The 115343-nt window shown below is 59.1% G+C and carries 100 protein-coding genes (2 of these 100 cut by a window edge); 65 read left to right on the top strand and 35 right to left on the bottom strand.

The features are described from left to right. The 4 genes in view from FGA82_RS03215 to folE2 are tightly spaced (at most 11 nt apart) and all read right to left on the bottom strand, a layout consistent with a single transcriptional unit that may run on beyond the window. Window positions 1-164: the start of a metal ABC transporter substrate-binding protein gene (locus tag FGA82_RS03215; protein WP_141125994.1), read on the bottom strand. It extends 712 nt beyond the left edge of the window; 164 of the gene's 876 nt are visible here — the first part of the coding sequence; its start codon is at window positions 162-164; its stop codon lies beyond the left edge, outside the window. Window positions 165-175: 11 nt separating this feature from the next. Continuing rightward, window positions 176-1042: a metal ABC transporter permease gene (locus FGA82_RS03210; RefSeq protein ID WP_141125993.1), complete on the bottom strand. Its 867-nt coding sequence runs from the start codon at window positions 1040-1042 to the stop codon at window positions 176-178. Then, the gene (locus tag FGA82_RS03205) at window positions 1042-1710 is read right to left on the bottom strand and encodes a metal ABC transporter ATP-binding protein (RefSeq protein ID WP_141125992.1); all 669 of its coding nucleotides are present in this window, start codon (window positions 1708-1710) and stop codon (window positions 1042-1044) included. The genes FGA82_RS03210 and FGA82_RS03205 overlap by 1 nt, the downstream gene beginning before the upstream one ends. After that, window positions 1707-2603 carry a GTP cyclohydrolase FolE2 gene (folE2, locus tag FGA82_RS03200; protein WP_141125991.1) on the bottom strand — a complete coding sequence of 299 codons (897 nt, stop codon included), beginning with the start codon at window positions 2601-2603 and terminating at the stop codon, window positions 1707-1709. The genes FGA82_RS03205 and folE2 overlap by 4 nt, the downstream gene beginning before the upstream one ends. An 85-nt stretch (window positions 2604-2688) precedes the next feature. Here folE2 and FGA82_RS03195 point away from each other — a divergent pair, with 85 nt between their 5' ends. Beyond that, window positions 2689-3891, top strand: a complete 1203-nt coding sequence (locus tag FGA82_RS03195; protein ID WP_141125990.1) for an N-acetylmuramoyl-L-alanine amidase — start codon at window positions 2689-2691, stop codon at window positions 3889-3891. Here the strand turns inward: FGA82_RS03195 and FGA82_RS03190 are convergent. Beyond that, window positions 3888-4265 (bottom strand): glutamine synthetase, encoded by a 378-nt coding sequence (locus tag FGA82_RS03190; protein WP_141125989.1) that lies wholly within the window; start codon window positions 4263-4265, stop codon window positions 3888-3890. The two genes, FGA82_RS03195 and FGA82_RS03190, sit on opposite strands and share 4 nt — an antisense overlap. A gap of 222 nt (window positions 4266-4487) precedes the next feature. Here FGA82_RS03190 and zigA point away from each other — a divergent pair, with 222 nt between their 5' ends. Together zigA and FGA82_RS03180 are read left to right on the top strand one after the other, a co-directional pair. Next, window positions 4488-5693 (top strand): zinc metallochaperone GTPase ZigA, encoded by a 1206-nt coding sequence (gene zigA / locus FGA82_RS03185; protein ID WP_141125988.1) that lies wholly within the window; start codon window positions 4488-4490, stop codon window positions 5691-5693. Next, complete coding sequence (locus FGA82_RS03180) at window positions 5693-6337, top strand: DUF1826 domain-containing protein (RefSeq protein WP_141125987.1); 645 nt, start codon at window positions 5693-5695, stop codon at window positions 6335-6337. Before zigA ends, FGA82_RS03180 begins: the two co-directional genes overlap by 1 nt. Window positions 6338-6341: 4 nt before the next feature. Here the strand turns inward: FGA82_RS03180 and FGA82_RS03175 are convergent, their stop codons facing one another. Then, entirely contained in the window at window positions 6342-6698 is a 357-nt protein-coding gene (locus FGA82_RS03175; protein ID WP_141125986.1) for an NADH:ubiquinone oxidoreductase, read from the bottom strand. Window positions 6699-6728: 30 nt separating this feature from the next. Between FGA82_RS03175 and FGA82_RS03170 the strand changes: the two genes are divergently transcribed. After that, window positions 6729-7694 (top strand): CobW family GTP-binding protein, encoded by a 966-nt coding sequence (locus tag FGA82_RS03170; RefSeq protein WP_141125985.1) that lies wholly within the window; start codon window positions 6729-6731, stop codon window positions 7692-7694. A 78-nt stretch (window positions 7695-7772) separates the two neighbouring features. On the opposite strand, the gene FGA82_RS03165 is transcribed toward FGA82_RS03170, so the two are convergent. Next, the gene (locus tag FGA82_RS03165; RefSeq protein WP_141126115.1) at window positions 7773-8186 is read right to left on the bottom strand and encodes a DUF3301 domain-containing protein; all 414 of its coding nucleotides are present in this window, start codon (window positions 8184-8186) and stop codon (window positions 7773-7775) included. Window positions 8187-8303: 117 nt separating this feature from the next. Between FGA82_RS03165 and pdxY the strand changes: the two genes are divergently transcribed. Next, on the top strand, window positions 8304-9176 hold the full coding sequence (gene pdxY / locus FGA82_RS03160; protein ID WP_007912061.1) for a pyridoxal kinase PdxY: 873 nt from the start codon (window positions 8304-8306) through the stop codon (window positions 9174-9176). A 113-nt stretch (window positions 9177-9289) separates the two neighbouring features. Here the strand turns inward: pdxY and FGA82_RS03155 are convergent, their stop codons facing one another. Beyond that, the gene (locus FGA82_RS03155) at window positions 9290-9772 is read right to left on the bottom strand and encodes an acyl-CoA thioesterase (protein ID WP_041073853.1); all 483 of its coding nucleotides are present in this window, start codon (window positions 9770-9772) and stop codon (window positions 9290-9292) included. A 279-nt stretch (window positions 9773-10051) separates the two neighbouring features. Between FGA82_RS03155 and FGA82_RS03150 the strand changes: the two genes are divergently transcribed. Continuing rightward, the gene (locus tag FGA82_RS03150) at window positions 10052-11815 is read left to right on the top strand and encodes a cation:proton antiporter (protein WP_141125984.1); all 1764 of its coding nucleotides are present in this window, start codon (window positions 10052-10054) and stop codon (window positions 11813-11815) included. 21 nt (window positions 11816-11836) lie between these two features. Here the strand turns inward: FGA82_RS03150 and FGA82_RS03145 are convergent, their stop codons facing one another. From FGA82_RS03145 to uvrD, 3 genes are all read right to left on the bottom strand, one after another. Further along, window positions 11837-12244 carry an SMI1/KNR4 family protein gene (locus FGA82_RS03145; protein ID WP_003187120.1) on the bottom strand — a complete coding sequence of 136 codons (408 nt, stop codon included), beginning with the start codon at window positions 12242-12244 and terminating at the stop codon, window positions 11837-11839. 138 nt (window positions 12245-12382) lie between these two features. Further along, entirely contained in the window at window positions 12383-13258 is an 876-nt protein-coding gene (locus FGA82_RS03140) for a Tim44 domain-containing protein (protein ID WP_141125983.1), read from the bottom strand. Window positions 13259-13553: 295 nt separating this feature from the next. After that, window positions 13554-15737 carry a DNA helicase II gene (uvrD, locus tag FGA82_RS03130; RefSeq protein WP_007912069.1) on the bottom strand — a complete coding sequence of 728 codons (2184 nt, stop codon included), beginning with the start codon at window positions 15735-15737 and terminating at the stop codon, window positions 13554-13556. 257 nt (window positions 15738-15994) lie between these two features. Here uvrD and FGA82_RS03125 point away from each other — a divergent pair, with 257 nt between their 5' ends. The 3 genes from FGA82_RS03125 to FGA82_RS03115 all read left to right on the top strand — a co-directional run bounded on the left by FGA82_RS03125 (window position 15995) and on the right by FGA82_RS03115 (window position 20309). After that, window positions 15995-18865 carry a putative bifunctional diguanylate cyclase/phosphodiesterase gene (locus FGA82_RS03125; protein ID WP_141125981.1) on the top strand — a complete coding sequence of 957 codons (2871 nt, stop codon included), beginning with the start codon at window positions 15995-15997 and terminating at the stop codon, window positions 18863-18865. 127 nt (window positions 18866-18992) lie between these two features. Then, window positions 18993-19859, top strand: a complete 867-nt coding sequence (gene hexR / locus FGA82_RS03120) for a transcriptional regulator HexR (protein ID WP_008078846.1) — start codon at window positions 18993-18995, stop codon at window positions 19857-19859. A 246-nt stretch (window positions 19860-20105) separates the two neighbouring features. Next, window positions 20106-20309, top strand: coding sequence for a PA3496 family putative envelope integrity protein (locus tag FGA82_RS03115; protein WP_141125980.1), 204 nt, complete (start codon window positions 20106-20108; stop codon window positions 20307-20309). Here the strand turns inward: FGA82_RS03115 and FGA82_RS03110 are convergent. Continuing rightward, window positions 20251-21213 carry a LysR family transcriptional regulator gene (locus FGA82_RS03110; RefSeq protein ID WP_141125979.1) on the bottom strand — a complete coding sequence of 321 codons (963 nt, stop codon included), beginning with the start codon at window positions 21211-21213 and terminating at the stop codon, window positions 20251-20253. The genes FGA82_RS03115 and FGA82_RS03110 overlap by 59 nt on opposite strands. A gap of 190 nt (window positions 21214-21403) precedes the next feature. Here FGA82_RS03110 and FGA82_RS03105 point away from each other — a divergent pair, with 190 nt between their 5' ends. Next, the gene (locus tag FGA82_RS03105) at window positions 21404-22819 is read left to right on the top strand and encodes an acetyl-CoA carboxylase biotin carboxylase subunit (protein WP_008078843.1); all 1416 of its coding nucleotides are present in this window, start codon (window positions 21404-21406) and stop codon (window positions 22817-22819) included. 101 nt (window positions 22820-22920) lie between these two features. Then, a complete protein-coding gene (oadA, locus tag FGA82_RS03100; RefSeq protein ID WP_141125978.1) occupies window positions 22921-24729 on the top strand; it encodes a sodium-extruding oxaloacetate decarboxylase subunit alpha in 1809 nt (602 codons plus the stop codon). A gap of 190 nt (window positions 24730-24919) precedes the next feature. Here oadA and FGA82_RS03095 read toward each other — a convergent pair whose 3' ends face one another. Beyond that, a complete protein-coding gene (locus FGA82_RS03095) occupies window positions 24920-26860 on the bottom strand; it encodes an autotransporter outer membrane beta-barrel domain-containing protein (RefSeq protein WP_141125977.1) in 1941 nt (646 codons plus the stop codon). A gap of 535 nt (window positions 26861-27395) precedes the next feature. After that, the gene (locus FGA82_RS03090) at window positions 27396-30353 is read right to left on the bottom strand and encodes an autotransporter outer membrane beta-barrel domain-containing protein (protein ID WP_141125976.1); all 2958 of its coding nucleotides are present in this window, start codon (window positions 30351-30353) and stop codon (window positions 27396-27398) included. A gap of 227 nt (window positions 30354-30580) precedes the next feature. Here FGA82_RS03090 and FGA82_RS03085 point away from each other — a divergent pair, with 227 nt between their 5' ends. Both FGA82_RS03085 and FGA82_RS03080 read left to right on the top strand, forming a co-directional pair. Next, complete coding sequence (locus FGA82_RS03085; protein WP_141125975.1) at window positions 30581-31933, top strand: type II toxin-antitoxin system HipA family toxin; 1353 nt, start codon at window positions 30581-30583, stop codon at window positions 31931-31933. Continuing rightward, complete coding sequence (locus FGA82_RS03080) at window positions 31930-32208, top strand: helix-turn-helix domain-containing protein (RefSeq protein ID WP_141125974.1); 279 nt, start codon at window positions 31930-31932, stop codon at window positions 32206-32208. The genes FGA82_RS03085 and FGA82_RS03080 overlap by 4 nt, the downstream gene beginning before the upstream one ends. 32 nt (window positions 32209-32240) lie before the next feature. Here the strand turns inward: FGA82_RS03080 and FGA82_RS03075 are convergent, their stop codons facing one another. Together FGA82_RS03075 and FGA82_RS03070 are read right to left on the bottom strand one after the other, a co-directional pair. Next, window positions 32241-33077: an amino acid ABC transporter permease gene (locus FGA82_RS03075; RefSeq protein ID WP_141125973.1), complete on the bottom strand. Its 837-nt coding sequence runs from the start codon at window positions 33075-33077 to the stop codon at window positions 32241-32243. Next, the gene (locus FGA82_RS03070) at window positions 33074-33895 is read right to left on the bottom strand and encodes an ABC transporter substrate-binding protein (RefSeq protein WP_141125972.1); all 822 of its coding nucleotides are present in this window, start codon (window positions 33893-33895) and stop codon (window positions 33074-33076) included. The genes FGA82_RS03075 and FGA82_RS03070 overlap by 4 nt, the downstream gene beginning before the upstream one ends. Window positions 33896-34008: 113 nt before the next feature. On the opposite strand from FGA82_RS03070, the gene FGA82_RS03065 reads away from it, so the two are divergent. Next, window positions 34009-34908 carry a homocysteine S-methyltransferase family protein gene (locus FGA82_RS03065; RefSeq protein WP_141125971.1) on the top strand — a complete coding sequence of 300 codons (900 nt, stop codon included), beginning with the start codon at window positions 34009-34011 and terminating at the stop codon, window positions 34906-34908. 87 nt (window positions 34909-34995) lie between these two features. On the opposite strand, the gene FGA82_RS03060 is transcribed toward FGA82_RS03065, so the two are convergent. The 3 genes from FGA82_RS03060 to FGA82_RS03050 are packed head-to-tail and all read right to left on the bottom strand — an operon-like array spanning window position 34996 to window position 36760. Further along, on the bottom strand, window positions 34996-35667 hold the full coding sequence (locus tag FGA82_RS03060) for a GNAT family N-acetyltransferase (protein WP_141125970.1): 672 nt from the start codon (window positions 35665-35667) through the stop codon (window positions 34996-34998). Between the two features lie 12 nt (window positions 35668-35679). Further along, a complete protein-coding gene (locus tag FGA82_RS03055; protein ID WP_141125969.1) occupies window positions 35680-36126 on the bottom strand; it encodes a GNAT family N-acetyltransferase in 447 nt (148 codons plus the stop codon). Window positions 36127-36136: 10 nt separating this feature from the next. Further along, window positions 36137-36760 carry an FMN-binding negative transcriptional regulator gene (locus FGA82_RS03050; protein WP_141125968.1) on the bottom strand — a complete coding sequence of 208 codons (624 nt, stop codon included), beginning with the start codon at window positions 36758-36760 and terminating at the stop codon, window positions 36137-36139. Between the two features lie 92 nt (window positions 36761-36852). Here FGA82_RS03050 and FGA82_RS03045 point away from each other — a divergent pair, with 92 nt between their 5' ends. Further along, on the top strand, window positions 36853-38406 hold the full coding sequence (locus tag FGA82_RS03045; RefSeq protein WP_141125967.1) for a PLP-dependent aminotransferase family protein: 1554 nt from the start codon (window positions 36853-36855) through the stop codon (window positions 38404-38406). Here the strand turns inward: FGA82_RS03045 and FGA82_RS03040 are convergent. The 6 genes from FGA82_RS03040 to aspA all read right to left on the bottom strand — a co-directional run bounded on the left by FGA82_RS03040 (window position 38363) and on the right by aspA (window position 50115). Continuing rightward, the gene (locus FGA82_RS03040) at window positions 38363-42955 is read right to left on the bottom strand and encodes a dermonecrotic toxin domain-containing protein (RefSeq protein WP_141125966.1); all 4593 of its coding nucleotides are present in this window, start codon (window positions 42953-42955) and stop codon (window positions 38363-38365) included. The genes FGA82_RS03045 and FGA82_RS03040 overlap by 44 nt on opposite strands. Window positions 42956-43107: 152 nt before the next feature. After that, window positions 43108-44133: a histone deacetylase family protein gene (locus FGA82_RS03035; RefSeq protein WP_141125965.1), complete on the bottom strand. Its 1026-nt coding sequence runs from the start codon at window positions 44131-44133 to the stop codon at window positions 43108-43110. Window positions 44134-44338: 205 nt separating this feature from the next. Continuing rightward, complete coding sequence (locus FGA82_RS03030; protein WP_141125964.1) at window positions 44339-45331, bottom strand: AraC family transcriptional regulator; 993 nt, start codon at window positions 45329-45331, stop codon at window positions 44339-44341. A gap of 249 nt (window positions 45332-45580) precedes the next feature. Further along, entirely contained in the window at window positions 45581-46585 is a 1005-nt protein-coding gene (locus FGA82_RS03025; protein WP_141125963.1) for an asparaginase, read from the bottom strand. Between the two features lie 171 nt (window positions 46586-46756). Next, window positions 46757-48205, bottom strand: coding sequence for an alanine/glycine:cation symporter family protein (locus FGA82_RS03020; RefSeq protein ID WP_141125962.1), 1449 nt, complete (start codon window positions 48203-48205; stop codon window positions 46757-46759). Between the two features lie 485 nt (window positions 48206-48690). After that, window positions 48691-50115: an aspartate ammonia-lyase gene (aspA, locus tag FGA82_RS03015; RefSeq protein ID WP_064116482.1), complete on the bottom strand. Its 1425-nt coding sequence runs from the start codon at window positions 50113-50115 to the stop codon at window positions 48691-48693. Between the two features lie 180 nt (window positions 50116-50295). Here aspA and FGA82_RS03010 point away from each other — a divergent pair, with 180 nt between their 5' ends. The 5 genes from FGA82_RS03010 to FGA82_RS02985 all read left to right on the top strand — a co-directional run bounded on the left by FGA82_RS03010 (window position 50296) and on the right by FGA82_RS02985 (window position 54065). Further along, window positions 50296-51204 carry a LysR substrate-binding domain-containing protein gene (locus FGA82_RS03010; protein ID WP_007962273.1) on the top strand — a complete coding sequence of 303 codons (909 nt, stop codon included), beginning with the start codon at window positions 50296-50298 and terminating at the stop codon, window positions 51202-51204. A gap of 290 nt (window positions 51205-51494) precedes the next feature. Further along, window positions 51495-51986 carry a 5-(carboxyamino)imidazole ribonucleotide mutase gene (gene purE / locus FGA82_RS03000; protein ID WP_007920220.1) on the top strand — a complete coding sequence of 164 codons (492 nt, stop codon included), beginning with the start codon at window positions 51495-51497 and terminating at the stop codon, window positions 51984-51986. A gap of 10 nt (window positions 51987-51996) precedes the next feature. Beyond that, window positions 51997-53079, top strand: coding sequence for a 5-(carboxyamino)imidazole ribonucleotide synthase (locus FGA82_RS02995; protein ID WP_064116480.1), 1083 nt, complete (start codon window positions 51997-51999; stop codon window positions 53077-53079). A 110-nt stretch (window positions 53080-53189) separates the two neighbouring features. After that, the gene (locus FGA82_RS02990; RefSeq protein WP_007920223.1) at window positions 53190-53435 is read left to right on the top strand and encodes a GlsB/YeaQ/YmgE family stress response membrane protein; all 246 of its coding nucleotides are present in this window, start codon (window positions 53190-53192) and stop codon (window positions 53433-53435) included. Window positions 53436-53528: 93 nt separating this feature from the next. Beyond that, complete coding sequence (locus tag FGA82_RS02985) at window positions 53529-54065, top strand: DUF3299 domain-containing protein (RefSeq protein WP_007920225.1); 537 nt, start codon at window positions 53529-53531, stop codon at window positions 54063-54065. Between the two features lie 123 nt (window positions 54066-54188). On the opposite strand, the gene FGA82_RS02980 is transcribed toward FGA82_RS02985, so the two are convergent. Continuing rightward, the gene (locus FGA82_RS02980; protein ID WP_141125960.1) at window positions 54189-55088 is read right to left on the bottom strand and encodes a D-hexose-6-phosphate mutarotase; all 900 of its coding nucleotides are present in this window, start codon (window positions 55086-55088) and stop codon (window positions 54189-54191) included. A gap of 57 nt (window positions 55089-55145) precedes the next feature. Then, window positions 55146-55550, bottom strand: coding sequence for an acyl-CoA thioesterase (locus FGA82_RS02975; protein WP_003229628.1), 405 nt, complete (start codon window positions 55548-55550; stop codon window positions 55146-55148). Window positions 55551-55926: 376 nt separating this feature from the next. On the opposite strand from FGA82_RS02975, the gene FGA82_RS02970 reads away from it, so the two are divergent. Beyond that, on the top strand, window positions 55927-57225 hold the full coding sequence (locus tag FGA82_RS02970) for an MFS transporter (protein WP_141125959.1): 1299 nt from the start codon (window positions 55927-55929) through the stop codon (window positions 57223-57225). Between the two features lie 16 nt (window positions 57226-57241). On the opposite strand, the gene FGA82_RS02965 is transcribed toward FGA82_RS02970, so the two are convergent. After that, window positions 57242-57733 carry a type II toxin-antitoxin system VapC family toxin gene (locus FGA82_RS02965; RefSeq protein WP_141125958.1) on the bottom strand — a complete coding sequence of 164 codons (492 nt, stop codon included), beginning with the start codon at window positions 57731-57733 and terminating at the stop codon, window positions 57242-57244. Next, window positions 57730-58788 carry a helix-turn-helix domain-containing protein gene (locus FGA82_RS02960; RefSeq protein WP_141125957.1) on the bottom strand — a complete coding sequence of 353 codons (1059 nt, stop codon included), beginning with the start codon at window positions 58786-58788 and terminating at the stop codon, window positions 57730-57732. The genes FGA82_RS02965 and FGA82_RS02960 overlap by 4 nt, the downstream gene beginning before the upstream one ends. A gap of 187 nt (window positions 58789-58975) precedes the next feature. Between FGA82_RS02960 and FGA82_RS02955 the strand changes: the two genes are divergently transcribed. The 7 genes from FGA82_RS02955 (at window position 58976) to FGA82_RS02925 (ending at window position 68152) form a co-directional block, all read left to right on the top strand. Next, window positions 58976-59977, top strand: coding sequence for a phosphate ABC transporter substrate-binding protein PstS (locus FGA82_RS02955; RefSeq protein ID WP_034152107.1), 1002 nt, complete (start codon window positions 58976-58978; stop codon window positions 59975-59977). A gap of 422 nt (window positions 59978-60399) precedes the next feature. Further along, window positions 60400-62433, top strand: a complete 2034-nt coding sequence (locus FGA82_RS02950) for an ABC transporter permease subunit (RefSeq protein WP_171057236.1) — start codon at window positions 60400-60402, stop codon at window positions 62431-62433. A gap of 16 nt (window positions 62434-62449) precedes the next feature. Continuing rightward, window positions 62450-64120, top strand: a complete 1671-nt coding sequence (pstA, locus tag FGA82_RS02945; RefSeq protein ID WP_077575089.1) for a phosphate ABC transporter permease PstA — start codon at window positions 62450-62452, stop codon at window positions 64118-64120. A 93-nt stretch (window positions 64121-64213) separates the two neighbouring features. Continuing rightward, window positions 64214-65047 carry a phosphate ABC transporter ATP-binding protein PstB gene (pstB, locus tag FGA82_RS02940; protein WP_122594465.1) on the top strand — a complete coding sequence of 278 codons (834 nt, stop codon included), beginning with the start codon at window positions 64214-64216 and terminating at the stop codon, window positions 65045-65047. A gap of 125 nt (window positions 65048-65172) precedes the next feature. Then, window positions 65173-65934: a phosphate signaling complex protein PhoU gene (gene phoU, locus FGA82_RS02935; protein WP_007954334.1), complete on the top strand. Its 762-nt coding sequence runs from the start codon at window positions 65173-65175 to the stop codon at window positions 65932-65934. 176 nt (window positions 65935-66110) lie between these two features. Next, window positions 66111-67067: a response regulator gene (locus FGA82_RS02930; RefSeq protein WP_141125955.1), complete on the top strand. Its 957-nt coding sequence runs from the start codon at window positions 66111-66113 to the stop codon at window positions 67065-67067. Window positions 67068-67255: 188 nt separating this feature from the next. After that, window positions 67256-68152 carry a peptidoglycan DD-metalloendopeptidase family protein gene (locus FGA82_RS02925; RefSeq protein WP_141125954.1) on the top strand — a complete coding sequence of 299 codons (897 nt, stop codon included), beginning with the start codon at window positions 67256-67258 and terminating at the stop codon, window positions 68150-68152. A 127-nt stretch (window positions 68153-68279) separates the two neighbouring features. Here the strand turns inward: FGA82_RS02925 and FGA82_RS02920 are convergent, their stop codons facing one another. The 3 genes from FGA82_RS02920 to phoB all read right to left on the bottom strand — a co-directional run bounded on the left by FGA82_RS02920 (window position 68280) and on the right by phoB (window position 71838). Continuing rightward, entirely contained in the window at window positions 68280-69620 is a 1341-nt protein-coding gene (locus FGA82_RS02920; RefSeq protein WP_007920256.1) for a hemolysin family protein, read from the bottom strand. 110 nt (window positions 69621-69730) lie between these two features. Then, complete coding sequence (phoR, locus tag FGA82_RS02915; protein WP_249384214.1) at window positions 69731-71017, bottom strand: phosphate regulon sensor histidine kinase PhoR; 1287 nt, start codon at window positions 71015-71017, stop codon at window positions 69731-69733. Between the two features lie 131 nt (window positions 71018-71148). After that, complete coding sequence (gene phoB, locus FGA82_RS02910; RefSeq protein ID WP_007896474.1) at window positions 71149-71838, bottom strand: phosphate regulon transcriptional regulator PhoB; 690 nt, start codon at window positions 71836-71838, stop codon at window positions 71149-71151. Window positions 71839-71989: 151 nt separating this feature from the next. Between phoB and FGA82_RS02905 the strand changes: the two genes are divergently transcribed. Further along, complete coding sequence (locus FGA82_RS02905; RefSeq protein WP_008078761.1) at window positions 71990-72373, top strand: COG4315 family predicted lipoprotein; 384 nt, start codon at window positions 71990-71992, stop codon at window positions 72371-72373. Window positions 72374-72482: 109 nt separating this feature from the next. On the opposite strand, the gene ubiA is transcribed toward FGA82_RS02905, so the two are convergent. Both ubiA and FGA82_RS02890 read right to left on the bottom strand, forming a co-directional pair. Beyond that, complete coding sequence (gene ubiA / locus FGA82_RS02895; RefSeq protein ID WP_141125952.1) at window positions 72483-73373, bottom strand: 4-hydroxybenzoate octaprenyltransferase; 891 nt, start codon at window positions 73371-73373, stop codon at window positions 72483-72485. After that, a complete protein-coding gene (locus FGA82_RS02890) occupies window positions 73373-73933 on the bottom strand; it encodes a chorismate--pyruvate lyase family protein (RefSeq protein ID WP_141125951.1) in 561 nt (186 codons plus the stop codon). The genes ubiA and FGA82_RS02890 overlap by 1 nt, the downstream gene beginning before the upstream one ends. Before the next feature lie 201 nt (window positions 73934-74134). On the opposite strand from FGA82_RS02890, the gene FGA82_RS02885 reads away from it, so the two are divergent. The 35 genes from FGA82_RS02885 to FGA82_RS32065 all read left to right on the top strand — a co-directional run bounded on the left by FGA82_RS02885 (window position 74135) and on the right by FGA82_RS32065 (window position 114186). After that, complete coding sequence (locus FGA82_RS02885) at window positions 74135-74302, top strand: rubredoxin (protein ID WP_034152097.1); 168 nt, start codon at window positions 74135-74137, stop codon at window positions 74300-74302. A 20-nt stretch (window positions 74303-74322) separates the two neighbouring features. Next, on the top strand, window positions 74323-75471 hold the full coding sequence (locus FGA82_RS02880; RefSeq protein WP_141125950.1) for an NAD(P)/FAD-dependent oxidoreductase: 1149 nt from the start codon (window positions 74323-74325) through the stop codon (window positions 75469-75471). A gap of 190 nt (window positions 75472-75661) precedes the next feature. Then, window positions 75662-75937 (top strand): HU family DNA-binding protein, encoded by a 276-nt coding sequence (locus FGA82_RS02875; RefSeq protein WP_003213368.1) that lies wholly within the window; start codon window positions 75662-75664, stop codon window positions 75935-75937. 639 nt (window positions 75938-76576) lie between these two features. Then, entirely contained in the window at window positions 76577-78139 is a 1563-nt protein-coding gene (tssA, locus tag FGA82_RS02870) for a type VI secretion system protein TssA (protein WP_064116465.1), read from the top strand. 32 nt (window positions 78140-78171) lie between these two features. Continuing rightward, window positions 78172-78675, top strand: a complete 504-nt coding sequence (gene tssB / locus FGA82_RS02865) for a type VI secretion system contractile sheath small subunit (RefSeq protein WP_003229587.1) — start codon at window positions 78172-78174, stop codon at window positions 78673-78675. Between the two features lie 25 nt (window positions 78676-78700). Then, a complete protein-coding gene (gene tssC / locus FGA82_RS02860; protein WP_007920272.1) occupies window positions 78701-80176 on the top strand; it encodes a type VI secretion system contractile sheath large subunit in 1476 nt (491 codons plus the stop codon). A 9-nt stretch (window positions 80177-80185) separates the two neighbouring features. Continuing rightward, entirely contained in the window at window positions 80186-80593 is a 408-nt protein-coding gene (gene tssE / locus FGA82_RS02855; RefSeq protein ID WP_007920274.1) for a type VI secretion system baseplate subunit TssE, read from the top strand. Between the two features lie 11 nt (window positions 80594-80604). Continuing rightward, a complete protein-coding gene (locus FGA82_RS02850; protein ID WP_141125949.1) occupies window positions 80605-81129 on the top strand; it encodes a PAAR domain-containing protein in 525 nt (174 codons plus the stop codon). Window positions 81130-81139: 10 nt separating this feature from the next. Further along, the gene (locus tag FGA82_RS02845) at window positions 81140-82123 is read left to right on the top strand and encodes a DUF6402 family protein (protein ID WP_141125948.1); all 984 of its coding nucleotides are present in this window, start codon (window positions 81140-81142) and stop codon (window positions 82121-82123) included. Then, window positions 82120-82503 (top strand): hypothetical protein, encoded by a 384-nt coding sequence (locus FGA82_RS02840; RefSeq protein ID WP_141125947.1) that lies wholly within the window; start codon window positions 82120-82122, stop codon window positions 82501-82503. The genes FGA82_RS02845 and FGA82_RS02840 overlap by 4 nt, the downstream gene beginning before the upstream one ends. Before the next feature lie 244 nt (window positions 82504-82747). Further along, window positions 82748-84535 (top strand): type VI secretion system baseplate subunit TssF, encoded by a 1788-nt coding sequence (tssF, locus tag FGA82_RS02835; protein WP_007920286.1) that lies wholly within the window; start codon window positions 82748-82750, stop codon window positions 84533-84535. After that, the gene (gene tssG / locus FGA82_RS02830; protein ID WP_141125946.1) at window positions 84499-85506 is read left to right on the top strand and encodes a type VI secretion system baseplate subunit TssG; all 1008 of its coding nucleotides are present in this window, start codon (window positions 84499-84501) and stop codon (window positions 85504-85506) included. Before tssF ends, tssG begins: the two co-directional genes overlap by 37 nt. An 11-nt stretch (window positions 85507-85517) precedes the next feature. Continuing rightward, the gene (tssH, locus tag FGA82_RS02825; protein ID WP_141125945.1) at window positions 85518-88175 is read left to right on the top strand and encodes a type VI secretion system ATPase TssH; all 2658 of its coding nucleotides are present in this window, start codon (window positions 85518-85520) and stop codon (window positions 88173-88175) included. A gap of 10 nt (window positions 88176-88185) precedes the next feature. Further along, a complete protein-coding gene (locus FGA82_RS02820; RefSeq protein WP_122596747.1) occupies window positions 88186-89706 on the top strand; it encodes a sigma-54 interaction domain-containing protein in 1521 nt (506 codons plus the stop codon). Window positions 89707-89799: 93 nt separating this feature from the next. Then, window positions 89800-89940: a hypothetical protein gene (locus FGA82_RS02815; RefSeq protein ID WP_034152084.1), complete on the top strand. Its 141-nt coding sequence runs from the start codon at window positions 89800-89802 to the stop codon at window positions 89938-89940. An 18-nt stretch (window positions 89941-89958) separates the two neighbouring features. Further along, on the top strand, window positions 89959-91155 hold the full coding sequence (gene tagH, locus FGA82_RS02810; protein WP_064116459.1) for a type VI secretion system-associated FHA domain protein TagH: 1197 nt from the start codon (window positions 89959-89961) through the stop codon (window positions 91153-91155). 5 nt (window positions 91156-91160) lie between these two features. Then, window positions 91161-91661: a type VI secretion system lipoprotein TssJ gene (gene tssJ, locus FGA82_RS02805; protein WP_007920299.1), complete on the top strand. Its 501-nt coding sequence runs from the start codon at window positions 91161-91163 to the stop codon at window positions 91659-91661. Window positions 91662-91663: 2 nt separating this feature from the next. Continuing rightward, the gene (tssK, locus tag FGA82_RS02800; RefSeq protein ID WP_007920300.1) at window positions 91664-92995 is read left to right on the top strand and encodes a type VI secretion system baseplate subunit TssK; all 1332 of its coding nucleotides are present in this window, start codon (window positions 91664-91666) and stop codon (window positions 92993-92995) included. A 5-nt stretch (window positions 92996-93000) separates the two neighbouring features. Then, entirely contained in the window at window positions 93001-93876 is an 876-nt protein-coding gene (icmH, locus tag FGA82_RS02795) for a type IVB secretion system protein IcmH/DotU (protein WP_016985783.1), read from the top strand. A 13-nt stretch (window positions 93877-93889) separates the two neighbouring features. Beyond that, window positions 93890-97429 (top strand): type VI secretion system membrane subunit TssM, encoded by a 3540-nt coding sequence (gene tssM, locus FGA82_RS02790; RefSeq protein ID WP_141125944.1) that lies wholly within the window; start codon window positions 93890-93892, stop codon window positions 97427-97429. Further along, on the top strand, window positions 97429-98157 hold the full coding sequence (locus tag FGA82_RS02785; RefSeq protein ID WP_038359322.1) for a PP2C family protein-serine/threonine phosphatase: 729 nt from the start codon (window positions 97429-97431) through the stop codon (window positions 98155-98157). The genes tssM and FGA82_RS02785 overlap by 1 nt, the downstream gene beginning before the upstream one ends. Next, window positions 98154-99155: a serine/threonine-protein kinase gene (locus FGA82_RS02780; protein ID WP_141125943.1), complete on the top strand. Its 1002-nt coding sequence runs from the start codon at window positions 98154-98156 to the stop codon at window positions 99153-99155. Before FGA82_RS02785 ends, FGA82_RS02780 begins: the two co-directional genes overlap by 4 nt. Window positions 99156-99183: 28 nt before the next feature. Beyond that, window positions 99184-101226 (top strand): type VI secretion system tip protein VgrG, encoded by a 2043-nt coding sequence (locus FGA82_RS02775; protein ID WP_141125942.1) that lies wholly within the window; start codon window positions 99184-99186, stop codon window positions 101224-101226. 51 nt (window positions 101227-101277) lie between these two features. After that, window positions 101278-103995 (top strand): hypothetical protein, encoded by a 2718-nt coding sequence (locus FGA82_RS02770; protein WP_141125941.1) that lies wholly within the window; start codon window positions 101278-101280, stop codon window positions 103993-103995. Window positions 103996-104111: 116 nt separating this feature from the next. Further along, window positions 104112-104765, top strand: coding sequence for a hypothetical protein (locus FGA82_RS02765; RefSeq protein WP_141125940.1), 654 nt, complete (start codon window positions 104112-104114; stop codon window positions 104763-104765). A gap of 245 nt (window positions 104766-105010) precedes the next feature. Beyond that, a complete protein-coding gene (locus FGA82_RS32370; protein WP_249384209.1) occupies window positions 105011-105481 on the top strand; it encodes a lysozyme inhibitor LprI family protein in 471 nt (156 codons plus the stop codon). A 321-nt stretch (window positions 105482-105802) separates the two neighbouring features. Beyond that, on the top strand, window positions 105803-107197 hold the full coding sequence (locus FGA82_RS02755; protein WP_141125939.1) for a TIGR01777 family oxidoreductase: 1395 nt from the start codon (window positions 105803-105805) through the stop codon (window positions 107195-107197). A 9-nt stretch (window positions 107198-107206) separates the two neighbouring features. Further along, entirely contained in the window at window positions 107207-109657 is a 2451-nt protein-coding gene (locus FGA82_RS02750; protein WP_141125938.1) for an alpha/beta hydrolase, read from the top strand. Then, entirely contained in the window at window positions 109654-110382 is a 729-nt protein-coding gene (locus FGA82_RS02745; protein WP_141125937.1) for a hypothetical protein, read from the top strand. The genes FGA82_RS02750 and FGA82_RS02745 overlap by 4 nt, the downstream gene beginning before the upstream one ends. 88 nt (window positions 110383-110470) lie before the next feature. After that, complete coding sequence (locus FGA82_RS02740; protein WP_249384213.1) at window positions 110471-110926, top strand: hypothetical protein; 456 nt, start codon at window positions 110471-110473, stop codon at window positions 110924-110926. Between the two features lie 4 nt (window positions 110927-110930). Next, complete coding sequence (locus FGA82_RS02735) at window positions 110931-111302, top strand: hypothetical protein (protein WP_141125935.1); 372 nt, start codon at window positions 110931-110933, stop codon at window positions 111300-111302. A gap of 18 nt (window positions 111303-111320) precedes the next feature. Further along, window positions 111321-112169: a tetratricopeptide repeat protein gene (locus tag FGA82_RS02730; protein WP_141125934.1), complete on the top strand. Its 849-nt coding sequence runs from the start codon at window positions 111321-111323 to the stop codon at window positions 112167-112169. Window positions 112170-112171: 2 nt separating this feature from the next. After that, window positions 112172-113245, top strand: coding sequence for a tetratricopeptide repeat protein (locus FGA82_RS02725; RefSeq protein WP_141125933.1), 1074 nt, complete (start codon window positions 112172-112174; stop codon window positions 113243-113245). A gap of 67 nt (window positions 113246-113312) precedes the next feature. Next, complete coding sequence (locus FGA82_RS02720) at window positions 113313-113744, top strand: hypothetical protein (protein WP_095119799.1); 432 nt, start codon at window positions 113313-113315, stop codon at window positions 113742-113744. A 280-nt stretch (window positions 113745-114024) separates the two neighbouring features. Then, window positions 114025-114186, top strand: coding sequence for a hypothetical protein (locus FGA82_RS32065; RefSeq protein ID WP_171057230.1), 162 nt, complete (start codon window positions 114025-114027; stop codon window positions 114184-114186). Between the two features lie 114 nt (window positions 114187-114300). Here FGA82_RS32065 and FGA82_RS02715 read toward each other — a convergent pair whose 3' ends face one another. Next, complete coding sequence (locus FGA82_RS02715) at window positions 114301-114672, bottom strand: DUF6124 family protein (protein WP_141125932.1); 372 nt, start codon at window positions 114670-114672, stop codon at window positions 114301-114303. 584 nt (window positions 114673-115256) lie between these two features. Here FGA82_RS02715 and FGA82_RS02710 point away from each other — a divergent pair. Beyond that, window positions 115257-115343, top strand: the 5' portion of a protein-coding gene (locus FGA82_RS02710; RefSeq protein ID WP_007920327.1) for a hypothetical protein. 297 nt of this gene lie beyond the right edge of the window; only the first 87 of its 384 coding nucleotides appear in the window; its start codon is at window positions 115257-115259; its stop codon lies off the right edge, out of view.

Raw genomic sequence — 115343 nt, 5'->3', positions numbered from 1 at the left:
GCGTCAGCGTCCGGGCCGACCATGTTGGTGATCTGGATATGCTCGCCACCGACCTGATGCACCATGTCGGCGAGGATGCTGAAGCTGGTGACCACCGGTAATTTTTCCGCCGCCGACAAGGACATCGACAGCATCAGGCTGAGCAACACGAGTAGAGCGCGCATCGGGAAACACCTCATTGGGATGTGAGCAAAGGCGGGCGGCGCAACAAACCGTGAACCGGCCCGAACACCACGGACAGCAGGTAGCCGAGGCCCGCCACCAGCACGATGGCCGGGCCGCTGGGCAGCGAGTAGTAGAACGACAGCAGCAAGCCGAACCACACCGAGAGGCAACCTATGCCGGCCGCGATAGCAATCAGCATCGGCAGACGGCGGCTCCAGAATCGCGAAGCGGCGGCGGGAAGCATCATCAGTCCAACCACCATCAGAGCGCCGATGGCCTGAAAGCCGATCACCAGATTGAGTACGACCAACGTCAGAAAGACGCCGTGGGCGATAGGGCCGAGGCGGCTGACGGTTCTCAAGAACAACGGGTCGAGGGTGTCGAGCAACAGCGGCTTGTAGATCAGTGCCATGGCGATCAGGCTGAATCCCGAAACCCATAACATGCCGGCGAGGGTCGGGCCGTCGACGGCTAACGCCGAGCCGAACAGCAGATGCAACAGGTCAAGGCGTTTGCCGGCGACACCGAGAATCAGTACGCCGCTGGCGAGGGAAATGGGGTAGATAGCAGCGAGACTGGCGTCTTCGCGCAGGCCGGTGCGGCGGGTGATCCAGGCGGCGAGGCCGGCCATGCTAAGGCCGGCCCCAAGACCGCCGAGCGTCAGTGCAGGCAGACTCAGACCGGCGAACCAGAAACCCAATGCAGCGCCGGGAAGAATTCCGTGGGCCACTGCATCACCGATCAGGCTCATCCGTCGCAGGATCAAGAACACGCCGAGCGGCGCGGTGCTGCACGCTAATACAAGACCGCCGAGCAGGGCGCGACGCATGAACACAAATTCGTTGAACGGTTGCCAAAGGTGAGTGACGGCGAGCATCAGGCCACCTGCGTGTGAGGGGTTTGCTGGATCAATTCGTTGCTGGCTCCAAACACGCATTCGCGGTTTTTGATCAGCAAGGTTTGCGGGATGTGCTGGCGTACGGCGGCGAGGTCGTGACACACGACGACCAGTGTTCGACCTTCGCCATGCCAGGTATGAATGTGTTGCCAAAGCAGTTGTTGGCCGAGTTCATCGAGTGCTGCGTGGGGTTCGTCGAGCAGTAGCACGGGCGCGTCGGTCAGGCTCAGCCGAGCGAGCAGGGCGCGTTGCAGTTCGCCACCGGACAGAGCCATGAGGGGACGGTGCTCGAGTCCACTGAGGTGCCAGTTCGCCAGCGCATCTTTCAGGCGCTGGCTTCGTAGTTGGGTCGATAGTCTTCTTCCCCAGAAACCAGCGGCGACCAGTTCTTCGAGGCTGATGGGGAATTGGCGATCCAGATGCTGTTGCTGGGGCAGGAAGGACAATCCGCTGTGACGTGGAACACTCAGGCCGACATTGCCTGCCAATGGTTTCTGCAACCCGGCGATCACTTTCAGCAGGCTGCTTTTGCCACAGCCGTTGGCGCCGATGATCGCCGTCAGGCTGCCGCTGTCGAACTCAAGACTCAGCGGGCTCGTCAGTGGTTGACCGGGTGCGCCCCAACTCAGGGATTGGCAGCGGATCATGCTTGCTCACGCTGCCAGTGGCTTTCGGCGACGGCGTCGTGGGCGTGCAGGCTTTCGGCGTGAATGACTCGCAGATGGAAGGCGCTGACTCCAGGGGTGCGACGCAATGCCAGATTCAGACGGCGCGCTGCGTCTTCACAGAACATCAGGTTCTGGCCGTTAGCGAGGGCGAAGGCTTGTTCGTCCGCGCGTTTTACTGCGGTTTGTACAGCGGTGCCAAGGGCCGCTTCGGCGTCATTGATGATCACGCTCAATGGGAGCTCATCGATGAACTCGTCGAGATGTAGATGCAGTCGCGCGGTGCTGCGCTGGCTGTGAGGCGTTGCGACGATGCCGTGGGTGGAGCCGAGCCAGGCCAGAACGTCTGCGTGATGAAGACTTTTATTGGCGAAGTCGTCGATGAATTGCTGCTGGATCAACTGCCGGGCCAGTGCCGCGGAGCACGGGCAAGTCGAGGAGTAGGGCACTTCTATTTTGAGTTCCACGTGGAACACTTTGTTTTTCAGGCTGGCCAAAATCGTCGCTGGATAGGACTTCCAGCCAGCCAATGGACTGATCAACGCTGGCCTTTTCATCAACAGATCGGTGTGAATATTCAGGTAAGCACGGCTGGATAAACCTTCGTGGCTTTCCAGAAAACGCTTGAGCACCTGGTGCAGAAGAGCGGGTGTCAGGCGCTCCTGTTCGAGCGCTTCCAGAGCCAAATACAGTCGAGACATATGAATGCCGCGCGCCTCGCCGTCATCCAGACTCACTCCGGCGTCAGTCTTGGCACTCAGGTGTTGGCCTTCCAATAAAACAGGTAATGCGATTCCGTGCATGCCCACCCATTCGAGTGGCAAAACTTGGCGAGCGGTCTGCGCGGCGATATCCGGGAGTGAAAGCGAATTCATGTTCGGGGACCATCATGGTGGTTCAATTAGATGTTACATTATAACAATACGAATCACGATGTCTTTTTCATGAACGGGTTTTCATATGCACAGACGTCAGGTGCTCAATCTGATTTTAGCCAGCACTGCTTTCGCTTTGCCCTTCAGTGTGTCAGCTACGCAAATTCGCCAGGCACGACTTTGGCGATCTGAGGACAAAGTGCGGTTGGTGTTCGATTTGAGCGGGCCGGTACGCTACAGGACCTTCACACTCAATGCGCCTGAACGGCTAATCATTGATGTGAGTGGGGCTAGCTTGAGCGGCGATTTCAGTCATTTGGCGCTGGATGGCTCGGTTATACGGTCGATTCGATCCGGGCCTTTTGGTCTGGGTGATACGCGGATTGTTCTCGATCTAAGCAATCCCGTGCTGCTGAACAGTTTCCTTTTGGCGCCGCAAGACGGGCAAAGTCATCGCTTGGTATTGGATTTGGTCAGCGCGAATCCGATGCCAGTAGCCCCAAAGGTTCCACGTGAAACACCGCAGATTAGCGCTCACCCGAAGCGCAACATCATCGTAGTCGTCGATCCGGGGCATGGCGGAAAGGATCCCGGCGCGATCGGCGCCAAGGGCGAGCGGGAAAAAGATGTCGTGCTTTCCATTGCGCAGTTGCTCGCTAAACGCCTGAAAAAAGAGAAGGGCTTTGACGTAAAACTGGTGCGCAATAACGATTTTTTCGTGCCTTTACGCAAGCGTGTGGAGATCGCCAGGCAGCATAAGGCCGACATGTTTATCTCGGTGCATGCCGACGCAGCCCCGCGCCTGACCGCTTCTGGCGCCTCGGTTTATTGTCTGTCTGAAGGTGGTGCGACATCGGCGACTGCGCGCTTTATGGCGCAGCGAGAGAATGGCGCGGACCTGCTCGGTGCGACAAGTCTGCTTAATTTGAAAGATAAAGACCCGATGCTCGCCGGGGTGATCCTCGACATGTCAATGAATGCGACGATCGCCGCCAGTTTGCAGCTCGGCAGCACGGTGCTGAGCAGCCTTGCCGGTATCACCACTCTGCACCAGAAGCGTGTAGAGCAGGCCGGTTTTGCGGTGCTGAAATCGCCAGATGTACCCTCAATCCTGGTGGAAACCGGCTTCATTTCCAATGCGCGCGACAGTCAGCGTCTAGTCACCGCTCGGCATCAGCAAGCCGTGGCAGACGGTTTGTTTAAAGGATTGCAGCGCTACTTTGAAAAGAATCCCCCCGTCGACAGCTACCTGGCTTGGCAGCAAGAGCAGCAAAAGGCGCAGGTCTAACAGCCGGTAATCCGGCTGCAGGTGAACTTCGCGCTGCTACCGCCCGAGCTCGAGAACCGATTGATCGTCGTCCAGCCGACGCGTCGTGTGTAGCCGACCCAGGCTTCGCCGTCAGAGGCGATGCCGGTGAAGAACGTCAGTTGGCCAAAACGGCTATTGGTCTGCGCCCAATAACGCTGGCCAGACTTTTCAAACCCACGCAGATAAAGCGTGCTGCCAACGGTGTTGACGCTATAGGCGTTGCCGTCGGCATCGACGCAGGCCAACAGATTTGCGCTGCGTGTGCAGGTCGCAAGCGCCGGCACCTGAGCCGATGCATTGCCGATCATCAACAATCCAAGGCTCAACAACGAGCATTTCAGCGCAATCTTCATTAAGAATTCCGGAGTGGTATCGACTCCAGCTTCCTGCGGTTTATCGCTCAAGACAAGAGGAGGGCTGGTTTATTCGTGCTGTTATACTATAACATAAATGACGACCGAGCCTGCGCAAGCCGATTTCAAGCGTTTACTTTCAGCGAAAACCATCGCATGAAGCAAAAAAACGCCAAGCGCCAGCAAAGCGCTAATCGGCTGCGATTTAAAGAGGATTATCCAATGTCAGCCGAATTGCCCGTTACCGTACTTTCAGGATTTCTTGGCGCTGGAAAAAGTACACTTTTGAATTACGTACTACGTAATCGCAAGGGTTTGCGTGTAGCCGTCATCGTCAATGATATGAGCGAGATCAATATCGATGGCTGCGAAGTTCAGCGTGATGTCAGCTTAAACCGCGCAGAAGAAAAAATAGTCGAAATGAGTAATGGCTGTATCTGCTGTACGTTACGCGAAGACCTGCTTGAAGAGGTCAGCAAACTCGCCCGTGAGGGCCGCTTCGACTATTTGTTGATCGAGTCCACCGGAATCTCCGAACCACTGCCCGTGGCCGAAACCTTTACCTTCCGCGATGAACATGGCCAGAGCCTCTCTGACATCGCGCGTCTCGACACCATGGTCACTGTAGTCGACGGCTTGAATTTCCTGCCGGACTACCACGCGGCCGAGAGTCTCGCCTCCCGTGGCGAGATTCTCGGCGAAGAAGACGAACGCTCGATCACCGATCTGTTGATCGAACAAATTGAATTCGCCGATGTGCTGTTGATCAGCAAGATCGACCTGATCAGCCAAAGCCAGCGCGAAGAACTGACGGCCATCCTCAAGCGCCTCAACGCTCAGGCCGAAATCATCCCGATGGTGATGGGCGAGGTGCCGCTGGAAAAGATCCTCAATACCGGTCGTTTTGACTTCGAAAGAGCCGCGCAAGCGCCGGGTTGGCTGCAAGAGCTGCGCGGTGAACACGTGCCGGAAACCGACGAGTACGGCATCGCTTCAACGGCGTACCGCGCGCGTCGCCCGTTTCATCCGCAACGCTTCTTCAGCTTCATTGACCGTCCGTGGTTGAACGGCAAGTTGCTTCGCTCCAAAGGCTTCTTCTGGCTCGCGAGCAAGCCCACCGATGCCGGCAGCTGGTCGCAGGCCGGCGGTCTGATGCGCCACGGTTTTGCCGGGCGCTGGTGGCGTTTTGTACCGAAGGATCAGTGGCCACAAGATCAGGAAAGCACCGCAGCCATCATGGAAAACTGGATGCCGAGCGTAGGAGACTGCCGCCAGGAACTGGTGTTCATCGGGCAGAACATCGATTTCCTGCAGCTCTCTGCCGAACTCGATGCTTGTCAGCTCACCGATGAAGAAATGGCGCTCGGTGTCGAAGGCTGGCGATTGTTGCCAGATCCGTTCGGCCCTTGGCACGAAGAGGCCGCCTGATGCTCGCGCTTAAACTGCTGCAGAACCGTACGCGCCACCAACATCAAGGTCCGACGCCGAAAGCACTGGCACGGATTCTGGAAGACGACATCAACCTCGCTGTCTGGCAGCGTCAACTGCCTTTGCACGTCAGCGAGTTTGCCCACTTGCTACTGTCGCTCAACGAGCCTTTGGCGGAATCGCTGTGCCTGGAGTTGCCTGATGAGGACGCGGAGCCTGATCTTGCCGGTCTGGCCGTGGGCTTGCGCGATCTAGAGGGCTACGAAGGCTTTATCTCCGACCTGAAATGGTTAGTCAGCGCCTTTGCCTGCTTGCTCGGTGCGCGGCGAATCGGCCTGCGCCTGCGGGTGCTGGATAAAGCCATGTGCCCGCGCTTCCACGTTGATCATGTGCCGGTGCGGCTGATCACGACCTACGCCGGCGTCGGCAGCCAATGGCTCAAGGAAGGCGCGATGGATCGCGGTCAATTGGGGCAGGCCAACGCCGAATCCCAAGCGCAAATACAGCAACTCAAGAGCGGCGACGTCGCCTTACTGAAAGGCGAGAAATGGCACGGCAATGAAGGCTTCGGTCTGATTCACCGTTCGCCGCAACCGGCCGCAGGCGAGCGTCGTCTGATACTGACCCTCGACTGGCTCGGTTGACGCCTCAAGGCTTGAGCCAGGAACCCTGGCTCTGGCCTTCGCAGTACGGCTTCAGATACGCGGCATCCGTGGCGACGCCGTAATAGTGGATATCCTGGCGATAAGGCATATTGGCGACTTGCGCGTTGCTGCACACGCCAAACGCGCCGCTCGGGCATTGATCGACGTATTGCACCTCGACTTTTTGCCCGGCCAGGGTTGGTTGGCAGAAGCCGTCGTTGAACAGTTTTTCAGGAATATTGCGGTTCTGCTGACAGACTTTGACGTCGAGCCGCTCGCCCTGACTGTGCACCACGCAGGCCTGAGCCCACGCTTCGCTCGACAGCAGCGTCAACAGCAACGACCATCCTATCCAACGCATCTTTTGAATCTCCCAAAAAAGCTCCCGGCCATGTTGCAGAACATTCCTACCCATGTCATTGCTGGCCCTTTGGGTGCCGGCAAGACCAGCCTGATTCGCCAGCTCATGGCTCAGCGGCCGGCCGGCGAGCGCTGGGCGGTGCTGATCAACGAGTTCGGCCAGATCGGCCTCGATGCCGCGCTGCTGACGAGTGATGCCGATGGTATCGCACTGGGCGAAGTGGCCGGGGGCTGCCTGTGTTGCGTCAATGGCGCACCGTTTCAGATTGGTCTCGGGCGTTTGTTGCGTAAGGCCAAGCCCCACCGACTGTTTATCGAGCCGTCCGGACTGGGGCATCCGGCGCAGCTGATTAAACAGTTGAATGAGGCGCCGTGGCTGGGGGTGCTGGCGGTGCAGCCGTGTGTTTTGGTGCTGGATGCTCAGGCGCTTGAAGCGGGGAAAGCCTTGCCGGCAGCGCAACAGGAAGCCTTGGCAACCGCTGGTCTGCTGTTGTTGAACAAGGCTGAAAACCTTGATGACGGGGCCAAGGGAAAAATCGCCAGGCAGTTGCCGCCAGTGCCGTTGGTCTGGACTCGAGAGGCGCAATTAAGCCTGAGTGAACTGCCGGGCCTGGCCGCAAAAGCGGTCAACGGTGTGGATAACCTGGCCGTACCCAAAGCATTAGGTCAAATGCCGACCGTCTGGACTGATCCGACGCTGCCGATTTGCCTGAGTCAGGCGCAGGAGGGGGGCTGGAGCATTGGTTGGCGTTGGCATCCGGGGCAGACGTTCGACAAGCTTCGCATTGCTGACTGGCTAGCCAGCCTCAATTGGCAGCGGGCGAAACTGGTTATCCACAGCTCGGAGGGCTGGGTGTCTGCGAATGCTTTGGATAATGCCGAGTTGATTTGGCAGGTCAGTGAGTGGCGAAAGGATTCGCGGATTGAGCTGATCTTCGTCGATCCGCAAAACATTGAAAAGCTGCAGCAGGGTTTGTCGGGGTGTCGGGACAGTTAGATCAAAAGATCGCAGCCTTCGGCAGCTCCTACATGCGATTCCCTGTAGGAGCTGCCGAAGGCTGCGATCTTTTGATCTTTAAGGCTTCCACTTGGTGTGTTCCTGCCGCCACTGGCTTAACTCGATGACTTCGGCGCGAGGCTTGTGCACCTCAACCACCGGTGGCGTATCGTCGAACGGTGCCGGGTAGGGCGCCAGTTCGATCTGCGCACTGTGCGCGCCGAATTGGGTGATGGTGCCGTTATGCCGGGTTTCGCCGGTCACGGTGAACTCGAAGTTATACACCCGCGCCAGTCGTCGGCGACCGTTGGCGTCCTTGATGAAACCGATCTTCTTCAGGGCAACGTTGCCGTCGAGTAGCTCGACCCGCACGTTCAGACAATGCTGTTTGACCCGCTCCAGGGCGCGTTCGCGCAAGCCATGGTTGTGCCATAGCCACGCGCCGGCAGTGGCGAACAGTATCAGCACGAAGATGTTTTCCAGGGTCAGCATCAACATCGAACTCCAAAAGATAGCGTCAGCTTAACTGCGTCGCCGGTCTGTCGTACAGGCTGCGTTTCGTCGCATACTGCGCGGCTTGAATTTCAATCGTTTTACGGAATGACCCGAATGAAACGTACGCCTCATCTGCTCGCCATTCAGTCCCACGTGGTGTTCGGCCACGCCGGCAACAGCGCCGCGGTTTTTCCGATGCAGCGGGTCGGGGTCAATGTCTGGCCGCTCAACACCGTGCAGTTTTCCAACCACACCCAGTACGGCCAATGGGCCGGCGAAGTGTTGGCGCCGCAGCAGATTCCCGAGCTGGTCGAAGGCATCGCCGCGATTGGCGAACTGGGCAACTGCGATGCGGTGCTGTCCGGATACCTTGGCAGCGCGGCGCAGGGCCGGGCGATTCTCAGCGGCGTCGAGCGCATCAAGTCGGTCAATCCAAAGGCGTTGTATCTGTGTGATCCGGTGATGGGTCACCCCGAGAAGGGCTGCAGCGTGCCGACCGAAGTCAGCGATTTCCTCCTGGAGGAAGCAGCAGCCGTGGCGGACATCATGTGCCCCAACCAGTTGGAGCTGGACAGCTTCTCCGGGCGCAAGCCGCAGTCGTTGTTCGACTGTCTGGCGATGGCGCGAGCCTTGCTGGCGCGCGGGCCGAAAGCGGTGCTGGTCAAGCATCTGGATTATCCGGGCAAACCGGCGGATGGCTTCGAGATGCTGTTAGTCACGGCCGAGGGCAGCTGGCATTTGCGCCGTCCGCTGCTGGCGTTTCCGCGTCAGCCGGTGGGCGTGGGTGATCTGACATCCGGCCTGTTTCTGGCGCGGGTGCTGCTGGGCGACAGTCTGGTGGCAGCGTTTGAATTCACCGCGGCGGCGGTGCATGAGGTGTTGCTGGAGACTCAGGCTTGCGCCAGTTATGAGCTGCAACTGGTGCGGGCGCAGGATCGGATTGCGCACCCGCGGGTGAAGTTCGAGGCTACTGCGATCAGTCTGTAAGACCGTGTTGCCCCATTCGCGAGCAAGCTCGCTCCCACAGGTTGACGCGGTACTTGTGGGAGCGAGCTTGCTCGCGAAGGCTATAGCTCAGACAGCATCAATTCAAAGACTGATCAGGCGTCGCCCTTGATCTCCTGATAGCGCTTTTCCAGCTCCTGACGAATCTGCCGACGTTGCTGCGCCTGCATATAACGACGCTTGTCTTCACTGTTCTGCGGTTGCAGCGGCGGCACGGGTGCCGGTTTGCGCTGATCATCCACCGCCACCATAGTGAAGAAGCAGCTATTGGTGTGGCGCACCGAGCGTTCACGGATGTTTTCCGTGACGACTTTGATGCCGACTTCCATCGATGTGTTGCCGGTGTAGTTGACCGACGCGAGGAAGGTCACCAGTTCGCCGACATGGATCGGCTCGCGGAAAATCACCTGATCCACCGACAGGGTCACCACGTAGCGACCGGCATAACGGCTCGCGCAGGCGTAAGCCACTTCGTCGAGGTATTTGAGCAGGGTGCCGCCGTGGACATTGCCAGAGAAGTTGGCCATGTCGGGGGTCATCAGTACCGTCATCGACAGCTGGGCGTTTCCGGGTTCCATAACGTTCTCACGGATCAAGGCTGGTTGCTGGAAGCACCTCTGCGGGTGCCTGGTCGCTTTTCAAAAGCACCGTTATCGGGACGCCGGGCGACTGGATGCCGTCACGCCGGTATCGATCTGTTTCCATATATTGCACCGCCTTCCAGGCGGAAGTCGCGGTGTTACCCTGCAAAAGCCCGCCTCAAGGGCAATTCCCACACCAAAAGCGGATTTTTACCTAGCTCGCCCAGACTTTTCTGACGTCTGCCTGCGAGCCTTTTCATTCAAGGAGCCCACGCCATGCATGCCATCAGTTTTATTCAGGACCTGGCAGTGATCATGTTGGTCGCAGGTGTGGTGACCGTGTTGTTCCACCGGTTCAAGCAACCAGTGGTGCTTGGCTACATCGTCGCTGGTTTCATCATCGGCCCGCATACGCCGCCGTTCGGCCTGATCCACGACGAAGAAACCATCAAGACTCTCGCCGAACTCGGGGTGATTTTCCTGATGTTCTGCCTTGGCCTCGAGTTCAGCCTGCGCAAGCTGTTCAAGGTCGGCGCCACGGCGTTTATCGCGGCGTTTCTCGAAATCGTCCTGATGATCTGGATCGGCTATGAAATCGGTCGCTGGTTCGACTGGAACACCATGGATTCGCTGTTCCTCGGCGCGATTCTGGCGATCTCCTCGACCACTATCATCGTCAAGGCACTCAATGACCTGAAGATGAAGAACGAGCGTTTCGCGCAGTTGATCTTCGGCGTGCTGATCGTCGAAGACATCCTCGGTATCGGCATCATCGCGCTGCTATCCAGCATCGCAGTGAGCGGCACCGTCAGCTCCGGTGAAGTGTTTTCCACGGTCGGCAAGCTGTCGCTGTTCATGATCGTCGCGTTGGTCATCGGCATCCTGCTGGTGCCGCGACTGCTGGCTTACGTGGCCAAATTCGAAAGCAACGAAATGCTGCTTATCACCGTGCTGGGCCTGTGTTTCGGCTTCTGCCTGCTGGTGGTCAAACTTGAATACAGCATGGTCCTCGGTGCCTTCCTGATCGGCGCGATCATGGCCGAGTCGCGGCAATTGCTGAAGATCGAGCGGCTGATCGAGCCGGTTCGCGACTTGTTCAGCGCAATCTTCTTTGTGGCTATCGGACTGATGCTTGATCCGCTGATTCTGCTGCAATACGCGTGGCCGATTGCAGTGATCACCGTCGCTGTTGTGCTCGGCAAGATGTTGTCCTGCGGCCTCGGGGCCTTTATCGCCGGCAATGACGGACGCACCTCACTGCGCGTCGGGATGGGGCTGTCACAGATTGGCGAATTTTCCTTCATTATCGCCGCGCTGGGGATGACCTTGCAGGTCACCAGTAACTTCCTCTATCCGGTCGCCGTCGCGGTATCGGTGATTACGACGCTACTGACACCGTATCTGATTCGTGCGGCAGATCCGCTGTCGATCAAGCTGTCGGCGGCCGTGCCCAAGCGTCTCGGTCGTGTGCTGGGCATGTACGGCGAATGGCTGCGCAGTATCCAGCCGCAAGGCGAGGGCGCGATGCTTGCTTCAATCATTCGCAAGATCTTGCTGCAGGTCGGCGTCAATCTGGCGCTGGTGATTGCGATCTTTTTCGCCGGCGCGTATTTCGCTGAACGCATCTCGCTGTCGCTGCAAGACTGGATCAGCGATCCAAGCTGGCAGAAGGCGTTGATCTGGGGCGGGGCGTTGCTGGTCTCTCTGCCGTTTTTGATTGCGGCGTATCGCAAGCTCAAGGCGTTGTCGATGCTGCTGGCGGAGATGGGTGTGAAGCCAGAGATGGCCGGGCGTCACACGCAGCGAGTGCGTCGGGTGATCTCCGAAGTGATCCCGATCCTCTCGCTGCTGGTGATTTTCCTGCTGTTGGCAGCCTTGTCGGCCAGTATCTTGCCGACCAACAAGTTGCTGGTACTGATCGCCGTGGTCGCGGCCGCCGTGGCGGCGCTGCTCTGGCGCTGGTTCATCCGCGTGCACACGCGGATGCAGGTGGCGCTGCTGGAAACCCTCGACAACCACAAGGAGTCGTCGGGGCATTGACCTGCCGGGGCGGCTGGCCGATCAGCTTTCCAGCCAGACGTCCCGCGCCCAGTGCCACACCGATTCCCAGGTTTCCTCGGCAATCAATTCCTCTTCGGCCTGCCACAACACCACCGTACCGTCTTCTTCGACGCAGTAGTAGTCGTCGCCGTCCTGACAGATTGGAATCAGGCTGCGATCAACACCGGCATCCCAAGCGTTGGCGGCCACATCCGGCAAGTAGGTGTGGGATTGTGGGTCGGTGACAGTCACCGGCTCGAGGCTGCCGTAGACCACGTCGCTGACGGTCAGCAAAAACTCTCTGAAGACAAACGGAATGTCGATGAACAGCTGTTCTTCGATTTCGACCAGCAGATCTTCGTCAGGCAATTCCAAAGGAACCGGCACGGGTTCGTTGGCTTCACGCAGTTGTTCGATGATTTCTTCCACGTCCGGGATCCTCTTGCTTGAATGGCGCGGTTTATATGGGCCGGTTTATACAGTAGCTCGCTATAGATGCAACCGCGAAATAGAAAACCCCAGCCGAGGCTGGGGTTTTTATTACCGCAAGTTAAGCGTAGTGAGGGATCAGCCGTTCTGGCGGATACCGGCAACCAGCCAAGGCTGGTTCTCGCCCTGCGGACGTTCCATGTTCCAGCTTTCGCTGAACACTTCGCCCTGGTCGAAGCGCGAGGTCTTCGACACACCGTTGAAGGTCAGGGTGGCGATGGTCTTGTCGGCACGGTCATCCACGCCATCCAGTTGCACCTGGAGGTTGTCGATGTAGGTCGACTGGAACGCGTCGCCCAGATCCGCACGCTCACGCTTGAGGAACTCGAGCATTTGCGGGGTCACGAACTCGGCGATCTTGTCCATTTCGTTGGCATCCCAGTGCTGCTGCAGCGCCTGGAAGTGGCTGCGTGCAGCTTCAAGGAAGTTCTGCTCGTTGAACCAGGCCGGCGCGTTGATCACCGGACGGGCGGCAGCAGGTGCAGCCGAACCACCGAAGATCGAACCCATGGCAGCAGGCTTCTGTTCGAACGCTTCACGCTGCATCGGCGCGCCGGCCGGAGCGAATTGCTCCTGCTGCTTGCGTCGACGCGCGGCGATGAACCGGAAGATCACGAACGCGATCACGGCCATGATCAGGATGTCGAAGATCTGCATGCCCTGGAAGCCGCCGCCCATGAACATGGACGCCAGCAGGCCACCGGCGGCGATACCGGCCAGAGGGCCGAGCCATTTCGAAGCACCGCCGGCCTTGGCGGCAGCGCCTGCGGCACCGGCAGCACCTGCGGTCGCAGCAGCGCCGCCGACACCTGGAGAAGAAGGAGCCATCTGGCTGGTCTGGTGCGTCGGCGCAGCGCCGGCGCTTTTGCCACCACCAAAGCGCTTGGCGTTGGCGTCGAGGCTCATCGTCAGGCCGATGCACAACGCCATGGCGATGCTAAGAAAACGTTTCATAAAGGGAATTCCCGTTTGTGGAGACACGCGCGCCATGTTGCACAGCTGAAGTGTTACTGGCTAGCGAGAGAGTGTTTCGGGCTTTTGCCTGACAGGTCGCGTTCAGCTTCGCGAGGCAATAAGAACGTGTACTTTTGGCTGTAGGAAAAGGAGATTGGTTCAGCGGGATTGTTGGTCAGAACATCGAACCCTGTGGGAGCGGGCCTGCTCGCGAAGGCCGCACCGCGATCTATCAGATCAACCGCGGTGATTTCATTCGCGAGCAGGCTCGCTCCCACAGAAAAGCAAATCGGCGTCAGATCGCTTCCAGCTTGGCGTAACCGAGCATCAGCCACTTGCTGCCTTCGCTGAAGTTAACCTGCACCCGCGCCTGCGCGCCGGCGCCCTCGAAGTTGAGGATCACGCCGTCGCCAAAGATCGAATGGCGTACCGCCTGACCGAGGCTGAAACCCGTTTCCGGGATTTCGCTGCCGCTGAACAGATTGCTGCCGCTCATCGACTGATTGCCGCCGAACGGACGGCTGACGCTATTTGACAAACGCACTTCCTGAATAAGACCTTTCGGCACTTCGCGGACGAAACGCGAAACCTTGTTGTAGGTCTCACTGCCGTACAGGCGTCGGGTTTCCGCGTAGGTCATGACCAGATTCTGCATTGCCCGGGTAATGCCCACGTAAGCCAGACGCCGCTCTTCCTCAAGACGCCCCGGTTCTTCCAGGCTCATCTTGTGCGGGAACAGGCCTTCTTCCATGCCCACGAGGAACACGTAAGGGAATTCCAGGCCTTTGGCGCTGTGCAGGGTCATCAGCTGAATGCTGTCTTCGTGTTCGTCAGCCTGAGTGTCGCCAGCCTCCAGCGAAGCGTGGCCGAGGAACGCCGCCAGTGGCGTCAGTTCTTCGTCTTCTTCGGTGTTCTCGAAGTTGCGCGCGGCGCTGACCAGTTCCTCAAGGTTTTCTACCCGAGCCTGGCCTTTCTCGCCTTTTTCCGCTTCGTGGTAGGCAATCAGGCCGGATTGCTCGATGACGGTTTGCGTCATCAAGTGCAGCGGCATCTCCATGCACTTGGCGGCGAGGTTTTCGATCAGTTCGATAAACGCACCTAACGCACCGGCGGCGCGACCGGTCAGGCCTTTGTTGGCGACCAGTTGGCGCATCGCCTCCCACATAGACACATCGCTGTGACGCGCGTGATCGCGGATGGCCTCGACAGTTTTCTCGCCGATGCCACGGGCCGGCACGTTGATGACGCGTTCCAGCGCCGCATCGTTGCCGCGACCTTCGAGCAAACGCAGATACGCCATGGCGTTCTTGATTTCGGCACGCTCGAAGAAGCGCTGACCACCGTAGATACGGTACGGAATACGCTCACGCAGCAAGGCTTCTTCGAGAACGCGCGATTGGGCGTTGGAGCGGTACAGAATCGCGATATCGCTGCGGGCCAAGCCGGTTTTCAGCGCGCTTTCGATGGTTTCGACAACGTAGCGTGCTTCGTCGTGTTCGTTGAACGCGGCATACAGATTGATCGCTTCGCCATCGCCGCCGTCGGTCCACAGCTCTTTGCCGAGGCGCCCGGTGTTGTTGGCGATGAGGGCGTTGGCAGCCTTGAGGATGCCGGCGGTGGAGCGGTAGTTCTGTTCCAGACGAATGGTCACCGAATCCGCGAAGTCGGAAGAGTACTGATGAATGTTTTCGATCTTCGCGCCGCGCCAGCCGTAAATCGACTGGTCATCGTCGCCGACCACCATCAGGCTGTCGCCGCCCTTGCCGAGCAAGCGCAACCAGGCGTACTGCACGGCGTTGGTGTCCTGGAACTCATCCACCAGAATATGCCGGAAGCGCTTCTGATAGTGCGCCAACAGGCCCGGGTGATCGCGCCACAAGTCGAGGGCGCGCAGGAGCAGTTCGGAGAAGTCGATGACGCCGGCACGCTGGCACGCCGCCTCGTAGGCTTCGTAAATGCCGCGCATGGTCGCCAGATACAAATCGCCGCTGGCCTGAATGTGTTGCGGGCGCAGACCTTCGTCTTTCTGGCCGTTGATGAACCACTGCGCCTGACGCGCGGGCCAGCGTTGCTCGTCCAGGCCCAGCTCGCGGATCACCCGTTTGACCAGCCGTTGCTGGTCGTCGCTGTCGAGAATCTGGAAAGTCTGGCTCAAGCCGGCTTCCTGCCAGTGCGCCCGCAGCAAGCGGTGCGCCAGGCCGTGGAAGGTGCCGACCCACATGCCGGCCGGGTTGATACCCAGCAACTGCTCGATGCGATGACGCATCTCGGCAGCGGCCTTGTTGGTGAAGGTCACCGACAGAATGGAGTGGGGCGAGGCGTTTTCGACCTGGATCAACCAGGCGATACGGTGCACCAGCACTCGGGTTTTACCGGAGCCAGCACCGGCCAGGACCAACTGACGGCCAACGGGGGCTGCTACGGCCTGGCGTTGGGCATCGTTGAGGGAGTTCAGCAGAAGGGAGAGGTCATCGCGCATCGGGGCATTCTAGGGTGCGCCGCAGGCCCGGGCAAACCGAGCTTTGCATTAGCCGATGAAACTCCTGTCGATGACGACCGGTCGGTCACTGCCTACAGGCATCGGCCCGCCGCGCTCCAAGGGTTTGGCTGGTGGCAAAGGACGGAAAAGTTTCGCTGAAATTATGATCTGGAGCAGTTTGGCAACGGGATCGGCTTGTGTATGCTCCGTCCACGTTTCGGGCGCACGCCCTCCTTATAAGAACAAGAACGTTGCCCATGACCCTCAGCTCCGAACTGTCGGGCCCCTCTGTGGAACCCCGGGTTATCCGCAAGCACTATGCCGTCGAGATGGCGGTCGAGCGCACGCGTCTGCTGTATCAGGGCTCGTTGTTGCCCACGCTGTTCATGTTGATCAATGGTCTGGTCTGCGCCGGTTTGCTCTGGAGCCCGCAGCGCTATTTCGTGGTCAGCGTCTGGCTGGTGTGGTTGCTGTCGCTGGTGGCGTTGCGGGTGATTCAGGTCGCAGCGTTCGACTCGGCAATCCCTGATCGTCAGGCACAACCGATCTGGCGGCGGATGTTTCTGCTTGGCTCGACCATGACCGGCCTGACCCTGGCCGGCGCCGGCATCGCCCTGGTGCCCGCCGACAATTTCATGCAGCAGGCCTGGGTGTTCGGCCTGATTGGCGCTGCAACCCTGTCGGCCAGCGTTGCCTATGCGGTGAGTCTGCCGGCGTTTCTGTCGTTTACCTTGCCCTGCCTGTTGCCGGCGATCGGTTATCTGTTCTGGGGCGGCGACGAACAGGCGCGCGGTTGGGGCTGGCTCGGCCTTATCCTGCTCGGCTCCCTGAGCGTGGTGGCGTGGCAGGTCAATCGGCTGATTGATCGCGGGTTACTGCGGCGCTTTCAGAATCAGCACTTGATCGAACACATGCAACAGACGCAGTCGCGCAGCGAACAGCTCAATCAGGAACTGGCCAAGGAAATCGAACACCGGCGCTGTGCCGAGGGCAAATTACGCGAAGCTCAGGTCGAACTTGAAGACCGTGTCGCCCTGCGTAGCCGCGAACTGGACGCAGCCAATCAGGCCTTGAGCAAAAGCGAAGCGCGGCTGGCGCTGGCGTTGAAGGCCAGTGAGTTGGGTCTGTGGGACTGGAACCTGCAAACTGACGAAGTCCACCACACGCAGATTCAGGAACTGTTCGGCCTCGCTCCGGAATACGTCACGGCGCTCCTGCGCGACCTCAAGCCACGTCTGCATCCCGACGATGTGCCGACGCTGAAATACGCGTTGATCGAGCATTTGAAGGGGCGCACCGAGGACTACCAGATCGAATACCGCGTGCGTCACAGCGATGGCCATTGGGTCTGGATCGAAGACCGTGGCCGCGCGGTAGAACGCAGCGACAGCGGGCGGGTGATCCGCATGGTCGGCACCCGCCGCGACATCAGCGCCAGTAAAAGCCTCGAAGAGCAGCAACGGCTGGCGGCGACGGTGTTCGAGGCGGCCAGTGAAGGCATCGTGATTCTCGACCCGAACTACGCGCTGATCGCCATCAATCAGGCGTTCAGCCATGTCACCGGTTACGACATCGAGGACATGCTCGGGCGCAACGTCGTCGAGTTGCCATGCAGTCGCGATGCTCGTCGCCATTATGTGGCGATCCGTCATGCACTGGAGCAGCACGGCAGTTGGCAGGGCGAACTGGTCGAAACGCGCAAGAACGGCGAGCTGTATCCGCAGTGGCTGCAACTGAATGCGGTGCGTGATAGTCGAGGAAATGTCAGCCATATCGTCGGCTTCTTCGCCGATCTGTCCGCACGCCGCGAATCCGAAGAGCGCATGCGTTATCTGACCCATTACGACGAACTGACCGGTCTGGCCAATCGCTCGTTGTTCCGTGAGCGCCTTCATGAAGCGCATCAGCGTTCGCGTCAGGGCCGACGCAGTCTGGCGTTGCTGCACATCAATCTCGATCGTTTCAAATTGCTCAACGACAGCTTGGGCCATGAGATTGCCGACCAGCTACTGCAGAAAATGGCGCGCCGATTAGTCAACGCCTTACCGGAAGCGGACACCATCGCCCGTTTGTCCGGTGATGAGTTCGCCGTGCTTTTCGATGCGTACGGCAACCTGTCGAGTCTGGCCCGGGTCGCCACGCGCTTGTCGACCAAGCTGCGTTTACCGCTGACGGTTGAAGGTCATGAACTGGTGGTCAGCGCCTCGATGGGCATCAGCATGCTGCCGGACAATGCCCGGGAGATTTCTGCGCTGGTCAGCCAGTCGAACATGGCCATGCAACACGCCAAACACCTGGGCGGTAACAACTTCCAGTTCTACACCGACAGCCTGCAGGCCAGCACTCTCGAGCGCTTGCAGCTGGAAAACCAGTTGCGCAAAGCCATCGAGGAAAAGCAGCTCAAAGTGTTCTATCAGCCCAAGCTGTGCCTGGAAACCGGACGCTTGAATGCGGCGGAAGCGCTGGTGCGCTGGGATCATCCGACCATGGGCCGAGTACCGCCGGGGGATTTCATCGGGCTGGCCGAGGAAACCGGGCTGATCGGGCCAATCGGCGAATTCGTCCTGCGCCAGGCGTGCTGGCAGGCCTGCGAATGGCAGCGTCAGGGACTGGAGCCGATCCGCGTTTCGGTGAATCTGTCGGTGCATCAATTGCGTCAGGGCAAGCTGGTCAGTCTGGTGCGCCAGGTGCTGGAGGAAACCGGGCTGGCGCCGCACTACCTCGAACTGGAACTGACCGAAAGCCAGTTGCTCGATAGCGTCGAACACATCATCGCGACCTTCCAGCAGTTGCGCGATCTGGGGGTGAAACTGGCCATCGACGACTTCGGCACCGGCTATTCGTCGTTGAGTTACCTCAAGCGCATTCCGGTGGATTACGTGAAGATCGATCAGGCGTTCATACGCGGGTTGGGTGAGGGTAGCGAAGATGCGGCGATAACTCGCGCGATCATTGCCATGGCCCATGGGCTGTCGTTGAAAGTAGTGGCTGAAGGCGTCGAGCGACAGGATCAGCTGGAGTTTTTACGCGCCGAGCGTTGCGATGAAGTGCAGGGCTATCTGATCAGCCGGCCCGTGGAAGCTGCCAGTCTGGCCGGGCTTTTGCGTGAACAGGAAAAACCGTTTTAGGGGCTACATGCACCTCATCGCGCCTGATATGGGGACATCGAGTTACGCATTGAGCAGGCAAAAAGCCAATTCATGTAGTATAACTACAAGCGTGCTACATCCTTGCCCATAAGAAGAGTCCAGCCCCTTGAATCTGCTGCAACACATTGCCCAGTCACGTCACCTGTTACGCAAGTCGGAGCTCAAGGTCGCCGACCACGTGCTGCTTGACCCTGCGGCGGTGATGCACAGTTCCATGGCCGACCTGGCCCACAGCGTCGGCATCAGCGAGCCGACCATCGTGCGCTTCTGTCGCGCCATCGGCTGCTCCGGTTTTCAGGATCTGAAACTCAAGCTGGCGCAAAGCCTGGCCGCCGGTGCGAGCTTCGGCCAGTTTGCGATCCATGAAGACGACTCGGTCGCCGATTACAGCCTGAAGATTTTCGACACCACCTTGCACACCTTGATGGAGGTTCGCGAGAAGCTCGATCCGATCGAGTTGCAGCGTGCGGTGACACTGATGTCGCAGGCGCAGCGGGTCGAGTTCTATGGCTTCGGTGCCTCGGGTGCGGTGGCAGCGGATGCGCAGCACAAGTTCTTTCGCTTGCTGCTGACGGCGGCGGCGTATTCCGATCCGCACATGCAGGCGATGTCGGCGGTGACGTTGAAGCCGACCGATGTGGCGATCTGCATTTCGCAGTCGGGGCGTTCCAAGGATTTGCTGATCACTGCCAATCTGGTGCGTGAGAGCGGCGCTTCGCTGATTACCTTGTGCCCGAGCCAGACGCCCCTAGCCGAATTGTCGACGGTCAATCTGGCAATCGATGTGCATGAAGACACCGAAATCTATACGCCGCTGACCTCGCGCATTGCGCATCTGGTGGTGATTGATGTGCTGGCGATGGGCGTGGCCATGGCGCGCGGGCCGAGCCTGGTTAACCATCTCAAGAGCGTGAAGCGCAGTTTGCGCAGCCTGCGCTTGTCGCCTAAGGCCGCCAAAGCTCTGGATGACTGATGACTCACGTCATCTAAGGTCGTTCCGACCTTAATCGCGAGCAGGCTCGCTCCCACATTTGATCTCGGTATGACACAGAATTTGTGTTCACAGAAGATCCCTTGTGGGAGCGAGCCTGCTCGCGAAGGCGTCCTCAAAAACATCACACCCCTGCGCAAGTTTCATCGCACTGTCATCCCCGCGCAGCCAAACCGTCATCCCCGCCGCCTATCGTGAAACTCCCGTCATCGCCTTGGGAGACTCGAAATGGCTCAGCCTTACGAAGAACGCAACAGCGCCGCGAAAACCCGTCGTCAGCAGGAAGACCAGCGCCGCATGGAATTCCGTCGCGCTATCGAAGATCGCTTCGAACTCCGTCAGCTTCAAGCCGAAATCGGCGACTTTCCCGAGATCACTCATTGGCAGGCGGCACCCGCAGCTTCCCGTCGAAGCGTTCAACCAGCGCGCTGATCTGCACGCGTTCGCTGCGGATAAACGCCAGGAAGGCGTGCGCCACCGGTGACAGGCGCTTGGCCTTGGCTTGCACCAGGCACCAGCTACGCAGCAGCGGCAGTTCTTCGACCGGTAACTCGACGAGTCCGCCGGTCGCCAGCTCCAGGTTCAGGGCGTGGCGCGTCAACAGCGCCAGGCCCAGACCCGCCTGCACGCATTCGCGCTGCGCTTCGGCCGACGCGACTTCCTGAGTCTGGGTGAAGTGCACGCGTTTCTCTTTGAAATACTCTTCGCACGCCAGTCGCGTGCCCGAACCGGGCTCGCGGATCAGCAGCGTATAAGGCTCCAGATCCTGCAAACGCAACGGGCCCATGTGCGCCAACGGATGATCCGGACGCGCCACGGCAACGATCGGATTGTTGAGGAACGGCAAGAACTCCAGGCCCATGTCCTGCGGCACCATCGACATGATCACCAGATCATCGCGGTTGTCCGACAGTCGCCGGATCACTTGGCCACGGTTGACTACCGTCAATTGCAGATTCACTTCCGGGTGCTGGCGCTTGAACGCGGCGAACAGGTGCGGGACGAAGTATTTGGCGCTCGATTCGACCGCCAGTTTCAGCTGACCCTGCAACGAGCCCTGCATGTCCGACAGTTGCATATCGAGGTTTTCCAGGCGTCCGAAGATGTCCCGGCTGGCGCGCTGGAGGGCCTCGGCAGCCTCGGTCATGTAGAGTTTTTTACCGACATAATCGAATAATGGCTGGCCGATAAGCTCTTCGAGCTGACGAATCTGTAGGCTGACGGCCGGTTGTGTGAGGGACATTTCCTCGGCTGCGCGGCTGTAAGAGCGTAAATCACACACTTCGTTGAAGATCTGCAATTGACGTAATGTCATACGCATCAAGGACTTACGCATTTTTCACAGGCTCTGACGGCGGGCTGATGTTTCAACTATAAGTCTTTACTTATGCCTGACCCAATTTTTATTCATTTTTGTTAATCCCTCATGAGCGCTAGTGTGGACCTGCGACTAAATTGAAACATTTGGTCACGCGTCGACCTGGGTCTAGCAGGTCGTGGTGCCACCGGCTCAAGGGAACCTCCAAGTGATAAAAAAGATCCTGATCGCCAACCGTGGTGAGATTGCCGTACGAATCGTGCGAGCCTGCGCCGAAATGGGCATTCGCTCGGTTGCGATTTTTTCCGACGCCGACCGCCATGCGTTGCATGTGAAGCGTGCGGATGAGGCCCACAGCATCGGTGCAGAGCCATTGGCCGGTTACCTCAACCCGCGCAAACTGGTGAACCTGGCGGTAGAAACCGGCTGCGATGCATTGCACCCCGGTTACGGTTTCCTTTCGGAAAATGCCGAACTGGCGGACATCTGTGCTGAGCGCGGTATCAAATTCATCGGCCCGTCGGCAGAAGTCATTCGCCGCATGGGCGACAAGACCGAAGCGCGCCGCAGCATGATCAAGGCCGGCGTACCGGTGACGCCAGGCACCGAAGGCAACGTAGCGGACATTGAAGAGGCCTTGGCCGAGGGCGACCGCATCGGTTACCCGGTGATGCTCAAAGCCACCTCCGGTGGTGGCGGTCGCGGTATTCGTCGCTGCAACAGCCGCGAAGAACTTGAACAGAATTTCCCTCGCGTCATCTCCGAAGCGACCAAGGCCTTCGGTTCGGCCGAAGTGTTCCTGGAAAAATGCATCGTCAATCCCAAGCACATCGAAGCGCAGATCCTCGGCGACAGCTTCGGTAACGTTGTGCACTTGTTCGAGCGTGACTGCTCGATCCAGCGCCGCAACCAGAAACTCATCGAAATCGCCCCGAGTCCGCAACTGACCCCGGAGCAACGCGCCTACATCGGCGACCTGTCGGTGCGTGCGGCCAAGGCCGTGGGTTACGAGAACGCCGGCACCGTGGAGTTCCTGCTCGCCGAGGGCGAGGTGTACTTCATGGAGATGAACACCCGGGTGCAGGTGGAGCACACCATCACCGAAGAAATCACCGGGATCGACATTGTTCGCGAGCAGATTCGCATCGCCTCCGGCCTGCCGCTGTCGGTGAAACAGGAAGACATTCAGCACCGTGGTTTCGCGTTGCAGTTCCGTATCAACGCCGAAGACCCGAAGAACAACTTCCTGCCGAGCTTCGGCAAGATCACCCGTTACTACGCCCCCGGTGGTCCAGGCGTGCGCACCGACACAGCGATCTACACCGGCTACACCATTCCGCCGTTCTACGACTCGATGTGCCTGAAACTGGTGGTCTGGGCACTGACTTGGGAAGAGGCAATGGATCGTGGCCTGCGTGCGCTGGATGACATGCGTCTGCAGGGTGTAAAGACCACCGCCGCGTACTACCAGGAAATCCTGCGCAACCCGGAATTCCGTAGCGGCCAGTTCAATACCAGCTTCGTTGAAAGCCATCCTGAACTGACCAACTACTCGATCAAGCGCAAACCCGAAGAGCTGGCCCTGGCCATCGCCGCCGCCATCGCCGCCCACGCAGGCCTATGAATGAAACAGCTGCGAGCTTTTAGCTGCAAGCGGCAAGTAAAAGCAGATTGGCTTTTTCTTGCAGCTCGTAGCTTGAAGCTTGCCGCTATGAGGAGATACCAATGACTAAGAAGATCTTCGTTACCGATACCATCCTGCGCGACGCTCACCAATCGCTGCTCGCCACCCGCATGCGCACCGAAGACATGCTGCCGATCTGCGACAAGCTCGACAAAGTCGGCTACTGGTCGCTGGAATGCTGGGGAGGCGCGACCTTCGACGCCTGCGTCCGCTTCCTGAAGGAAGATCCGTGGGAGCGTCTGCGCCAACTGCGTGCGGCGCTGCCTAACACGCGTCTGCAAATGCTGCTGCGCGGGCAGAACCTGCTGGGTTACCGCCACTACAGCGACGATGTGGTCAAAGCCTTCGTCGCCAAGGCTGCGGTGAATGGCATCGACGTGTTCCGCATTTTCGACGCGATGAACGATGTGCGTAACCTGCGCGTGGCCATCGAAGCGGTGAAAGCTGCCGGCAAACATGCCCAAGGCACCATCGCCTACACCACCAGCCCGGTGCACACCATCGATGCCTTCGTGGCGCAGGCCAAGCAGATGGAAGCCATGGGTTGCGACTCGGTAGCGATCAAAGACATGGCCGGTCTGCTGACCCCGTACGCCACCGGTGAACTGGTTCGTGCGTTGAAAGCCGAGCAGTCGCTGCCGGTGTTCATCCACTCGCACGACACGGCCGGTCTGGCGACCATGTGCCAGCTCAAGGCTATCGAAAACGGCGCCGACCACATCGACACCGCGATCTCCAGCTTCGCTTCGGGCACCAGCCACCCGGGCACCGAGTCGATGGTTGCGGCACTCAAAGGCACCGAGTTCGACACCGGCCTGAACCTTGAGCTGCTGCAAGAGATCGGTCTGTACTTCTACGCCGTGCGTAAGAAGTACCATCAGTTCGAAAGCGAATTCACTGCGGTCGATACCCGCGTGCAAGTCAACCAGGTGCCGGGCGGGATGATCTCCAACCTTGCCAACCAGTTGAAAGAGCAGGGCGCCCTCAACCGTATGGGCGAAGTGCTCGCGGAAATCCCGCGTGTGCGTGAAGACCTCGGCTTCCCACCGCTGGTGACCCCGACCTCGCAGATCGTCGGCACCCAGGCGTTCTTCAACGTGCTGGCCGGCGAGCGTTACAAGACCATCACCAACGAAGTGAAGCTCTACCTGCAGGGCGGCTACGGTAAAGCCCCGGGCGTAGTGAACGAAAAACTGCGCCGTCAGGCGATCGGCAGTGAAGAAGTCATTGATGTACGCCCGGCCGATCTGCTCAAGCCGGAAATGACCAAGCTGCGTGCCGATATCGGTGCACTGGCCAAGTCCGAAGAAGACGTGCTGACCTTCGCCATGTTCCCGGACATCGGTCGCAAATTCCTCGAAGAGCGTGCAGCTGGCACCCTGACTCCTGAAGTACTGCTGCCGATTCCGGAAGCGGGCGGTGTGACCAAGGCGGGCGGCGAAGGCGTGCCGACCGAGTTCGTCATCGACGTTCACGGCGAAACCTATCGCGTCGACATCACTGGTGTCGGCGTCAAGGCTGAAGGCAAGCGTCACTTCTACCTGTCCATCGACGGCATGCCGGAAGAAGTGGTGTTCGAACCGCTCAACGAATTCGTCGGCGGTGGCAGCAGCAAGCGCAAGCAAGCCACGGCACCGGGCCACGTCAGCACCACCATGCCAGGTAACATCGTTGATGTGCTGGTCAAGGAAGGCGACACCGTGAAGGCCGGCCAGGCTGTGTTGATCACCGAAGCGATGAAGATGGAAACCGAAGTCCAGGCCGCCATCGCCGGCAACGTCACCGCGATTCATGTGGCCAAGGGTGATCGCGTCAATCCGGGTGAAATTCTGATCGAGATCGAAGGCTGAGATAACCGCCGCGATACAACGCTTTAAACCTCGGGGGGGCATGTGCTCCCCTTTTTTTTGCGTTTTTTAACCCTGTAGCTGCCGAAGGCTGCGATCGTTTGATGTTGTTTGCAGTTCATAAAACAAGATCAAAAGATCGTCCGAACGCGGCCCGAGCCTTCGGCAGCTCCTACAAAGAGTGTTGTGTCAGTCAGAACGCCATGCGCCATTGGCCCATCACGCCGTGGGTGCGGCTGTCAGTGGCCATTTCACCGGTAAGACCAACACCGACGGAGTGATTGGCTGACAGCCCAAGATCGAGTCCGGCATCCACCGACAGGCTGTTTCGATCCAGCGCTGCACCGGCAATTTCAAAACGTTTGCCACCCTTGACCAGTTGCTGGCGGGTGTCGCTTTCGATCTCGCCAAAGGTGTGTTTCCAGCCGGCACTGAATCGCGGCGTCAACGTCATGCCGTTATCCAGTCGAGTGATTTTTGCCGTACGCAGACCGAAGGTGCTGCTGAGGTTGTCGCGCGTTTGCCCAAAGACTTTCAGTGCCGCATCCCCACCTTTTTCGCTGTAGCTGTCGCGCTGGTAGCGCTGATAGCCGAGGCTGGCGAACGGTTCGAGCGTCGCATTGTGGCGGCCAACATTGACCGCCAGTTCGGCAAAGGCTTGCTGAGTGTTGGCGTCGTAGTTGCCCTTGAGGCGATCGCTGAACCCGTTGAAGGCCACACGACGTTTGCTGTCGCCGTCATGGCTGGCATAGGTCGCCCCGAGACGCAGTGAGAAGGGTCCGTCCTGACGCACGGCGTAGGCGCCGAGGTGCCAGCTGTCGAGGTCACCATCGTATTGCCGGGCATCGAGTCTGGTCTGCGATTTACCGCCGATCAGGCCGATATGCCATTGCTCATCGAGCCGCCAGTCGGCGCCCATGACCAGACCTTGAGTGGCGTGTTTGAGGGTGCTGTCGAACTCGCGATCGACCTTGCCGCCATGGCCGAGCGCCTGAATCCACACCCGGCCGGAATCGGCAGCGCCAGCGGCCTGACGCGGTGAGTTGCCGGAACCGTACGCAGACCCGTAACGGCTGTTCAGTTGCTGCATGGCCGAGAGCATGCTCGCACTCACGGGTGTGATGCTGCTCAGGGTGGCTTTGGCGAGGTTGGCGTTGCTGCCAGCGGCGAGTTGTTCGATGGCGATGGGGGCGGTGCTTTTGTCGCTGGCCAACAATGCCGCGACGGCGGTGTTTGAAGGCTTTGTTGCTTGAGGTGATGGTGGCTTGGCGGCAGTGTTAGTGCGTGTCACCTCTGTTGCTGCGCGCGCCGTCGGTTCAACGATACTGTTAGCGACTGAACGTCCATTGCGGGTCTTTGCAAGGTCTGCGAGCGCTACTGCACTACGGGTGTAGTTCAGGTTCACCCTTTGTTCTTCATAGGACAGCGTCGGCGTCATATAGGCGAGGTTGGTAGTGACCTTGCCGAATTCCCCTTCAATGGCGTCGGCGGTCAGAATCAAGTGTTGGGTGTTGTCCGCGTAGTTCCCGGGCACACCGTGAACCTGGACCTGAGCGCCTCGCAAAATTGCGGTACCTTTGACGACCACGGGGTCTGATCCACCATCGGTAGAGACGCCATAGGAAAATATTGCGTCTTCAGCGAACTCCAGATTGCCCTGTATTTTGGGCGCTCCATGCGGCCGGGTCGCCACCAGCGATCCGCCGACATACAAGTTGGCAACATCACCGGAACCACCGAACACCGCACCTTTGTTTACGGTAACCCCGCCAATCGAGCCGTAGTTGATCAGTCCTGCACCCGACTTGACGTCTGCATCACCGGCAAACTCTTGGCTGAGCGTCCATAGGCCGCGGGCGACACGCAGACTCGAAAAATTGCGCGTCTCTCCGATCTCGCCGCCCTCGGTTCCGTTGAGTTGCAAGCCATTGATGCCGGTGCCACCGTCCAGGCGCCCACTCCAGCGGGCACCGTTATTGATCACCAGTAAATCGTCTCCTTCGCCCAGTTGCAGGGACACACCGTCGACGCTCTCAACCTGATGGGAAAGAAACGAAACTGCCGTTGTGTAGGCATACATGTCCCGATCAAAAGGATCGAGCAGGTCAAACTCGCCATCAGCCTGTTCCTCCATGACGATCTCAGGGAACTCCAGATCTGCGTAAAAGGCATCGTCAAACTGAACCGTTGCGACGGGCTTTCTCAGATCTCTGAGGAACGGTGCTGTGTGTTCGAGCGGTCCGATGAATTCCTCGATTGCGAAGAGGTCCTCTATCGGTTCCATCACGTCTTCTGTAACAGCGGGTGTTGCTGCTTTGGGGGCACGCGTCTTTTTTTTCGGTTTGCTGTCTTCTACTTCTGCGACAGCGGGTATTTCTGGTTGTTGTGCTATCGAGGTCTCTACCCAGCCGATTGCCAGTGCAATCGCCAGAGCCAGATGTTTTGGTTTGCAGTTGTGTTGAACAGACATTCAATTGGATCTCTTTTAGTAAGAGACCCAACTCTATTGATGCCCCGAAAAATCCGATGTCGGCTGCTTCCCGCAGGCTTGCAGGCGACATCGGATCATTTTGTAGAAAATGTCCGAGAGATCCGCAACCAGGATTTTTACTCGGTTGTAGCGGTCCTTTTTCCTACAACCATTCAAGACCCCGCCGGCTGTTCAACCCTCAATAGCTCATCTGCCACTGCCCAATCAGCCCGTGATTGCGGCTGTTGTTGCCGATCTCACCGCTGTACCCCACACCCAAGGTATGCCGTGCCGAGATACCCACATCCAGCCCCGCCTCCAGCACCAGGCTGTCACGATCCAGCGAGCTGCCATCGACACTGAACGCCGTGCCGCCAGTCACAAACGCCTGACGCGTCGAGCTGCCGACATCGCCGTAAGTGTGCTTCCAGCCAGCGGCCATGCGCGGCGTTACGCTCATGCCATTGTCCAGGCTGCTCAAGTGCGCCAGGCGCAGGCCGAAGGTACTGCTGAAGTTGTCCTGGGTCTGGCTGTCGACTTGCAGCGCGGCGGCGCCACCTTTTTCCCGGTAGCTGTCGCGGTGGTAGCGCTGATAACCGATGCTGGCGAACGGCTCGGCGCTGAGGCGGCCGCTGCCCATGGCGTAGCCGAGTTCGGCGAAGGCTTGCTGGCTGTCGGCGTCGTAGGTGCCTTTCGGGCGGTCGCTGAAACCATTGAAGGCGATGGTGCGTTTGCTTTCACCTTGATGACCGCTGTACGCCGCGCCCAGACGCAGCGAGATCGGGCCGTTCTGATGCAACGCATAGACGCCGGCGTGCCAGCTCTCGACGTTGCCGTCGACGCCGGTCGCGTCCAGATCGGTTTTCGAATAGCCGCCCAGTACGCCCAGGCGCCACGCCGGACTCAGCGCCCAGTCGGCGCCCAGCACGCTGCCCTTGGTGCGTTGTTCGAGACCGCTGCTGCCGTGTTCGCCATCGAGCTTGCCGTAGCCGCCGATACCTTGCAGCCAGAGGCGGCCGCGAGCGTTCGGGTCATTCAGGTTGCGCGCCTCGGTCGGCACGCCGTCTGCCGCCAGCACGGGTGTGTCGCGTTGATCGAGACCGACCATCAGTCCCGGGCTGCCGCCCATTTGCTGCATCGCCGAGAGCATACTGCTGCCGACCTGACTGCTGGCGCCGAGGGTTGCGCTGGTCAGGTTGGCGTTGCTGGCGCCGGCCAGTTGCTCGATCGCCGCACCGGCGCTGTTTTGCGTGGTGTTGAGCAGAGCGTTGTACAGCGCGTTGTTTTTACCGATCGAGGCCAGGCTGTTGGCGGCGTTGCTGCCATTGCCGGTTGCGGCGAACTCATTGAACGCCACGTCATTGCGAGTGTAGGTCAGGTCGACTTGGGTGGGTGTGTAGGCGAGGGTCGGCGTCAGGAACGCATAGTCGCTGCTGACCTCGCCGAAGGTGCCGTTGACCTGCGCCGCTTGCAACACGGTGTAGTGGCTCTGCCATGGATAGGTGCCGCTGCCGGGATTGACTGCGAGCGTTGCGCCGTTGAGATTGGCGATGCCACCGACCTGTACCGGCGCGCTGCTGCCGTCGGCGTTGACACCGTAGGCGAGGGTGGCGCCGTTGCCCAGGTTCAAATCGTGAACGATCGTTGCGCGACCGAGGCCGGTGTCGGTGCGCAACGTGCCGTTGACGTTGAGATTGCCCACCGAACCGCCGCCGGCATACACACCGCCAGCGTCGACGCTCAGGTTGCCAGCGATGCTGCCTTGGTTGACCAGTGTTGCGCCGTTGCGCACCGCGCCGCCGTCGCTGAAATCATCATGGCCGGTCAGCGTCCAGGCGCCTTGCTTGACCTCCAGCCATTCGAAGTTGCGACTGGCGCCGAAGCTGCCACCGGCCGCGTCCTCCATCACTACGCGGTCGTAACCGCTGCCGCCATCCACCACGCCGACAAAGCGACTGCCGTTGCGCAAGGTCAGATTGTCGTTGCCGGCACCCAGATCCAGCGCCAGGCCATTGCTGCCACTGATCGTGCCGCCGTTGATGACGTTGTCGGCGAATTCACCGACGAGCTTCACACCGAAACCGTTGAGGCCTTGAATGGTGCCGAAGTTTTCCAGCGTGGTCGCCGCCAGTCCCGAGCCGCCGCTGCCATCGTCGACCAGAATGGCGCTGTCGGCACCGCTGATCAACGCGTTGCTGGCGTTGAGGATATAACCGCCACCCAGCGCGATACCCTCGCTGCCATTGGCGAAACCGCCCTTGTCCACACCGCCCGCGCCGACGCCCTGAATGGTCCCGTAGTTTTCGATATGGGCGATCTTGTCGATGTCCACGCCGTCGCCGTCACCGTTCGCTTGCAAGCCTGAGTAAGCCCCGGTGATGGTGCCGTGGTTGATCACCGTGCCATCGCCGTCGGAACCGAACCCGGAACCGTTGCGGCCGGTGATCTGCCCGTAGTTGATCAGCGTCGCGCCAAGGTCGGTAGTGATGCCGTGACGTCCACCGGAAATCACTCCGTAGTTAGTCACGCTGACGCCGCTCGCGGAATCGATATCGATGCCGTCGAACTTCTCGTCGGCATTGTGCGAATCGCCGGTGGAAATCTCGCCGTAGTTGGTAATGGTCGCGTTGGCGCCGGTCTTCATGCCGTCGCTGGCATCTCCGCGAATCAGCCCGCCGGCGCGGTTGATGATGGTGGTTTTCACGCCGGCACTGCGCAGCGCATCGAGGTCCAGCCCTTGGCCAGTGGTGGAGCGAATCACGCCGCTGTTGTCGATCAGCAGACTGCCGCTGAGAAAATTGCTGTCGATGCGCAAAGCATCGTTGGCGCCGAGAATCTGACCGCCGCTGCGGTTGTAAATCGTGTAGTTGCGCGCCTGGCTCAGGTCGCCACTGCTATCGATAGCCCGGCCGCCGGTTGAAATGATTTTCCCGGCGTTATCGATCACCACACCGGCACCGCTGGTGCTGTCTTTCAGGCTCACGGCCTTACCGCTATTGGTGATGCTGCCCGGCGCGGAAATCGTCAATGTGTCGCTACCGCCCAGCGTTTGTGCTGCAGTGGTGGCGGTGTCGATCTGCACGGTTTTGCCGTGGGCTGCCGTGGCGGTGATCAACAGGGCAATGGCAAGAGACAGACGCTGGGGCGGGAACGGCATGGTCGGACGGCCTTTTTGTTATAAGCGGGCCGTCCTGTATAGCGAAGGGTTTTTACAGAATGATGTCGATGGCTGGTCTGCATTGTTTTGCATTCAGATCTGATAGATCAGTGATTAATCTGCATTTTGTTGCAGATTTAGACGTTCTGCTGGGCTTGAAATGCACTATATTGCATCTATCAGCAACAAAAGCTCTGTTGAATGCATTTAAATGCAGGTGAGAAAGCATGTATGACCTGACCTTACAGATATTCACGGCGGGTAAATGGCAAGACGCGATGATTCTGAGCTTCGACGATCCTGATAAGGGTTTCGAGAGTCGCTGCAGTTTTGGTTACGAGACGACCTACCTTGCTGAAAATATTGACGCCATGGGCTCTCCGTTTTCCAAGGCCGTCAGTGCGTTGTACCCACTGGATTGGGACGGTCGTCGCTCCAAAACACCGGCATTTGTGCACGACATTGCCCCGGCAGGGGCAGCCAAACGTTTTTTGCTGGCGCGTCTGGGTCAAGAAAAACCCGCGAACATCAGCACCGATTTATATCTGCTCGGCCGCAGCACGCCAGCTCCCATCGGCAATATGCGCATAAAAGAGTCGGCTGAGGTGATTGATGAGCGCAAGCCAATCGGATTCAAGCGTGAGGATGTCATCCAGCGTGACAACCGCTTTCTCGAATATGCCTATGAGTTGGGTGCGGCAATCGGTGGAGCTACCGGCGCGGGAGGTGAAGCGCCGAAGCTTTTATTGGCCGAGAACAAGGCTGGTCTCCTGTATCCCGATGCCGTATTGGATGACGACAAAGTCAGACAGCACTGGTTTGTGAAATTTGCCAGAAACAGAGGCGGTCTGACCGATCAAGACATCCTGCGAAGCGAATTCCATTACTACAAGGCGCTTCAGAAACTCGGCATTGAAACGATCGCGGCCGAAGGTTTGGCACTGGAAGAAGCGAGCAAGCCAAGTTTGTGGATGCAGCGTTTTGATCGCAAGGTGAGGGACGGCGAGGTAAGCCGCTTGGCTGTCGAATCGATTTACTCGCTGGCTCAAGTGACGACACCGGGAAGTGCGATGAACCATATCGAGGTCATCCACATGCTCGCCGGACTCTGGCGCAGAGCAGGGCAGGCCAGTCAGATACCCGCTCTTGTGACCGACTACTTACGCCGGGATCTGATCAACAAAATCCTTGGTAACTCGGATAACCATGGTCGTAACACCGCGATCATTCGTCAGGCAAACAACTTTCGCCTGACGCCGATTTATGACTTGGCGCCTATGGTCATGGATGACGAGGGCGTGACCCGTACGACCAAGTGGCCAAGAGATCTGGAGCGAGCGGGAGACGTCGATTGGCGTGGAGTGTGCCGTGCGTTGGCGGATATCGCTGAGCCGGATGACCCATTGGCTGCGCTGTGTGATGCGCCAGCTCTATTCGAACGATTGCGCGAAGATGCCCAACGTCTGGCTGCGCTGCCAGACATATTGACGGCCAGTGGTTTGCCCGACAGAACCATGAACCACCCAGGCATTCATCTGAAAAATCTGGAGCAACGCTTGAAAGAGTGGGATCTGCAATGAGCATGACGGTAGCTGAGCGCACGGTGCTCATCGAAAGCATTCAAAAGGCGCTGGCCGAAGGGACACTAGAGATCGGTGAAGCCGTTCGCCGTTTGCGCGTGGAAGTGACCGGTCTGCATCAGACCCAGTTTGCCAAGATGTGCAAGATATCGGTGCGCACACTGGTACATATCGAACACGGCGAGGGTAATCAGACACTGAAATCGTTGAATGCAGTGTTTCGTCCGTTTGGCCTGAAAATGGGCGTCATACGGTTACGCCGAGAGCCCCATTAAAACCCGACGCAGCCCGCAATGTGCCAATCGCCCTAGCTCCGTCGAACGTAAGCCTTGCCGTAATACCGCTCCATGCGAGCCTGAATCAACTCCAGGCCAATCGACATCAGCCAGTAAATGATCGCCGCCGTCGTCAGCATTTCGATGTAGCGGTAGCTTGAGCGTCCATAGGACTGGGCGAGAAACATCACTTCCCAGACGCCCATCACCGAGATCAGCGACGAGTCCTTGAGCATCGAGATGAACTGGTTGGTGGTGGGCGGGATGATCGTGCGCATGGCTTGCGGCAGGGTGATGCGCCAGAAAATCACCGTCTCGCGCATTCCCAATGCCAGCGAAGCTTCGCGTTGGCCGTGGTCGACTCCGAGGATGCCGGCGCGGAAGATTTCGCTGAGATAGGCGCCGTAGTTCAACGACAGGGCAATGATGCCGGCGACGATGGCGCCCGGCACGATGCCCAGTTGCGGCAAGCCCAGGTAGATCAACAGGATTTGAATGAGCAGTGGCGTGCCGCGAAAGAACGAGGTGTAAAAACTGGCGATGCCGAACGCCACGGCGCTTTTCGACAGGCGCGCCAATGCCGTGATGAAGCCCAGCAGGGACGAAGCGACAATCGAGCACAGACACAGGAAAAGCGTCAGCGCCGCACCCTGCAAAAAGCCGTTGGGCGCCAGGTGCAAGCCGACCAGATTGGGCAGTTTGTCGAGGATGATCGAGAACTTCAGGTCGAAGCTCAGGAAGAACCCGGCGAACAGGCAGAACAGCGCGGCCCATGTCAGGTACAACCGCGTACGAAATCCGAACAAGCGTTGCAGGCGCGTTTCAGCCACCGGTTTTGGTGGCTGTGGAGGTGTCGGGAAAGAAGTCATTGGCTGATATCAGCGCCGATCCATTTTTGCGACAGCTTGCTCAGGGTGCCGTCCTGTTTCAGTTGCGCGAAGACTTCACGCACCTTGGCGTCCCATTGCGCATCACCCTTTTCGATGGCCACCGAGTTCGGCTCTGAATACAGCGGCGTGCCGGCCAGTTTGAAGCGTTTGTCTTGGTTCAGGCGTGGCTGCGCGGTGACGAGGTTGGTGAGGATCGCATCCAGGCGCACGCCGGCGCCCAGGCCCAAATCCTGGAAGGCGACGTTGTCGGTATCGTACGGCGCGATCTGCACATCTTCGAACGGGTACTGCAGTTGCGTGTCTTCGGCGCCTTCAATGACCAGGTTCTTGTTCAGATAACTTTCGTAACTGGAAGCGCTGGTGAGGCCGACTTTTTTGCCACTCAGATCCTTGGCGTCGTGGATCCGCTCATCCTTGGCGTTGACCACGATCACCGCTGGCGAAGCGTAATACTCGACCGGGAAATCGAACACCTCGGCGCGGGCCTTGCTCGGCGTCATCGAGCAGATGCAGATATCGTAACGCCCGCTCCAGCGGCCGGCGGCAATGACGTCCCAGGACGGCGTTTCCAGTCGCAACTTGACGCCTAACTTGTCAGCCACGGCTTTGGCGACATCAACGTCGAAGCCATCGAGTTGGTTCTGGTCATTGAGAAACGAGAACGGTGGATAGCTTTCCATCAGCACGCCGACCAGCTCTTTTTTCTGCTCGATACGGTCCAGCGTCGTGCCACCAAAGGCTTGAGTGGAGGCGGCCAGAATGGTCAGGCCCAGGGCCAGTAGCGGTTGAAATTTCACAGTCGATCCCTGGGTAAAAAAGAGGTTGTTTTTAACGGAATGGTGCGTATTAAATAGTTATAAGAACGACTCTGATAGTGAGTTATTTTCATAAGCATATGAGTGAAAAGCATATGGGCGCAGGCAGCACGATTATTCTCGATGGCGGCATGGGCCGTGAGTTGCAACGCGCTGGTGCGCCATTTCGTCAGCCGGAGTGGTCGGCATTGGCGTTGAGCGAGGCGCCGCAAGCGGTTGAGGGGGTACATGCCGCTTATATCGCCAGTGGCGCCAATGTGATTACCACCAACAGTTACGCCGTGGTGCCGTTCCATATAGGCGAAGAGCGCTTCGCCGCTGAAGGGCAGGCGCTGGCGGCGTTGGCCGGTGAACTGGCGCGACGTGCGGTGCAAGCCTCGGGTAAGTCCGTGCGCGTTGCCGGTTCATTGCCGCCGCTGTTCGGCTCTTATCGTCCGGATCTGTTCGAGGCCGAACGAGTGAGCGAGTTGCTGGCGCCCTTGGTCAATGGCCTGGCTCCGCACGTTGATCTGTGGCTGGCGGAAACCCAGAGTTCGATCATCGAGGCGCGTGCCATTCACGCGGGATTGCCGAAGGATGGCAAACCGTTCTGGTTGTCGTTCACCTTGAAGGATGAAGACACTGATGAAGTGCCGCGCTTGCGCTCCGGTGAGCCAGTCGCGGAAGCGGCTGCGGTGGCGGCTGAGTTGGGCGTCGAGACGTTGCTGTTCAATTGCAGTCAGCCGGAAGTCATCGGCGGCGCGATTGATGCGGCGCGTGCAACCTTCGAGCGTCTGGGGGTGAAGATAAACATTGGTGCTTACGCCAATGCGTTTCCGCCGCAGCCAAAAGAAGCCACGGCCAATGATGGACTCGATCCGTTGCGCGATGATCTGGATCCGCCGGGTTATTTGCATTGGGCGATTGATTGGCAGCAGCGCGGTGCCAGCCATTTGGGCGGGTGCTGCGGGATCGGGCCGGAACACATTGCGGTGCTGGCGCAAAAGCTAGGCTGAAAATAGAGCAAAAGATCGCAGCCTCCGGCAGCTCCTACACAGATCACTGTAGGAGCTGCCAAAGGCTGCGATCTTTTGCTTTGTGCCTTAACTACGGCACTCAACCAATCCTTTCACTTGTCCATCCGGCGTCTGGTTTTCATCGCTCAACCAACGCTCAAACCCGGCGCCAATCGCTGGCCATTCCGAATCCAGAATCGAATACCACGCGGTATCACGATTCTGTCCTTTGACCACCATGTGCTGGCGGAACACTCCCTCAAAGCTGAAACCCAGACGTTCGGCGGCGTACTTGGAGCGGGCGTTGCCGTTGTTGCATTTCCATTCGAGGCGGCGGTAACCGAGGTCGAAGGAATGCTTGGCCAGCAGGTACACCGCCTCTGTACTTCTCGGCGAGCGCTGCATTGGCGCGCCGAAAGTGACGTGGCCGATTTCGATGCGGCCCTGGGCCGGGACGATCGACATCAGGCTGAGGATGCCTTGCACCTGACCGCTGGCGCGATCAACGACGCTGAAAAAATACGGGTCGCAGGCGGCCGCGTGGTTGTTCAGCCAAGCGTCGAATGCAGTGCGCTCCGGGAACGGGCCGTAGGGCAAATAATCCCAGAGTTTCGGATCGGCACCGGGGCCTTCGAGTGCGGCGAACAGATCGTCACCGTGGCGCGCCGGGTCGAGTCTTTCCAGGCGGATAAAGCGGCCTTCGAGCAGGGTGGCGGTGGGGGCGGGGACGCCTTTCCAGTCAGCGAGTGAAGCGGTCATGCGTGCGTCTCCTTAAAGGGCTTTGCGAAACTGGATGAAGCCCGGGCGTTCGGCGATGCGCTCATAGAGCTGGATCGCGGTGGCGTTGGATTCGTGGGTCAGCCAGTGCACTTTGCCGCAGCCGTCAGCCTTGGCGGTGGCATAAACGTGTTCGATCAGCAGGCGTCCGACACCGTTGCCACGGGTTTCCGGCACCACCAGCAGATCCTGCAGGTAGCAGGAGTTTTCGATGCTCCAGTTCGAACGATGATAGATGTAATGCACCATGCCCACCGCTTTGCCGTCGACCCAGGCCAATGCCGCGTGGGTTGGTTCGTTCGGGTCGAGAAAACGCTGCCAGGTACTTTGCGTCACAGCGTCCGGCAGTTCGGTGTTGTAGAAATGCAGGTAAGCCTGCCACAGCGGCAGCCACGCGGTGTGGTCGTCGGCGCTGACCTGGCAAATGTCGATCTGACTCATGGTGATTTCCTTAGCGCATCAATCGGGCGAGGGTTTGATCATTGATTTCCGGGCTGGCCGCCAGGCCTTCGCGCACGCCGGCAATGTCTTCGGCGCTGCGGTTCTGGCTGAGTTTGCGCTTGCCTTCGAGACGCTCGATGGGAATGGCAAAACCGACAATCGCCTTGAGCATGCCGTCGATGTAATCGGCGGGCGCGTCGTCGACTGACCATGGTTGCGCGCGGCCGGCCTCATGGCGGTTGGTGAGGGTGCTGACGATGTCGAGCAGGCGACCGCCGTCGCTGAAGGTTTCGGCATGGCCATAGGCGTGCACGGCGATGTAGTTCCAGGTCGGCACGACTTTGCCGTGCTCGGCCTTGCTCGGGTAAAAGCCCGGGCTGACGTAGGCATCGGCGCCAGCGAAGATCAACATGGCCTCGGCGCCGTCGCGCAGGTCTTTCCACTGTGGATTGGCGCGGGCCAGGTGTCCGTACAGCGTGCCGTACTCACCTTGTTCGCAATGCAGCAGCACCGGCACATGGCTGGCTTGCAGGCCACTGTCGCTGTGAGTCACCAGTATGGCGAGGCGGGTGGCGAGGATCAGTTCGTGCAGTTGGGACAGGTCTTCGATGGCAAAGGCGCGTGGCGTGTACATGGACAGATTTTCCTTGGCGAATGCCAGCATCGTAGGCAGGCTATTGGTCTGTTGTAAGAGCCATTGCTGACCAATTTCATAGGTCCATTGTCATGACCGATTCGCCGACGTTATCCATGCCCTTCAATCCTGCGGGTATCGAGCTTGATCGCCGTCAGGGTTTGAGTCGTCAGCTCTATCAGGCTTTGCGCCTGCGTGTACTGGATGGACGGCTGGCAAGTGGCACGCGGTTGCCGGCCAGTCGCGATCTGGCGGCGGCGCTGGGGATTTCGCGTAACAGTGTTGTGCGGGCGTACGATCAGCTCTATGCCGAAGGGTTTATCGAAGGTCGAGTGGGAGACGGCACCTACGTCGCACAATTGATGCCGGCGACGGCTCCGGCGGAAAAATTATCCACAAAAGTATCCACAGGGTTTTCAACAGGCTTACCCACAGCCTTATCCACAAATTGGCTGGATTTACCTGTGATTCCATCCAGTAAAGTTATCCACAGTGGGACTTTTTCGCGTATCGAAAAGAACCATTTGCCCCGGCCGCCAAGTGGCCCGCCGCGAGCATTTCGGGTCGGCGTTCCGGCGTTTGATCTGTTCCCGTTCGAGGTGTGGGCCAAGCTGAACGCGGCTTTCTGGCGAAAACCGGATCTGGAGCAACTGTGCTATGGCGATCCTTCCGGCGATGCGCGTTTGCGCGCCATGATCGCGGCCTATCTGCGCAGTTCGCGCGGCATGCAGTGCTCACCTGAGCAAATTGTGATCACCAGCGGTGCGCAACAGGGCATTAGCCTTTGTGCACAGTTGCTGGTGGAGCCGGGCGATGGTGTGGCGATCGAGAATCCGGGCTACCGCGCGGCCGGTCATGCGTTCGCTGTTGCAGGAGGTCGTTTGCACGGCATCGCCGTGGACGGAGAGGGCATGGACTGCTCGGCGTTGTCGGCCACCGGAAATTGTCGCGTGGCGTATGTGACGCCCTCCCATCAATACCCGACCGGTGTAGTGATGAGCCTTGCCCGACGCCTCGAACTGCTCGCCTGGGCCGAGCGCTGCCAAGGCTGGATCGTCGAGGACGACTACGATGGCGAATACCGCTACACCGGCGCGCCGCTGGCACCGTTGGCGGCACTCGATCGACAGGGGCGAGTGCTGTATGTCGGCACTTTCGGCAAAGTCGCGTTTCCGGCACTGCGCCTCGGTTATCTGGTGCTGCCACCGGCGCTGGTCGATGCCTTCTCGCAACGCCGGGCGGTGGACGTCCGGCATTCCGAGGTGAGTACCCAAGCGGTGATGGCCGAATTCATGGCGGCCGGGCATTTCCAGCGGCATATCCGACGCATGCGCCGCGCCGCCCTGAGCCGTCGCAACACCTTGCTCGACGGTTGGCCGACCGCCATTGCCGGCGTGAGCGACTTGCCCGCGGTCTCGGCCGGTCTGCACTTGACCGTGGCGGTGGACAGCATCGAGCGCGAGCAGCAACTCATTGAACAAGCCGCCCGCGCCGACGTGGAGATCAACGGTCTGAGCAGTTACTGGCTGCCGGATTCGACGACGCCGCTGGCGCAGCGCGCCGGACTGGTGCTGGGCTTCGCCGCCGTGCCTGAGCCGGCGATCAACGCTGCGTTGGCTCGGTTGCGACAGGCCTGGCAGTTGTGAGGAACAGCGCCTGCGCGGATTTGTCGGAAATGCCGCTACGATGAATATCGATCAGCGCCTGATTGTTCAGCAGGCGTGGCTCATAAGCACCGCGCATGTACCGTTGCGCCACGGTTTTCATGTGGCCGACGGGGAACGGGGCGGCAGCCACTTGTGCGCTGCTGTAATGGAAATGGGCGTAGCACAACGCCTTGTGGGTGTGGGCGTCACGAATTTCGTATTCGTCGAGAAAATCTCTGGCCTGGCCTTTGAGCCGATGCCGAGTCACGGTTTGGGAGATCGTCACTTCGCCCTTATCCTTCAGCCACTGAACCCCGGCGGCTGTCGGCAGTTGTTGCTTGACCATCCTGATACGGGTGCTGGTGCCTTTGTCTTCAAGGGTTTGAGCGGCCGCGTCAAGTCTGTGGCCGAGCGCTTCGGTCGGTTTCTTCAGGTCCGCAGTCAGATTGCTCAGGGTCAGTGCTTCGTCGATTGCCGCGTTGGCGTCTCGCAAAGCGGCGGCATGGTTGTGGTATTGCTCCTCGATCTCGACAGGAATCCGTGGTCCTCGTTTGAGTTGGGCTTCGATACGTCGATGGAACGCGGCCAGGCCATCGAGCAGGGCCTGGCCTTCACGAGTGCTGTTGTTGAGGTCCGGGCTGGCCTTGACCGGCTTGGGTGTGGCTCGGCGCTGTTCGACCCAGACGCCGGGTGATTCTTCTTCAAATGTGGCGATGACCCCCGTCAGGGTGGTACGCACTTCCACTTGATCGGTATCCTCGCCTTCGAGACTTTGTTTGCGCTGGCCAACCAGCGTGCGTCTGGATTTGGTTTTGATGATCTGGCGTGTCGAGGTTTGCCGGGAAGGACCCGCTGCCGGTTCCAGCAAATGCTTGTAGCGCAGCAAATCGGCCAACTTTATATCTGTGCGGGCCTTGAACGCGTTGACGCGATTGCGCACATGCATCAGTCGCTCGGTGTTGATCCGATCGGGATAGTCGATCAGCAGATCGCCAAAACGTTGATTGATCGAGGTAAATTGTTCGGCAACATTGCTCAAGGCGTCCTTGCGTTCGCGCAGGTTGTCGAGGCTTTCATCGGCGGTCAGATTCAACGCGCTCTGGATATTCAGTGCAGCATCTTCGATGAGCGTGGACAGGGTCTGATAGGCGTTGGCGCCCGGGGTGGTATCACCTGCCTTGATGCAGATCTCCTGGCCGAGGCTGATCTGCAACAGCTTGAGGTCATTCAGATCATATTTGGGCAGCACTGCGCGATAGGTTTGAGTCACCTTGGCCCCATCACCTCCCAACAGCATCAGCTCGTCAAAGCGGGTCTGGGCCGACTCTATCTTTTCAATAATGGCCTGGGTCTGATCGGTCATTGTTTCGAACGACTGAACAAACGCCTCTACGGCGAAACCGCTTTCATCGGCAAGCATTGTCTGCATCGTCTCCAGACTCGCCTGGAACTCCTTGGTATGCAGCTGGAGCCATTCCTGGCCGAGAAACAACTGCATTTCCAGGCGTTGAATCATGGCTTCCCGGTAGTTGGGAATGATTTCCTTGTTATTCAGCGCTTTGATCTGTTCGATGCTTGTACCGAATGCCTTGAGCTGCGAGTCGAGGGTCTCCAGATAACGCTGGCGCGCTTGCGCACGGTCTTGCGCTGGCGCGTTGGTGAACGCCGCGTGGTCGGCGTTACGCTGAGCGCCCAGGGCTTTCATCGTCTTGTCGAAAGCGTTGATTGTGATGGTCAGCTGTTTCGCGGTTTTTCTACTGAAGTCCTGAGCTTTCGCAAGCGCTGCGTCGAGTCCGCCGCCGCGCAAACGCAAGCGCAGATCGACCACCCATTGACCATTGGCGGTGCGGCTCAGTAACGGCCCGAGACGCGCAGTGGGTTGGCGTGAGTCGATGATCTGGACATCCGCGTGTTCGTTGAGCGTGACCTCGAACCAGCGCTTGCCGACGGGGGCGAACCATTGTTTCTGGCGCGCATGCAAGTGTCTGTGCGTACCCTCGCTGGCGGCATCGCCGATGCCCCTGGGTTTGGCAATCTGAAAACTGTCGAGCAATGTGGTCAGCGCGACGGGCGATCGCTTCAGTGCGGCAAAAGGGTTGATCGATATTTGATGAGCGCCGGGCAGCGCGCTGCCGGAGATATCCGGTAGCTGTAGTGCTTTGCGGATGACGGGGGTAGTGGTGATGGCCTCGGTGGGCTCTTCCAGAGTGATCGATTCGTTTTGCGGCTTGTCACCGACCGCTGCGCGATGGGCGAGCACCATGCCCAATGCCAGAAGAATGTCGGCGATAGCGGTCCAGGCGGTTTTGCCGGATTGCTCATTGGCGACGTCGCTGATTTCTTGCAGGTCGTCCATGATCTGCCAGATCCACGCTGCTGTACCGACGCTGCGCCCGAGGAACGGCAACGCTGCGTTGAACAGCATCCACCCGCCGTGTTTCAGCGTGGCCCAGCGCGCTTCTGCATCGGAGACCGACTGACGATCAGCCTGGGTCATCAGCGCCTGGACGTTGCTGTTGTGCAGCGTCGCCAGCACATCCTGTTCAATCGTCGCCGTCCCCAGTGCAACGGGACCGGACATGTCCAGCGCGGTGCTGGGGTTGGTCAGCAATTGCGGGATGGTCCATACCGAGGGCAGCCTCGCGGTGAAGACGAACTGGCTGTAGTTGAAGCGCTCATCGTCCGGCAACCAGGCCAGTACTGACTCGCGAAGATGGCGAGACTGCTGGATTTCGTACAGCAGGTTGGCGTGCGAGGGGAACTGCATCAGCGCCATTTCAAAGAGTGGCCGGTAAAGCACGCAGGGTCCTTTGGCGACGTCGCGTGGGCCGATGACGAAAATGTTGTTGACGGTGTCCGTGTTTGATGTGGTGCGATGGGCGACGAAAGCCAGCGGACGAATGACGATCTCCTCGCGATCGACATGGCTTTCATCGCCGCTGCCGGCCAGCGCGGCAACCACATAGCGGTAACCCTGATCAGTGATGCCGGCCTTGCCTTGTATTTTGTGTTGCAACGCCATCAGCGGCAGTTCGATGGGCAACTGGCTGGTGTAGAGGCCTTGTAGCATCGACGCTTGCTCGCTGTCGTCGATCAACAGGTTTTGCAGGTGCGCGGTGTAGGTCTGGCCGATATCGACGGTGCTCACCAGTTGTTCCAGGTAGCTCGCGGTCATCCAGTCAGGCAACGCGCTGCCATCCTTGTAGCGCACGGTTTTATTGCCCATCGGTTGTCCCGCGAGGTTCTGCAGGGCAAGTTCAATCAGCGACAGCGTCTGGGTCTGAGTGTTGCCGGGCAGTACGAAGGTGCCCCAGACCACCAGGCTGGTGATGCTGATTTCGATGTCATCGATCTTCACCTCGGCGGCGTTCGGATGATCCTTGAGCATCTGTTGTTTCAGGGCGGCACAGGTGAAGGCTTGCAGGCTGATGACTTCGCTCTGAAATGATTTTCCCTTGTTCGTATGCTGGACCATGGCCAGATCCAGCAGATGCCGGCTGTAACGGGTCTGATCGGCTGGCGCGGCGCTGTCGAGCCAGGCTGGCAGCATCGGGCGCAGGCGCTCGATATGAGGTTTGAGGCGCGGTGTCGGTTCTCGAGGATTGCCGACAGTCCCTGTGTGTGGGTAGAGCGGGTTGGCGTTCGAATCCTGAAAAAAACTGATCTCGCCCAGAGCGTCAGCTTCCAGCGCGATCAAGGTACAGGACTGATAGTCGAAGAAGTTGCCCTGCGGTTCGAACAGCCGCCATTTCAATCCGGCCCCGGTGGCATCTTTCGAGTAGCGACGCGGCAAGGCTTTGCCGAGTTCATCCAGTGATTCGAAGCTCTCGAAACCCGTGATCACCGAGTGCGTCATGATCCACGTGCTTTCGCTATCAGTGCCAATCAGCACCGCCATATCGAGCAGGGCCAGATGCTCTTGGTCTTCACCCTCGTTGCGGTCCAGATCAATCAGGCAGGCGCGTACCTGGTATTTGCCGGTTGGCAGGCGCTGGTGTTTGTCCGGGTGCCGGTAAACCGCTTCGACCATGGCGCGCTGGTTGGCATTCCAGTCGGGATTGGCCTCGACGTTCCACAGGTTGCGCAAGGCTTGCGACAGTTGCTGCCAGCGCGGTTGCCCCGGGTAGGTGAATTCGTCCCAATACTCGACTTGCTGTTCCTTGAAGGCAATAAACAGCAAAGGTGCCAGTTCATTGAGCAGTTTGCCGACGGCGCTGATTTTCACCGGCAGCTGGATGGCGGCGGGCTGGTCGGGCTGCAAGGTCAGATAATGTTCGCCGTCGAGGTACGTCACTGCAGTGCCGGAGAGGCCCAGGCGCACCAATGTGTCGGTCAGCGATTCAATCAAGTGGCGGCCGGGGACGACCTCATCATCCGCAATGACCCAGGTCGGCCTCACGACCATGGCCCGCTGTGGGTCGATATCGATGTCCGGGTACAACGTCTTGAGTGCCGGTCGCAATGCTTTCGAGGCGATTTCTCGCAGCGAAGGGCCGGTCACCAGTTGGGTCAGGATATCGACGGCACTGGGCGAGGGGATTTCGGGCATGGGCTACTCCTGCTCTGGTAGACGCGCGCTGAAAGGGCGGCGAATCCAGGCAAGGTAGAGGCGGGCCGCAGGGCTCGTGCGGTAGATAAATATTGCTGGCAAAAAAAGACCCGCACTGGCGGGTCTGATTTGTTTATCCGGCTTGAGTTCGTTTATTGCTCGAACCCTTCGAGCACGTTCACCGCATTGATGCCGATTTCCTCCACGGCGTAACCGCCTTCCATGACGAACAACGTCGGCTTGCCAAGGGCAGCGATGCGCTTGCCCATCGCCAGATAATCCGGGCTGTCGAGTTTGAACTGCGAGATCGGGTCGTCCTTGAAGGTGTCGACGCCAAGCGACACGACAATGACGTCGGCGCCGTAGCGGTCGATCTCGTCGCAGGCCTGATCCAGCGCCGCGCTCCACACGTCCCAGCCGGAGCCGGCGGGCAGCGGGTAGTTGAAATTGAAACCTTCGCCGGCGCCTCCACCACGCTCATCGTCGTAGCCTAGGAAGAACGGAAATTCCGCTTCCGGGTGGCCGTGGATCGAGGTGAACAGCACATCGCTGCGTTCGTAGAAAATCGACTGCGTGCCATTGCCGTGGTGATAGTCGACGTCGAGGATCGCGACCTTCTTGTGGCCCTGATCAAGGAACGCTTGCGCGGCAATGGCGGCATTGTTGAGGTAGCAATAACCGCCCATCAAATCGCTGGCGGCGTGGTGTCCCGGTGGCCGGCACAAGGCGAAGGCCGCGCGCGCGCCGCGCTGGATTTCTGCTTGTGCAGTCAGGGCAACTTGCGCCGCGCTGTACGCCGCTTGCCAGGTGCCGGCGGTGATCGGCGCACCGCCGTCGAAGCTGTAGTAGCCGAGCTGGCCGTGCAGGCTGGTCGGTTTGATTGCACGCAGGGTGCGCGCCGGCCAGGTGTAGGGCAGCAAGTCACCGTCGGTGTTGAATTCAGTCCAGCGCGCCCATGCGCCCTTGAAGAAGTCGAGGTAGTCGCGGCTGTGGATACGGGCGATCGGCTCCAGACCGAAATCCTTCGGTGCCTCGACCGGGCCGAGGTTCTGGTTTTTAACGCGCTGCAGCACGTGGTCGGCGCGCGAAGGCATCTCGAAGCACGGCTTGAGCTGGCCATCGATGAGTTCGCAGCGGCCATGGTGCAGGTGATGATCGTCCGAGTAGATCGTCAGCATTTGTTGTTCTCCGCAGGGCTGATTCGGTTGCGTCCAGTGTTGCGGCGCGAGGCGAATCGGAGAACGGCAGGAAAGGCCAAAAGGGGATTGATATGGCCAAAAAAACTGACCGCAATTCGCCCCTTCAGGATCAAAAGATCGCAGCCTGCGGCAGCTCCTGCACCGATCCCTGCAGGAGTTGCCGAAGGCTGCGATCTTTCGATCTTCAGGCCCGGAATTGGCTCGGCGCCACGCCACTCCAGCGCACAAAGGCATGGCGGAAGCTGGCGGTCTCGCTAAAGCCCAGGGTTTCGGCGATGCGGTAGATCGGCAGTTGATCCTCGCAGAGCATCTGCTTGGCCCGCTCGAAGCGCAGTTCATCGAGCAGTTCCTGATAGCTGCTGCCCATGTCCTTGAGATGCCGGCGCAAGGTGCGTGGCGAGCACTTCATTTGCTGCGCCAGACCTTCCAGCCCCGGTGCTGCGTTCAACTGCGCGCTGAGCAACTGCCGAATCCGCCCCAGCCACGCCTGACGCCCGGTGAATTCCAGGTTCTGCTTGCGGCAGCGTTCGGCCATGGCTTGATGAGTGATGAGATCGGCCAGCGGCAGCGGTTGATCGAGCCAGTGGCGGTCGAAGGCAAAAGCGTTGTCCTTGGCGGTGAAGTGCAGCGGACTGTCGAAGTGCTCGGCGTAGCTGTCGCGATAGTCCGGCGCCGCGTGTTCGAACCGCGTGGCGAGCAATGGCAACGGATGCCCGAGCAAGTCATCACAAATGACTTTCAGCGACACCAGGCAGAACTCGGCGTTGAACACCGCCATCGCCGGGCTCTCGCGGTAATCGGCGGCGACGAACCAGACGTGCTCGCCATCGTCTTCCAGACTCAGTTCGAAAAGTGTTCCCAGCAGAGCCGGATAACGGATCGCCAGGCGCAAAGCGTCACCGAAGGTGGCACAGGTCAACAGTGCGTAACCGAGGATGCCGTAGCAGGAAACATGCATGCGCCGGCCCAGTTCCAGACCGATATCGCGCTTGAGCGCGACCGCGTTGGCGCAGACCTGCATCTCCTGATTGGTGGTGATGCGCGTGTCGGCACGGCTGAGATCCGCCGCACTGATGCCGCTGCCGGCCAGCAATGCCTCGCTCGACAAGCCTTCGGTCTTGAAGGTGTTGAGGATCAGCGAGACGGCGTTGAGGGTGGTGAGGTGGGAGTGGAGCATAAGATCTTCCAGCCTGAGGATGGCTGGAATGCAGCAAGTTGCATGCCGCAGCAGCCCCTCACCCCAGCCCTCTCCCAAAGGGAGAGGGGGCCGATTGGGGGGATATTGGCCAGATACGCCGACCTGAAAAAACGCTGGCGAATCCATAATCGACTGTTTTTTTCAGGTCGGCGTATAGCGCGAGACACTAAGGTCAGTCCCCTCTCCCTCCGGGAGAGGGCTAGGGTGAGGGCCGATCCAGAGCCTTGCTCAGAGCAACTCACCACACAAATCCAGTTCGATCAGCCGGCGCACTTCTTGAGTTTCAAGGCCTGCCCCCAGCACCCCATGCAACTTGCCGAACGCCGCCTCGCGAGTCATGCCACCACCGGACAATACGCCAACACCACGCAAACGACTGCCGGCCTCATACACATCCAGCTCGACGCCACCTTCATGGCATTGCGTGACCGCAACCACCACCACGCCGTTATCCCGCGCGCGGACAAGGCTTGCCAGAAACTCAGGGTTGTCGCTCGGTCCTGTGCCGCTGCCGTAGCACTCCAGCACCAGACCTTGAATGCCGCTGTCGAGGAGGCCGTCGAGCACTTCGGCACTGATACCCGGGAACAGCGGGAGCACGGCGACCTTGGCCAGTTGCTTCGGCTGGTGGTAGTTCAACGACGCTGGGATCGAAGGCGCTTTGACACCGCCGCCCTGACGCTCCAGTCGTTTGAACGGATGCCGGCCAAAACTGCGCACTTTCGCGCAACGGGTCGGCGCCAACAGTTCGCCGTGGAAGTACAGATGCACGCCCGGCGCCAGGCCTTGGCCGAGAGCAACCAGTGCGCCGCCGAGGTTTTCCCAGGCATCGCTGTCGGTAACGCCGGCCGGCAGCATCGAACCGGTGAAGCACACGCGAGCATTCAGCCCCAGCAACTGGAAGCTCATCGCTGCGGCGCTGTAGGCCAGGGTGTCGGTGCCGTGCAGGATCAGCACGCTGTCGCAGCCTTGCACATCCACGGCATCGACCACCGCTTCACGCAGTTGCTGCCAATAGGCCGGGGTCATGTTGGCGCTGTCGATCAGCGGCGACATCTCGCGAAAACGCCACTGCGGCACGACGAGCTCAGGCTGGCTGTGCAGGTAGTCGCGCATCCGCGCTTCGAAACCGGACGCCGGGGCCAGGCCATTGGCACTGGCCTGCATGCCGATGGTGCCACCGGTGTAGAGCACCATGACGTGTTGGGCGGCGGGATAAGTCGAAGGGTTCATAGGATTCTCCGAAACGATGAATACCTTGTGGGAGCGAGCTTGCTCGCGAAGGCGTCGTGTCAGTCGACATCTACTCAATTGACACACCGCCTTCGCGAGCAAGCTCGCTCCCACAGGTCATGCATTGCACTTTAACTGACGGGCGCAGGGGATGCGCCCGTCATTCACCTGTCAGCGTTGCGCTGCAGGTACGCCTTGCGGCTCGGCTTCGGTCTTGCCGGCAGCGGCAGACGGGTTGGTTGGCCAGGCTTTCAGGTCCAGGTCCAGATCAGCAAATTTGCTGGAGTCGAACACTGGCTGTTTGACGCCGGCGCGGCGCTGCCCGTCGTAGTCGCGCATCACGCGCATGCCGACCTTGAACAGCATGGCCAGGGCCACCAGGTTGACGAAGGCCAGGCAGGTCATGGTGATGTCGGCGAAGGCGAACACGGTCGACAGGTCCTGCATCGAACCCCATACCACCAGCGCCAGCACCAGGCCGCGGAAAATCATCAGCGCGGCGCGGTTGCGGGTGAGGAACTGCAGGCTGTTTTCGCCCAGGTAGTAGTTGTAGAGGATGCAAGTGAAGACGAACAGCGACAGCGCGACGCTGACGAACATGCGACCCCAGTCACCGACCACGGCGGCCAGCGAGTTCTGGGTCAGGACGATGCCGTCACCTTCGAAGCCCGGGGTGTAGAAGCCCGACAGCAGGATCAGCAGCGCGGTGCAGGTGCAGATCACGAAGGTGTCGAGGAACACGCTGAAAGCCTGAACCACGCCCTGCGCGCCCGGGTGTTTCACCGCAGCCACGGCGGCGACGTTCGGCGCACTGCCCAGGCCCGCTTCGTTGGCGAACACGCCACGCTTCACGCCCATGACGATGGCGCTGCCGAGCAGGCCGCCAAAGGCCGGGTCGAGGCCGAAGGCGCTCTTGAAGATGGTTTCCAGCATGGCTGGCACGTGTTCGATCTGGGTACCGATCACGTACAGGGTCACGCCGATATAGGCCAGGGTCTTGATCGGCACCAGCAGGTCGGACACCGAGGCGATGCGCTTGATGCCGCCGATGAAGGTAATGGCCAGCAGCACCGCGAGGACGATACCGGTGTGTTGTGGATTGAACTCAAAGGCGTTCTGCAGCGAGTGGGTCACGGTGTAGGACTGCAGGCCAATGAAGGCGAAGCCGTAGGTGACCAGCAACAGGACGGAAAACACCACTGCCATGCCTTTGAGCTTAAGGCCGTGCTGGATGTAGTAGGCCGGGCCACCACGGTACAAGCCGTCGCCATCGGCGCGCTTGTAGACTTGGGCCAGGGTGCACTCGAAGAAGCTGCTGGACATGCCGACCAGTGCGGTCACCCACATCCAGAACACTGCACCCGGACCACCGAGGGTCACGGCGATGCCGACACCGGCGATATTGCCCGCACCGACACGGCCGGCAAGGCTGAGCATCAGGGCCTGGAACGAGCTGAGTTGCCCGGCGCTGCCTTTGAGGCTGTCGCGGAACACCGCGAACATGTGGAAGAAGTGGCGCAGTTGAACGAAACGCGAGCGAATCGTGAAGTAGCTACCGAGCCCGACAATGAGCACGATCAGTACTTTCCCTGAGAGGAAGTCGTTAATGACTTCGAGCATGGATTTTTCCTCGCTGTTTATTGTGTAAGCAAATGCTGGATGGGAGAAACATCGTGTTACACCGGTGTGCGCGCGGCACGACGGGTGAGGCGAAGGTTTCGTCCCGTTCCATTTCGCGGGTTTGTTATTAGTTCGGGTTTCGCATGGGTTATGGCCTCGTTACCGACGACCGCTCACGCGAAGAGGGGCGGCACTATACCGATCAGTGACGCGCCCGTCTGCACGGTAGTGGTGCAAGCGACGAAACGAGGGTGCTGCAAGATCAAAAGATCGCAGCCTTCGGCAGCTCCTACAGGTGTACCTCAATCAATGTAGGAGCTGCCGAAGGCTGCGATCTTGGCGGTATCAAATACACAAAACATTTAACGTCCTGCCCGCAAAGAAGTTAAAAAAAAGGGCTTGGGGACTAAATCCCCAAGCCCTCAAAAGGTGAGAGGTGTCTAGTCCCTCGACCTGGTGAGCGGTGCTACAAGTAACGCGTCGGTTCAGGCTTTCAGCGGAACCAGACGTGGAGCAATCATGTTTTCCGGGCGCAGGATGTCGGCGAGCATGGCTTCGTCGAGCAGACCTTCTTCGCGCACCAGTTCCAGCACGCCGCGGCCGCTTTCAAGGGCGAGGCCGGCGATACGGGTGGCGTTTTTGTAGCCGATGTACGGGTTCAGTGCGGTGACCAGACCGATCGAGTGCTCGACCAGTTCACGGCAGCGCGCTTCGTTGGCGGTGATGCCGACGATGCAATGTTCGCGCAGCATGTCCATGGCGCGTTGCAGCAGGCGGATCGAGTCGAAGATCTTGAACGCGATCAGCGGCTCCATCACGTTCAGCTGCAGTTGGCCGCCTTCGGCTGCCATGGTCAGCGCCAGGTCGTTACCAATCACTTGGAACGCGACTTGGTTAACGGCTTCCGGGATTACCGGGTTGACCTTGCCAGGCATTATCGAGCTGCCTGGCTGACGCGCTGGCAGGTTGATTTCGTTGATGCCGGTGCGTGGGCCGCTGGACAGCAGGCGCAGGTCGTTGCAGATCTTCGACAGCTTCACCGCAGTGCGCTTGAGCATGCCGGAGAACAGTACGAAGGCGCCCATGTCGGAAGTCGCTTCGATCAGGTCGGCCGCCGGAACCAGTGGTTGACCGCTGATCAGCGCCAGACGCTGTACCGCCAGCGCTTGATAACGTGGGTCAGCGTTGATGCCGGTGCCGATCGCGGTGCCGCCCAGGTTCACTTCAGTCAGCAGTTCCGGGGCCAGCGTCTTCAGACGGGCCAGGTCTTCGCCCATGGTGGTGGCGAAGGCACGGAATTCTTGACCCAAGGTCATCGGCACGGCGTCTTGCAGCTGGGTACGGCCCATTTTCAGGACGTGATCGAATTCTTTGCCCTTGGCTGCGAACGCCTGAATCAGGCTGTCGAGGCTGGCTAGCAGGGTGTCGTGACCGAGCAGCAGACCCAGGCGGATCGCCGTTGGGTAAGCATCGTTGGTCGACTGCGCCATGTTGACGTCGTCGTTCGGGTGCAGGTACTGGTACTCGCCTTTCTGATGACCCATTGCTTCGAGCGCAATGTTGGCGATCACTTCGTTGGCGTTCATGTTGGTGGAAGTACCGGCGCCACCTTGAATCATGTCGACCACGAACTCTTCGTGGAAATCACCGCGGATCAATCGGGCACAGGCTTCGCTGATGGCAGCGTGCTTGGCTTCGCTCAGGTGACCCAACTCGCGGTTGGCGTCAGCAGCGGCCTGTTTGACCATTGCCAGGCCGACAACCAGTTTCGGGTAATGCGAAATCGGAACGCCGGAGAGACGGAAGTTATTCACCGCTCGCAGGGTCTGGATGCCGTAATACGCTTGAGCCGGTACTTCGAGGGCGCCAAGCAGGTCGTTTTCTGTGCGGAAAGATGCAGCGGAGGACATGATAGAAATCATCTCGATATGGACCCGGTCTGTGCCGGAACGCTGCGAATGCTAGGCTTGTGCGAATTTTTGGGCCAATGCTGTTCAGCACTGCCCTATGCACATTCGGCATAATGCCCATGTGACGCCGCGTGCGCGGCAGACGTGTGACCTGTTTTGGTGCGTGTCCGGGAGGACGTGATGAATCTGGAAAGCAAATGGCTCGAGGACTTCAGTGCTCTGGCCGCCACCCGCAGCTTCTCGCAAGCGGCCGAACGGCGCTTCGTGACCCAGCCGGCGTTCAGTCGGCGGATCCGCAGTCTGGAGGCTGCGCTGGGGCTGACCCTGGTCAATCGCTCGCGCACGCCGATCGAACTGACGGCGGCGGGGCAACTGTTTCTGGTGACCGCACGCACCGTGGTCGAACAGCTCGGCGAGGTGCTGCGTCATCTTCATCATCTGGAAGGCGGGCAGGGCGAAGTGATGCAGGTCGCTGCGGCTCACTCGCTGGCGCTGGGCTTCTTTCCGCGCTGGATCGCGCAATTGCGAAATGAAGGCTTGAATATCGCCACTCGGTTGGTTGCGACCAACGTTGGCGATGCGGTGCATGCGTTGCGTGAAGGTGGCTGCGATCTGATGCTGGCGTTCTATGACCCGGATGCGGCGATGCAGATGGATCCGGAGATTTTCCCCTCGTTGCATTTGGGCCAGACCGAGATGCTGCCGGTGTGCGCGGCGGATGCTGATGGCAAGCCGTTGTTCGATCTTGAAGGCGAGGCGAGTGTGCCGTTGCTGGCGTATAGCGCCGGGGCGTTTCTTGGTCGCTCGGTGAATGGTTTGTTGCGTCAGCGTCAGCTGCGCTTCACCACTATTTATGAAACCGCAATGGCTGACAGCCTCAAGAGCATGGCGCTGGAAGGCTTGGGCATTGCCTGGGTGCCGCAGTTGAGCGTGCGAGCAGAGTTGGCTCGCGGCGAACTGGTGGTTTGCGGCGGCCCGCAATGGCATGTGCCGTTGGAGATTCGCCTGTACCGTTGCGCACTGGTGCGTAAAGCCAACGTCCGTCTGCTGTGGCGCAAGCTCGAAGGTGGCGCTGCGCAAGCCTCCTGAAAAGATCGCAGCCTTCGGCAGCTCCTACATTGGAATGCATATCCCTGTAGGAGCTGCCGAAGGCTGCGATCTTTTGATCTTTTTGGCTGACCTTCAAGTCAATAAAACCGGGCATTTGCGGCAGATGACGGATGGTCGCGCGGGGGGCTGTTTATTGCTTTCTTTGCGGTATACTGCGCGGCCTTCGGCCGGCACGTCCGGCCATTTTTCGTACAATCAAGCCACGCAACCTGCGTGGCTTGTTGTTTTATGACGCGCCTGCGGGCGCTCCAGAGAGAAGAGGCGCGACGATGAGTGCACTGGTTGGCGTGATCATGGGCTCCAAGTCCGATTGGTCCACCCTTAGCCACACCGCCGATATGCTGGAAAAGCTCGGCATCCCGTACGAGGTCAAAGTGGTCTCTGCCCACCGCACCCCGGATCTGCTGTTCCAGTACGCCGAAGAGGCTGAAAGCCGCGGCATCGAGGTGATTATCGCCGGTGCCGGTGGCGCAGCCCACTTGCCAGGCATGTGTGCGGCCAAGACCCACCTGCCGGTGCTCGGTGTGCCGGTGCAGTCGGCCATGCTCTCGGGCGTCGACTCGCTGCTGTCGATCGTGCAGATGCCAGCCGGCATTCCGGTCGCCACCCTCGCTATCGGCAAGGCCGGCGCGATCAACGCCGCGCTGCTCTCGGCGAGCATCCTCGGCGCCAAGCATCCACAGTTCCACGCGGTACTGAAAACCTTCCGTGCCGAGCAGACAGACAGCGTCCTGGACAATCCAGACCCACGTATTGCCTGAGGTTGTTGAGATGAAGATCGGTGTAATCGGTGGCGGCCAGTTGGGTCGCATGTTGGCCCTGGCGGGCACTCCGCTGGGCATGAACTTCGCTTTCCTCGACCCTGCGCCGGACGCTTGCGCCGCTGCGTTGGGCGAACACCTGCGGGCCGATTACGGCGATCAGGATCATCTGCGCCAACTGGCCGATGAAGTCGATCTGGTGACCTTCGAGTTCGAAAGCGTCCCGGCCGAAACCGTGGCATTCCTCTCGCAGTTCGTCCCGGTTTATCCGAGCGCCGAAGCCCTGCGCATCGCTCGCGACCGCTGGTTCGAAAAGAGCATGTTCAAGGATCTGGGCATCCCGACGCCGGCCTTCGCCGACATTCAATCGCAAGCCGATCTGGATGCTGCCGTGGCTTCGATCGGTCTGCCGGCCGTGCTGAAAACCCGCACTCTGGGTTACGACGGCAAGGGCCAGAAAGTCCTGCGCAAGCCGGAAGATGTGGTCGACACCTTCGCCGAACTGGGCAGCGTGTCCTGCCTGCTGGAAGGCTTCGTGCCGTTCACCGGTGAAGTCTCGCTGATCGCCGTGCGTGCTCGCGATGGTGAAACCAGGTTCTATCCGCTGGTGCACAACACCCACGACAGCGGCATTCTCAAGCTGTCGGTGGCCAGCACCGATCACCCGTTGCAGGCGCTGGCCGAAGACTACTCGAGCCGTGTGCTCAAGCAGTTGAACTACGTCGGCGTGATGGCGTTCGAGTTCTTTGAAGTCGACGGTGGCCTCAAGGCCAACGAGATCGCCCCGCGCGTGCACAACTCCGGGCACTGGACCACCGAAGGCGCCGAGTGCAGCCAGTTCGAAAACCACCTGCGCGCCGTTGCCGGCCTGCCGCTGGGGTCGACGGCCAAGGTTGGCGAGAGCGCGATGCTTAACTTCATCGGTGTGGTACCGCCGGTTGAGAAAGTCATCGCCATCGAAGACTGCCATCTGCATCACTACGGCAAAGCCTTCAAGGCCGGGCGCAAGGTCGGTCACGCCAACCTGCGCTGCGCCGACATGGCCACGCTGCAGGCGCAGATCGTCAAGGTCGAAGCGCTGATCGCCGAGTAACGGCAGTTTCATGTGGCAGCGGCGGAACCATTCAGGGGCCGCCGTTCTCTCATGGCAGGATGCCAAAGTCTGACTAGGCTTCGCATATCTATCTTTGAGAGGGAATTGCCATGGGAATTATCGGAACCATCTTTATCGGCTTGATCGTCGGCCTGCTGGCGCGGTTCCTGAAACCGGGCGATGACAGCATGGGCTGGATCATGACCATCCTGCTCGGTATCGGCGGTTCGCTGGCAGCCACTTACGGCGGCCAGGCTCTGGGCATCTATCACGCGGGCGAGGGTGCAGGTTTCATCGGTGCACTGGTTGGCGCGATCGTGTTGCTGGTTATCTACGGCCTGATCAAAAAGAACTGATCCAAAGCGACAAAGCCCTCTCTGCCAACGTGGCCGGGAGGGCTAGAATGCTCGGCGATTCACTGTTCCTTCCTTTCTATACCGAGCACCTTCATGCGCCGTCTTCTGTTGACTCTCCTTTTCCTGGGCAGCGGTTTGGCCCACGCCGGCGAACTGCCGGAAACCGACTGGCTCGAACTGATGCCCAAGTCGGATCAAAAGGCCCTCGAGGCCATGCCTGAAATCGACCACAACTCCCCGGAAGCCACCGGCACCTTCACCGAGAAGGGCGGGATGAAACAGGCCAAAGGTTTGCCGGCGGTGATGTATTCGACCAAAACCGTGGCGTCGATGAACGACAAACACATCCGCATCGGCGGTTACCCGGTGCCGCTGGAGTCCGACGCCAAGGGCCGCAGCACTTTGTTCTTCCTCGTGCCGTATCCGGGCGCGTGCATCCACGTGCCGCCACCGCCGCCGAATCAACTGGTGCTGGTGCGTTATCCGAAGGGTTTGAAGCTGGACGATATCTACACGCCCCTGTGGGTGACCGGCACGCTGAAGGTTGAAAAGGTCAGCAATGATCTGGCGGACGCGGCGTATGCGCTGGAAGCGGACAAGGTGCGGGTGGTGCAGGAATCCGATCTCTAACAGGCGCCACAAACTACTGTAGGAGTGAGCCTGCTCGCGATAGCGTCGTGTCAGCCAATTTAATGGATCTGACAAACCGCTATCGCGAGCAGGCTCACTCCTACATTGGTTTGGCGGTGTTGATTAGAGCGGTTTGCTGGCGACACTGACGCCCATGGTATGGCTCGCACCCGGCGCGAGAGTGACGATGTCATCCATCACATTCGCCGTCTCGATGCACAACATGCGCTGCCAGCCATCGTTGTCCATGTCGGCCAGCGCTGCCGCGCGGTCGATCCACGGGTTCCAGATCACCGCCGTGCGTGAACCTGTGGCCGTCAGCACAATGCGTCTTTCCCAGGCTGGGTCGACGATGCTCAGTTGTGGCGGAGCGTCGAGATAGATACGGTCGGTCTCACCAGCAAACTGCAGATCACCTTGCTGGCTGTGGGTTTTCCAGTCATCCAGCGTCTCGATGTAGTTCAAGCCATCCACGCCGTCGACGTGCACATTGCGCACGTCACTCACTGCGAAATAAGTGTGCAGCGCCTGACTCAGGCTGACGGTGTCACTGCCACGGTTATGGCTGGTCAGGCTGAAACTCAGTTGCTTGGACAAATGCAGGGTCAGGGTCAGATCGACCTGATGCGGCCAGCCCGGCAGGCCACCTTCGGGGTAGGGCAGCTTGAACTCGACCTTGATGCCGTCAGCCTCCGATTCGATGCCGCCCAGCTCCCAATCCATCGCCCGTACCAGACCGTGCGCGGGTGCCGGTTGCTCGCCGGTGTACATGGCCTGCACGTTCTGCGGGTTGCGTTCGAACTTGCCGAACCACGGCCAGCACACCGGCACACCGGCACGAATGCTTTTGCCCGTCTTGAAGTCGGCCTTGTCGTTGAGCCAGATGATCGGCGGCTGGCCATCGATCTGATAACTGAGGATGTGCGCGCCTTGCTGGGCCACCAGCACTTCGGCCTGACCGTGGCGGATGCGCCAGCAGTTCAGTTCATCCAGTTTCACCGCTTCAACGTTGGGCGTGTTCATCGGACAGCTCTCAATCAGTAACAAGGACAACTATCGACCGTCAAACGGCCGCGAGGTTTAGCGCGCGCGCGGCGGAACCGAGCGAGTGCGGCCGCTGCCGTCGATGGCGACGAAGACGAAAACCGCTTCGGTCACTTTACGCCACTCGCTGGACAGCGGGTCGTCGCTCCACACTTCGACCATCATCTGGATCGAGCTGCGGCCGATTTCCAGGGTCTGGGTATAGAAGGACAATTGCGCGCCGACAGCGACAGGCACGAGAAACGCCATGCGATCGATGGCGACGGTCGCTACACGGCCGCCAGCGACACGGCTGGCCATCGCAGTACCGGCCAAATCCATCTGCGCCACCAGCCAGCCGCCGAAAATATCGCCAAAGCCGTTGGTTTCGCGTGGAAGTGCGGTGATTTGCAAGGCCAGGTCGCCTTGCGGGATCGGATCTTCTTGTTCGAGCTCTATCATGCCGGGGGTGCCTCTGACCCGTGACTCTTCGTTGGTACTGCTGGTGGTAGCCGTCTTCGGGAAAAACGATTCAGCACCGAACATACTACGTTCGTCACGTTTTCCATCAGGCGCCTAAGGAGAAACTCTGCGAAACCGGCTAATCCCGAGCAAAGGCCGGGCCAACGACGTTTTCGCACAGCAACCCCCTACAAACCGGAGCAGGTTGCGAGTATATCGGTCGGTAGACTCCGCGACGACCATCCGGTTCTGATTTCGACCGTCAAATACGCACCTCTATGTGCTTTTTCGAACAATTTGCTATGGTGCCGAACCTGCCCAAGCCACCGCCAGCGTTGTTGTGGCGGCAGATCCGACTATAAGAGAAGCCCTTGCCATGACCACAGCGCCTTCGAGCCTCGCGCAGCCCGAGCAACCCGCACGACCGTTGACCCGCAATGACTACAAGACTCTGTCGCTGTCCGCCCTTGGCGGCGCGCTGGAATTCTACGATTTCATCATCTTCGTCTTCTTCGCCACCGTGGTCGGCAAGCTGTTCTTCCCGGCCGACATGCCCGAGTGGCTGCGCCTGATGCAGACCTTCGGCATCTTCGCCGCCGGCTACCTCGCGCGGCCGCTGGGCGGCATCGTCATGGCGCACTTCGGTGATCTGCTGGGGCGCAAGAAGATGTTCACCCTGAGCATTTTCATGATGGCCGTGCCGACCCTGATCATGGGTCTGCTGCCAACGTATGCGCAGATCGGCATGTGGGCGCCGATTCTTCTGCTATTGATGCGGGTAATTCAGGGCGCGGCGATTGGCGGGGAAGTGCCGGGGGCGTGGGTCTTCGTTTCCGAACACGTGCCGCAAAAGCATATGGGCTACGCCTGCGGCACCCTCACCAGCGGCCTGACCGCCGGTATTCTGCTCGGCTCGCTGGTTGCCACGGCGATCAACAGCATTTATACGCCTGCCGAGGTTTCCGATTACGCCTGGCGGATTCCATTCCTGCTGGGCGGTGTGTTCGGCCTGTTCTCGGTCTACCTGCGTCGCTGGCTGCACGAAACTCCGGTATTTGCCGAACTGCAACTGCGCAAGGCCTTGGCTGAAGAAGTACCGCTGCGCGCGGTGCTGCGTGATCATCGCGGCGCGATTGCGATCTCGATGCTGCTGACCTGGTTGCTCTCCGCTGGCATCGTCGTGGTCATTCTGATGACCCCGACTGTGTTGCAAACGGTCTATCACTTCACGCCGACCGAGTCGCTGCAGTCGAACAGTCTGGCGATCGTGTTCCTGAGCATCGGCTGCATCATTTCCGGCGCACTGGCGGATCGTTTTGGTGCTGGCCGCGTATTTGTCTTCGGTTGCCTGGGCCTTTTGATCAGCTCCTGGACGTTCTATCACAGCCTCGCCGATCACCCGAACTGGCTGTTCCCGCTGTATGCGTTGACCGGTTTGCTGGTCGGCACCATTGGTGCGGTGCCGTATGTGATGGTTAAGGCGTTTCCGCCGGTGGTGCGCTTTAGCGGCTTGTCGTTCTCGTACAACGTGGCTTACGCGATCTTCGGCGGGTTGACGCCGATGGTGGTCAGTCTGCTGCTGAAAGAAAGCGCGATGGGGCCCGCCTACTATGTGGCGGTGCTGTGCGCGATGGGGATTCTGGTGGGGGCGTGGCTCTGGAAAAAGGGGCGCTGATCCAGGATTCTGCTATCTAGGGCTCTCGCCAGCGTGAGAGCCTTGTTTCGCACTCGCCAGTTGGGAGTCGAGCGCCATGCTCAAGCATATGGGTTAAGGCGTCTGCGGCGTGCGGCTTTTCGATTACGTGATGTTCAACCATCAGATCGAGTAACCAGAGTGCGCCGTGCACCTCCAGTCCATCTCGTTGTGCCTGGCGCCTTAACTTGCCGTCTCCGGTCAGCAACGGACGTCCTGTTTCCTGTGCCAGCAGGTAACAAGACACGTCCGCCAGTGAGCTGTTGTTGTGCTCGACTTTCAGCTCAAAGAGCCTGATCACGCCAGACTCATCGAACGATTCGACACTCAGCCCTCGATCAAGCAGTTCCTGGTGGGGAAAGTCTGCAAGCTCATGCATGACAAAGTCGGTGCAGCAAAGTGTGAATGGCAAGCGAAACATCTGCTCCAGTAATCCGGCGTTTCTGAAGTCAATCCAGATATTCGTATCACTGATGAAGATCAAACTCATGCATTCTCCAGTGAACCCAAAAAATTGGGGTCCAGTGCGCTCACTGGTTTGCGCAGGAGTTCGGCAGCCCGAGACTTGGTGATCAAACCTTCTGCCAGCGCCCAGAATGCTAGCGACTCAAATCTTTGAGGCGGCTTGCAAGGTAACGGCTCAGGTTCTGATTTGCGCCAGCCATTGGCGCTGAATTGGATGGTGAGGGACTTATAGCCACTTTCGCTGAGAAGCTTCAGATCTTTCAGGCGTCTCAACGCGGCATGCATTGAGATCCCGTATTGACGCTTTGCAATCAGCAGTTCTCGTGGATGAACTCTGGAGCGAGGATGGCTACCGAAGTCACCGGTGACACTTTTCGCCGGGTAAAGAAACGCGCCAGCGAATCGATGGCAACAATTTTCCTTGTCCCTCTCCGGCATATCTTCTGGTAATGCCATGACCCAGTGGCCGAGTTCATGGGCGGCAGTGAACCTGATCCGTTCGCCTGGACGATCGGCATTCAACGCAATCAGCACGTGCTCGCCGTTACCGGTGGCTGCGCAGGCACCGTCGAAGTCGTCCGGGCCGTTCAGCATTGCGACCTTGATGCTGTGCTCCTCCAGCTGTTCGGTCAAATTGGCAATGGGGTCGCTACCAATTCCCCAGAACTGCCGAAGCTCCTCTGCTGCGCCTTCGGCTTCATCGATACAGGAAACAGAGATCATTTGTGCCGGGGTGACGGGAGTGTGGATGTCTGCGGGGTCGAAACATTCCTCGAGCGCGATGTAGCGCTCAAGGTGCTCGCGAATTTTCTCTTCCACCTGTGCCTGGCGATATTTAGGCATTCGGGCCAGTTTTCGAAACTCCAGAGGCGCCAGCGCAATTGCATCCGCGCGAAAGAAGTACTCAGGGCTGACCTGAAGCGCCTTGGCCAGTTGCAGCAGACGAGTTGAGTTCGGAGTGCTCAACCCCTTCTCATATTTGCTCAAGGCTTGTTTGGTTATATCGCCAAGGTCCATCGCCAAGGCCTCTAGAGTGAGGCCTTTTTGCAGGCGCGCGCGGCGAATTCGGTCGTTTATCATGGGGTCCTCTCGTGGTTGACAAGACTATATTCATGTTGTGATTTGTCAACCTGACAAACGTTTCCTTTTTTAAAGTGAAGGCCATGCTGGCCTTTCATCCAATTGTCATATTTCAGCCATAGAGTGTTCACACGGCCTGCTGATACTTGGCCCCGACTTAACACACCCTATCTGCTAGGAGTAAGGCATGAAACTGAAGCGTTTGATGGCGGCAATGACTTTTGTCGCTGCTGGCGTTGCGACTGCCAACGCGTTCGCCGCTGTTGACCCTGCTATCCCGAGCTACACCAAGACCACTGGTGTGTCGGGCAACCTGTCCAGCGTCGGCTCCGATACTCTGGCCAACCTCATGACCCTGTGGGCTGAGAACTACAAAAAAGAATACCCGAACGTAAACATCCAGATTCAGGCCGCTGGCTCCGCCACCGCGCCACCTGCGCTGACTGAAGGCACCTCCAACCTGGGCCCGATGAGCCGTAAGATGAAGGACACCGAACTGGCGGCCTTCGAGCAGAAGTACGGCTACAAGCCAACCGCTATCCCGGTTGCCGTGGACGCTTTGGCTGTGTTCGTACACAAGGACAACCCGATCCAGCACCTGACCATGGAACAGGTTGATGCGATCTTCTCGTCGACCCGTCTGTGCGGCGCCAAAGCCGACGTGAAAACCTGGGGCGACCTGGGTGTGACCGGCGACCTGGCCAACAAGCCAGTTCAGCTGTTCGGTCGTAACTCGGTATCCGGCACCTACGGCTACTTCAAAGAAGAAGCCCTGTGCAAAGGCGACTACAAACCAAACGTTAACGAACAACCAGGTTCGGCGTCGGTGGTGCAGTCGATCAGCTCCTCGCTGAACGGCATCGGTTACTCGGGCATCGGCTACAAGACTGCCAGCGTGAAAACCGTTGCGCTGTCGAAGAAGGGCAGCACTGACTTCATCGAAGACACCGAAGAAAACGCCCTGAACGGCAAGTACCCGCTGTCGCGTTTCCTCTACGTGTACGTCAACAAAGCCCCGAACAAGCCTCTGGCTCCGCTGGAAGCCGAGTTCGTGAAGCTGGTGCTGTCGAAACAGGGCCAGGAAGTCGTAGTGAAAGACGGTTACATCCCGTTGCCAGCCAAGGTTGCTGCAAAAGCACTGGCTGACCTGGGTCTGCAAGAAGGCGGCGCTGAAGTCGCAAAGAAGTAACAAATTGAGTCCGGGGTGAACCCCACCGGACTCAGGTAAAAGGCCGGATCTGCTTACAGGCCGGCCTTTTCCACACCTCAAATTTTTGATCCTCTGCCAGTCCCGCTGGCGGTGGATTTGCTGCGTCACTGCATTGTCATCTTTCTGTCATACAGGATCGCTAGGGTGAGCGCATGAATGATCTGGCCAATTCCCACATGACTACTAATCCTCCCAAGCGCATTGATTTCAATACGCCTGAGCTGCAACGCAAGCGCCGCATTCGCGCGCTCAAGGATCGCTTCACCCGCTGGTACGTCCTCGTAGGCGGTCTTGCGGTGCTGGCAGCCATCACCCTGATCTTCTTCTTCCTCGCCTACGTGGTTGCGCCGCTGTTCCAGGGTGCCGACCTGACCGCGAAAGACTCGATCACCCCGGCCTGGATGCAGGACGCCGGCAAGCCGCTGATGATTTCGCTCGAAGAGCAGAATCAGGTGGCGATGCGCGTTTCCGACAAGGGCCAGGCGCTGTTCTTTGATATCGACAGTGGCGCTGAGCTGAAGCGCGTCGATCTGCCAGTGCCTGCCGGCGCAACCGTAACTTCGATTGGCGAAGACCAGCCGGGCCATCCGCTGGTGGCCGTGGGCCTGTCCAACGGTCAGGCGCTGGTGTTCCGTCACACTTATAAAGTCAGCTACCCCGATGGCAAGAAAACCATCACTCCGGCGATTGAATATCCGTACGGCGATACACCAATTGCGCTGAACGAAGCCGGCGGTGCGCTGGAGCATGTCAGCCTCAACGCTACCGATACCACCCTTATATTGGTGGGTTCGACCGGTTCGCAACTCAACGTTCTGTCGCTGACCAGCGAAGAAAACATGATGACTGGCGAAGTCACCAACGAGCAGAAACGTATCGATCTGCCGCAGATGACCGAGCCGGTGAAAAACATCTTCGTCGACCCGCGCCAGCAGTGGCTGTACGTGGTCAACGGTCGCGCTCAGGCCGATGTGTTCAGCCTGCGCGACAAGAGCCTCAACGGTCGCTACAAACTGCTGGAAAATGCTGACGCCGAAGTCACCGCGACCACGCAACTGGTCGGTGGCATCTCGCTGATCGTCGGCGACTCCAAGGGTGGTCTGGCCCAATGGTTCATGGCCCGCGACACCGACGGCGAACTGCGTCTTAAGCAGATCCGTACCTTCCAGATGGGCACCACGCCGATCGTTGAAATCACCGCTGAAGAACGCCGCAAAGGCTTCCTCGCACTGGATGCCAGCGGCAAGCTCGGCGTGTTCCACAGCACCGCGCACCGCACCTTGCTGGTCGATCAAGTGGTAGAAGGCCAGGGCCTGTTCGGTCTGTCGCCACGCGCCAACCGCGTGATCGTCGAAGCGGGCGGCAAGCTGCAACCATTGCTGCTCGACAACCCGCACCCGGAAGTTTCCTGGAGCGCGCTGTGGAGCAAGGTCTGGTACGAGAACTACGACGAGCCTAAATACGTCTGGCAATCGACCGCCGCCAACACCGATTTCGAACCGAAACTGAGCCTGTCGCCACTGACCTTCGGCACCCTGAAAGCCGCGTTCTACGCGATGCTGCTGGCGGCGCCACTGGCGGTTGCCGCTGCGATCTACACCGCCTACTTCATGGCCCCGGGCATGCGCCGCAAGGTCAAACCGGTGATCGAGCTGATGGAAGCGATGCCGACGGTGATCCTCGGCTTCTTCGCCGGTCTGTTCCTCGCACCGTATGTAGAAGGGCATCTGCCGGGCATCTTCAGCCTGCTGATGTTGCTGCCGATCGGCATTCTGGTCGCCGGTTTCACCTTCAGCCGTCTGCCTGAGTCGATCCGCCTGAAAGTCCCGGACGGTTGGGAAAGTGCGCTGCTGATTCCAGTGATTCTGTTTGTGGGCTGGCTGTCGCTGTACATGAGCCCGTTCATGGAGAACTGGTTCTTCGGCGGTGACATGCGCATGTGGATCTCCCACGACCTGGGCATCACCTACGACCAGCGCAACGCTCTGGTGGTCGGTCTGGCCATGGGCTTCGCGGTGATCCCGAACATCTACTCGATCGCTGAAGACGCCGTGTTCAGTGTGCCGCGCGGTCTGACCCTCGGCTCGCTGGCCCTCGGTGCCACGCCGTGGCAGACCATGACTCGCGTGGTGATCCTGACTGCCAGCCCGGGGATCTTCTCGGCGCTGATGATCGGCATGGGCCGTGCGGTCGGCGAAACCATGATCGTGCTGATGGCCACCGGTAACACCCCGGTCATGGAAATGAACCTGTTCGAAGGCCTGCGCACTTTGGCCGCCAACGTCGCGGTGGAAATGCCCGAGTCGGAAGTCGGCGGCAGCCACTACCGCGTGCTGTTCCTCTCGGCGCTGGTGCTGCTGTTGTTCACCTTCGTCATGAACACCCTGGCAGAACTGATTCGTCAGCGTCTGCGCAAGAAATACTCGTCGCTTTAAGCAAAGGTAGAAGTCTGTGAAACAGAACTCCCTGAAAGGATGGTTCAAGAGCGGCGCCCCGGGCGTCTGGATCAGCGGTGGCGCGGTGTCCATCGCGGTCATCATGACCATTGGCCTGCTGGCGGTGATTGCCGTGCGCGGTCTGGGTCACTTCTGGCCGGCGGACCTGGTCCATGCCAATTACGACGTACCGGGTCAGGCCAATCACCTGGTCATCGGTGAAGTGGTGCAGAAAGAAGAAGTGCCCCGTGCCCGTCTGAAGAGCGCCGGTTTGCCGGTGCCGGATGCAGGCCCGGAATTCATGACCCGCGAGCTGATCAAGGTCGGCAACCGTGACCTGAACGGCAACGACTTCACCTGGATCGTCGGCGAGTGGCTGACCAACCAGACCACGCCGCCAGAATTGATGGCGATCGAACGTCGCGAGTGGGGCAACTTCTACGGCTACCTGGTCAACGTCAAACAGGATGGCAAGGTCATCGCCGAAGGCGAGGCTGCATGGCCTGAGTTGCAAGCGCGGATCAACCGTGTGAACGGACTGGCTGCACAACTGAAGTCGCTGGAAAAGACTGACATCGGTGCGATCAACGCCGGTCTTGAACGCATCCGTCTGCACGGTCGCAAACTGGAACTGGAAGGCAAGCTCGACGCCACCGCGCAAGCGGACATGGAATCCGAGCGCGCCGAGCTTAATGCGCGTTATCAGGACATCGAAGCGCGTCTGGCCGACCTGCATGCGCAGTTCAACCGCGATGCTCTGACCGCTCGCGATGCCAATGGCAAAGAGATCGAAATCGGTCTGGGCAAAGTGGTTCACGCTTATCAGCCGAACGCGATGAGCACCTTCACCAAGGTCGGTTTCTACTTCAGCAAGATCTGGGAATTCCTTTCGGACGACCCGCGTGAAGCGAACACCGAAGGCGGAATCTTCCCGGCAATCTTCGGCACCGTGATGATGACTTTGATCATGGCGATGATCGTCACCCCGTTCGGCGTGCTGGCGGCGGTGTACCTGCGCGAATACGCCAAACAGAACACCCTGACGCGGATCATCCGTATTGCGGTGAACAACCTCGCCGGCGTACCGGCGATCGTTTACGGCGTGTTCGGTCTGGGCTTCTTCGTTTACGTGCTGGGTGGTTCGGTCGACCGCTTGTTCTTCCCGGAAGCGCTGCCGGCACCGACCTTCGGTACGCCGGGTCTGCTCTGGGCCTCGCTGACCTTGGCGCTGCTGGCAGTGCCGGTGGTGATTGTGGCGACCGAGGAAGGTCTGGCGCGAATCCCGCGTACCGTGCGTGAAGGCTCGTTGGCCCTCGGTGCGACCAAGGCTGAAACCTTGTGGAAAATTGTGATCCCGATGGCCAGCCCGGCAATGATGACCGGCATGATCCTCGCCGTGGCTCGCGCCGCCGGTGAAGTGGCGCCGCTGATGCTGGTGGGTGTGGTGAAACTGGCGCCGTCGCTGCCGGTGGACGGCAACTACCCGTACCTGCACCTGGATCAGAAGATCATGCACTTGGGCTTCCACATCTATGACGTCGGCTTCCAGAGCCCGAACGTTGAAGCGGCCCGTCCGCTGGTTTACGCCACGGCGCTATTGCTGGTGCTGGTGATCGCCACGTTGAACCTGTCGGCGGTGTATATCCGCAACCACCTGCGCGAAAAATACAAAGCACTGGATAGCTAAAGCCATCAGCCACAAGCGGCAAGCTACAAGCCGCTTTTGCTCAAACTTGCAGCTTGCAGCTAGAAGCTCGCAGCTACGAACGGAGTGAGAACCATGCAGCACGAAGCACATACCCACGGCATCAACATGTCTGCCCTGGGCCGCGACAAGCAGAGCCTGAATCTGGCGCAGGAAACCGTGGCCATCGAAGTGCCGGGCCTGAGCCTGTACTACGGTGAGAAACAAGCCCTGTTCGACGTCAGCATGAACATTCCGAAACAGCGCGTGACCGCCTTCATCGGCCCGTCCGGCTGCGGTAAATCGACGCTGCTGCGCACCTTCAATCGCATGAACGATCTGGTTGACGGCTGCCGCGTCGAAGGCGCGATCAACCTGTACGGCAACAACATCTATCGCAAAGGCGAAGACGTTGCCGAACTGCGTCGTCGCGTCGGCATGGTGTTCCAGAAGCCCAACCCGTTCCCGAAAACCATCTACGAAAACGTGGTTTACGGCCTGCGCATCCAGGGCATCAACAAGAAGCGCATCCTCGACGAAGCGGTCGAGTGGGCGCTGAAAGGCGCGGCGCTGTGGGACGAAGTCAAAGACCGTTTGCATGAATCGGCACTCGGTCTGTCCGGTGGTCAGCAACAGCGTCTGGTCATCGCCCGTACCATCGCGGTTGAGCCGGAAGTGCTGCTGCTCGACGAACCGTGCTCGGCCCTCGACCCGATCTCGACCCTCAAGGTTGAAGAGCTGATCTACGAGCTGAAGTCCAAGTTCACCATCGTCATCGTGACCCACAACATGCAACAGGCCGCGCGGGTGTCCGACTACACGGCGTTCATGTACATGGGCAAACTGGTGGAATTCGGCGACACCGATACCCTGTTCACCAATCCGGCGAAGAAGCAGACCGAAGACTACATCACCGGTCGATACGGCTGATTGAAGCAGCTGCGAGCGGCAAGCTTCAAGCGGCAAGTTAGAAGCGAAGCGGCATGGATCACCACATAACAGCTTGCAGCTTGTAGCTAGCAGCTCTTGGTTAAACGCTTTTTCGGAGCGAATGCATGATTTCCAAAGAAGGTCTTACCCACCACATCTCTGCGCAGTTCAACGCTGAGCTTGAGGAAGTGCGCAGCCACCTCCTGGCCATGGGCGGGTTGGTGGAGAAGCAGGTCAACGACGCGGTGACTGCTCTGATCGAGGCCGACTCCGGCCTCGCTCAGCAGGTGCGCGAGATCGACGACCAGATCAACCAGATGGAACGCAACATTGACGAAGAATGCCTGCGCATTCTCGCCCGGCGTCAGCCGGCAGCGTCCGACCTGCGTTTGATCATCAGCATTTCCAAGTCGGTGATCGATCTGGAGCGCATCGGCGACGAGGCGACCAAAATCGCTCGTCGTGCGATTCAGCTGTGCGAAGAAGGTGAAGCACCGCGCGGTTACGTCGAGGTTCGTCACATCGGCGACCAGGTGCGCAATATGGTTCGCGATGCGCTGGACGCGTTTGCCCGTTTCGACGCTGATCTGGCGTTGTCGGTGGCGCAGTACGACAAGATCATCGACCGCGAATACAAAACCGCATTGCGCGAACTGGCAACCTACATGATGGAAGACCCGCGCTCTATCTCGCGGGTCTTGAGCATCATCTGGGTGCTGCGTTCGCTGGAACGCATTGGCGATCACGCGCGCAATATCTCCGAATTGGTCATCTACCTGGTACGCGGCACCGACGTGCGCCACATGGGCCTCAAGCGCATGAAGGAAGAAGTTGAAGGCACAAGCGGCGAAACCGCTAATGTTCCGGGCGATGCTGACGATAAGTAAGATTGCCTGAGAAAAGCGCCCGGCCCTTTGGCCGGGCGTTTTTGTTTGTGCTTTTCATAGGCGGATTCGATTAAAAAGCAGCACCCGCGAACGAAAAGTCCCGGCGTGACTGAAGAGTTTTGGCAATGTGCCATCAGCCAGCGTTATGCTTGCCGGGATTTTAATAGGGGTGTTGGATGAGCAAGATCAGTGTGTTGGTCGTGGACGATGCTTCGTTCATTCGTGACCTGGTGAAAAAGTGCCTGCGTAATTACTTCCCGGGGATCCGCACCGAGGACGCCGTCAACGGTAAAAAGGCTCAGGCCATGCTGGCCAGAGAGGCGTTCGACCTGGTCCTGTGCGACTGGGAAATGCCGGAAATGTCTGGCCTCGAACTGCTGACCTGGTGCCGCGAGCAAGACAACCTCAAGACCATGCCGTTCGTCATGGTCACCAGCCGGGGCGACAAGGAAAACGTCGTGCAGGCGATTCAGGCCGGCGTTTCTGGTTACGTCAGCAAGCCGTTCACCAACGAGCAACTGCTGACCAAGGTCAAACAGGCGCTGAACAAGGTCGGCAAGCTCGACACCCTGATGAACAGCGCGCCGACCAAGATGAACTCGGCGTTCGGCAACGATTCCCTGAGCGCCTTGACCGGCGGCAAGCCTGCCGTGGTCGGCGGCGCGCCGGCAGCGGCGGCGGTCAACCCGTTTGCCAAACCTGTTGCTGCCGCGCCGGCACCGGCTGCTGCGCCATCGCGTGGTTTGCTCAACAGCCCACCGGTCAAGGCGCCAGTCGCCGCGTCGGCTCCGGCCAGCGGTCGTGGTCAGGGCCAATTGCGCCTGCCAAGCGGTACTCAGCAATGCGTGATCAAGGCTCTGAGCATCAAGGAAGCATTGTTGGTGGTGAAACGCACCGACACCCTGCCGCAGATCCTCGACAGCGCCGTGCTCGATCTGGAGCAGGGCGACAACGCCGAAATCGCCCGTCTTAATGGTTACCTGCACGCGGTTGTCGCGTTTGAGCAGAAACCGGACAGCGAATGGCTGCAACTGACCTTCCGTTTCGTCGATCAGGATGCGCAGAAGCTCGACTACATCTCCCGCCTGATCGCGCGCGGCACGGCGCAGAAGCACTTCGTTCCGGGCGCGTAATCGGCGTCTGTGAAAAGATCGCAGCCTTCGGCAGCTCCTACATTGGAATGCATTTTCCATGTAGGAGCTGCCGAAGGCTGCGATCTTTTGCTTTGTGCGCTGGGCATATTGAAACATCTGTCGACTAGCCTGGTCTGCTTCACCTGCTAGGCTCATTTCCAGGCCTTCCTTTCGACAGACTCTTGCCCATGCTCGCGCGCCTGCTGTTTTTCTGTGGTCTCTTCATGGCCTCCACCTCGGCTGTGGCCATGACCATTTACAAATCCACCGATGCCAACGGCGTGGTCTCCTACAGCGACCGGCCGAGCAAAGGCGCGCAGGTGTTCGTCTTTCAGGACCGCATGGTCGAGCGCCTCGAGCGGCAAGTCTATCTCGACATCAAAAAACAGAAAGGCACTGACGTGGTGTTCGTGCGCAACGATCTGTATGCGCCGGTTGAGGTAGCGCTGGCCTTTACCGGGTTGAGCAATGTGCGAGGGGCGCCGGCCAAAGCGATCCGCCGGGTGCTGCCGGCGCGCAGCAATACGCGTCTGGCGCTGCTGACGGCGATTACCGGCGGTAAGCCGTTGGTGTATACGCCGCAGTTCCAGTACTCCCTGGGCGACCCCTCAGGCGCCGCGCAAAGTTACCGCTATCCGCTGCCATGGCGTGGCGGGCCGTTTCGTCTGAGTCAGGGCGCCAACGGCCAGTACAGCCACTACGGTCCGAAGAACAAGTATGCGATGGACATCGCCATGCCGGTCGGTACGCCGATCATTGCCGCGCGGGCCGGGGTGGTGGTGAAGACCGAGAACTCCCAGAGCGGGCGCGGTAATGATGCTTCCGGCAATTTTGTGCGGGTGCTGCACGACGACGGCACGATGGGTGTGTACCTGCACCTCAAGCAAGGTTCGGTGAGCGTGCGCGAGGGGCAAAGGGTGACGGTGGGCAGTCCGCTGGCACTGTCGGGCAATACCGGCAACAGCAGCGGCCCGCACCTGCACTTTGTGGTGCAGCGCAATACCGGAGACGGGTTGGTGTCGATTCCGTATCAGTTCGTCCAGCCGCTGGGGGCGTTGCCCAACTTTGCGCTGGGCAAGCAATAAAGCAAAAGATCGTCCGATCGTGGCCCGAACCTGCGGCAGCTCCTACATGGAAATGCGATCCCTGTAGGAGCTGCCGCAGGTTCGGGCTGCGATCTTTTAACGGGTCATGCGGTCGCCCGCACAGCAATCAATCCAGCATCAACACCTTCGCCAGCACAATCTTCGGCCCTTTCATCTTCTTGATGATGATCCGCAAGCCTTCGACTTCCAGCACTTCTTCCTCTTCCGGCACCCGTTTCAGGGTTTCGTAAACCAGCCCGGCGAGGGTTTCCGCTTCGATGTGATCAAGGTCGATGCCCAGCAGACGTTCTACCTTGAACAGCGGCGTGTCGCCACGCACCAGCAACTTGCCCGGCTGATAGGCGAGGATCCCGCGCTCAGCTTTGCGGTGTTCGTCCTGAATGTCGCCAACCAGCACTTCCAGCACGTCTTCCATGGTCAGATAGCCGATGATGTTGCCATCAGCTTCCTCGACCACGGCGAAGTGCGAGCCGCCCTTGCGGAACTGCTCCAGCAACTGCGACAGCGGCATGTGCCGTGACACGCGCTCCAGCGGGCGGGTCAGTTCAGCCAGGTTGAACGACTCGGGAATGTGGTCCAGTGCCGCCAGTTCCAGCAGCAGATCCTTGATGTGCAGCAGGCCGACGAACTCCTGACGCTCGCTGTCGTACACCGGATAACGGCTGAACTTGTGGCGACGGAACATCGCGAGGATTTCTTTCAGCGGCGCGTTGAATTCGAGGGTGATCAAGTCTTCGCGGGAGTTGGCCCAGTCGACCACCTCCAGCTCGCCCATTTCCACAGCCGACGCCAGAACACGCATGCCCTGATCGCTCGGGTCCTGGCCACGGCTGGAGTGCAGAATCAGTTTCAGTTCTTCACGGCTGTAATGGTGTTCGTGGTGCGGGCCGGGTTCGCCCTGGCCGGCGATACGCAGGATCGCGTTGGCGCTGGCGTTGAGCAGGTAGATCGCCGGATACATCGCCCAGTAGAACAGGTACAGCGGCACCGCCGTCCACAGCGACAGCAGCTCGGGTTTGCGGATCGCCCACGATTTCGGGGCCAGTTCGCCGACCACGATGTGCAGGTACGAAATGATGAAGAACGCGGTGAAGAACGACACACCTTTGACGATCTCCGGCGACTGCACGCCGACCGCGCTGAGCAGCGGTTCGAGAATGTGCGCAAAGGCCGGCTCACCCACCCAGCCGAGGCCGAGGGAGGCGAGGGTGATACCGAGCTGACACGCCGACAGGTACGCATCGAGCTGACTGTGTACGGTGCGCAGGATGTGCCCGCGCCAGCCGTTCTGATCAGCGATGGCCTCGACCCGGGTCGAGCGCAGTTTGACCATGGCGAATTCCGCCGCAACGAAAAAGCCGTTGAGCAAAACCAGGATCAGAGCAAAAAGGATCATGCCGAAATCGGCGAATATTGTTGCGAGGGACAAGCCAGGGGAAGGGTCCATGATGGAGTTTTGCGGGTTCCGTGTGATTCAAGAGAGGTAAAAGTCGCGCCTGAAAGGCAGGCACAAGTCAGCCAATGTAGCGGCTGACCTGGCGATTGCCTAGTGCGACATTACTCAGCGGTGCTGATCGCCCGTGCGCTGGCCACTTGCGCCGGGGCGAAATGGCAGGTGAACGTGCTGCCGTGGCCGGGCACGCTGCTGATCTCCATGCGTGCGCGGTGGCGCAGCAGCACGTGTTTGACGATGGCCAGGCCGAGCCCGGTGCCGCCGGTGTTGGAGTTGCGGCTGGAGTCGACGCGGTAGAAGCGTTCGGTCAGGCGCGGCAGGTGTTTGCTGTCGATGCCGATCCCGGAATCCTGCACGCTGAGGTGCGCGCCCTGATCGTCGCCCCACCAGCGAATGCGGATGTTGCCCTCGGCCGGGGTGTACTTCACCGCGTTGAACACCAGGTTGGAAAACGCGCTGCGCAATTCCGCCTCGCTGCCCTTGAGCAACAGGCCGGCGTCGGCTTCGAGGCTGATGCGCTGATTCTTCGAACCGGACAACTGCTGCGCATCACCCTTGATCGATTGCAGCAGGGCGTCGACCTGCACCGGCTGGTTGTCCGACGGGTAATCGGTGGCTTCGAGTTTCGCCAGCAACAACAAATCGTTGAGCAGCGTCTGCATGCGCCCGCCCTGTTGTTGCATCTGCTGCAGGGCGCGGCTCCAGCGTGGGTTCACTTCCTCGACGTTGTCGAGCAGGGTTTCCAGATAGCCGCAGATAACGGTCAGCGGTGTGCGCAACTCGTGGGAGACGTTGGCGATAAAGTCTTTGCGCATCTGTTCCAGCTGATGGATGCGCGTGACGTCGCGCACCAGCATCAAATGTTCATTGTTACCGTAGCGGGTCAGGTACAGCTGAATGCGTACGCGATCATTGGTTGGCGAAGGGATTTCCAGTGGCTCGGCGTAGCTGTCCTGCTCGAAGTATTCCTTGAAGCGCGGATGCCGTACCAGGTTGGTCACTGGTTGGCCGCTGTCTTGCGGGGTCTTGAGGCCGAGCAGGGTTTCGGCGGCGCGGTTCCACCATTCCAGGTTGCCGTCGCTGTCGAGCATGATCACCGCGTCTTTCAGCGCAGCAGTGGATTCCTGCACTCGGTCGATCACCGCTTGCAGGCGCCCGCGCACCCGTTGATCACGGCGTTGCAGGTGGTAGATGCTGTCGAACACTTCACCCCACAGGCCGTAGCCGTCGGGCGGTGCTTCGTCGGGTTGGTGCTGGCGCAGCCATTCGTGCAGCCGCAGCAATTGCTTGAGCGTCCAGCCCAGATAAATCCCCAGGCCCGCCGCGAGGCTCCAGCCGTAATAGCCGGTGATCAGGCCGATCACCAGGCAAGCGGTGACCAGCAACAGCATGTGGCGAATCAGGGTGCCATGCCAGTTTTGATTCACGGGGGCGTCCTTAGCCGCAGCTTCAAGTTTCAAGCTACAAGTCAGAGCGGCTCGCTGATACTTGCCGCTTGTAGCTAGAAGCTTGCAGCTGTTTTTTATGCTTTGGTGGAAAACCGGTAGCCGGTGCCGCGCACGGTTTGTACCAGATTTTCGTAGGCGTCGCCGAGGGCCTTGCGCAGGCGGCGGATGTGCACGTCGACGGTGCGTTCTTCAACGTAGACGTTGCCACCCCAGACCTGATCCAGCAACTGGCCACGGGTGTAGGCGCGCTCCTGGTGGGTCATGAAGAATTGCAGCAGTCGGTATTCGGTCGGGCCCATTTCAGCGGGTTTGCCGTCGATGGTCACGCGGTGGCTGATCGGGTCGAGCAGCAGGCCACCGACTTCGATCGGCGCTTCGCCGTCGGTCGGGCCGGCGCGACGCAGCACGGCTTTGAGGCGGGCGACCAGTTCGCGCGGGGAAAACGGTTTGGTGATGTAGTCGTCGGCGCCGACTTCAAGACCCTGGATCTTGTTGTCCTCTTCGCCCTTGGCGGTGAGCATGATGATCGGGATGTCCCCGGTCAGCTCGTCACGCTTCAGACGACGGGCCAGTTCTATACCCGAGGTGCCCGGCAACATCCAGTCGAGCAGGATCAGGTCCGGCTTGCGGTCGACGATGATGGCGTGGGCCTGCTGCGAGTTCTCTGCCTCGAGGCAGTCATAGCCGGCCATTTCCAACGCAACGGCGATCATTTCGCGAATGGGCGCTTCGTCGTCGACGATCAGAATGCTCCTGCCAACCATGCCTTAATCCTCTTGTCATTTAACTGTCTTGCGCCGCATTAGATAACGGAATTATTGCAGTCGTGTGACAGTATTTTAGTCCGGCGGCGATTGTGCAAATCCTGAACTAAGCTCTAAGTCCGAATCCTGACAACCACAAAAGAAGGTTTCCATGACTCAAATGACTGTTTCTTTCAAAGCACTGCTGATGGCTGCCGCCCTGACTCTGCCCGGATTTGCCATGGCTGCAGATCCTGCGATGGAGAAGGACGGCATGTACACCGATCACAAGGGCATGACCCTGTACACCTTCGCCAAGGACTCGGGCGGCAAGTCGATGTGCAACGACAAGTGCGCAACCAACTGGCCGCCGTTGATGGCGACGGCGGGTGACAAGTCGATGGGTGACTGGACTGTCATCAAACGCGACGACGGCAAGATGCAGTGGGCCTACCAAGGCATGCCGCTGTACACCTTCGTGATGGACAAGAAGGCCGGTGACATGACCGGTGACGGCAAAATGGACGGCGCCTGGAAAGTCGCCAAAGCCAAGTAAACGCGGTCCCCTGTAGGAGTGAGCCTGCTCGCGATAGCGGTGTGTCAGTCAGCATTTTCGTTTCTGACACACCGCTATCGCGAGCAGGCTCACTCCTACAGGTATGTGTTTAACGCAACGCGTAATCCAGCACGATCCCGACGAAAATCGCCAACCCGGCCCAGTGGTTGTGTAAAAACGCCTTGAAGCAGCGCATGCGGTCACGACCACGGGTGTACCAGAACTCCCACGCATAACACCCGGCAGCCACCAGCAGGCCGAGATGGAACCACACGCCCAGCTCAAATTTCGACCCGGCCAGCAACAGGCAGCCCAGCGACAACGCCTGCAAGCTCAGGATGATCACCCGATCCGCCTCGCCAAACAGAATCGCCGTCGACTTCACGCCGATCTTCAAATCGTCATCGCGGTCGGTCATCGCGTAATAGGTGTCGTATCCCACCGTCCACAGCAGATTGGCGATCCACAGCAGCCACGCCGCCGCCGGCAGTTCGCCGGTCTCGGCGGTGAACGCCATCGGCATGCCCCACGAAAACGCCGCGCCCAGCACCACTTGCGGGTAATAGGTGTAGCGCTTCATGAATGGATAAGTGAAGGCCAGCGCCAGACCACCCAGCGACAACCAAATGGTCGGCGCGTTGGTGCACAGCACCAGCAGAAAACTCACGCCCATCAACAGCGCAAAGAACACCAGCGCTTCTTTCGAACTGATTCTGCCGGCCGCCAATGGCCGTTGCGCGGTGCGTTTGACGTGGCCGTCGACCTTGCGATCGGCCCAGTCGTTGATCACGCAGCCGCCGGCGCGGGTCAGCACCACGCCGAGGACGAAAATCACCACGTTGGCCAGCGACGGCGAACCTTTACCGGCGATCCACAGTGCCCACAGCGTCGGCCACAGCAGCAGGTAAATACCGATCGGCTTGTCCATCCGGGTCAGCTGAATGAAATCCCAGGCGCGCGGGTTCAAGCGGTTCAGCGACTTGAGCAGGCTCTGATACATCAGCAGTTCTCCGGATGGGCGCGGGCGGCGCTCCACAGGCTCGGCAGGAAGATTTCCGCGACCAGGACGCTCAGCGCGCCACGGTCGAAACGCGAACGACGGCCCCACAGCTGCGGCGCTTTCGCTGCTTGTGGCAGCCATTGTTCAGGGTAGTGGCAAACTTCGATGGCGCGGCGCTGGAAGGCCTGATCGCAAAACAGCAATCCGCCCAGCGAGCGGCTGCCCAGCTCATCCATGTGCAAACCGTCGCCCTGCAAGGCGGCGCGCGAAGCGACGCTGCGGGCAAACACCCAAGCCTCGCCATGACCGCGCAAATACACCTCGCGCACCCAGCCTTCGCTGCCCTCGGCCAGATCCAGCGCGGCGCATTCGTCAGCGCGCAAGGTGTCCCAGCCTTCAAACAGTGGCGTGACGCTGAAGCCGTCATTGGATAGCCGGGTCAGGCGGCGGGTGAGGGAGCCTTCGTCGAACAGCCAGTCGAGGGTCAACGAATCGGGGAGGGGCGTCAGTCGGCTTTGGGTCAGCCAGAGCGGGGTCGGGCAGGCATTTGAATGTTGCACAATGAGTCATTATTGGCCGCAAATGAGGCGGCGAGCTTACCATGGCGAGCTGCGATGTTGATTGATCCGGGTCGCCATTGCGCTGAACAGGCTTGCATCTGCCCGGCACCATCAGTACAAAACGCCCTGAGCCGGATGGCAGTGCAACACCCATCGACCGTCCGCGCCGGCACCCAGCCTGAACCCTGAGGAAGTACCTGAATGAAAAAGTGGCAATGTGTGGTCTGCGGCCTGATCTACAACGAAGCCGACGGCTGGCCGGATGACGGCATTGCGCCGGGCACCCTGTGGCAAGACGTACCAGAAGACTGGCTGTGCCCCGATTGCGGCGTCGGCAAGCTGGACTTCGAAATGATCGAAATCAACTAAATACAAACAAGGAGTAAGGCATGAGCGCACCTGTCGTCATCATTGGCACTGGCCTCGCGGGCTACAACCTGGCCCGCGAGTTTCGCAAGCTCGACAGCGAAACCCCGTTGCTGTTGATCACGGCTGATGACGGCCGCTCTTACTCCAAACCGATGCTCTCCACCGGTTTCGGCAAGAACAAGGACGCCGATGGCCTGAGCATGGCCGAACCGGGCGCCATGGCCGAGCAGTTGAGGGCCGAGGTGCGTACTCACACGCGTATCAGCGGCATCGACGCCGGCCACAAACGCCTGTGGATCGGCGAAGAAGCGGTTTATTACCGCGATCTGATCCTCGCCTGGGGCGCAGAAACCGTGCGCGTACCGATCGAAGGTGATGGCAGTGATCGGGTATTCCCGATCAATGATCTCGAAGACTATGCGCGTTTCCGTGCCGCTGCGGCAGGCAAGCGCCGGGTGCTGCTGCTCGGTGCCGGCCTGATTGGCTGCGAATTCGCCAATGACCTGATCCTCGGCGGCTACGAAGTGCAATTGGTGGCGCCGTGCGAACAAGTCATGCCGATGCTGCTGCACCCGGCCGCTGCGGCAGCGGTGCAGGCCGGGCTGGAAAGCCTGGGTGCGAAATTCCACCTCGGTCCGGTGCTGACCCGATTGCAGAAAGTCGCCGACGGCCTCGAAGCGCATCTGTCCGACGGCCAGGTCATTCCTTGCGACGTGGTGGTGTCGGCCATCGGCCTGCGCCCACGCATCGATCTGGCGGCGGCTGCCGGCGTGCAGGTCAATCGCGGTGTGGTGGTGGATCGCCATCTGAAAACCTCCCACGCCAACATCTACGCATTGGGCGATTGTGCCGAAGTCGATGGGCTGAATCTGCTGTACGTGATGCCCCTCATGAGCTGTGCGCGAGCGCTGGCACAAACCCTCGCCGGCAACCCGACCGCCGTGAGCTACGGCCCGATGCCGATCACCGTGAAAACCCCGGTGTGCCCATTGGTGGTTTCGCCGCCGCCACGGGGCAGCGAAGGCGTCTGGACGGTTGAAGGGCAGGGCGCCGACATCAAGGCCCTGTGCCACAGCGCCGAAGGCCAATTGCTCGGCTACGCGCTGACCGGCGCAGCGGTCATGGAAAAACTCGCCCTGAACAAACAGCTTCCGGCCCTGCTGGCGTAAATACCGGTCGTTCTGTCGGAATCACCCCGCTTTTGCCCCTACAAAGGTCACGGGGAGACTGGCGCCGCCGGTATCCGCGTGCCATTCTCACTCCCGTCTGCCGCAGAGTAGAGCCTGCGGCGCCTTGGGCGCTGTTCCAACGAGAACAGCACGGACATAACAACAAAAAACCGTCAAAGGGGCTTCACTAATGCGTAAACCAGAACTCGCCGCTGCAATCGCTGAAAAAGCAGATCTGACCAAAGAACAGGCCAACCGCGTACTCAACGCCGTTCTCGAAGAAATCACCGGCGCTCTGCACCGCAAGGACAGCGTGACGCTGGTCGGCTTCGGCACCTTCCTGCAACGTCATCGCGGCGCCCGCACCGGCAAAAACCCGCAGACCGGCGAACCGGTCAAAATCAAGGCCAGCAACACCGTTGCGTTCAAGCCAGGCAAATCGTTGAAAGACAGCGTTAATCCATAATTGCGGCGAACTCCTCGAATAACGAGGAGAACCGCAGAAAAAATGGGCACACCGATTGCGGTCGGGTGCCCATTTTTTATGCCTGCCGATTTATTCTGGCGTGCAGACTTAATAAAGGCCGAGTAACTGATTGCATTTGTTGGCTATCGATCAGCCCCACAGTTAAATCAATACTCTATATATAACGCCATCATATTGATGGCACTTTCTGCGTTGTTGGTTGTCTCGCTGTGATTTGTTGAAACAACACCGAAGTCTTTCGGAATCATCCTACATCCGTTTTTTTCAAAACCCGCCATGCTCCACGCCATTCTCGCCAGCTCCGGTATCCGGCGATCGACGGCAGTTGGAACGATCGCTCTAAATCAAGCTTTCCCAGTGTTTTGTAAGGGGATGCGAATATAAACAGGGCATCGGGGATTCCCTGACTGAATATAGGGAAACCTCCTACAACAAACAAAGAACACTTCGTCTTGTTGTTTAATCAGATGCTTGCTAGTGGCCATCATAGTGATTACGATGCGCCCACTTGAAAGAGCACATCTCAATTGGATGAGTCGCTGCACCGCTCTTCGATACTGTCCCGCGCCGCGGTTACTCCAATAGGCGCCTGACTGTAATCCTTAATAAAGGCCATGGATGTCCTACTCAAGCAAACTTTCCGCCCATTACCTCGAACTCGCAAAAGTCTCTGTTTCCAAAGAGAATTTCGCGGGCGAAGACGTTCGTTTTTCGAGCGAATTCGAGGCGCTGGAAAGTGAGCTGGCCAAAGCTTCGTCGATGCACGAAAGCGGGCAGATCGACTGGCTGAAAATCCGCGAAAACAGCGAAAATCTGCTGCGTACCCAATCCAAGGATTTACGTGTCGGCGCCTGGCTGACCTGGTCGCTGTACCAGCGCGAATCCTTCCCCGGGCTGCTGGCCGGCCTCGGTTTGCTGCACCATCTGTCGGAAAACAACTGGGCCGACGTTCACCCGCTCAAAGCCCGCACCCGTGCCGCCGCCATCGGCTGGCTGGTGCCGCGTCTCGAGCAGGTCATCACCGAAAACATTGCGATCAAAGAGCAGTTGCCGATGTTCCGGCAGCTCTCCGAGCACCTGTCCGGTCTTGAGGCCGCCTGCGCCGAGCATCTGGGCGATGACTCGCCGCTGCTGCTGCCGATCTCCCGTCGCCTGAAAACCATGATCCAGCGCGCCGCCGACAACCAGCCAGCCCCCGGCGTGGTTGGTGCGGCGGTGGCGCAGGTCAAGCAGGCCGCGAGCCAGTTGCTCACCCCCGGCGCGCCGATCGACAACGAACGTGATGCGCACAAAGCCTTGCGCGCCCAGCAGGAAAGCGCCCGTCCGCTTTGCGCCTGGTGGCTCAAGCAGAAAGCCACTGACCTGCGTGCGCTGCGCCTGAACCGCACGCTGCTGTGGATGACCATCGACGCAGTGCCCGAGCGTAACGCCGAGCAGATCACCGTGTTGCGCGGCCTGCCCCTGGAAAAGCTCAAGCTCTACCAGGACCGCTTCGATCAGGGCAAATACGCCGACCTGCTGGTGGAACTGGAGGCGAGCCTGGCGAAGGCGCCGTTCTGGTTCGATGGCCAGAGGATGGTCTGGGAATGTCTCCAGAACCTCAACGCCGAGTTGGCAATGCGCGAAGTGGAAATCCACTTCGCGCTTTTGGTTCAACGGCTGCCCGGCATTGTCGAGTTGCGCTTCCATGACGGCGCGCCGTTTGCCGATCCGTCCACCCGGGCGTGGATCGCCGCCAACGTCATGCCGCACCTGCAAAGCGCCAGTGCGCCGCGCAAGGTCGAAAGCGAAAACGTCGAAACCCAGCCGGCTTGGGAAAAGGCCCTCGAAGAAGTCCTGCCGCTGCTGCGCAAGGAAGGCCTGAAGCCCGCCGTGCAGACGCTCAAGCAAGGTTTGCAGTCGGCCCATGGCGGGCGCGAACGCTTCTTCTGGCAGTTCGCCCTCGCGCGCCTGTGCTTCATGGCCAAGAAATACGAGCTGGCCAAGAACCAGCTGGAAACCCTCGATCAGACATTACAGGACTCAGGCCTGCACGCCTGGGAGCCCGATCTTGCATTGGAAGTGCTGCATCTACTGCATAGCTGCTGCGAGTTGTTGCCGCAGAACCATGCCGTACGTGAACGCAAGGAAGAGATTTATCGCAGGCTGTGCCACCTCGACCTCGAAGTGGTACTCGAATAGGCCCCAGGGCCACAACCGCAAGGAGAAAAGCCATGGCCAAAGAAGGCTCGGTAGCCCCCAAGGAACGCATCAACGTCACCTTCAAACCCGCCACCGGCGGTGCTCAGGAAGAGATTGAACTGCCGCTGAAGCTGCTGGCAATCGGTGACTACACCCACCGCAAGGACGATCGCAAAATCGAAGATCGCAAGCCGATCAGCATCGACAAGATGACCTTCGACGAAGTGTTGGCCAAGCAAGAACTGGGTCTGACGCTGAGCGTGCCGAACCGTCTGCAGGAAGATGGCGAGGCCGACGAGCTGGCTGTGCAACTGCGCGTCAATTCGATGAAGGACTTCAACCCGGCCAGCCTGGTCGAGCAAGTGCCTGAGCTGAAAAAACTGATGGAACTGCGCGATGCGCTGGTGGCCCTCAAAGGCCCGCTGGGTAACGCACCTGCGTTCCGTAAAGCGATCGAAGGCGTGCTCGCCGACGACGAATCCCGCGGTCGCGTACTCGGTGAGCTGGGCCTGAACGCCGCAGCCCCGGACGCCTGAGACTCCAGCCAAGGAAGCCAACACAATGAGCACTAGCGCAGCACAAGAGAAGAGCGCCGGCAACGGCGAGTACAGCATTCTCGACAGCATCATCGCCGAAACCCGTCTGACTCCGGACGACGAAGCCTACGACATCGCCAAGCGCGGTGTGTCGGCGTTCATCGAAGAACTGCTCAAGCCGCAGAACAACGGTGAGCCGGTCAAGAAGGCCATGGTTGACCGCATGATCGCCGAGATCGATGCCAAGCTCAGCCGTCAGATGGACGAAATCCTGCACCACCCGGATTTCCAGGCTCTGGAATCGTCGTGGCGTGGTCTGCAGTTGCTGGTCGACCGCACCAACTTCCGCGAAAACATCAAGATCGAAATCCTCAACGTCTCGAAAGAAGACCTGCTGGACGATTTCGAAGATTCGCCGGAAGTCATGCAGTCGGGCCTGTACAAGCACATCTACACCGCTGAATACGGCCAGTTCGGTGGTCAGCCTGTGGGCGCGATCATCGCTAACTACTACATGTCGCCAAGCTCGCCAGACGTCAAGCTGATGCAGTACGTGGCCAGCGTTTCGTGCATGTCCCACGCGCCGTTCATCGCTGCTGCCGGCCCGAAATTCTTTGGTCTGGAAAGCTTCACCGGCCTGCCGGATCTGAAAGATCTGAAAGACCACTTCGAAGGCCCGCAATTCGCCAAATGGCAGAGCTTCCGTACTTCGGAAGACTCCCGTTATGTTGGCCTGACCGTGCCGCGTTTCCTGCTGCGTAACCCGTACGACCCGGAAGAAAACCCGGTCAAATCGTTCGTGTACAAGGAAACCGTTGCCAACAGCCACGAGCACTACCTGTGGGGCAACACTGCTTACGCGTTCGGCACCAAGCTGACCGACAGCTTCGCCAAATTCCGCTGGTGCCCGAACATCATCGGCCCGCAGAGCGGTGGCGCAGTTGAAGACCTGCCGTTGCACCATTTCGAAAGCATGGGCGAAATCGAAACCAAGATTCCTACTGAAGTTCTGGTTTCCGACCGTCGTGAATACGAACTGGCCGAGGAAGGCTTCATCTCCCTGACCATGCGTAAAGGCTCCGACAACGCGGCGTTCTTCTCCGCCAGCTCGGTGCAGAAGCCGAAGTTCTTCGGCATCAGCGCAGAAGGCAAGGCCGCAGAGCTGAACTACAAGCTCGGCACCCAACTGCCGTACATGATGATCGTCAACCGCCTGGCTCACTACTTGAAAGTGCTGCAGCGCGAGCAACTCGGTTCGTGGAAAGAGCGTACCGACCTCGAGCTGGAACTGAACAAGTGGATCCGTCAGTACGTTGCCGACCAGGAAAACCCGAGCGCCGAAGTCCGTGGCCGTCGTCCGCTGCGCGCTGCGCAAGTGATCGTCAGCGACGTTGAAGGCGAGCCGGGCTGGTACCGCGTGAGCTTGAACGTGCGTCCGCACTTCAAGTACATGGGTGCCGATTTCACCCTGTCGCTGGTTGGCAAGCTGGACAAAGAGTAAGAGCGACTCATGGACGGATACGGCAGCCTGTTCGAACGCCTCAACGGCGACGCGCAACTACGCAAGGGCAACAGCCTTGAGGCTTGTGCCATGGCGTCAGTGGCTGCCCATCTGGCCAAAATGCTCAGCACCCGGGCCGGCAGCGTGCAAACGCTGGCCGACTACGGGTTGCCCGATCTCAATGACATGCGTCTGAGCCTGCACGACTCCCTGAGTCAGGCCCGTCTGGCCATCGAAAACTTCATCGAAGCCTACGAGCCGCGCCTGAGCAACGTGCGTGTCATTTCCCTGCCGCGTGACCACGATCAACTGCGCCTGGCCTTCAGCATTGAAGGCTTGCTGGAAGTTGAAGGGTTCAAGCGTCAGGTCAGTTTTTCCGCGCGCCTGGATGGCAGCGGTCAAGTGAAGGTCACCTAAGGAGATCCCCGATGTCTGGCAAACCAGCAGCACGCGTATCCGACCCCACCGCTTGCCCACTTCCAGGCCACGGTACCAGCCCGATCGCCGCCGGTTCCGGCGACGTGTTCTTCGACGGCCTCGCGGCCGCCCGTGAAGGCGATGCCTCCGCGTGTGGTGGTGCGATGGTTGGTGGTTTGGCCACGACGGTGAAAATCAACGGCAAGTCTGCTGTCACCGTCGATTCTGAAGGTACGCATGGGAATAAGGTTACGGCTGGGTCTTCGACGGTGATTATCGGCAATTCGCATTCGCCGGCGCCGTTTGTGCCGCCGTTGCCGGTGGCGCTCAGTTGGCCATTCACCCAGCACTTCGTCGCGCGCAATCCAAGAACTGGAGCCCCGGTTGCTAATCGTGCATACACCCTGCGAACGGCTTCCGGGAAAGAGTTCAAAGGCGTCACTGATGCTCAAGGTAAAACAGCATCGATCGGCTCCGACTTGGCTGAAAGCGTCACGCTTACCTTCGAACCACAGTCTTCGCTTGTGATTGCATAAGGTTTATCACATGAACGCACCGGCACCGGCAACCACCCAACTGACACCTTCTTCTGACAAGGCGCCAGTAGAGGTGGCTGTAGATGAGTTTAAGATCACAGATATCCCTGATGTGATGAGGAAGATGGGTTGGACGGAGGCTGCCCGTTTGATGCAGCGCTGGTTTGATGGCGAACCTTTCGAAATGACTTTTGATGAAAAAGAAGGGAAGCTGGACGTCTCGAAAATCACTCAGGAGAAGCTTTTTGACGATCTGGATTTTGATTGGTTAACCGCGTCTTCACCGCAAACGGGCGAGGAAATAAAAGAGCTGCTCGAAAAGGCGGCTTATGCCAGTCAATACAACGAACTTGTTGGTCGCGTAAGAAAGTTCGATCAGCTGGCACCTGGCCTATTGCAATTCATGAAACGTCTGAGAACTCTAGGAATTCTTGATCAGGAAAAAAAGGATCTAAAAAAAGGTGAATATGATTTCAGTTCTATGAGTGCGCGAGAACTGGAAGTAGCAACGCAGTATAATTTCAGGTCGATCGCAACTGATCCGAGCGATAGAATCACCAATCCACTGGATGACGTCTATGGTGCTTTGGGTGGATTTCTCGTTAAGTTTGCGGTTACGAAATTCACTGTTACTTCAAAATCGAAGCGAGTACCGGCTACTTTGCATATTGAAGAAATTGGCTGTTACATACGTGATACTTATGATTTTTTGAATGACAGCGGGAAGGATCAGCCTCTTGGGTATTGGAGCAGCGAAAGTGGCATCAAAGGACTCACTGCGTTTGGTCGAGAAACCTTTGAAGCAGACAGCCAGCTTTACCACAAGGTAACAAACGATAGTTTCAATCAGTACCGTACCTTGCATGGCAGGGGTGGCGATTTATTCGTTTATTCCACGGTCAAGAAATTGCCCACCTCTATTTCCTTGCGTTTCATGGAAGCCGATTTTGGTGAGTTTTTAGCGCGTGCGAAGCCGCCAAAGGTAACGCCATGACCAGTTTTACCAAGACGCGCGGCCGTTTGCTGTTGATGGGTATTGCATTGATTCTGATGTTGCTGATTGTACTGAAAGTGCACAGCTCCATGATTGCAAAGCCATTGAAAACTTATGTAAGTGAATCGGGTAAGTGTTACATATCCAGATATGCACCTGATTACGACGTGTTAGGCCTCGCAGGCGGTATTTTTGAGTTGTTCAGTAGCAAGTATTTCTATCGTGTCTATTCCTCGGATGGAAAGCTTTTGAAAACTTCGGAATGGTATCTGTGGATGCGAGAAGGTAACTCAGGTGTTGCGCCAGAGTTTGAAGGTGAGATGATTTTATATCCAGGCTCTGAGGGCTGGGAAAGTTGGATAATTCCAGAATGTCGTTGACCATCTGCACACCTTGGTGCCGGACAACCCGTTACAAGTGCTCTGATACACCGTGGCGCAGGACGGGGTGGCGTTACTGGCGATTATTGTTACGCAGGTCGTTGAGTTGCGTTGGGAAAGACGCTCCTTGATTGGGCAAGCGACAGCACTGAACGCTGATCAAGGAACCGTCGCGTGACTGGCCAAGTCTGCGCGATCTACAGAGTATTTTTTTTGATGCGTTCCACTACCAGGCAGGTAACCCGTGTCCTTTAACCACTACTACCAAAGCGAACTCACCGCACTGCGCCAACTCGGTCGCCGTTTCGCCGAGCGTAGTCCGGCGCTGGCGCCGTATCTGGGGCAGGCCGGGCGGGATCCGGATGTGGAGCGGTTGCTCGAAGGCTTTGCGTTTCTGACCGGACGCTTGCGCCAGAAGCTCGATGACGAGCTGCCGGAACTCAGCCATTCGCTGATGCAGTTGCTGTGGCCGAACTACATGCGCCCGCTGCCGGCGTTCAGCATTTTGCAGTTCGATCCGCTCAAGCGTTCCGGGCCGGCGTTGCGCGTCGAGCGTGATACACCGATTGAAAGCAAGCCGATTGAAGACGTGCGTTGCCGCTTCCGCACCTGCTACCCGACCGACGTGTTGCCGCTGGATCTGGCTGCGCTGAACTATTCGGTGAAGGGCGACGGCTCGCTGCTCAGCCTGCGTCTGGAAATGAGCGCTGACGGTCACCTCGGTGAGCTGGAACTGAGCAAGCTGCGTCTGCACTTTGCCGGTGAACGCTACATCAGCCAGATGCTTTATCTGAGTCTGTTGCGCAACCTCGAAGGCATCGAACTGATCCCGCTCGACGGTGCCGGCAAACCGATCGATGGCGTCAGCGGCAAGCCGATGGCGTTCAAGATTCCCGGTGATCGGGTCAAACCGGTGGGCTTTGCCGAAGAAGAAGCGTTGATCCCGTATCCGCTGAACACCTTCCGTGGTTATCGCTACCTGCAGGAATACTTCGCCTTCCAGGACAAGTTCCTGTTCGTCGACGTTAACGGTCTGGACATCATCAACGCGCTGCCGGAAGACACGCTCAAGCAGATGCGTGGCCTGGAATTGCGCTTCGATATTCGCAAGAGCGGCATCATGCGCATGCGGCCGACCCTGGATAACGTCAAGCTGTTCTGCACGCCGATTGCCAACCTGTTCGCCCACGACGCACTGCCGATCCGCCTCGACGGCAAGCAGGACGAATACCTGTTGCTGCCAGCGGAATACGATCTGGAAAACTGCGGCGTGTTCTCGGTGGAAACCGTGACCGGCTGGAAGCCCGGCGGTCTCGGTTATCAAGAATACGTGCCGTTCGAATCCTTCGAGCACGACCCGAGTTTCGACGTGCCCAACAGCCGTCCGCACTACAGCATTCGCCAGCGCTCGTCCTTGCTGCACGACGGCCTCGACACCTACCTGAGCTTCGGCATTCGTCACACCGAAGCCCACGAAACCCTGTCGATCGAGCTGATCTGCACCAACCAGAACCTGCCGCGCAAGCTCAAGCTTGGCGACATCTGCATGGCTTGCGAAGAGACGCCGGAGTTCCTCAGCTTCCGCAACATCACCCCGGCCACTTCCAGCTTCGCGCCACCGCTGAATCGCGACTTCCTGTGGAAGCTGATCAGCAACATGTCGCTTAACTATCTGTCGCTGGCCGACGTCAATGCGTTGAAGGTGATTCTCGAAACCTACGACTTGCCGCGCTACTACGACCAGCACGCGGAGAAGGTCAGCAAACGTCTGCTCGGCGGTCTCAAGCACATCAAGCATCACCATGTTGACCGCTTGCACCGTGGGTTGCCGGTGCGCGGTTTGCGCACCGAACTGACCATCGACCCGGAAGGGTATATCGGCGAGGGCGACCTGTTCGTTTTCGCTTCGGTTCTTAACGAGTTTTTCGCGCTTTACGCCAGTCTCAATTCATTCCATGAGCTGCGCGTAAAAAGCACACAGGGAGAGGTGTACCAATGGACACCACGTATGGGCCTGCAGCCCCTGCTTTAAGCGGGCTGACCAAGGTAATACGCGAGTACTCGCTGTTTCAGGCCGTGCTGCTGGTGATCGACCGGCTGCGCGAAGCACACCCGCACCTGAGCGAAGACGATCTGTACGACCACGTGGAGTTTCAGGCCAACCCGAGCCTGGGCTTTCCGCGCAGCGACGTCGATCGCGTCGAGTTTTTCGAAGAGCACGGGCAGATGCGCGCGCGCATGCGTTTCAACCTGATCGGCCTGGTCGGCTCGGGTTCGCCGCTGCCGGCGTTCTACGGCGAACAAGCCCTGGGCGACAGCGAGGACGGCAACCCGACACGCAACTTCCTCGACCTGTTCCACCATCGCCTGCAACGGCTGATGCTTCCGATCTGGCGCAAATACCGCTACCGCGCGAGCTTTCAGAGCGGCGCGCTCGACCCGTTTTCGGCGCAGCTGTTCGCCCTGATCGGTCTGGGCGGCGAAGAGATTCGCAAGGCCAAGGAACTCAACTGGAAACGCCTGCTGCCGTACCTCGGCTTGCTCAGCTTGCGGGCGCACTCGGCGGCGCTGATCGAAGCCGTGCTGCGTTACTACTTCAAGCACGAAGACCTGGTCATCGAGCAGTGCATCGAGCGCCGCGTAGAGATTCTCGAAGAGCAGCGCAATCGTTTGGGCCGCGCCAACAGCCTGCTCGGTGAAGACCTAGTGCTCGGCGAACACGTGCGCGACCGCAGCGGCAAATTCCGCATTCACATCACCGAACTCGACTGGCAGCGATTCCATGAATTCCTGCCAATCGGTTTTGGTTACCAGCCGCTCTGCGCGCTGGTGCGGTTCACCTTGCGTGACCCGCTCGATTACGACATCCGCCTGGTTTTGCGCCAGGAAGAAATCCGCGAACTGCGCATCGGTGAGCAGAACGCCTGTCGCCTCGGTTGGACCAGTTGGCTGGGCCGCGAAAAAGCGGACGGCGTGGTGACCCTGGGCAGCAAAATTCATTAAGGACGTGAGCCATGATCAACGTAGACCTGCAACAACTCATCCAGGCGCTGGACGCCGAAACCCGTCGTGATCTGGAGCGTTCGGCCGAGCGTTGCGTGGCCCGTGGCGGCAGCAAGATCCTCGTCGAAGATTTGATGCTCGGCCTGCTCGAGCGTCCAAATGGCTTGTTGTCGCGCGCACTGCAGGATGCAGACGTCGACGCCGGTGAACTCAGCGCCGCACTGCAATCGCGAGTTGAACACAGCGCTTCGCGCAACCCGGTGTTCGCCCCGGAACTGGTGCAATGGCTGCAAGATGCGCTGCTGGTGGCCAACCTCGAACTGGGCCAGACCCAGGTCGAAGACGCGGCGCTGATCCTCGCCCTGCTGCGCAACCCGATGCGCTACGCCGGCAGCCGTTATCAGCCGCTGCTCGCCAAGCTGAACATCGATCGCCTGAAGGAATTTGCCCTGTCGCAGAAAGAGCAACCGGCGGCCAATGGCAAACCGGCCGCCCAAGGCGAATCGCTGCTACAGCGCTTCACCCACAACCTGACCCAGCAGGCCCGCGACGGCAAACTCGACCCGGTGTTGTGCCGCGATGGCGCGATCCGTCAGATGGTCGACATCCTCGCCCGTCGCCGCAAGAACAACCCGATCGTCGTCGGTGAGGCCGGTGTCGGCAAGACCGCCATCGTCGAAGGTCTGGCTTCGCGCATCGCCGCCGGTGAAGTGCCGCAAGTGCTCAAAGGCGTTGAATTGCTGTCGCTGGACATGGGCCTTTTGCAGGCCGGGGCCAGCGTCAAAGGTGAATTCGAACGTCGCCTCAAAGGCGTGATCGACGAAGTCAAAGCCTCGCCGAAACCGATCATTCTGTTCATCGACGAAGCTCACACCCTGATCGGCGCGGGCGGCAATGCCGGCGGTTCCGACGCGGCCAACCTGCTGAAACCGGCGCTGGCCCGTGGCGAATTGCGCACCATCGCCGCCACCACTTGGGCCGAGTACAAGAAATACTTCGAGAAAGACCCGGCGCTGGCCCGTCGTTTCCAACCGGTGCAATTGCACGAACCGACTGTCAGCGAAGCGGTGACCATCCTCCGTGGTCTGGCCCAGGTTTACGAGAAGAGCCACGGCATCTACCTGCGTGATGACGCGGTGGTCTCGGCCGCTGAACTGTCCGCACGTTATCTGGCCGGTCGGCAACTGCCGGACAAAGCCGTCGACGTTCTCGACACCGCGTGCGCCCGCGTGCGCATCAGCCTCGCCGCCGCCCCGGAAAGCCTTGAGCGCCTGCGTGGCGAACTGGCTGAAGGTGGCCGTCAGCGTCAGGCCCTGCGTCGCGATGCCGAGGCTGGTCTGTTGATCGACCACGAAGCACTGGACGCGCTGGAAGCTCGTCTCGACGAAGCCGAAGACGAAATGGTCGCGCTGGAAACCCTGTGGACTGAACAGAAACAACTGGCCGAGCGTCTGTTGGAACTGCGTCAGCAACTGGCCAAGGCTCGCGAAGCCGCCGCCGTCGAGCCGACCGTCAGCGTTGAAGAAGACGCCGAAGGCACCGTGATCGAGACCATCGCCGCCGAGGTCGAAGAAGGCCAAAGCGTCGAAGCGCTGGAAGCCCAGCTCAACGAAACCCACAGTGCACTGACTGCCGCCCAAGTCAAAGAACGTCTGGTCAGCTTCGAAGTGTGCCCGCGTCTCGTTGCCGAAGTGATCAGCGCCTGGACCGGCGTGCCGTTGGCGCAACTGGCCCGCGAGCACAACGCCAAAGTCGCCAGTTTCGCCACCGACCTGCGCACGCGCATTCGCGGTCAGGAACAAGCCGTGCACGCACTGGATCGCTCGATGCGCGCCACCGCTGCCGGCCTGAACAAACCTGACGCACCGGTCGGTGTGTTCCTGCTGGTCGGCCCGAGCGGCGTCGGTAAAACCGAAACCGCACTGGCCCTCGCTGACTTGCTGTACGGCGGTGATCGTTTCATCACCACCATCAACATGTCCGAGTTCCAGGAGAAGCACACCGTCTCCCGCTTGATCGGCGCGCCACCAGGCTACGTTGGTTACGGCGAGGGCGGCATGCTCACCGAAGCCGTACGCCAGAAACCATACTCGGTGGTGTTGCTCGATGAAGTCGAAAAGGCTGACCCGGACGTGCTCAACCTGTTCTACCAAATCTTCGACAAAGGCGTGGCCAACGACGGCGAGGGTCGCGAGATCGACTTCCGCAACACGTTGATCCTGATGACCTCGAACCTCGGCAGCGACCGCATCAGCGACCTTTGCGAAAACGGCGCACGCCCGACGGCCGAAGTGCTCGAAGAAACCATTCGCCCGGTACTCAGCAAACACTTCAAACCGGCGCTGCTGGCGCGGATGAAAGTGGTGCCGTACTACCCGGTCGGCGGCCCGGTATTGCGCGAGCTGATCGAGATCAAACTCGGTCGTCTCGGCGAGCGTCTCAACCGTCGTCAGCTGGATTTCAGCTGGTGCCAGAACCTCGTCGATCACCTGTCCGAGCGTTGCACGCAAAGCGACAGCGGCGCGCGTCTGATCGACCATCTGCTCGATCAACACGTGTTGCCGCTGGTGGCAGACCGTTTGCTCGACGCCATGGCCACCGGCGAAAGCCTCAAGCGTGTGCATGCCACGCTCGACGGCGAAGCCAGCGTGACGTGCGAGTTCGCCTGAGGTGGGTGTGATGTTCACTCAGGTGCCGCAGCCACTGGTCTATGCCGAAGCGTTGCTGGCGCAGTTCGCCAGTCTGTCGCGGGCGGCGGACGGTGCTGCGTTGCTGGGTGACTTCGTGCGTGGGTTGGCCGAGCTGAGCGGCTGCGAATTGACGCAGCTGTATCTGCTCGACGCTACCCACACGTGCTTGGGGATGAACGCCGAATGCCTCGACGGCGCCCTGCAACCGCGTGAAGCGGCGAGCCTGCCGGCGGATTACAACGGTGAGCAACTGCTGCAATTTGCCCTGTGCCAGAACCGCGTGGTGTGCCTCGACGACTTGAGCGGCAGCCTGCACGAAACCAGTTTCCTGCCAGCGGCGACCTCGCCGTGGCAGTCGCTGTTGTGCGTGCCGCTGGTCAATCAGCACAAAGCTGTTGAAGGTTTGCTGCTTTGCGCCAGCCGTCGTCGTACCAACCTGCAAGGCTTCGCCGATTCCCTAGGCCAGCTCGGCTCGTTCGTGCTCGGCCAATTGCATCTGTTGCAACGCTTGCGTCAGCCGTTGGCAGAGTCGGCAACGGTTGCGCGCAGCGTGCCGAGCATCAGTGGCTATGGCCTGATCGGTAAAAGCGCGGCGATGCGCCAGACCCATTCGCTGATCAGCAAAGTCCTGCACAGCCCGTACACCGTGCTGCTGCGTGGCGAAACCGGCACCGGCAAAGAAGTCGTTGCCCGCGCGATTCACGATTGCGGCCCGCGTCGGTCTCAGGCGTTCATCGTGCAGAACTGCGCGGCGGTCCCGGAAAACCTGCTGGAAAGCGAGCTGTTCGGCTATCGCAAAGGCGCCTTCACTGGTGCCGATCGCGACCGCGCCGGCCTGTTCGATGCGGCCAATGGCGGCACGCTGTTGCTCGACGAGATCGGCGACATGCCGCTGTCGTTGCAGGCGAAGATCTTGCGCGTGTTGCAAGAAGGCGAGATTCGTCCGCTGGGTTCCAACGATACGCACAAGATTGATGTGCGCATCATCGCTGCGACCCACCGCGATCTGTCGACGCTGGTCAGCGAAGGCAAATTCCGCGAGGACTTGTATTACCGCCTCGCGCAATTCCCGATCGAGCTGCCGGCACTGCGTCAGCGTGAAGGCGACATCCTCGAACTGGCCCAGCACTTCGCCGAGAAGACTTGCACGTATTTGCAGCGCGATCCGGTGCGTTGGTCGAGTGCTGCGCTGGAGCACCTGTCCGGCTACAACTTCCCCGGCAACGTGCGTGAACTCAAGGCCTTGGTCGAGCGCGCGGTGCTGTTGTGCGAAGGCGGCGAGTTGCTCGCCGAGCATTTCTCCCTGCGCATGGAACCGATGCCGGAAGACAACAGCCACCTGAATCTGCGCGAACGTCTGGAGCAGGTCGAACGCACTTTATTGCTTGATTGCCTGCGCAAAAACGACGGCAACCAGACCCTCGCCGCCCGCGAACTGGGCCTGCCACGGCGCACGCTGCTGTATCGGCTCGGCCGTTTGAACATCAATCTGGGAGATTTCGATGGGTAGGCAAAAGGTCATCGATTTTCCCGCAAAAACCAATTTCAGCGCCGCCCGCAAGGGTCGGCGCTTTGTGCTTTGTCTACACCTGGAGACCCTCTGATGTCTGTTCGTCACTGGCAAGCTGCCCTGCTGACCCTCGTCGTTCTATGCGGCCTTGGCGGCTGTAGCGGTAATTACAAATTCAACGACAACGACTATCGCCCGTTGGGTGATCCGCAAGCGGTCAATCGCGGCAAGTGACCGCAAGGAGCATCAAACATGGAATTGGTTTTCGAAATGCTGAACACCAAGCAGTTCGTGCCCACCGAGTTGTGCCAGAAGACCTTTAAACAGGCCGGCGGCGTGATCGGGCGGGGCGAGGACTGCGACTGGATCATCCCTGACCGCAAGCGTCACCTGTCCAATCACCACGCGATTGTCAGCTACCGCGAGGGCACGTTCTTCCTCACCGACACCAGCAGCAACGGTGTCCAGGACGGCGAGAGCGGCGCGCGTCTGCACAAAGGCGAACCGGTGCGCATCGAGCATGGCAGCACCTACGTGCTGGGTGACTTCGAAATTCGCGCGCGCTTGGTGCGCGACCCGGCGACCTTCGACGGTGAAGTCGGCCGCCCGCGCGCTGCCGGCAGCATCATTCCCGATGACGCGTTCCTCGATCTCGACCCGCTCAATGCCCTCGAACAGCAAGAACGCGTGTACTCGGAAATCGACGAACTGCTGGCACCGAACACCAAGCCTGAAGACTCCCGTCAGCGCGCCGACTACGCGCGCATCGACATGGAAAGCCTGATGGTGCCGGAGCTGATCGCCGCGCCTGCCGAACCAGAGCCTGCTCCGGCGCCGAAAGCCGTTGAGCGTCAAAGCGAAGGTTTCTGGGAGCACTTCGGTGCTGCGCTGGGCGTCGACGTCAAAGGCCTCAGCCACGACGAACGCGAAGCCCTGGCGCTCAATGCTGCGCGTCTGTTGCGGCAGAGCATCGGCGGTCTGCAGCAGAGCCTGCGTACCCGTTCGGAGCTGAAAAACGAACTGCGTTTGGCCCAGACCACCGTGCAAGGCACCAACAAGAACCCGCTGAAATTCGCCGTCGACCCGAGCGAAGCCCTGCAGATTCTGTTGCAGCCAAGCAAGCCCGGCCATCTGCCGGCCGAGCAAGCTATCTCCCGTGCGTTCCGCGATCTGCAGGCGCATCAAGTGGCACTGCTGACCGCCAGCCGCGCCGCCGTGCGCGGCACCCTGGAGCATTTCTCGCCGGAGCAACTGACCCTGCGTTTCGAGCGTGACAACAAGCCGTTGATCGCCACCTCGGGCGGGCGCTGGAGAGCGTTCGGCCGTTATCACCAGGCGCTGCGTCAGGACGATGACTGGAGCGAGCGTCTGCTGGCCCGCGACTTTGCCCAGGCCTACGAAGAACAGATCCGCCTGATCTCCACCCTCCACACCGACCACCAAGGATGATGCGCATGTCTCGCCGCTCGACCGCTTTTTTCAAGACGCTGACTGCGCTCACCGTACTGGTGTTGCTCGCCGGTTGCTCGTCGCTGTCGCCGTACTCGAAAGTGACCAAGATCAACCTGAAGCTGACCGGTAGCGATCAGCTCAACCCGGACCTCAACGGTCGGCCGTCGCCGATCGTCGTGCGCCTGTTCGAACTCAAGCACCCGGTGACCTTCGAGAACGCTGATTTCTTCAGCCTTTACGAACGCGCCAAGGAATCCCTCAACCCGGATCTGGTGGCCAGCGAAGAACTCGAACTGCGCCCGGGTGAAACCGTGGAAATGAAGCTCAAGGTGGAAGAGGGCAGCCTTTATGTCGGCGTTCTCGCCGCTTACCGCGACTTGCCGGACACTCAATGGCGCCACACCGTTCAGATCACTCCGCTGGAAGTCACCGAAGTCGACCTGACTCTGGACCAGACCGGCATCCGCAACACCAATCAAGTGCTCGCCAAGGCGGATGACTGATCATGAATACCCATAAAGTCATTTGGCAGGAAGGCATGCTGCTGCGTCCGCAGCACTTCCAGCACAACGATCGTTATTACGATCACCAGATGAAAACCCGCACGCAATTGCTGGGTGGTTACACCTGGGGTTTCCTCAATCTGGAGATCGACCTGCAGTTCCTCAACATGGGCAAACTGGTAATCAGTGAAGCCTCGGGGATTCTGCCGGACGGCAGCCTGTTCGAACTCGGTGGCAACACTGAGCCGCTGGCGCTGGACGTGCCGCCGAACACTGGCAACACGCCGATCTACCTGGCGCTGCCGCTGGTCACTGGTAACCACATCGAGTCGCGCCGTCCGGAGCAGTCCGACGTGCTCGCACGCTACACCGCGTACGACGCCGAAGTGGCCGACTCCAACGCCGGCGACGATTCCGCCAGCCAGGTCAGCTGCGGTCGCCCGGACTTCAAACTGTTGCTCGGCGAGCAGCAGAGCGATCAGGCCTACGTGAAGCTGAAGATCTGCGACGTGCTCGACACCACGCCGGACGGCGTGATCAGCCTCGATCCGGACTTCGTGCCGACCTACATTCAGGCCCACGCCTCCAGCTATCTGCTGTCGTGCCTGAAAGAAGTCATCAGCATGCTCAACCACCGTGGCGACACGATTGCCGAGCGGATTCGCTCCAACGGCAAGGTCGGCGGTGCGGAAGTCGGCGACTTCATGATGCTGCAACTGATCAACCGCACCGAACTGTTGCTGCGCCACTACCTCGGCCTGGAGCAGGTGCATCCGGAAGAGTTGTATCGCACGCTGCTGACTATGCTCGGCGATCTGGCGACCTTCTCCGGCGAAAGCAAACGTCCGCGTCTGGACAGCCGCTACTCCCACGCCGATCAGGGCGGCAGCTTCCGCAAACTGATGGAAGCGATTCGTCAGGTGCTGTCGATGGTGCTCGAACAGCACGCCATCGAACTGATCCTGCAAGCGCGTCAGTACGGCATCATCGTCTCGCCGTTGCACGACCACAAACTGCTCGGCTCGGCGTCGTTCGTGCTGGCAGCCAGTGCCAACTGCGACTCCGAAGAACTGCGCCATCGCTTGCCGGCGCACCTCAAGGTCGGCCCGGTGGAGCGTATCCGCCAACTGGTCAACCTGCACCTGCCGGGGATCAAGGTCAAACCGTTGCCGGTGGCCCCGCGGCAGATCGCGTTCCACTCGAACAAAACCTATTTCATCCTCGAACTCAGTTCCGAAGACCTGGCACAACTCGAGCGCTCCGGCGGTTTCGCGTTCCACGTGTCCGGCGAATTCGCCGAGCTTGAACTGAAATTCTGGGCCATCAGGAACTGACCGACATGATCAAGGAAACGGATTACAACCAGGACGACAAAACCGTCCTGCTCGATCGTCAGGGCCACGGACCGGCATCGAGTCCGCTGACCGACTTCGCCGCGCCGCCGCGTTTCGAGCAACTGGAAGAACGCATGATCTACGCCGCGCGCCTGCGCCCGGCCGAAGCGTTCAACATCAGCCTCAATTCGCTGGTCGCTGCCTCGTCCGAGCTGCTTTCGGAAGTGGTGCGCCTCAAGCACAGCGAAACCCGCGAAGACTTGTACGCACTCAACGAGCGTCTGACTGCCGGGCTGAAACTGTTTGAAGTACGCGCCCTGCACAACGGCGCCGAAAGCAGCCAGGTGATGGCCGCGCGTTACGTGCTTTGCACCGTGGTCGACGAAGCTGTCGTGACCACACCGTGGGGCAACGAAAGCGAATGGTCGCAGATGAGCCTGCTGAGCAGCTTCCACAACGAAACCTTCGGTGGCGAGAAGTTCTTCCAGTTGCTCGATCGACTGTCGAAGAACCCGGTCAAGCACCTGCCGATGCTTGAGCTGATGTACCTGTGCCTGTCCCTCGGTTTCGAGGGCAAGTACCGCGTCCAGGCACGCGGCATGCTCGAACTCGAAGGCATCCGTGACGCCTTGTACCGGCAGATCCGTCAGTTGCGTGGCGACGTGCCGCGCGAGTTGTCGCCGCACTGGGAAGGTTTGAACGATCAGCGTCGCAACCTGGTGCGCATCGTGCCGGCGTGGATGGTGGTGCTGTTCACCTTCGTCTGTCTGGTGGTGATGTATTCGGGCTTCGCCTGGGTCTTGGGCGAGCAGCGCGACACCGTTCTGCAACCTTATCAGCCGCTTGATCCGGCCGCGGTGCAACCGCAGTCGCAGCCGTAAACAGGGACGTGTGATGAAAAAGTTTTTCAAGAAAGTCGGCGCCTTCCTGCGCCAGACCTGGGTCTGGACCTTGCTGCTGGTGCTGTTTGTGGCGCTGCTGGTGTGGTTCGTCGGCCCGTTGTTGGCGGTTGATGACTACAAGTTCTGGGAGAGTGCGACCGCGCGCTTGCTGACCATCGCTGTGCTGTTCCTGATCTGGGGCCTGACCATGGTCTTCGTCAGCTGGCGCAGCGGTATCCGCAAGAAAGCCGAGGAAGAAAGCGAAGACGGCCAGGACCGCATTCGCCGCGAAGAGCTGATCGACGAAGAGCAGAAAGAGTTGAAGGCGCGCTTCAAAGACGCGCTGAAAACCCTGAAGACTTCCAGCCTGTATCGCGGCCGCAGCGAACGCTGGCGCAGTGACTTGCCGTGGTACCTGCTGATCGGCCCGCAGGCCTCGGGCAAGACCAGCCTGCTGGACTTCTCCGGTCTGGAATTCCCGATCAACAAGATCGACCGCAAGCTGACCCGCGACACCCTCGGCACCCGTCATTGCGACTGGTACTTCGCCGACCACGGTGTGCTGATCGACACCGCCGGGCGTTACACCACGCAACCGGATGTGGAAGTCGACGGCGGTGCCTGGACAACGTTGCTGGAGCTGCTGCGCAAGCGTCGTCGCGGGCGTCCGTTGAACGGCGTGCTGGTGACCATTCCGGTGGAAACCCTGCTCGGCGGCAGTGAGCAGGACATCGACACCCTCGCGCGCCAGGTTCGCGGCCGTCTGCAAGACGTGCATCAGAAACTGCACGTCGACGTGCCGGTGTATCTGGTCCTGAGCAAGGCTGACAAGCTGCTCGGCTTCGACGAGTTCTTCGATCAATTGACCCGCGAAGAAAGCGATCAAGTGCTCGGCACCAGTTTCCGCAAGGATCAGGTCGGCACCGACGTCGCTGTGCTGCGCAATGAGTTCGAAGAACTGCTGCGTCGCCTCAACAGCCAAGTGATCATGCGCATGCACTCTGAGCGCGACACTCAGCGCCGTGGCCGCATCCTCGACTTCCCGCATCAACTCGGGCAGATCGGCGAGCGCCTGTGCCTGTTCGTCGACATGGCGTTCACTGGCAACCGTTATCAGCGTGCCACGCAACTGCGTGGTTTCTACCTGACCAGCGCGCCGCACCTGACCCAAGAGATGGATGCAACCACTGCCGGTATAGGCGCCAGCCTCGGCATGAGCGCCGGTGTGCTGCCGACCCTGCGCAGCGGCCGTTCGCGGTTTATCCATCACTTGTTCAGCCAGGTGATTTTCCCGGAATCCGACCTGGCCGGTCTGGACAAGCGCGAACGCAGCCGTATTCATTGGGGCCAACGTGCGTTGTACGTCGGCGCACTGGCGGCACTGGCACTGTTCGGTATGCTCTGGGCGGGCGGTTTCTCGGCCAACTACGAGCGCCTGGAAAACCTGCGCAATCTGGCGCAGAACTGGACGCAGCAGCGCACGGCATTGTCGCCGCGTGATGACGCCATGGGCGTACTGAAAACCCTCGATACCAGCTACGCCGCGACGCAGATCTTCCCGAAGAAGGGCGACGTTTCCTACCACGAACGTGGCGGTCTGTATCAAGGCGAAGACGTCAATCCAGTGGTCAAGGAGGCTTACGAGCGCGAGCTTGAAAAGCAACTGCTGCCACGGGTGGCGACCATGCTCGAAGGGCAGATCCGCGCCAACATGAAGGACCGCGACCGCCTGCTCAACAGCCTGCGCGCGTACCTGATGTTGAACATGAAGGATCGTCGCGATGCCGCGTGGCTCAAGGACTGGGTCGCTACTGACTGGTCGACGCGCTATACCGGCAACACCGCCGTACAGAACGGTTTGAGTGCGCACTTCGATCGCCTGCTGAAGCAGCCGTTTATCTACCCGCTGAACGACCAATTGGTCACTCAGGCGCGTCAGGTATTGCGCAGCGAATCGCTGGCCACCGTGGTTTACCGCGTGCTCCGCGAGCAGGCGCGCAATCTGCCGGACTACCGCTTCAGCCAACACCTCGGTCCACAAGGCTCGCTGTTTATCGGCACCGAATACGTGATCCCGGGGTTCTACACGCAAACCGGTTATCAGCAGTACTTCTCGGTACAGGGTTCGGCGCTGGTCACCGACATCCTGCGTGACAACTGGGTACTCGGCGAAGGCGCGGGCATCAGCGACATGGACTTGCGTCGCCTGATGGTCGAGCTGGAGCAACTGTACTTCCGCGACTACGCCAACTACTGGAGCGAAGCCGTCGGCCAGGTTGCTCTGCCGCCGATCAGCGACGCCGGTGAAGGCGCCGAACAACTGGCGGGCCTGACCTCGGCCAACTCGCCGGTGCTGGCATTGCTCACCGAAGTGCGTGAGAACACCCGCTTCCAGGCCGCTGCAGATCCTGTTGAAGAAGCTGGCGACGCTGCTGATGCGCTGGCTGGGCAGAAGGGCAAACTGGGTAAAGTCGGCAAACTGGCGTCTGCCGTGGCGGACAAGGCTTCGGCCCTGAACGTGGCGAAGACCCTGCCGGACACCGCGAAGAAGTCGCTGCAACGCCGCTTCGAACCGCTGCATCGTTTGCTCGATGACAACAACGGCCCGGCGGCGGATCTCACGCCTGCGCTGAGCGCGCTCAACGACCTGCAACTGCAACTGGCCGGTCTGGCCCGTTCCAGCACGCCGGAACAAGCCGCGTTCGAAATGGCGAAAACCCGCATGAGCGGCCAGCGTGATGCGCTGACCAACCTGCGCAATGCGTCCAGCCGTCTGCCGCGTCCGCTCAGCGTGTGGTTCAACGTGCTGGCCGAAGACTCGTGGCGTCTGGTGCTTAACGATGCTTACCAATACCTGAACGGCCGCTATCAGAACGAGCTGTACAGCGTGTATGGCAAAACCATCAGCAAGCGTTATCCGTTCAGCGCCAGCAGCACCAGCGACGTGGCGATCAGCGACTTCCGCGAGTTCTTCCGCGCTCAAGGCACCGTCGACCGCTTCTTCGACAGCTACATGCGTCCATTCGTCAGCGGCGATCCGGGCAACTACCGCATGCGCAGCGTCGACGGCCACAGCCTGCCGGTATCGAAAATGTATCTGGACCAGATGGCGGCAGCGCTGACGATTCGTCAGAGCTTCTTCTCGATCAACCCGGCCGAGCCGACCGTGCAGTTCAAACTGGAGCCGTACACCCTCGATCCGGCGGTCAGCCGTTCCGAGTTCAAGTTCGGCGACAAGACCATGGAATACCGCCACGGTCCGATCCTGCCAATGTCGTTCAAATGGCCGACCGATGCTGAAGACGGTCGCACCAGTCTGGTCATGGACAAAATGGCCGGGCGCCCGATCGGCATCGAGAAGAACTCCGGCCCGTGGTCGCTGTTCCGCCTGTTCGACCTGATGCAGACCGAGTACCTGACCGGTCGCGACGTGCTGGTGCTGAAAGCCGACGTAGGTGGCCTGCGCGCCAACTACCTGCTGACCAGCCAGCGCACGCCGAACCCGTTCGACATGGGCGTACTGCGCACCTTCCGTATGCCGGTGCAGCTCTGATGCTGGTGGCCAGTGCCTGGCGCAGCGCGGCGCGTACCGACCCGGGCAAGGTGCGGGCGCGCAACGAAGATGCCTTCCTCGACTCGCCACAGCAGGGGCTGTGGGTGGTCGCGGACGGCATGGGCGGTCATCAGGGTGGCGACATCGCCAGCCAGTTGATCGTCGCCAGCCTGGCTGAACTGCCGCAACACGAGGACTTCGACGAACGCCTCAAAGCCATTCGCCAGTGCCTGCACTGGCTGAACCGGCGCTTGGGGCAGGAGTTGACGGTCACCGCCGGGCGCCACGACAGCATCATGGGCAGCACCGTCGTGGCGCTGCTGGTGGAAGGCAATCGTGCGGCCTGCATCTGGGCCGGCGACAGCCGTTGCTACATGTGGCGTGGGCAGCGGTTGTATCAGCTGTCCAAGGACCATTCGCTGCAACAGCAATTGATCGACGAGCAACAAATGAGCGTCGAACAAGCGGCAGCACACCCGGCGGCTCAGGCCTTGACCCGAGCCGTCGGCGCCGCTGAACAACTGACCCTGGATGTCCTCGAACTCGAGGTCTATCCGGGCGATGCGTTTTTGCTCTGCAGCGATGGTTTGTATCAGGGCTTGAGCAGCGATGCCCTCGGCAACGCCCTCAGCCTCAGCGCGCCGCACGTGGCGCTGGAACGTTTGTTCGACGGCGCCCTGCGTGGCGCCGCGCGCGACAACCTGACAGCCGTGGTGATCCGCCAATGACTGAAATCGAATCCTCAGTCGATGACTTGCTGATGAGCGAAGAACAGGCCAACAACCTGACCTACTTCGCCTTCGCCAAGGAAAACAAAGCAGAGCCTTTGCTGGCGCCGACCAAGGCCAGCATCGGTGCACTGCCGGATGTACTCGCCGGTCGCTACCACCTCGAGCGCCTGCTCGGGGCCGGTGGCATGGGCGCCGTTTACCGGGCGCGGGATCTGCTGCACGAACAGTTCGGCGATCCCGAGCCTTACATTGCGCTGAAAATCCTCAGCGAAGAATTTGCCGAATCGCCGGACGCCAGTGCCTTGCTCTACAGCGAGTTTGCCCTGACCCGACGCCTGCGCCACGACAACGTCGTGCGTGCGCACACCTTTGAAGTCGACACCGACTGCCAGCGGGCCTTCATCACCATGGAATACATGCGTGGCCTGACCCTGGACAAATTGCTCTGCGAGCGGCCCCTCGGCCTGCCGTGGAACGAACTGCGCGACATCGTCCTGCCGCTGCTCGACACGCTGGCCTACGCCCACGGTCGCGGCGTGCTGCACGGTGACATGAAACCGAGCAACGTCATGCTCAGCGAAGACGGCTTGCGTCTCTTTGACTTCGGCCTCGGTCAGGCAGAGGAGGGCGTGATGCCCGGCCTGCCGCACCTGAGCCGCGAACGCTTCAACGCCTGGACCCCGGGCTACGCCGCCCCCGAACTGCTTGAGGGCCAACCATTGTCGGCCAGCGCGGACGTGTACGGCGTGGCCTGCGTGATCTACGAACTGGCGGGCGGTAAACACCCGTTCCGCCGCTTGCCCTCGACCCAGGCCCGCGACGAGCACCTGGAGCGCGAACTGCAAGCACCGGCGAACTTACCGAAACACGGCTGGCCAGCGCTGCGAACCGCGCTGAGCTTCGACCCGGCAGAACGCACCATCACTGCCCAACAATTGCGTGACGCCTTGGGCGCCACTTCGTCCTGGCTGCAACGTCTGCGACTTCGGGCGTAACGGATGACATTCGAACAGGGAGCACTTTATGTTCAACCCAGCTAACGAAACCCACTTCAGCCTCAAAGTGGAAGACTACGTCGGCGACCTGCAAGTGCTGTCGTTCACCGGCACCGAAGGCATCAGCCAGCCGTATCGTTTCGACCTCGAACTGGTCAGCGAAAACCCTGATCTGGACCTCGAACAACTGCTGCACAAGCAGGCGTTTCTCGCGTTCGATCCACAAGGCTCGGGCATCCACGGCCAGATCTACCGCGTTGCCCAAGGCGATGCCGGCAAGCGCCTGACCCGCTACAAAGTGTCGATGGTGCCGCAACTGCAATACCTGCATCACCGCACCAACCAGCGCATCTACCAGCAGATGTCGGCGCCGAAAATCATCGCGCTGATCCTCGAAGAACACGGCATCAAGGGCAACGCTTACAGCTTCCAGCTCAGCCAGCCGTGCCCGGATCGCGACTACTGCGTGCAGTACGACGAAACCGACCTGCACTTCGTCCAGCGCCTGTGCGAAGAGGAAGGCATTCACTACCACTTCCAGCACAGCGACAAAGGCCACCTGCTGGTGTTCGGCGACGACCAGACCGTGTTCCGCAAACTCGGTCAGCCAACTGCGTACGTGCAGGGCAGCGGCATGGTCGCCGAAGAACCGGTGATCAAAGGCTTCAAGCTGCGCCTGGAAACCCGCACCAGCCGCATCACACGCCGCGACTACGACTTCGAAAAACCGCGCCTGCAAATGGAAGCAGCGTATAAGCCGGACGGTGAAAGCACGGAGCCGGATCTGGAAGACTACGACTACCCGGGCCGCTTCATCGACCGCGCCCGTGGCAAGTTCCTCAGCCAGCGCGCCCTCGAACGCCACCGCGCCGACTACCGTCAGGCCGAAGGCCGTGGCGACCAGACCAAACTGGTCAGCGGCCACTTCATGGAAATGTCCGACCACCCGCGCACCGAGTGGAACGACCTGTGGCTGCTCACCGAACTCTTCCACGAAGGCAAGCAGCCGCAAGTCCTCGAAGAAGGCGTGACCAGCGACACCACCGACAACAAGGACGACTTCCACCAGGGCTACCGCAACACCTTCCTCGCCACCCCGTGGGACGTGTTCTACCGCCCGGCCCTCGAACACCCGAAACCGCGCGTACTCGGCAGCCAGACCGCCATGGTCACCGGCCCCAAAGGCGAAGAAATCCACTGCGACCAATACGGCCGCATCAAAGTCCAGTTCCACTGGGACCGCGAAGGCCTCGCCGACGACAAAACCAGCTGCTGGCTGCGCGTCTCCAGCTCCTGGGCCGGCGACCGCTACGGCGCCATCAGCATCCCGCGCATCGGCATGGAAGTCCTCGTCACCTTCCTCGAAGGCGACCCCGACCAACCGCTGGTGACCGGCTGCCTGTATCACAAGGAAAACCCGGTGCCGTACGCCTTGCCGGCGAACAAGACTCGCAGTGTGTTCAAAACGCTTAGCTCGCCGGGTGGCGGTGGGTACAACGAACTGCGCATTGAAGACAAGAAAGGTGCCGAGCAGATCTACATTCATGCCCAGCGTGATTGGGATGAAAACATTGAGCACGACCAGAAGATTCGGGTCGGCAATGAACGTCATGACACGGTGGTGAAAAACACCTACACCGAGCTGAAGGCTGAAGAACACCGCACCACCATCAGCGATCGCAAAGTTGAAGCGAAGCTGGATGATCACCTGACAATTGGGCAGAACCAGCATGTGAAGCTGGGCACGGCGCAGCTGACCAGTGTGGGGAAAGAGATACACCTCAAGGCTGGGGACAAGATTGTTATTGAGGCCGGGACGGAGCTGACCATCCTTGGGGGGGGGAGCTTTATCAAGCTGGATGGCGGTGGGGTTACGGTGGTTGGGCCGGTGATCAAGATCAATGCCGGTGGTTCTGCGGGGGCGGGGACTGGCATTGGTATCAAGCCGCCAGTGCTGCCGGGGGCGGCGGATAAGGATAAGGCGGGGAGTTTGATGGATCAGGCGTTGTTGAATGCGTCTGAGGAAAAGATCAAACGCAAACCGAAGCGCATGCTCAATTTTTCCGGGTAAGACATCGACGGCAATCCAAGCCACCAGGGATCAGAATTCAGGTAATTGGTAATGACAGAGACAACGAACAAAATTCAAAAATGGTCGTATCCCCTGAAAGTAGGGACAGCTGAAGCGACCGATCCGCAGCAGTTTTATAAGGCTTTAGCTAAAGCGAAAGATGGTTACTACCCATTGGGGGCTAACGGTCTTTGGCATGGTGGCGTTCACTTTGATGAAGCTTCGGGATTGGTGAAGGATCTGACGGAGGTCAGATGCATCGCTGATGGAGAGGTAGTAGCGTATCGCATTGACGAGAAATACCCGACATCTGATTTTGGCTCGACGCCCTCGGTTTATTCGACTGGGTTTGTGCTGGTAAAGCATCGCCTTGAGCTCCCGGCACCTCCTGCGCCTGCATCCGGGGCGGCTCCTGCAAGCACGCCGGGAGCTGGGCCAAGCCTGACGTTTTTCAGTCTTTACATGCATCTTCTCGACTGGGATGGGTACAAGGCAAACCCAGCACTCGCTAGGCCAGGTTTTTGGGGTAAAGGCCTTTACCAAGTGAAGGAAAATCTTCGAACCAAATCATTAGGGCTTCGGGTTCGTGAAGGAAACTCGTCACACACACCCATCTTGGCCGTACTACCTCGCGGAACGACCGTTCTCACAAAACCGGCACCGGCCACACAGCAGTGGGTGGAACTTGTCAGCGCAGATCCTGAATTTCCAGGATTGGCACCTAATACCGGATGGGTATACAAAGGCCAAATGAAGCCATTGGGAGGAGAGCGCTATTTTGTAGGAGAGGACGCAAAAGATGCTCCCCCCGACCAAAAAACTGGAGCCACCGTTCGCGATAAAACTAGCAACGGGCTACCGATCTCGTTCCTACCATCGGGTGTTCAGATCAGGATCAGCGATGAGCAAGCGGAAAAAAAATATCGCAAGTTGGTGGAGGTCGTCAGCGGACAGCCCTCTCCTTTTTTAAAGGCCGATAGTGATGGGAAAATACCTGGATTTGTATGGCTAGATGATTTGGAAGCGAAGAGCGAACCACATACCCCTATTGGGCAAGTAGTGCCACTGGCTCAGAGTTTCAAAGTCAAGGCCGGGGAGGTTTTGGGGCATGTCGGAAAATACCAAACTCACGCAGACGCGGCCTCCAAAAATCTTTTTCATCTCGAAGTTTTCAGCTGTGAGGACGTGAAGTCTTTTGCCGGTAAAAGCCAAGAAAAGGCTGTCGGCCTGCCCGCCGCAGAAAAGACATTAGTCAAGATACCTGCGGGCACGTGGCTAGTAACCCATGCTCAAAGCATGAATGCCACCAACCCTCCTAAAGCAGCAGATCCAGGTAATAAAGTGGGATATGACTTCTATATTCCTGTTGGAATGCTTGAGGCGTTGCCCGTGGAAAAGAAAATCAAAGAATCTGTTGTGATGGGGACGTCAACCTCAACCACTTACTGGTGGCGTCTAGATGGTCTATTAGGCGACAAAGACGGTAATGGAATTGATGGATGGTTTGCAGAACCCGACATCGTGCTCTCGCGGCACTCTCCTTTTGAATGGAATGGATTCACCTTTATTGATGAAACTACGAGCAATGTCGATCATCTTGCAGCTTTTCTTCATGCGCAAGAGGACCTCAGTGAAACCGAGCGTGAATCTTATCTGCCGAATGTAGCGGCCGCTCTCGCTGGCTCAGTTAACGAAACGTTGTACAAAATTCTCGACAGGAATGGCGATAAAAAACTGGCGCCGTCAGAGATCGCAGAAGCGCTCGGAAAACCATGGTTCTCCCAACCCATATCGCAAATGGTGACGCGCTATGAGAATGAGTGGGACTACAAAAAAGAAAGCTGGGATGCTTTGGATGAAATTATTGGTCATAGTGAATCTGATCCTCATAAAACGTGGGTCGAGGAAAAGGCGAGAATTGAGAAATTAAGTTGGTGGGCAACATTAGTTGGGCAGAATGGAATAAGTTCCGAGACTAGCGTGCAACATATTCATCCTATCGGCTTGGTTTCAAATTTTTTGACGATAGCGTTGCCTAGCTCTTGTAAGAAGTGCGGTAAGAATATCGCGTTAACGCCACAATTTATGAGAAAGATTGTGGCTTCCTCGGTTTCAGATGCGTTCGTTGAAAGCTTTGCTGAAGTCGCTAATGTACAGTTTGCAAAGTATGGGATTACTACGTGTACGCAGGTGGCCCTGATATTAGGACAGGGGAAGCTTGAGACTGGAGAGTTCAAGAAGTTCAGAGAGAGTTTGAATTATTCTCGTGCAACCTTTACAGCTGCTAGTTTGTATGCTTTGGCGACAACAGCGATTAATGTTGGATTTACCCGTAAGGGATTGAATTATAATCAGCAGCAGAAACTGCAGTATATAGATGATCATTTGTTGGGTAATGACCCGGCGTATGGTAAACACAGTTTTGGTAGTAGTGATTATCCTGATAATGACTATCGAGGGCGCGGGCTTTTGCATTTGACTCATTACGAAACTTACAAGAAATGTGCAAACGATATAGGTATGAGGATCGATGCAAATCCATTGCTGGTTGAAACAGATGTGTATGCGATTGTTGCGTCAGGTAGCTGGTTCTGGAAAGATAAACATATTGGGCTTATTGCAGATGATAGTTCGCTGGATATTGACTTGAAGATCCGGAAGGTCACAAGGGTTATTAATGCTGGTTTGGATAAACTGAACCTTAGGAATTCATATAGTAAAGAAATTATAGAGATTATAAATACTGATTTTGGTGGGTGTGCAGGATGACAATTAAAAATAGATTGCGCGTATTTTTTTCTGCTTTTCTTTTTTGGAGTTCGTACGCTGTTTCTTGCGCAGCTCCTGGGGATGTGAGTTACCCGCCTTTTACGGTGGATGGAGGCATGATTATCGTAAGCCCCGTTCCGGTTTTAGAGGATGAGGGAAAGCAAAACCCAGAGATGGGATTGGGGTTGAGTTTTCTGAATTGCTCGACCGGTACGTTGAGGTTAATTGCGAGGCTGCCTTATGTTGCGGATCCGGGCGAGGTCAGAGATATTTTCACTGAACAAGTAGAGGGTGGAGACCGGAAGCTTTTTGTGATTCATAGTGCGCCAATTCGTGCTTTTACTGGAGCCGTTTATGGAAGCGATTATTTCAGTGTTATGGTTTTCCATAAAATTGGAGATACCTATTCTGCTGATAAAGTTCTGACGGGTTATTTTGGAAGTGGAGCCGATGTTTTGGCTTCTGATGAAGATCAGGCAAAATCTGTTTATACATATCCCTATAAAACTCGAGATTTAATTTTGGCTCAACTGGTATCCAAAAATTATCTAGGCTGGGCTAAGGGCGAGTTGACAGATTTGGTTATTAATAAAAAGACTTCTATCTACTCTCTAACCTCCCCGGCAAGCGTCACTAAAATGTACTTGGTTAGTGGGGATAAAGTGAAGCAGGAATCTATTTCGGCAGGGTGGATTTCAATTTTATATATAACGAAGAAAGGAAAAGAGATTAGAGGTTGGGTGCCATGTGAGAGTGTCGATGGCTGCTAGTGCGCTGAGTGCGAAGTGGTGTAGATCATGTAAATGGTACTGCTAATTAATCTGATCTTATTTCTATTCTTTCCTGCAGGATTAAATGAAAGGTAACTGCATTGGGCGGTCACCGCTAGGTTCAGAAATTCGATAGGTATACAGGCTGAGAATGGGTGCAAACCACGTTTTATTAATGATAAGAAAAATGTGGTCTGTCCCATTTTTATTCAACGCAAAGCCCGAATCACTCAAGGAAGAACACTGTGAACCGTTTTGTTTTTACCCTGCTAGCCGCGCTGCTACTGCCATTTTCAGCGGCCTATGCGCAGGACGACTGCAGCCATGTCACCTCAAGCCTGGAAATGGTGCCCTGCTCGGAGGCGGCGAAGAAGGCTGCCGATGCGCAGTTGAATGTCAGCTACAAGCAGTTGATGTCGCGGCTTGAGTCTGATTATCGAGCAGATCCGGCGTTGGGCGTGGAGTACGCGGCGAAGGTCAAGGAGTCGCAACGTGCGTGGCTGAAATTGCGCGATGCGAATTGCCCTTTGGAGGCGTTCGAGATCGAGACTGGGATGCCGGCGCATGTGTTCGCTATCAACTCGTGTATCGCCAGAATGAGTCGCGAGCGCTCGGCGTATCTGGACAAGATTGCGCCGGAACAGTCCGCGCATCTATCCGATAAAGGCAATGCCAGCGACGCTTGTCCATCCGAGGATGCGACGGCAACGAGCTAACATCCAACGGTCCCTGCAAAAATCCTGCGCTTGCAGAGCAAGCACTGATGGGCGCCGTGAAAATGGGCAATGCCAACGCGATCAGCAAGTTGGGATCTACCTTCGCTAGCGGCGAGTGGGGCACCAAGGATCCATCCCGAGCCATGGCCTGTTACCAAATGGCCCTCGCGAAGGGTAGTGAAGGCGCGAGTTTCGGTTTGGAACACTTGAAGAAAAACTCCACCACACCAATCAAACCCAGCTACTGCTACTGACAACCCCCGAAACCCCACGCATTTCCTTTAAACTCCCCACCCCCAAGGAATGCGCTCAGGACACGGAATGCCAGCCCCCTCGTTCTCCCTTCGCCCAGCGCTAGTGCTCTGGTTATACGCCGCCGCAATCGTGCACATTCTCGCCGGTCTCACCCTGACCTGGGCCGGGCATTCCGGTTTACTCGACGGCTATCTTGAAGTTCTCGAACTCGCATTCTGGGGCGCCGATGCGGTACCTGCGGCCGGCCACGAACAACAAGTCTGGTGGCTCGCGCTGTTCGGCGCGACGCTGCAAAGCTATTCGTTGTACATGCTCGCGTTGGTGCACTTGGGCAATCGCTTGAAAGCCCCGGCAGTGTGGGGCTGGTTGAGCGCCGGCATCCTGTTATGGGCGCCGCAGGACATGTGGCTTTCAGCGCAACAACAGGTCTGGTCGCACTTGTGGCTCGACGGTTTTGCGTTGCTGGTGTTGTTGCCGCCGTTGTTCTGGCTGTATCGGCATGATCGCCGGAAGCCTCCTGCAGTAAAGACTCCGAGCCAATCCAACCCGTTTGCCGACAGCGCTTTCAAACGCGTGCTGATCACTGGCGGCACCGGATTCATCGGTGAAGCCTTGGTCAATCAATTACTCGACGCGGGCCACTCGGTCAGCGTACTGACGCGCGATCCGTTGAGCGCGGCCAATCTATTCAACGGCCGCGTCCGCTGCGTGCATTCGCTCAGCGAACTCAGCCACGACGAAGCCTTCGACGTAATCATCAATTTCGCCGGCGCCCCTGTCGCCGGCCCACGCTGGACTCCCAAACGTCAGGCGCAACTGCTCGCCAGTCGAGTCAGCACCACCGAAGCGTTGATGACTTGGCTGAAGAACACCAAGCAAAAACCAGCGCTATGGATTCAAGCCTCGGCCATCGGTTTCTACGGCGTGCGCGATGCCAGCGAAAACCTCGACGAACACGCCAGCAAGGGCGACGGTTTCATGGCCGAACTCTGCGCGCGTTGGGAAGCCGCCGCGCAACCGGCCACCGAGTTTGGCGTGCGTCAGGTGGTGCTGCGTCTTGGCGTGGTCTTCGGCCCCGGCGGTGCGTTGACGCCGTTGCTGCTGCCGTTCCGCCTGGGCTTCGGCGGTCGCATGGGCGATGGTCGGCAGATCATGAGCTGGGTGCATCGCGACGATGTGCTTCAGGTGATCGCGCGGTCTTTCAACGACGACAGTCTGGGCGGCACCTACAACATGGTCGCGCCCGAAACGGTCAGTCAGGCCGCGTTCGCCGAGCAGGCCGGCAAAGTCCTCAAGCGCCCGGTGTGGTTGCACATTCCCGCCGCGCCAGTGCGTGCATTGGCGGGGGAGATGGCGCAGTTGTTCTTCGACGGTCAGCGCGTGGTGCCGCAGCGTTTGACCGAGGCGGGCTACACATTCCGCTATCCAACCCTCGACGCTGCTCTGCGCGATCTGACCTGAGGATCGCTCATGAACAAGCCGTTGATGTACCTGCTGGCCGGCAACGGCAGCGCTGCCGATTGGTGGGATGACGCGCTGCCGCACTTCCAGCGCTACGACGTGGTGCCGCTGGAGTTGTCGGGCTTCGGCGCCAATCCGCTGCCACCCTGCGAGGATCTGGCGGACTACGCGCAAACCTTGCTGGCGATGACGAAGCAGGGCAGCGCGATCATGGCGGTCGGGGTCAACGCGTTGCTGGTGCTGCACGCGTTGCAACGTCGCCCCGGGCACTTTTCGCGCAGTGTTCTGTTGGCGCCGGTTGGGGCATTTTTGTGGCAGCGTCGCTTGCCGGCATTGATGTCGCCGCTGCCCATCCGCAAGACCATTCACTGGCTACTGTCGAACAAACCCACGCTGTTCGCGCGCAAGTTTTCCAAGCAGACCTGGACGCCTGCGCAGTACCAGCGCATGGGCGCCGGCTATGCGCGCTGCCGTGCGTTTGTGCCGCACTGGGATCTGATTCGCGCCGACACTGCGCTGCCGCTGCTGGAGTGGATCACCGATCCGGTCGAGCTGGTTTGGGGCGATCAGGACGCTGTACTCGGCATCGAGCAAGCGGCAGCGTGGTCGGCGATTCTCGCCCGCGCTGATCTGACCATCAGCCTCAAATCTGGTTGGGGTCATTACCCGTGGATCGACTCGCCCGCCGAATTCACGCAGTGGCTGGAGTCGGGCGAGCGCGGGTTTGTCGCGCACACCAAGGGCGGGCGTTTGCGCCTGGCTGAACTGGCGCGGCAAGCGGTCCCGGCGGCGCTGACGCTCAACGATTGCGCCGATCCGCGTCTGCCGGCATTTCTCGCCGCCCAACCTGATGTGACCTGGGCGGTGCGCTCCTCCAGTTATGGCGAGGATCAGGCCGATTCGGCGAATGCCGGTTTGAGCACGACCTATCTGCGCGAGCCGTCCGCCAATGTGCCGAAACGCATCGCCGAACTGACGGCCGAAGGCGTCGAGGAAGTGGTGGTGCAGCGCTTCATCACGCCTGTAGTTTCCGGGATCGCTTTTGTGCGCCATCTCTCGGTAGAACTGGAGTGGGTTGAAGGCCATCTCGAATCGCTCGCCGACGGTCAAGTCAGCCCCGCGCGGGCAACGCTTTCGCGGCTCGGCGATGCGTGGCGCAGCGGCACATTCACGCCGTCCCACGGCTTGACCGAGGACCTGCTGTGGCGCTTTCTGCAAGACGTGCTGCGCGCGTTCCACTACGTGCCCGGCGACGTCGAATGGGCCTGGGACGGCGCGCAATTGTGGCTGCTGCAATACCGGCCGATCAGCGACTACGGCTGGCGCCGGCACCTGACCGCCGCGAACATCGCCGAGATCCTGCCGCCGCAACCGAGCGTCTTGGTGGAATACGCCCAGCGCCGCGCGGCAGCGAGTATCCCGGCGATCATGGCGCGTTGGGATGCGCGGGTGTTGCAGGACAACGAGCCGTTCACCGCCATGTTCGGCGGCGCTTCCTACATCAACAATGATCTGTTTCTTGCCCGGCTGGCCGACTGGGGCATCAGCGCCAGCAACTACGCTGGTGAAGTCGGTGGCGCGACGCCGCATTTGCCGTGGCAACCGCTGAAGATGCTGCGTTCGTTGCCGCTGTTTTTGCGTATGCAACGCAAGGCTCGCGGGCATTTGCTGAACCTTGAAAACGGTTTGCAGCGTTTCGATCGGGAGCTGGCCGAACTCGTCGCCCAAGCTGCCGATGGCCAACAACTCGCGGACTGGTTCACCCGGTTTTACGTGTTCGTGGTGCAAGGCAATCTGTGCATCGCCACGGCACTGGCCAGCAGCGGCGGCGATTGGCTGGGCCGCCCGCCGACCGCTTACGACAACCTTGAAAACAGTCCACATCGATTGCCGTGGGAAACCGATCCGGCCACCCCTCGGCCCGCGTCGAGCGATCTGCCGCTACAGCCATTCCCGCAATGGTCAGGGCTGATCCGCCTCGCGCATTCGAGCGGCCTGCCGGGCCTGCGCGGTTACTACCTGCAAGTACGCGAGTGGTATCGCGACAACCTCATGCGCATCTTCTTTCGTCTGCACCACGCCATGCCGCTGGCGGATCGCGAGCACTGGTTTGCACCGCATCCCGACATTCGCACCCGTGACGGCAGCTTCTGGCAGGACGGTCGCGAAGGTGCCGAGCAGGCGACCGGGTTCATGATTTATCCGGGGCAGGTGCGGGGCATCCTCGGCGAGGACATCTTGCTCGAAGACACCCTCGATCCGGGGCGGCACGCGCATTACCAAACAGCGCGGGCAGTGATTGCGCGGATGGGTGGGCGGCTGTCGCATGGCTCGACGTTGTTGCGCGAATTGCGCAAGCCGTCGGCGGTGATGCCACAGGTGGATCCGGCGTGGGTGGGGTGTGAGGTGTTGTATCGGGATGGTGAGTTGCAATTGATCAATTCGAAGGATGCGAAGTGAAACTACGATACCTCCGCGAATTGATCTTTGGTCTGGTCGCGTTTTTACAGGTGGATTATGTGACTGCCGCAGGTCCTGTATTGGTCGGTAACGAGCCCGGCCAGTCGCCGGTTGCGCAAGGCCCGACCGAGACAGTTGTAGACATGGGTTCGTGTCGGTTCTCCATGCCGCTGCTGCAGAACCAATGGCTGAAGTTCGACGATTTCTATTCGGTATTTATCGCAGCCAAACAACTGCCCAAACCGTCCAGCGCCCCCAGCTTGTGGCAAGCGCAGACGTCGAGTGGTGCCGACTGGCACTTCGAGAAACACGGTGACCTGAGCCAGCCGTGGTTTGGTTTGATGTGTGAAAACTCGGAATATTTTTCGCTTCTCACCGATTGGAAACCCCCGGAAGACGATGCGTTTGCGGTGCAAGTCCTGCGTGACGACAACGACCGCAGGTGTCCGGCGACTCGTACCGATCAGGGCTGGGTGCCCAACTCTCTGGCGGGTCGTGCGAATACCTACACCTTCGAACAATGGGGAGGGGAGAATTCTTCGGGGTTCATCTTCGGTTTCCACGACAAATCACGACGGCACATAACCCGCATCGCTTTTTGCCTGCTGCGAGGTAAAGACGTGCTGATCGGCTCGGCGGAATCAGGTTCATCCGCCCCGCTGGCGATCAGCAACGAAGGGTTCGAGCAAATCAGGAAAGCGGTGCGCGGCATTGCCTTCGAATGAACATCCCCAAAATGCATTACGTCGACGGAGCTACAGCGTGAAAGGATTTTCGGTTCTTCTCGGCAGCTTGATATTGGCTGCCGCGTCCATGGCATTCGCTGCCGATCCAGCCTTCAAGGATTACACCGTCACGCCTGTTTTCACCGGCCCCAACCATAAATTGGTACCGCAAGAAAACAGCAGTCCAATGATGGATCAGGTACGGGTGCAAGCCCTGAAAGGCAAGGTCAACTTCGCCGGCCATTACATCCTGCACAGGCTCGGCTGTGGCGGTAGCGCCATTTGCGGCGAAGTGCTGGACGTCCAGACCGGTGAGGTTGTTGGTGGTCTGCCGAATGCTTACGACGGCAGCACGTTCGGCATGGTTTACCAGCCCGACAGCAGCTTGATTATCGTGTCCGGCATCACGCTCGACGGCGAAGAAGATGCCCAAGGGAATGCTTTGGAAAGTGGTAACCGAGACCGTTACTACGAATTTGTGAAAAACGAATTCCGGCTGCTGAGCATGACCGATGTGGAATCGTCGCAGATGGATGAGGAGTGAGTGGATGAACTGGTTTTTCATTCGGCCTGTGCTGATTGCGCTTTTGTTTTTATCTCATTCACTGCCCGCGACTGCCAGTGAGGGGAGTTGCTACGGCTACCTTACTGAGCTTGTCAGGAGCAGCGATTTTCCGTTCCGTTATATCGGCAAGGACAAGGTCAATTTGCTGATCGACGAGGACGACGGTGAAGTAGTGCGCGCTCAGCTGTTTTTCGACACCGACGGCACCGGCACGATTGGCTGGATCAAATACACCCCGGCTACCCACGAATTGCTCAACACCTCGGCCGAGTTGGATGAACCGGTGGCGTTGTCATTCGACGCCAAGTTTGCGGACGGCTATGCGAAGTGCCTGACAAAACAAAAGGCCGGCTAACGGCGAAAAGGATTTGCTATGACCAGCCTTAAGTGGGTGTTGATGATTGGCGGTTTGTTCAGCGCTACCAATGTCTTTGCCGTTGACCCGCCAATAGTGGGAGCCGCCGGAAACACAGTTACGTTCCAGGCAAAAAAATGGACATCACCCGTCGTGGAATCTACCACTGCCTGGTTCACCGCGAATGGAAAAACGTTCCCGTTGTTTCATGCCGGCATTGGTGGCCAGGCTTATCCTGATTGGCTCAGCCCTGACAAAAAATTTCTACTGGCGACTGCGGTGGAGTACGGCGTAGTCATAGGTGAGAACGGTGAGGAAATAGCGACATCACAAGGGCATTGCGATGTGATCTCGATGGAAACCGGTTGCGTGCTTGCTGAGAGTTACGAGCGGTTTTGTGAGGGTAAATGGGTAGGCAATCAATGGGTTTCCGAAGAGGGCGGGGTGCTCAATCCTGTCTTGGAGACTAAGTCACCCAAGGACCTGCTGAAATATGCTTCGAGTATCGAGCCGGTACAGTCCCGAGCAGAGTCCATCGAATGGAGCCTGAGCTTTTTAAGCCCGGAATCCTACATGGCCTGTCATCCCCCGGCGCAAAGTGTTCAGGCTTACAACGACCTCGGTTTCTACTTGGCCGAGGGCGGCAACGATGAGTTGGCGCTGAAGTTTTATCGAGGCGTTGAGGCGGTTGGTAAGCGCACGGTGCTGATGCTGAACATGGCTGATTCGCTATGGCGACTTGATCGCCAAGAGGAAGCGCAGCGTTATTACCGCGAGTACCGCGACGCGATGAGTGCCGCCGGTAAAGCGCAGAAGATTCCGCAACGCGTCGTTGAGCGATCCGAAATTCAGGGACTGAAAGAGTGAATATGTTCTTTCGCTTTATCGTGTTGAGCCTTGGGCTTCTATCCACTTCCTACGCATTTTCTGCCCCGCAAGTCCTCAAGGAAATTCCGGCTAGCTTGCTGGGTGATGCATCACGGCAAAAGGTGTTTGTGCTGGCGGGTGATGCGGACGAAGTTTCTAACCGATTGTTGATTGCGCCGGAACAAGCGCGTGACGAGGACATCTTGCTCGATACGTCGAAGGCGCTGCCTCTGATCAAGAGTCAGTACTCGTCTGCGCTTCAGGGTGTCTTCAGCGTCCATGTACTCAAAGGTCGCCCCGGCGTCATGACGGTCATTGATCCGCAGGCTGAAGAAGCTGTGGTCAAGCAGCCGTTCGTTGAGGCTGGGGATTACATCGCGCTGGTAACCAGCGAGGAAGATAACGCGGTTTACAACTTCAACCTGTTGTTCGCCTTCAATAGAGGCTCAAAGCAGTTTGAGCTGAAAGCTCTGCTGGAAGTGGCGAATAACGACTCCTGTGACCGGTCGCTTGTCAGCGTTGTGGAGTTGCCGGTGCAGACATTGGGCCCGATCACCCTCGCCTCTTTCGATGGGCGTGAAGCGCTGCAGAAGCTGCGGGTTGCTCGTACTGGCAGTATTGAGGGCGTTAGAAAGAAATTGATGACCGTCAATTCGGCTGATCTGCTGGATATGGCGCTGGCAGCCTACCGACAGGGTGATGACTCTTCCTTCAAGGATACGATGAGCTACGCGTTGATGGGTGGTGGTTCACATGACACTTGTCCCCCGGATAGCTATATCGCCGCAAAGTACTACTACCCGCAGCGTCCCGGCTGGTCCAACGACCTCGGTTTTCTGCTCGGCGAGGCGGGTTACTACGCAGAGTCCATTGAACTGTTGAATGCGGTAATTGCACACAACCCAGAGCGGACGGTGGCTTACCTGAATCTCGCAGATAGCTATTGGGCTATGAACGATAAAGAGCGAGCGGTGCCGGCGTACAAGCAATACGCATCGCGTATGTCGGAAGCGGGAAAGGCTTCGAAGATCCCGGCGAGGGTGGTTGAGCGCAGCGCTGTGGCGCCCGAGGCGTGACCAGCGCTCGGTGAGTTGCTGAAAGCATGTTTTTTATTACCCATGAACCGCTAAAGGAATGTTCGGTTTGAAATTTTCGTCTGCATTGTTTTCCGCGTTGCTCGTTTTCGTTCCTCTGGCGGCGCATAGCGAGGTCACGACCGAGGTTTTTTGCTTCCGCTCCTACGAAGGCAAACCCATAAATTTTGAATTCCGAACCTATTACGACTCTGTCGCCAAATGGAGCGGTGCTGGCGTCAAGTACAGCAAGTCAAAAAAGGCTATTGGGCTGGTTCATCGCAGTACTGAACAAGAAGAACTCGTGTATGGCCGGCCCTACCAGTACACGACAACTTGGGTTGAAGTAGTTGATGGCGCACTGACAGGTGAGTATCAGATGGTCACTCAGGGTGGCCGGGTTGATGCGATGTCGTATACGAATTACAAATCCGCAAAGAAGTATTCGTTTGAAAACGATTACAACGTGGATTCGAAACCTGAAACAGGTTGCCAATGGTGAGGCAGAGAATATTCAGGAAGGGGACTTAACGTCCCTTTATGGGTAGTCAATCCCGTCTCGCCGATGCGTGATGAGTCAGCGACAGGGATAGAGCCTGCGGTTTGCTTCGATCAGATAATCAATGTCGGAGTGTTTCCGGCGGCTATTCAAAAGCTTTCAAATATCGCTACTCTCTCGACCTTCAAAATTGCCATTGATTATCCATGCCCAAGAATCAAGGGGGCGGGTGGCGCCGGCAGACAGGGCGAACCAGTCAAATTTCGAGACCTGAGAGGTTTCCATGAAAAAGTCCAAACATGAACCTAAGCCTATGATGGCTGCCCGGCTCCAGGCCGAAGCTCGTGAAGTCTTGGCCAAGCGTTCCGATAAGCGCAGCCGCTTTCTGGATGTTGCGTTGGCCAAGGGTTCTGATTTTGAGCCTGTCGGTCGACTCGCCGGCTGACGGTTTAGGATTCTCAAAAAAGCTGCCGTGATTGGCAGTTTTTTTGTGCCTGGATTTTACAGGCAGTTGCAGAAAGGGGACTTAACGTCCCCTTTTTTTCATCCACAAATCTCGCTACGGCTTGGCCGCCACGCTTCGCACTTCAATCTGGTCGAGCGTCCCTTCCACCATCAATCTCACCCCGTCCGCCATTCTGCTCAGGGCCAGTGCCACCGAGCGGCGGGAGCCATGGAGGTCGTCGGCGAGGTCGCAGGCGATGACGCTGATGGACAGGAGGTCTTCGGAGGCGTTGGCCATGAGGGCTTCGGCGTCGGTGCCGGGGGAGAGTTTGAAGAGGCCGTTCTCGCGTTTGGGGTGTGGATCGACGGCTGGTTTGAAATGGTGGTCGAGGGCGCGCTCGGCGGCTTCGTGGAATTTCTTTGATTCCAGAGATTCGTAGGGCGAAACGTCTGGGTTTTCGGGGGGATTGGGTGTTGGTTTGATCATTCGGTCTTACTCCAGTTTAAGGAGCCGACACCGTTTCGCTCGCACTTCGAAAGTGGTGGCAGCTGTGCATAGGTGTGCAAGACCGGTGGAGTAACCCGGCAGACCCGAAGGCCTCCCATACACAGCCGCCATAACGATCCGCGAGCATAGGAAAACGCTCGGCGAATTGCCATAACCAATGTGTACTCCAACCGGACTTGCACGTCCGTATCGCCAATCTGCGGCGACACACAGAGCCTATCGATCGCTAGCCAACTCGCCTAGTTCATGGACAGCCCCGCACTTTGCAGGAAATTTCCCATAGATTCGCGGGGCGGAAGATCAAAAGATCGCAGGCTTCGCCAACTCCTACAGGGATGTGTTTCAACAGGTGTAGGAAAGGTGTGTGGTGAGACGCGGAGCATCTCGGGATGCATTCCCACGCGGAGCGGGGGAACGATCAGTGGGCGAGCGCTGAATCGTGACTTGGCGGTCATCGTGCGGGAAATGGTCAGCATCCTCTTCCAACAGCGTCAGATACTGGCGTTATCGTCCGAATCCCTTACACTGCCCCGGCCGTTCATTTTCCTTTTGAGGCTGTGCGCATGAAATTTCGTTTTCTTCTGTGGATGATGGGTTTGTTGATGGGTAAGGCCAGCCGGACAAATCCTGCGTTCCAGCAGCAGTTGGGT

This window comes from Pseudomonas fluorescens, assembly GCF_005938625.1.
Taxonomy (GTDB): Bacteria; Pseudomonadota; Gammaproteobacteria; order Pseudomonadales; family Pseudomonadaceae; genus Aquipseudomonas; species Aquipseudomonas fluorescens_BD.
The sequence above is the reverse complement of the archived record's forward strand: the minus strand, read 5'-3'. Positions and strand labels throughout refer to the sequence as shown.

Coding starts and splice junctions, on each gene's coding strand:
- FGA82_RS03210 (WP_141125993.1), bottom strand. CDS start 1,042: ATGCTCGCCGTCACTCACCTTTGGCAACCGTTCAACGAATTTGTGTTC.
- FGA82_RS03205 (WP_141125992.1), bottom strand. CDS start 1,710: ATGATCCGCTGCCAATCCCTGAGTTGGGGCGCACCCGGTCAACCACTG.
- folE2 (WP_141125991.1), bottom strand. CDS start 2,603: ATGAATTCGCTTTCACTCCCGGATATCGCCGCGCAGACCGCTCGCCAA.
- FGA82_RS03195 (WP_141125990.1), top strand. CDS start 2,689: ATGCACAGACGTCAGGTGCTCAATCTGATTTTAGCCAGCACTGCTTTC.
- FGA82_RS03190 (WP_141125989.1), bottom strand. CDS start 4,265: ATGAAGATTGCGCTGAAATGCTCGTTGTTGAGCCTTGGATTGTTGATG.
- zigA (WP_141125988.1), top strand. CDS start 4,488: ATGTCAGCCGAATTGCCCGTTACCGTACTTTCAGGATTTCTTGGCGCT.
- FGA82_RS03180 (WP_141125987.1), top strand. CDS start 5,693: ATGCTCGCGCTTAAACTGCTGCAGAACCGTACGCGCCACCAACATCAA.
- FGA82_RS03175 (WP_141125986.1), bottom strand. CDS start 6,698: ATGCGTTGGATAGGATGGTCGTTGCTGTTGACGCTGCTGTCGAGCGAA.
- FGA82_RS03170 (WP_141125985.1), top strand. CDS start 6,729: ATGTTGCAGAACATTCCTACCCATGTCATTGCTGGCCCTTTGGGTGCC.
- FGA82_RS03165 (WP_141126115.1), bottom strand. CDS start 8,186: ATGCTGACCCTGGAAAACATCTTCGTGCTGATACTGTTCGCCACTGCC.
- pdxY (WP_007912061.1), top strand. CDS start 8,304: ATGAAACGTACGCCTCATCTGCTCGCCATTCAGTCCCACGTGGTGTTC.
- FGA82_RS03155 (WP_041073853.1), bottom strand. CDS start 9,772: ATGGAACCCGGAAACGCCCAGCTGTCGATGACGGTACTGATGACCCCC.
- FGA82_RS03150 (WP_141125984.1), top strand. CDS start 10,052: ATGCATGCCATCAGTTTTATTCAGGACCTGGCAGTGATCATGTTGGTC.
- FGA82_RS03140 (WP_141125983.1), bottom strand. CDS start 13,258: ATGAAACGTTTTCTTAGCATCGCCATGGCGTTGTGCATCGGCCTGACG.
- uvrD (WP_007912069.1), bottom strand. CDS start 15,737: ATGCGCGATGACCTCTCCCTTCTGCTGAACTCCCTCAACGATGCCCAA.
- FGA82_RS03125 (WP_141125981.1), top strand. CDS start 15,995: ATGACCCTCAGCTCCGAACTGTCGGGCCCCTCTGTGGAACCCCGGGTT.
- FGA82_RS03115 (WP_141125980.1), top strand. CDS start 20,106: ATGGCTCAGCCTTACGAAGAACGCAACAGCGCCGCGAAAACCCGTCGT.
- FGA82_RS03110 (WP_141125979.1), bottom strand. CDS start 21,213: ATGCGTAAGTCCTTGATGCGTATGACATTACGTCAATTGCAGATCTTC.
- oadA (WP_141125978.1), top strand. CDS start 22,921: ATGACTAAGAAGATCTTCGTTACCGATACCATCCTGCGCGACGCTCAC.
- FGA82_RS03095 (WP_141125977.1), bottom strand. CDS start 26,860: ATGGAGGAACAGGCTGATGGCGAGTTTGACCTGCTCGATCCTTTTGAT.
- FGA82_RS03090 (WP_141125976.1), bottom strand. CDS start 30,353: ATGCCGTTCCCGCCCCAGCGTCTGTCTCTTGCCATTGCCCTGTTGATC.
- FGA82_RS03085 (WP_141125975.1), top strand. CDS start 30,581: ATGTATGACCTGACCTTACAGATATTCACGGCGGGTAAATGGCAAGAC.
- FGA82_RS03080 (WP_141125974.1), top strand. CDS start 31,930: ATGAGCATGACGGTAGCTGAGCGCACGGTGCTCATCGAAAGCATTCAA.
- FGA82_RS03075 (WP_141125973.1), bottom strand. CDS start 33,077: ATGACTTCTTTCCCGACACCTCCACAGCCACCAAAACCGGTGGCTGAA.
- FGA82_RS03065 (WP_141125971.1), top strand. CDS start 34,009: ATGGGCGCAGGCAGCACGATTATTCTCGATGGCGGCATGGGCCGTGAG.
- FGA82_RS03060 (WP_141125970.1), bottom strand. CDS start 35,667: ATGACCGCTTCACTCGCTGACTGGAAAGGCGTCCCCGCCCCCACCGCC.
- FGA82_RS03055 (WP_141125969.1), bottom strand. CDS start 36,126: ATGAGTCAGATCGACATTTGCCAGGTCAGCGCCGACGACCACACCGCG.
- FGA82_RS03050 (WP_141125968.1), bottom strand. CDS start 36,760: ATGTACACGCCACGCGCCTTTGCCATCGAAGACCTGTCCCAACTGCAC.
- FGA82_RS03045 (WP_141125967.1), top strand. CDS start 36,853: ATGACCGATTCGCCGACGTTATCCATGCCCTTCAATCCTGCGGGTATC.
- FGA82_RS03040 (WP_141125966.1), bottom strand. CDS start 42,955: ATGCCCGAAATCCCCTCGCCCAGTGCCGTCGATATCCTGACCCAACTG.
- FGA82_RS03035 (WP_141125965.1), bottom strand. CDS start 44,133: ATGCTGACGATCTACTCGGACGATCATCACCTGCACCATGGCCGCTGC.
- FGA82_RS03030 (WP_141125964.1), bottom strand. CDS start 45,331: ATGCTCCACTCCCACCTCACCACCCTCAACGCCGTCTCGCTGATCCTC.
- FGA82_RS03025 (WP_141125963.1), bottom strand. CDS start 46,585: ATGAACCCTTCGACTTATCCCGCCGCCCAACACGTCATGGTGCTCTAC.
- FGA82_RS03020 (WP_141125962.1), bottom strand. CDS start 48,205: ATGCTCGAAGTCATTAACGACTTCCTCTCAGGGAAAGTACTGATCGTG.
- aspA (WP_064116482.1), bottom strand. CDS start 50,115: ATGTCCTCCGCTGCATCTTTCCGCACAGAAAACGACCTGCTTGGCGCC.
- FGA82_RS03010 (WP_007962273.1), top strand. CDS start 50,296: ATGAATCTGGAAAGCAAATGGCTCGAGGACTTCAGTGCTCTGGCCGCC.
- purE (WP_007920220.1), top strand. CDS start 51,495: ATGAGTGCACTGGTTGGCGTGATCATGGGCTCCAAGTCCGATTGGTCC.
- FGA82_RS02995 (WP_064116480.1), top strand. CDS start 51,997: ATGAAGATCGGTGTAATCGGTGGCGGCCAGTTGGGTCGCATGTTGGCC.
- FGA82_RS02990 (WP_007920223.1), top strand. CDS start 53,190: ATGGGAATTATCGGAACCATCTTTATCGGCTTGATCGTCGGCCTGCTG.
- FGA82_RS02985 (WP_007920225.1), top strand. CDS start 53,529: ATGCGCCGTCTTCTGTTGACTCTCCTTTTCCTGGGCAGCGGTTTGGCC.
- FGA82_RS02980 (WP_141125960.1), bottom strand. CDS start 55,088: ATGAACACGCCCAACGTTGAAGCGGTGAAACTGGATGAACTGAACTGC.
- FGA82_RS02975 (WP_003229628.1), bottom strand. CDS start 55,550: ATGATAGAGCTCGAACAAGAAGATCCGATCCCGCAAGGCGACCTGGCC.
- FGA82_RS02970 (WP_141125959.1), top strand. CDS start 55,927: ATGACCACAGCGCCTTCGAGCCTCGCGCAGCCCGAGCAACCCGCACGA.
- FGA82_RS02965 (WP_141125958.1), bottom strand. CDS start 57,733: ATGAGTTTGATCTTCATCAGTGATACGAATATCTGGATTGACTTCAGA.
- FGA82_RS02960 (WP_141125957.1), bottom strand. CDS start 58,788: ATGATAAACGACCGAATTCGCCGCGCGCGCCTGCAAAAAGGCCTCACT.
- FGA82_RS02955 (WP_034152107.1), top strand. CDS start 58,976: ATGAAACTGAAGCGTTTGATGGCGGCAATGACTTTTGTCGCTGCTGGC.
- FGA82_RS02950 (WP_171057236.1), top strand. CDS start 60,400: ATGCAGGACGCCGGCAAGCCGCTGATGATTTCGCTCGAAGAGCAGAAT.
- pstB (WP_122594465.1), top strand. CDS start 64,214: ATGCAGCACGAAGCACATACCCACGGCATCAACATGTCTGCCCTGGGC.
- phoU (WP_007954334.1), top strand. CDS start 65,173: ATGATTTCCAAAGAAGGTCTTACCCACCACATCTCTGCGCAGTTCAAC.
- FGA82_RS02930 (WP_141125955.1), top strand. CDS start 66,111: ATGAGCAAGATCAGTGTGTTGGTCGTGGACGATGCTTCGTTCATTCGT.
- FGA82_RS02925 (WP_141125954.1), top strand. CDS start 67,256: ATGCTCGCGCGCCTGCTGTTTTTCTGTGGTCTCTTCATGGCCTCCACC.
- FGA82_RS02920 (WP_007920256.1), bottom strand. CDS start 69,620: ATGGACCCTTCCCCTGGCTTGTCCCTCGCAACAATATTCGCCGATTTC.
- phoR (WP_249384214.1), bottom strand. CDS start 71,017: ATGCTGTTGCTGGTCACCGCTTGCCTGGTGATCGGCCTGATCACCGGC.
- phoB (WP_007896474.1), bottom strand. CDS start 71,838: ATGGTTGGCAGGAGCATTCTGATCGTCGACGACGAAGCGCCCATTCGC.
- FGA82_RS02905 (WP_008078761.1), top strand. CDS start 71,990: ATGACTCAAATGACTGTTTCTTTCAAAGCACTGCTGATGGCTGCCGCC.
- ubiA (WP_141125952.1), bottom strand. CDS start 73,373: ATGTATCAGAGCCTGCTCAAGTCGCTGAACCGCTTGAACCCGCGCGCC.
- FGA82_RS02885 (WP_034152097.1), top strand. CDS start 74,135: ATGAAAAAGTGGCAATGTGTGGTCTGCGGCCTGATCTACAACGAAGCC.
- FGA82_RS02880 (WP_141125950.1), top strand. CDS start 74,323: ATGAGCGCACCTGTCGTCATCATTGGCACTGGCCTCGCGGGCTACAAC.
- FGA82_RS02875 (WP_003213368.1), top strand. CDS start 75,662: ATGCGTAAACCAGAACTCGCCGCTGCAATCGCTGAAAAAGCAGATCTG.
- tssA (WP_064116465.1), top strand. CDS start 76,577: ATGTCCTACTCAAGCAAACTTTCCGCCCATTACCTCGAACTCGCAAAA.
- tssB (WP_003229587.1), top strand. CDS start 78,172: ATGGCCAAAGAAGGCTCGGTAGCCCCCAAGGAACGCATCAACGTCACC.
- tssC (WP_007920272.1), top strand. CDS start 78,701: ATGAGCACTAGCGCAGCACAAGAGAAGAGCGCCGGCAACGGCGAGTAC.
- tssE (WP_007920274.1), top strand. CDS start 80,186: ATGGACGGATACGGCAGCCTGTTCGAACGCCTCAACGGCGACGCGCAA.
- FGA82_RS02850 (WP_141125949.1), top strand. CDS start 80,605: ATGTCTGGCAAACCAGCAGCACGCGTATCCGACCCCACCGCTTGCCCA.
- FGA82_RS02845 (WP_141125948.1), top strand. CDS start 81,140: ATGAACGCACCGGCACCGGCAACCACCCAACTGACACCTTCTTCTGAC.
- FGA82_RS02840 (WP_141125947.1), top strand. CDS start 82,120: ATGACCAGTTTTACCAAGACGCGCGGCCGTTTGCTGTTGATGGGTATT.
- tssG (WP_141125946.1), top strand. CDS start 84,499: ATGGACACCACGTATGGGCCTGCAGCCCCTGCTTTAAGCGGGCTGACC.
- tssH (WP_141125945.1), top strand. CDS start 85,518: ATGATCAACGTAGACCTGCAACAACTCATCCAGGCGCTGGACGCCGAA.
- FGA82_RS02820 (WP_122596747.1), top strand. CDS start 88,186: ATGTTCACTCAGGTGCCGCAGCCACTGGTCTATGCCGAAGCGTTGCTG.
- FGA82_RS02815 (WP_034152084.1), top strand. CDS start 89,800: ATGTCTGTTCGTCACTGGCAAGCTGCCCTGCTGACCCTCGTCGTTCTA.
- tagH (WP_064116459.1), top strand. CDS start 89,959: ATGGAATTGGTTTTCGAAATGCTGAACACCAAGCAGTTCGTGCCCACC.
- tssJ (WP_007920299.1), top strand. CDS start 91,161: ATGTCTCGCCGCTCGACCGCTTTTTTCAAGACGCTGACTGCGCTCACC.
- tssK (WP_007920300.1), top strand. CDS start 91,664: ATGAATACCCATAAAGTCATTTGGCAGGAAGGCATGCTGCTGCGTCCG.
- icmH (WP_016985783.1), top strand. CDS start 93,001: ATGATCAAGGAAACGGATTACAACCAGGACGACAAAACCGTCCTGCTC.
- tssM (WP_141125944.1), top strand. CDS start 93,890: ATGAAAAAGTTTTTCAAGAAAGTCGGCGCCTTCCTGCGCCAGACCTGG.
- FGA82_RS02785 (WP_038359322.1), top strand. CDS start 97,429: ATGCTGGTGGCCAGTGCCTGGCGCAGCGCGGCGCGTACCGACCCGGGC.
- FGA82_RS02780 (WP_141125943.1), top strand. CDS start 98,154: ATGACTGAAATCGAATCCTCAGTCGATGACTTGCTGATGAGCGAAGAA.
- FGA82_RS02775 (WP_141125942.1), top strand. CDS start 99,184: ATGTTCAACCCAGCTAACGAAACCCACTTCAGCCTCAAAGTGGAAGAC.
- FGA82_RS02770 (WP_141125941.1), top strand. CDS start 101,278: ATGACAGAGACAACGAACAAAATTCAAAAATGGTCGTATCCCCTGAAA.
- FGA82_RS02765 (WP_141125940.1), top strand. CDS start 104,112: ATGATTATCGTAAGCCCCGTTCCGGTTTTAGAGGATGAGGGAAAGCAA.
- FGA82_RS02755 (WP_141125939.1), top strand. CDS start 105,803: ATGCCAGCCCCCTCGTTCTCCCTTCGCCCAGCGCTAGTGCTCTGGTTA.
- FGA82_RS02750 (WP_141125938.1), top strand. CDS start 107,207: ATGAACAAGCCGTTGATGTACCTGCTGGCCGGCAACGGCAGCGCTGCC.
- FGA82_RS02740 (WP_249384213.1), top strand. CDS start 110,471: ATGGCATTCGCTGCCGATCCAGCCTTCAAGGATTACACCGTCACGCCT.
- FGA82_RS02735 (WP_141125935.1), top strand. CDS start 110,931: ATGAACTGGTTTTTCATTCGGCCTGTGCTGATTGCGCTTTTGTTTTTA.
- FGA82_RS02730 (WP_141125934.1), top strand. CDS start 111,321: ATGACCAGCCTTAAGTGGGTGTTGATGATTGGCGGTTTGTTCAGCGCT.
- FGA82_RS02725 (WP_141125933.1), top strand. CDS start 112,172: ATGTTCTTTCGCTTTATCGTGTTGAGCCTTGGGCTTCTATCCACTTCC.
- FGA82_RS32065 (WP_171057230.1), top strand. CDS start 114,025: ATGAAAAAGTCCAAACATGAACCTAAGCCTATGATGGCTGCCCGGCTC.
- FGA82_RS02715 (WP_141125932.1), bottom strand. CDS start 114,672: ATGATCAAACCAACACCCAATCCCCCCGAAAACCCAGACGTTTCGCCC.